Here is a 114630-nt window from a genome sequence, read left to right on the forward strand (position 1 = left end):
GCATGTCTATGCGGTCGGCGACGATCCGGAGGCGGCCAAGCTCTCCGGCATCCAGACCAAGAAGGTGCTGCTCACCGTCTACACCATCTCGGGCGTCATCGCCGCCTTCGCCGCCTGGGTCTCGATCGGCCGCAACGGCTCGATCTCGCCCTCTTCGGCGGTTACCGATTATAACCTCCAGGCGATCACCGCGACGGTGATCGGCGGCATCTCGCTCTTCGGCGGCCGCGGCTCCATCCTCGGCACGCTGTTCGGCGCGATGATCGTCGGTGTCGTCTCGATGGGCCTCAACATGCTCGGCGCCGACCCGCAATGGAAAGTGCTTTTGACCGGCGTGCTGATCATTGCCGCCGTCGCCATCGACCAGTGGATCAGAAAGGTTTCGGTGTAATCATGGCTCGCGAACCCCTTCTCACCGCCCGCGGCTTGGTCAAGCGTTATGGCCGCGTCACCGCGCTCGACAATGCCGATTTCGACCTCTACCCCGGTGAAATCCTCGCCGTCATCGGCGATAACGGCGCCGGCAAGTCCTCGCTGATCAAGGCGATTTCAGGTGCCGTCACCCCGGATGAGGGGGTGATCACCCTCGAAGGCAAGCAGGTGCAGTTCCGCTCGCCGATGGAAGCGCGCGAGGCCGGCATCGAAACCGTCTATCAGAACCTCGCTCTGTCGCCGGCGCTGTCGATCGCCGACAACATGTTCCTCGGCCGCGAGATCCGCAAACCGGGCATGCTCGGCTCGATGTTCCGCATGCTCGACCGGCCGGCGATGGAAAAGCTGGCGCGCAACAAGCTCTCCGAACTCGGGCTGATGACCATCCAGAACATCAACCAGGCGGTGGAGACGCTCTCGGGCGGCCAGCGCCAGGGTGTCGCGGTCGCCCGCGCCGCCGCCTTCGGCTCCAAGGTCATCATCATGGACGAACCGACGGCCGCCCTCGGTGTCAAGGAAAGCCGCCGCGTGCTGGAACTGATCCTCGACGTGCGCGCCCGCGGCCTGCCGATCGTGCTGATCTCGCACAACATGCCGCATGTCTTCGAGGTCGCCGACCGGATCCATATCCACCGCCTCGGCCGCCGGCTGACGGTGATCGATCCGAAGGAATACACCATGTCCGACGCCGTCGCCTTCATGACCGGCGCCAAGGCGGTGCCGACGGAGCCGGTCGCGGCATGACGGTACGCATCGACGAAATCGCCGGCGAGGTTCTCAGCCGCGCCGGCGATGCCAGACGTTTCCTGATCGGCATTGCCGGGCCACCGGGTTCGGGCAAATCGACCATGGCCGACAATCTGGCGGCGGCGCTGAAAGCCAGAGGCGAAAGCGCCGCGGTCCTGCCGATGGACGGCTTCCACATGGACAATGCCATCCTGATCGAACGCGGCCTTTTGGCCCGCAAGGGCATCCCTGAAACCTTCGATGTCCGCGGTTTCCTCGATATCATCGCCGCCGTCCGGCGGGCCGACCAGGAGGTTCTGGCGCCGGTCTTCGACCGCTCGCGCGAACTCGCAATCGCCTCGGCCCGGCCGATCGATCCGAAGGACCGCTTCATCATCGTCGAGGGCAATTACCTGCTGTTTACGCAGGGAAAATGGGCCGAACTCGATGGCGTCTTCGACTTTTCGATCATGCTGGCGCCGCCGATCGAAGTGCTCGAGGAGCGGCTCTGGGCGCGCTGGCGCGGTTATAATCTCAGCGAAGAGGCCGCCAGCGCCAAGGTCTACGACAACGACCTGCCGAACGGCCGGCTGATCCTCGAAAACCGCCGTCCGGCCGATGTGACGCTGGAGATCGCGCTGGCGTGATGCATGTCGCCCGGAAGTGTACCGCGGTTCCGGGAGAACGACATGCATCAAAACAAAGAGCGAAAGCGCGACGCATGAATCGATTTCAATGCGCCGCACTTTAGTGCTATCGAGGCCGCAGACGCATCGCTTCGGAGGCCTGCCATGCAATCGATCACCATCCGCCGTCCTGACGACTGGCACCTGCATCTGCGCGATGGCGCCATGCTGGAAGGCGTGATCGCCGATACGAGCCGCACTTTCGCCCGCGCCATCATCATGCCCAATCTGGTGCCGCCTGTTGTCACCACTTCGGATGCGACGGCCTATCGCGAGCGTATCCTGAAAGCCCTGCCGGCCGGCCATCGCTTCCAGCCGCTGATGACGCTCTATCTCACCGAGCATACCAGCCCCGACGATGTCGAGGCGGGGGCGAAAAGCGGCCTGATCACTGCCGTCAAGCTTTATCCGGCCGGCGCCACCACCAATTCGCATGGCGGCGTGCGCGACATGGAAAAGGCGATGCCGGTGCTGGAGCGCATGGCCAGGATCGGCCTGCCGCTCTGCGTCCATGGCGAGGTGACGACGCCTGAGGTCGATATCTTCGACCGCGAGGCCGTCTTCATCGACACCGTGCTCGATCCGCTGCGCCGCCGCCTGCCCGAACTGAAGGTGACGATGGAACATGTGACGACAGCTGATGGCATCGACTATATCAAGGCGGCCAAGGCCAATCTCGCCGGCTCGCTGACCACCCATCACCTGATCATCAACCGCAACGTCATCCTTGCCGGCGGCATCCGCCCGCATTATTACTGCCTGCCGGTCGCCAAGCGCGAAAACCACCGGCAGGCGCTGCGCGCCGCCGCCGTCAGCGGAGATCCGCGCTTCTTCCTCGGCACCGATTCCGCCCCGCATGTCGATCCCTTGAAGGAATGCGCCTGCGGCTGCGCCGGCATCTACACCTCGATCAACACGATGAGCTGCCTCGCCCATGTCTTCGAGCAGGAGGGTGCTCTCGACAAGCTCGAAGCCTTCGCCTCGCTGAACGGCCCGGCCTGGTATGGGCTTTCGCCGAACGAGGAACGCATCACCTTGTCCAAGCAGGCCGAGCCGGTCACTTTTCCCGCCAAGATAGAAACCGACGCCGGCCCGGTGACGGTGTTCGATCCGATGTATCCGCTGCATTGGCAGGTGATGGCGTAGCGCCAGGATCTGCCCCTCACCCTAACCCTCTCCCCGTTCTGACGGGGCGAGGGGACGTGCCCTGCTTGACGTCGGCGAGGGACGGAGAGAGTGCGGCTTGCCCCCCTTCGCCCCGCGCGCGGGGAGAAGGTGCCGGCAGGCGGATGAGGGGCCATGCCAAGTTACCACCCTAACATTTGTGTCTGCAGTGCCTCATTTTTTAACGGAATGCGTAAGACATTCCTCATCGCCGATCGCATAGGTTGCCAACATTATCCGGCGTGGCCGCGGTCGCGGAGACTGAAAAGCATGATGCTTGACTATAACTCCCTGTTGCTGGCGCTCGGCGTCTCCACGGCCTGTCTTGCCGTGACCTTGATGGGCGGCTGGCTTGTCCGCCGGGCCGAAACCGTGCTGCTCACCGCCACGGTCGGCCTGGTCTTCGTCGTCAGCGGTATTTTTGTCTACAGCGCCTATGTGAACAGGCCGGAGATGGGCTTCGGCATCGCCAATTTCGTGCTGTTTCATGCTGGTTTCGCCACCATCTGGGGTGCCGGCCGGCAGTTTCTCACCGGCCGCCTGTCCTTGCCGGGCATTGCGATCCGCGCCCTGGCGGCGATGGTCTTCTCCATCGTGCCGCTGGTATCGGGTTATGACGGCCTGGCCTTCATCGCTGACAATCTTGCCATTGCGCTGCTGCTCTTTGCCACCGCCAGGCAATATTGGCTCGCCCGCGCTGAGGCCCCGGCGCCGATCCTCGGCATTGCCGCACTCTATACCGCCACGGCGATCTCCTTCGTGCTTTGCGCCGCCGTTTTGATCTCCGACGGCAAGCTGGTGCTCGGCAAGGCGCCGAGCAACTGGGCCGAGGATCTGAGCCTTGCCGTCTGCATTGCCGGCATGACCGGGATCGGCGCCCTGTCGCTGGCGCTGCATCAGTGGCGGCTCGCCGCCCGCCATCGGCTCGAAGCGATCACCGATCCGCTGACCGGGCTGCTCAATCGCCGCGCCCTGTTCGACCAATACGGCACACGCCCGATGGGCTCGGCCACCGCCGTCATCGTCTTCGATATCGACCATTTCAAATCCGTCAACGACCGCTTCGGCCATGCGGCTGGCGATCGCGTGATCAAGGTCTTCGCCGCCGAACTCTCGGCCAACTGCCGCCCCGGCGATACTGCCGCGCGGTTGGGCGGCGAGGAGTTTGCGCTGGTGCTGAAGGAGACCATGCCCGGCCGGGCGGAACTGGCGGCCGAGCGCATCCGCAGGGATTTCGAGGCACGCGAGATTCCGATCGACGATGCGGTGCTGAAATGCACGGTCAGCGTCGGCGTTGCGCCCGGGCGCGCCAAAAGCCTGGATTTCGATGCCATGCTGAGTGCTGCCGACAAGGCGCTCTATGCCGCCAAGCGCGGCGGCCGCAACCGGGTCGAGTTGGCCGGTCACCTGCAGGCTGTTCCGCTCGAGGTGGCGCGCACGGCGTCTTGATTGCTGGCTGCTCCTCTCATAATATCGCCTTTGGCCGGATGCGGCCAGCCGCCCCGCGGCGCCCGACGTTTGACCGTTTGGCGTTATGGTGAATGCATCCAGATACCATCCTTCACGTCCCTTGCCGTTTGGCGATCGATGGCGAACGGGTCAGCAGACGCGGGCACTGATCTTCCTGTTTGCCGCCAACGGAAGGATGACATATGCGCGATTTTCGCGATGCCAAGCTCATGGCAAAGACTTTGCGGCAGGCGCTTGCCGACCGCGACATTTCGCTGACCCATAGCGAAACCCTCGAAATCGTCGCCCGCCAGCTCGGGCTCGACCAATGGAATATTCTCTCGGCGAAGATCGATGCGGCGGGTGCTTCCCGCTCCGCCGTCGGCATCGAACCGCCGATGCCGATCTTCCGCATCTTCTCGGTGGAGAAGGCCATGGAATTCTATTGCGGCTTCCTCGGCTTCCATCTCGACTGGGAGCACCGCTTCGAGGAAAACTCCCCGCTCTATTGCCAGGTCTCGCGTGACGGCATGGCGCTGCATTTGAGCGAACATTCCGGCGACGCCAGCCCCGGCGCCAGGGCCTTCGTCCGCGTCGCCAATGTGCGCGCCTACCACGCCGAACTCGCCGGCAAGGACTACCGCTACATGAAGCCCGGCGTGGAAGAGGCGCCCTGGGGGCTGGAAATGACCGTCATCGACCCCTTCAGCAACCGCATCGCCTTTTGCGAGCAGGTATAGGCGAGGCGGCTGACAAAGCCTGCTGACGCCTCTTTGGTCGTGCTCGGGCACCACAAAGGCCGGTTGTTGGGCGCTGCCATATCCCACCCTCATTCCTGTGACGAGCACAGGAGTGAGGGTGGGTGAGTGTCGGCTGATGGACGAATCCCCTGTCTCGCGGGGCCAGCAGCGAGCTTTGCTGGATCATCACTGCACCAAGGACAACGAAACGGAAACCAAGCCGCGGCATCCACCAACGTCCCTCATCCTGAGGCGTGGAAGCCGAAGGCTGGAGCCTCGAAGGACGCGCCGCAACGCTGCTCCTTGCCTATATCGGGCGCAGAATGCCCGCCTCGTCCTTCGAGGCCCCTGCGGGGCACCTCAGGATGAGGCTCTCTTGACTGCCGGCATTTGCCTGCGAGAGCCCCTTGCGTTGCCTCAAACGATCATCAACGCCCGGACGAAGGCGACCGAGGCGAGCAGCGAGGCTGCCGTCCTGACATGGTTCCACCACGTCCAGTCCCTGAGATAGGTCGCCCAGAGCGCGGCCGCCTCCGGCCCGCCGCCGCTCATTTTTTCCAGCGCGTCATTCATCGGCACGTTGAAGATGATGGTCGAGAGGAACGAGGCGACGACATAGAGCGCCGCTCCCGCCAGCATCAGCGCGGACGCGCCGCCGCGCCAGTTCATCAGCGCCAGCACTGCGATGACGATGCAGAGGATTGCCGTCGGGACGAACAGCGCCATGAAGGGCGAGCGGACGATCGTCACGTTGATCGAGTTCATCGCCGCAATGCCTTGCTCGGCTGGAATGCGCGAGAAGGCGGTCATGATGAAGGTCGAGAAGGCGAAGAAGATGCCGGCAACGAGGCCGCTGCCGATTGCAGCGGCGACGAGGGAAAGGGTGAGGACGATCTGCATGTCGAAGCTCCTTCCGAAGGTTTACAAATAAGAGAAACTCTCTCATTTGCAAAATGAGATAAACTCTCTTATTTTCTTTGTCAACCGTGAGGAGAGACGATGTCGCAACAGCCGGTCGCAACACGCAGGCGCCAGCAGCCTACCGGCCAGCCGCGTCGGATCCCCAGCCAGCAGCGCGGCCGCGAACGCTTCGAAAAGATCCTCACCGTCGCCTCGGAGCTGATCGAGAGCCGCGGCAGCGACGGCTTGAAGATGAGCGAGATCGTCGAAAAGGCCGGCCTGTCCTTCGGCGCGCTCTACCAATATTTCCCCGATAAAAGCGCGATCATCCGGACATTGGCCGAGCGTTTCAACGAAGAGGGCAGGCGGTGCGTCGAGGCGGAACTGGCGAAGGTCGCTGATCCAGCGGCGCTCGCCGGCGCGCTCGCCACTATCGCCGACGAATATTATGCCTTTTTCCGCCGCGAGCCTGTGATGCGCGACATCTGGCATGCGACCCATGCCGACAAGCTGCTGCAGCAGGTCGATGCCGAAGACATGGAATTCCATGCCCAGGCATTGCTCGCCGTGCTCGTCCGCCTGTGGCCGGAGCGCGACCGCGGCGCGCTTCTGGCGATCGCCCGGCTGACGATGCAGCTGCTTGCCGCCGCCGTGCGCTATGCCGTTTCGCTGGATGCGGAAGCGGGCGATGCGGCGATTGCCCTGTTCAAGAAGATGCAGGGACCCGATATCGGCCGTCTCTTGCTGTAAGGCTCGCCTTGCGTCTGGAAACGATGGGCTCTTGCTGCTATTGCCGGAGACGCAAAGCTGAAGGAGAGCCGCATGATCCAGACGACATTTCCCGACCGCGCCGTCATGGCCGAACTGGTGGCCAAGATGCTCTGGGAGATCAAGGCCGTGCATTTCAATGCGACCCAGCCCTATAAGCTCGCCTCCGGCATGGCGAGCCCCGTCTATATCGATTGCCGCAAGCTGCTTTCCTTCCCGCGCATCCGCTCGACGGTGATGGATTTCGCCGCCAGCACCCTGCTGCGCGATGCCGGCTTCGAGCAGTTCGACTGCATCGCCGGTGGCGAGACCGCCGGCATTCCCTTCGCCGCCCTGCTCGCTGACCGCCTCGGCCTGCCGATGATCTATGTCCGCAAGCAGCCGAAGGGCCATGGCCGCAATGCCCAGATCGAAGGCAATATGCCGGAAGGCTCGCGGGTGCTGGTCATCGAGGACCTGACGACGGCCGGAACCAGCATGTTCAAATTCATCGATGCGGTGCGCGCCGCCGGCGGCATCGTCGATCACGGCATCGCGCTGTTTTTCTACGACATTTTCGGCCAGCAGCGCTTTACCGACGGCAAGGTCAGGCTGCATCACATCGCCACCTGGCGTAATATGCTTGGAGTCGCCAAAGCGCAGAAACTGTTCGACGACAAGACGCTTGAGGAGGTCGAGGCCTTCCTCGATGCGCCGCTCGCCTGGTCGGGACGGAATGGCGGCGTCAGTGAGCTTTCGCTCTAGCCAGTTGACAAAAGCTCGCTTAATCGGTTGATGAACCTATCGATGCTGTTGGGAGGAATATGATGATTTTGTGCTGCGGCGAAGCCCTGATCGACATGCTGCCGAGGGACACGACCCTCGGTGAAAAGGGCTTTGCTCCCTACGCCGGCGGTGCGATCTTCAACACCGCCATCGCGCTCGGCCGCCTCGGCATCCCCACCGCCTTCTTCACCGGCATTGCCGACGACATGATGGGCGAAATCCTGCTTGCGACGCTGAAGGCCGCCAATGTCGATTACAGCCCCTGCGCCATCACGCAGCGCCCATCGACGATCGCCTTCGTCAAACTCGTCAACGGCCAGGCGACCTATGCTTTCTACGATGAGGGCACGGCCGGCCGCATGATCACCACGGCCGACCTGCCGACCCTCGGCGACGATTGCGAAGCGCTGCATTTCGGCGCGATCAGCCTGATCCCCAGCCCCTGCGGCGAGACTTATGAAGCGCTGCTCGACCGCGAGGCCGGCAAACGCGTCATCTCGCTCGACCCGAACATCCGCCCCGGCTTCATCAAGGACAAGCCGGCGCATATGGCCCGCATCAAGCGCATGGCGGCCAAAGCCGACATCGTCAAATTCTCCGACGAGGACCTCGACTGGTTCGGTCTCACCGGCGACCACGATACGCTCGCCGCCCATTGGCTCGCCCACGGCGCCAAGCTCGTCGTCATCACCAAGGGTGCCGAAGGTGCATCCGGCTATACCAAGGAGCGCAAGGTGACGGTGCCCAGCGAACGCGTCGCCGTCGTCGACACGGTCGGCGCCGGAGACACCTTCGATGCCGGCGTGCTGGCCTCGCTGAAGATGGATGGCCTGCTGACCAAAGCCCAGGTCGCCTCGCTCGACGAAAAGGCGTTGCGCAATGCCTTGGCGCTGGGCGCCAAGGCCGCCGCCGTCACCGTCTCCCGCGCCGGCGCCAATCCGCCCTGGGCGCATGAGATCGGGCTTTAAGGCTTAAGCCAGCGTCGGCTCCAGCCGCGAGTTCCCGGCCTGCCCCTCATCCGCCTGCCGGCACCTTCTCCCCGCGCGCGGGGCGAAGGGGATCTGCGGTAACCTCTCGGTCCCCATCAACGCCTCGCAGGGCACGTCCCCTCTCCCCGTTTTGACGGGGAGAGGGTTAGGGTGAGGGGCATTTTGTGATTTGACTTCGTTTCCAGCGATGACGGGTGGTCGCCGATCGATCAGGAGACTGTCCGGGAGCCATGCTCCGATTGGAGCTCCGGAGCAGCCATCAGGTCCCGCAGGAAATCTTTGCACCACAACGAGACGTCGTGCGAGAGCAGATGCTCCATCATCATGCTCCAGCGGTCGCGGCGTTCCTCGAGGGACATGGCAAGGCCCCTGGCGACGGCATTGGCCGTGCCTTCGACATCGTAGGGGTTGACCAGCAGCGCGCCCTTCAACTCGCGTGCGGCGCCGGCAAAGCGTGACAGCACCAGGACACCCGGCTGATCCGGATCCTGGGCGGCGACATACTCCTTGGCGACCAGGTTCATGCCGTCGCGCAACGGCGTGACCAGCCCGATCGTCGCCAGCCGGAAAAGCCCGGCGAGCACGTTGCGGCTGATCGATCGGTTGACATAGCGGATCGGCACCCAGTCGACCGTTCCGATGGCGCCGTTGACGCGGCCGGCCTGTTCGGCGACCATCTTCTGCATCTGCTCGTATTCGGGCACTTCGGAACGCGATTTCGGCGTGACCTGCAGAAAGGTCACCTTGTTCTGGTAGGCCGGATTGCCGGTGATGAAGCGCTCGAAGGCTTCCAGCCGCTCGATGATGCCCTTCGAATAATCGAGCCGGTCGACGCCGATGATCATATCGCGGCCTTCGATGCTGCGCCGGGTCTTCTGGACCATGACGTTCTCTGCCGCCCTTTCGGCGAATTCGGCAAAGGCGGCGGTTTCGATGCCGATCGGATAGGCGCCGGCCTTGAAGATCCGCCCGTGGGAATCGAACAATCCGTTGCCCAGGTCGTCGCCAATGCCCTCCCGTCTGAGATAGCCGGCGAAGTTCTGCAGATCGTAGTCCGTCTGGAAGCCGACGAGATCGTAATGCGACAGCCCCCGCATGATCTCCTCGTGCACCGGCATGGTGACGAGAATGTCGGCCGGCGGCCAGGGAATGTGCAGAAAGAAGCCGATGCGGTTCTTCAGTCCCATCTGGCGCAGTTCGGCGGCCAGCGGGATGAGGTGGTAGTCGTGAACCCAGATAATATCATCAGGCTCGATCAACGGCGCCAGCCGGTGCGCAAAGAAGCGGTTGACGCGGAAATAACCGGCCATTTCCTTGCGGCCATATTCGGCGAGATCCAGGCGGTAGTGGCAAATCGGCCAGAGAACGCGGTTTGCAAAGCCGCGATAATATTCCTCGACGTCGGTGTCGGTGAGGTCGGTCAGGGCATAGGTGATATTGCCCTTCTGCAACTGCGACAGCGCGCCCGGTTCCCTGTCGCCGCTCGATTCTCCCGACCATCCCATCCAGATGCCGCCGCGCTCCTGCAGGGCTGCCTGCAGAGCGACGGCGAGGCCGCCGGCGGCCGCACCGCCATCTTTGTTCGGCACGGGAACACGGTTGGAAACGACGATAAGACGGCTCATGGGGTTCCTTTTGTGAAGATGGGACATGAAAACGCTGTGTGACGGGCGTCTTGAGGCATCTCCTGAACTTGGGCAGGGACCATACGGTGAAGGCGCCGACATCGACAGAGCCGACCCGGACGCGAGCGGCCCGGTACAGATGCCAACGGGGACAACGGAGAATTTCCGCACAGAATTTGCTTAAATCTAGGGCGATTCCATCAGATTGAAAGAATTCTTTCTAAAATTTTCCATTAGAAGAACGTTCAATCCGGTTCGTGCCGCAGGGCCTATCGCCAGGAATACACGCAGGCCGGCCGCTTTCAGTTCATCATTTGCGGGCCGCAATGACCATGTTGGCGCCAATCCGCTCTGGTGCATGAGCTTGGTTTGTAAGGCTGGAGCCCGCTTCGCCCCTCATCCGGCTGCCGCCACCTTCTCCCCGTAAACGGGGCGAAGGGACAATGCCGCAACCTCTCCGTTCCCCACTCACCTCTCGCATGGCACGTCCCCTCTCCCCGTCAGAACGGGGAGAGGGTTAGGGTGAGGGGCAATCTCAAGCGCTTAATTCGCCAGCTTCGACAGCGCCGCAACCAGGCCTTGCGTCGAGGAATCGTGGCCTGCCGCGCTCTCCTTGCCTTCGACAACCGGCAGCAGGCCCGTCGCCAGTTCTTTGCCGAGCTCGACGCCCCACTGGTCGAAGGAGTTGATGCGGAAGAGCACGCCTTCGACGAAGACGCGGTGTTCGTAGAGCGCGATGAGGCGGCCGAGTGCGTAAGGGGTGAGCTTGTCGTAAACGAAGGTGATCGACGGCCGGTTGCCGGTGAAGACGCGGTGCGGGGCGATGAAATCGGCCTTTTTGTCGTCCATGCCCTTATCGGTCAGCTGCTTCTTGGCTTCTTCGAAGCTGCGGCCCTTCATCAGCGCTTCCGACTGGGCAAGAACGTTGGAGATCAGCAGCTGGTGCTGATGGCGCAACTCCGGCTCGAAGGCATTGGCGGCGATCATGAACTCGGCCGGGATGATGCTCGTGCCCTGATGGATCAGCTGGTAGAAGGCGTGCTGGCCGTTGGTGCCGGGCTCGCCCCAGACGACAGGGCCGGAATTGCCCTCGACCGGTGTGCCGTCGATGGTGACGCCCTTGCCGTTCGATTCCATGTCGAGCTGCTGCAGATAGGCCGGGAAACGCGACAGGCGCTGGTCATAGGGCAGGATGGCGCGGGTGGGATAACCGAGCACATTGCGGTGGTAGAAGCCGATCAGGCCGAGCAGCATCGGCAGGTTTTCGGCAATCGGCGCCTGACGGAAATGATTGTCGACGGCATGGGCGCCGTCGAGGAACTTGCTGAAATTCTCCGGCCCGACGGCGATCATCAGCGGCAGGCCGATCGCCGACCAGATCGAGTAGCGGCCGCCGACCCAATCCCAGAAGCCGAAGACGCGGGCGCTGTCGATGCCGAAGGCGGCAACCTTGTCGAGCGCCGTCGAGACGGCGGCAAAATGGTGCTGCACGGCCGCTTCGCCGAGCGCCTTGGCGATGAATTTGCGCGCCGTCTGCGCATTGGTCATCGTTTCCACGGTGGTGAAGGTCTTCGAGGCGACGATGAACAGCGTTGTCTCGGGCTGAACCAGCTTGAGGATATCGGCGATATGGGCGCCGTCGATGTTAGAAACGAAATGGGCACGCGGGCCGTCATGGAAGGGCGCGAGCGCCAGCGTCGCCATGACAGGGCCGAGATCCGAGCCGCCAATGCCGATATTGACGACGTCGGTGATCGCTTTGCCGGATGCGCCCTTCAGTGCGCCGGAGCGGATCTCGTCGGCAAACTTGCCCATGGCAGCCAGCACCGCGTTGACATCCGGCATGACGTCCTTGCCGTCGACCAGAACCGGCGTGTTGGAGCGGTTGCGCAGTGCGGTGTGCAGCACGGCGCGGTCCTCGGTGAAATTGATCGCCTTGCCGGAGAACATCTCCTCGCGCTTCTTCTCGACGCCGCCGTCTTGCGCGAGCTTGACCAGCAGCTTGAGGATATCGTCATTCACCGCCGTCTTGGAAAAATCCATCAGCAGGTCGTCGAGCGCGACGGAGAAACGCGAAAAACGCTCGGAATCGGCGGCGAAGGCCGCCCGGATATCGGTCGCCTTGGTGGCGGCGGCAGTGCTTTTCAGCTGTTCAACGATGGCGTTCATGGGAGGCTCCTTTGGAGGCGGAAAGGGTTGCGGAAACTATTCGCTTTCTCAGGCCCAAATCAAGTTCAGCCGCCGCTCCAATATGAAAAAAGCCACCCGCGGCAAGCGGATGGCTCAGTTTGCTGACAAAGTCTCCTCCGTCATGCTTGGCCTTGTGCCGAGCATCTGACCACGATCATTGTTTGACAGGAAAACATTTATTTTCAGAGGCCTAATGAGGCCGGCGTAGATCCTCGGCACAAGACCGAGGATGACGTCGCGGGTTTTGCAGTGGTTTGTCCGCAGCCTGAGCCATCTGCAGGAAGCGGATGGCTGTTAATTTCATTACAGCGCCATGCGTCTGAAAGACGCGCAAAGACGCTGTAACACTTTGAATTCGTCAAATTCAGCCGCGCAGATCCTTGCGCAGGATCTTGCCAACCGGCGACTTCGGCAGCTCGGTGCGGAATTCGATGAAGCGCGGGCGTTTGTAATTGGTGAGATTGGCGATGCAATGGGCTTTCACCTCGGCCTCCGTCAGGTTCGGATCCTTCCTGACGACGAAGAGTTTGACCGCCTCGCCCGAATGCCCGTCCGGCACGCCGATCGCCGCCGCTTCGAGAATGCCGGCATGCATGGCGGCGACCTCTTCGATCTCGTTCGGATAGACGTTGAAGCCGGAAACCAGGATCATGTCCTTCTTGCGGTCGACGATCTTGGTATAACCGCGTGCATCCATGAAACCCATGTCGCCCGAGCGGAAATAGCCGTCGTCGGTCATCACCCGCGCCGTCTCCTCCGGCTTCTGCCAATAGCCGGCCATCACCTGCGGCCCGCGGATGCAGATCTCGCCGACATCACCAAGCGGCAGCGATTTTCCGTCCTCGTCGCGGATATCGAGATCGGTGGAGGGCATCGGCAGGCCGATCGAGCCGGTGAATTCGGGCGAATCGAACCGGTTGGCGGTGGCGACGGGCGCTGTCTCGGAAAGGCCGTAGCCCTCCGTTATCGCCGTGCCCGTCATCTTCAGCCAGCGTTCGGCGACCGGGCGCTGCACGGCCATGCCGCCGCCGAGCGACATGATCAGCGGGGAAAAGTCGAGCTTGGCAAAATCGGCATTGTTCATCAGCGCATTGAACAGCGTGTTGAGCCCGGGGAAGATGTGCACATCGGACTTGCCGAATTCCTTGACGAGGCCGGGAATGTCGCGCGGATTGGCGATCAGGATGTTGCGGGCGCCGAGCGACATGCCCATCAGCGAATTCACCGTCAGCGCGAAGATGTGGTAGAGCGGCAAAGCGCAGAGGAAATTCAGCACCTCGGGCTGTTTCTTGCGCTCGAAGGCCGAGCGCAGCCAGAGCGACAGCTGCAGCTTGTTGGCAAGCAGATTTGCATGCGTCAGCACCGCGCCCTTGGCAACGCCGGTCGTGCCGCCGGTATATTGCAGGAAGGCGATATCGCTGCCGGCAAGCGTGACCGGCTGCAGCGTTTTTTTCGCTCCCTCGCGCAGCACCTGGCCGAAGCTTTTGTGCTGCGGGATCGACCAGGAGGGGACGAGTTTCTTCACCTTGCGCACGGCGAAATTGACAATCAGCCCCTTCAGCCCCAGCATTTCGCCGAGCGAGGTGACCACGACATGGCGAAGGTCGGTCTTGTTCAGAACCTGCTCCACCGTGCGGGCGAAATTCTCCAGCACGAAGATCGCCTTGGCGCCGGAATCGCGCAGCTGGTGTTCGAGCTCGCGCGGCGTATAGAGCGGGTTGACGTTGACGACGACGAAGCCGGCCCTGAGGATGGCATAGGCCGCGACCGGGTTCTGCAAGACGTTCGGCATCATCACCGCGACGCGGTCGCCTTTCTCCAGGCCGGTGCTCTGCAGCCAGGCTGCGACCTTGCGCGTCTGGCTCTCCAGTTCGCGATAGCTCATCGCCTTGCCCATGCTGGCAAAGGCGGTCCGGTCGGCGTAACGGGCGCAGGATTTTTCGAGCAGTTCCGCCAGCGAGGCATGTTCCAGCGGCGGAAGCTCGGCCGGGACCATCTCCGGATAGGCGGCAAGCCAGGGTTTTTCAGGCTTGGCCCCGTTCGGATGGACGGAAATGCTGTTCATCGTGTCTCTCTCCCTTGCGGCCGCCGCGCCGACGATCGGTCGGCAGATCGACCGAAAGATCCTCCATCTTCAGTCCGGCAGCTTATGCCATTGCTCGAACGGTTCAAGCCGAATTGAAGCTATACTAACCTTGACGTAAACGTCAACATTCGCCGACGGCGCGTTGATGCCGGGGAGGGGGAACTTTGAGTCCGCCATGACGTTGATCTTCCATACCCTATCCGAAAAAACCAAAAGGAGATGCACAATGCTGAATCAGGATACCGACGCCACCAGCCGCGACCCGAATGCCAAGGGCACACATTCGCTGATCGCCAGCGACCGCGTCGAAGGCACCCGGGTTTATGGCGCCGATGGCAGGCATATCGGCTCGATCGAGCGCCTGATCATCGGCAAGCTCGACGGCCGCGTCGCCTATGCCGTGCTGAGCTTCGGCGGCTTCCTGGGCATCGGTCACGACCACTATCCGCTGCCGTGGGAAAAGCTGAACTACGACACACAGCTCGACGGCTATCGCATCGACCTGACCAAGGAACAGATCGAAGGCGCCCCGAGCTACGCGGACGATGACGACAGCTGGTACAACGATAATGGCCGCCGAGTTTATGACTATTACGGCGTGCCGCCCTACTGGATGTAACCTCGTCCGCTAGGCTGAGCTGGAAGGCCCCGTGCGGTGCGGGGCCTTTTTGGTGTGCTGTTGGTTGCCCCTCACCCTAACCCTCTCCCCGTAAAAACGGGGAGAGGGGACGTGCCCTGCGAGACGTTGGTAAGGAACGGAGAGGTCGCGGCACGCCCCCTTCGCCCCGCGTGCGGGGAGAAGGTGCCGGCAGGCGGATGAGGGGCTTTTCACCGCCCTGCAACCAGATCATTGGCCGACCGCAGCACGGTACCGACGACAATGTCATTGGCCGAAATCACCTTCGCCGTCGCCACCGCAAACACATGGCTCTCGCCCGGCAGCAGCGTCACCAGCATCGTATCGACCACCGCATCCGGATCCAGCCGATCCGCCATCAGGCAGAGATCCTTGAGGAAATTCTCAGCCGTCACCTTGACTGCAAACCCGCCATCGATCCCGGTGACATCGACCGCCAGCCGCGGCACCGATAAGGCAAGCTCGATATCCTCGAGGAAATAATGAAAAGCCCGCCGGTCGAGCATCTCGACGACGATGACCTCCTCCTTCGGTAAGCCGGGTCTAACAATATCCTCGGGCAGCGGAAATTCCTTGGCCTCGAAGCGGTCGCAGAGCAGGCGCCAAAATTCGAATTCGGCCAGCACCGTGCCGTCGAGCCTCAGGCGTTTGCCGGCGATCTTCGCCCGCCAGAACAATGTGCGTTCATTGACCGCCACTGCTGCCAGTCCGCCGTCGCGCGGCTGGATCGTCAGCAGGCGGGGATCATAGGCGGCCTTCAGCGCATACCAGAGCGGCTTGCGGCGCCCGGCCGAATCAAGCGCCGCCCACGAGGTCACCGGCCAGCAATCGTTGAACTGCCAGACCACCGCACCCTTGCAGATATCACGGTGCGAGCGCATGTGCTCGACGGCGAAGCGGATGGCGCGGGCCTGGTTGAGCTGGGTGGCGAAGTGCCAGTCGTCCATCGTCTTCGGCTCCGGCAGATGGCCGGCGAGACCGCGGATCAGCTTGTCATTACCCTGCGTCGCCTTCTGATGATGGAAGACGCCGTTCGATTGCGGCGTCAGCGGCGCGTCATGCACGCTTTCTTCGATCGTCGCCCAGGCGGCCGGCGCCTGCCAGCCGAATTCGGAGCAGAAGCGCGGGATATGGTCGCGGTAGACCTCGTAACCGACATCGTTCCACACGTCCCAGATATGTTTGCAGCCATGGGCGTCGGCATTGGCCTCGATCTCCATCGAACCGGAATAGGGGCTGCCCGGATAATAGGGCCGGTCGGGATCGAGCTCGGCACAGAGCCGCGGCAGCAGGTCGAGATAATAGCCGAGCCCCCACGTCTCGCCGGCCTTGATGATCGGCCGCCAGCCCCATTCGTCGAAGCCCCAGATGTTTTCGTTGTTGCCGTTCCAGAGAACCAGCGAGGCATGCGGCATCAGCCGCACGACGTTGTCGCGCACTTCGGCCTCGACCTCACTCTTCAGCGGCTCCTCCTCGGGATAGGCGGCGCAGGCAAAGAGGAAATCCTGCCAGACCAGCATGCCCATGCGGTCGCAGGCCTCGTAGAATTCGTCGCGCTCGAAGATACCGCCGCCCCAGACGCGCAGCATGTGGATATTGGCGGCCTTCGCCTCCTCGATCCGCGCGGCGTAGCGCTCGGCCGTCACCCGCGAGGGGAAACAATCGTCGGGAATCCAGTTCGCGCCGGCGATGAACAGCGGCACGTCGTTGATGACGAAGGTGAAGGCCGAGCCATGCGCGTCAGCTGCGGTGTCGAGCCTCAGCGAACGGAAACCGAGTTCCCGCTGATAGGTGTCGAGCGGATCGCCGCCGGCATCGTCGATCAGTTCGAGCGTCAGGGGATAGAGCGGCTGGGCGCCGAGATGATGCGGCCACCAGAGTTTTGGCGAGGGCAGGCGAAGCTCGAAGGCGGCTATGTCTTCTCCGGCGCCGATCGCAACCGTCGTCGTCACGCCGCCGAGCGTCGCGACCAGCCGGCACGGCTTCACCTCGCCATGACGCGCCACCTTCGCATGGATCTTCACCAGCCCGTCGCCACCGGCAAGCGTTGCCGAAACCCTTGTCTCGGCAAGCCGCGCCCGATCCCAGCTTTCCAGCCTGACCGGTTTCCACAGGCCCGCCGTCACCAGCGTCGGCCCCCAGTCCCAGCCGAAGTTGCAGGCCATCTTGCGCATCAGATTGCCCGGTCCCGGATAATTGTTGGGCCGGTAGCCGTAGTGTTTTTCCATCTCCGCGCCATAGGCGTAGGCGGAGCGGAAGCTGACGGTGAGTTCGTTGGCGCCTGTTTTCAGAAGCCCGGAAACATCGAAACGATAGGTGCGATGCATGTTGAAGCTGCGGCCGACCTCTTCGCCGTTCAGCGCAATCACTGCGACCGTATCGAGCCCGTCGAAGACGAGTTCCTGCACCCTGCCATCATCAGGCACGGCCTCGAACGTGCAGCGATAGGTCCAGTCGGTCTTGCCGATCCAGTCGTTGGTGATCTCGTTGACGTCGATATAGGGATCGGGGATCAGCCGGCTGGCGAGAAGGTCGAGGTGCACGCAGCCCGGCACCGTCGCGGGGATCGTATCAGGCAGGCCCGGTCTTCCTGTATCGTTGCAGTGAAGCGTCCAGCCGGAATTGAGCTCGGTCTTTTCGATCATCAAATATTCCTAGAGAAACCGGCCGTGACGCTGCAGCACTTCGATCTTGTAGCCGTCGGGATCGGTGACGAAGAAGAACAGGCCGAAGAGTTTGCCGTCGCGGTTGAGTTCCACCAGCTGACCCGGCTTCAGCCCCAGCTTCGACAGCCGTTCACGCTCGACGGTCACCTCCTCGACGGAGACGGCGAGATGGCCGTAGGCATTGCCCAGATCGTAGGGTTCGCTCCGGCCCTTGTTGACCGTCAGCTCCAGTTCGAAGCCGGTCTCTGCATTGCTGAGATAGATCAGCGTGAAGGTTTCGAAATCGACGCGGTCGGCGACCGAAAGGCCGAAGGCCTTGCTGTAGAATGCGACCGAGCGCGCCTCGTCGAGAACGCGGATCATCGAGTGGATCATCTTTGCCAATTCTGCCTCCCATTCTTTCGGTCACAGCAGTCTTGGTAGCGGTCCTTTCACGCCGGGCGCAAGCCGATTCTTCGGGTGATCGCCGCTTCGACAAGGCCCATGGCATCATAGATCAGCACCGCCATCAGGCCGACGATCAGCCCGCCCTGCAGGATGAAGGCGGTATTGTCGGAAATCAGCCCGGCGATGATCACCTCGCCGAGGCCCTTTGCCGCCACCGTCGAGCCGATCGTCGCCGTGCCGATATTGATGACGGTGGCGACCTTCAGTCCTTCGAGGATCAGCGGCAGGGCGAGCGGCAGTTCGACGCGCAACAGCCGCTGCGTGGCACTCATGCCCATGCCGTCGGCGGCATCGAGCACCTGCGGCGACACCTGTTTGAGGCCGGCGACGGTGTTTTCGAAGATCGGCAGCAGGCCGTAGAGAAACAGCGCGATCAGCGTCGGCATGGCGCCGAAGCCGGTGGCGGGCACGGCGAGCGCCAGCACCGCGACCGGCGGAAAGGTCTGCCCGGCATTGGCAATCGCCCGCGACAGCGGCAGGAAATCCGCGCCGCTTTCGCGGGTGACGAAGATGCCGCCGAGCACGGCGAGCACGGCGCTGCAGACGATCGATCCGATGACGAGCTGCAGATGGCCGGCGGCGAGCGAGGCAAGGCTGTTCTGCGTATAGACGGCCGGCGCATTGTTGCTGGTCAGCGGCGTCAGCAGGAAGGAAAGCCACTCGGTCCTGAACAGCAGGATCAACAGCAGGGCGAGCGCCGCCAGGCGGAAGAGATTGGCGACGAGGAGTTTCATGCCTTGCGGCCCAGTTCGAGCAGCCGCGTCACCGAAATCGATCCCACCGGCGCCTTTTCGCCATCCTGCACCGCCGCCTCGTCGACCCCCTGCCAGATCATTTCGGCGAGCGCGTCGCGCAGGCTGAGCGACTGCGGCAGGGCATAGGCAAGCCCGCTCTTGGCCGGTTCCATGCTCTCCTTCAGCGGCAGCAGCGACATCAGCTTCAGCGCCCGGTCGGAGGTGCCGGTCAATTGCTGGACGAAGGGATCGGCGGGTTCGGTGAGGATCTTTTCCGGGGTCGAGCATTGCAGCAGCCGGCCCTCGCTCATCACAGCGATCTGGTTGCCGAGATGGAAGGCCTCGTCCATGTCGTGGGTGACGAGAATGATGGTGGTGCCGAACTGTTTCTGGATCGCCAGCAGGTCGTCCTGTGCTTTGCCGCGGATGACGGGATCGAGCGCCCCGAAGGGTTCGTCCATCAACAGCAGTTCCGGTTCTGCCGCCAGCGCCCGGGCGACCCCGACGCGCTGCTGCTGGCCGCCGGACAGTTGGTGCGGATATTTGTCGGCGAAGTTTGCCGGATCGAGATTGAACAGCCCGAGCAGTTCCTCGACGCGCCTGGAAATACGTGCGGAATCCCAATCGAGAAGCTGCGGCACGGTGGCGATATTCTGCGCCACGGTGCGGTGCGGGAAAAGGCCGTGCCCCTGGATGGCGTAGCCGATCCGGCGGCGAAGCTCGGTCACCTCGACGTCCATGACGTTCTGCCCGCCGACGAAGATCTGGCCCTCGGTGATCGGCACCAGCCGGTTGATCATCCGCATCAGCGTCGATTTGCCGGAGCCCGACGTGCCGACGATGACGGTGATCTCACCCTTTTCGACCTGCATCGAGACATTGTCGACGACGGTGGCGGCGCCATAGCGCTTGGTGACGTTGCTGATCTCGATCATGCTCATGCGGCGGATCCCCGAATGCTGTCGATGACCGCATCGAGGATGACGGCCGATGAAAAGGCGAAGAAGACGGTCGGCACGGCGCCGAGCAGGACGAGATCCATGGCCGTCTGGCCGAGGCCCTGGAAGATGAAGATGCCGAAGCCGCCGCCGCCGATCAGCGCCGCGATCGTCACCATGCCGATCGCCTGCACCAGCACGATGCGGATGCCGGTGAGGATGACGGGAAAGGCGAGCGGCATGTCGATGCCGGTGAGGATCTGCCGGCGCGTCAGCCCCATGCCGGCCGCCGCATCGCGCACCGAAGGATCGACGCCCTGCAGGCCGACGACGGTATTGGCGACGATCGGCAGCAGCGAATAGAGCACAAGTGCGATCAAGGCAGGCGCCGTGCCGATGCCGCGAATGCCGATCGCTGATGCCAGCGGCACATGGGTGGCGAGATAACCGAGCGGCAGCATCAAGAGGCCGAAGAGCGCCAGGCTCGGGATGGTCTGGATCAGGCTCAAGCCCTGCAGCACGATCGCCCGCAGCTTCGGCACCCAGAAGCAGAGGATGCCGAGCGGCAGGCCGAGGATGATGGCAATGGCAAGCGAGCCGAAGGCGAGCAGCAGATGCGAGAGTGCCTCGGTCTCGAACTGCGGCGCCCGCGTCGAAAATTCCTTCATGATCGACAGGCTGTCGAGCAGGCCTGAAGACAGCGAGATGAAGAGCAGCGCCGTATAGGCCGCAAGCGCTGCGACCCGCATCCACGGCGCCAGCCTTATCTTCACCAGCGCATCGGAGATGACGAGCCCGATCACCGCAAACAGCACCCAGAAACCGCCGCCGGGCGTCATGCGCGCCACGGTGCTGCCGGGCGGCGTCGCCGCAGTCGAGGTGAGGCCGATCGCAACGACCAGCGCCGCGAGGCAGATTGTGGCGATGACGAGCCGCGCCATTGCGCTGCGGAGAAACAGCGCGGCGAAGCCGGTGAGAATGAGAAGCGCGGTCAGGATGACGACGGAGGGCTGGGGAAGAAGCTGCGTCAGCAGCATCGGCTTGCCGGCGGCAATGCGGTTCGCCTTGACGTAGATGAAGGGCATCAATGCCGTCGCCGCAATGCCGCCCGCCACCAGAACCACGCCGAGCCGGTCCAGCCTGCGGACCGCTGAGGTTTCTTCCATCAAATCAACCCTGTCTGACCAGTCCCGTCCGGCCAACCCTATCAGCAAAGGGAGGCTCCGCCCGCAGTCGGGCGGAGCGAGCGATGATTATTTCAGGAAGCCTTTTTCCTTGAGATAGGCTTCTGCGACGGATTTCGCCGGCTCGCCATCGACCTGGATCTTGGCGTTGAGCTTGCGCAACTCGTCGGCGGTCAGGCTCTTGAAGATCGGCGAAAGCACTTCCTCGATCTTCGGATTGGCCTTCAGCACCTCTTCGCGGATGATCGGCGTCGGTGCATAGACCTGCTGCACGTTCTTGTCGTCTTCGAGAACCGTCAGTTCGGCCGCTTCGATCGCGCCGTCCGTGCCGTAGACCATGGCGGTGTTGACGCCGTTCGTCTGGTCTGCTGCCGCCTTGATCGTCGCCGCCGTGTCGCCGCCGGAGAGCACGACCATCTGGTCGGGCTTCAGCTGGAAACCGTAGGTGGTCTGGAAGGCGGGAAGCGCGCCGGCCGAATTGACGAATTCGGAAGACGCCGCAAGCTTGGCGCTGCCGCCGCCGGCAACCCACTTGCCGAAGTCGGTGAGGCTCTTCAGCTTGTTCGGCTCGGCGACGTCGTTGCGCACGGCGAGCGCCCAGGTGTTGTTAGCCGGCGACGGCGTCAGCCAGACGATCTTGTTGGCATCGTAATCGAGCTTCTTCGCCAGTTCATAACCTTGGTCGATATTCTTCCAGGCGGCGTCATCGGCCTTGTTGAAGAAGAAGCCGGCATTGCCGGTATATTCGGGATAGATGTCGATTTCACCTGCAGTGATCGCCTTGCGCACGACCGGCGTGGCCCCGAGCGCGATGCGGTCCTGCGTCTTGATGCCGTTGGCTTCGAGCGCAAGTGCGATGACATTGCCGAGCAGCGTGCCCTCCGTGTCGATCTTCGACGAGACGACGACATCCGCGGCATGGGCCGCACCCGCCGCGAAGGCGGAGAGCGAGACGGCGAGTGCGAGTTTCTTCAGCATGGAAAGTCCCCTTCGTTAACACCGTTGAAAATGGCGCAAACCTCGGCGGGAGGCCTGCGCACGCAGAAAATCCGCCGGCACCGGGACCACAGGGGCCGCCATGCCGGAATTGCGTGCGTCATGGAAATAGCGTGCACGCTCGAAAAATCGATGCAAGCCCCCTCCAGTATTTGCCGTCGCGGCACGATTATGGCGGCGAATGCGCCTCCGCGCGCGAAAACGCATTCCCTTTTCCAGGGCCGGCGCGATTTGTTTTTGTCCCCTTGCGTGTTTCCACGATGGTCCGGTGCTCTTGCGCGGATTGCCGCCGCCCGGATTTCTTATGGTGGAAACGATAGTCCGGCTCTGCTGATGCAGGGATATCTTTTTTCGTGAACACACCATATCGTCCGGTTTTTCCAGCGCTTTCCGGAGGGAGAGATTTGCATCTCGGTGCCCTGTTCATAAGCCATCATGTCCTCACCTCCGGTTCGGTCCGTAAGACGGCGCGGCGTTTCCAGCTGTCGCCTTCCACCGTCTCGACGGCGATCCGCCATCTCGAGACCGAACTGGCGATCAAGCTAACGGAACGCGCATCCGGCGAACTGGTGACGCTGCTTGCCAGCGGCCGAGTACTGGATGGCCTGGCGCCGATCACCGCCGCGATCGGTGAGCTCGGTCAATTCACCGGTCATGATGCCGCGGCCGCCGACGCCGCCGCGGCCTGGGCATCGCGCATTTCCGTCAAGATCGTCACCATCGAGCGGTTTCTCGAAGTCGCCGATCAGGGCAGCATCAATCGTGCCGCGCGCCGCCTTCGCCTGGGTCAGCCGCAGCTTTCGCTTCAGCTTGCCAATCTGGAGAAATTTCTGGGTCACCGGCTGTTCGAGCGGCAGGCGCATGGCTCGGTGCTGACGGAGGAGGGCAGGCGTGCCTACCAGATCTTCACGACGATCAGCCAGGCGTGGAACGATCTGAAGTCGTCGGCGGACGAGCGTTATCGGCGCGCGGCCCGGTCGCTGCGCATCGGCTCGATCATCCCCACCGGCTCGGAAAGCTGGGTGGCGCGCTGCCTGGGCTCGCTGGTTTCCGAATGGAATGCGCGGCGCAGCAACAATGCGATCTCGCTCGTTTCGATGACCGCCGACGATCTGCGCGAGGCGCTGAAGAGCGGCCGCATCGATGTGGCGATCCTGGATTCGGTCTTCGGCCTGGACGACTTCCGCCATCGCGAACTGCTGCAGACCGATATGGTGGTGATCGCACCGCCCGATAGTACCGGAACCACGGTCGCCGATCTCGTCGCCGGCCACGCTATCTGCATGCCGAGCCCGCGCACCGGCCTCGGCCACGCGGCCATGGCCTTCAGCGATGAACGTGCGCCCAACCGGCGCTTGCGCAGCCGGGATATCACCGCCGCGGATTCGCTGCCCGTCATCGTCGACCTCGTCGCCAATCACGGCTACGTCTCCTTTCTCGGCCGCGTCAGCGCCATGCCGATCGCCGATAAGGTGCGCATTGTCGATCTCGACGAATATCTGCCGATGTCATATCACGTCGCCTACAACCATCGTAAAGCCGCCGCCGATGCCTCTGCCGCCATAATCGAGGCGGCGGCGAGACTTACGTCGGAAGCCGTCGCGCAGACTGTGGCGCGCGCGCAAGCCAGGGAGAGTGCCGCGTGACCGTCCTGCTGGAAGTGTGTGTGGATAGCGCCGACGGCCTTGCCGCCGCCATCGAGGGCGGCGCCGACCGCATCGAGCTCTGCTCGGCGCTGGAGCTCGGCGGTCTGACGCCTTTGCCGAGCTTGATGCGGATCGCCGCTAGGGCGCGCATTCCTGTTTATGCGATGATCCGCCCGCATGCCGGACCCTTCATCTTCGGCAGCGCCGACGAGGAAGCGATGCTGCTCGATATCGATGCCGTGCGCGCCGCCGGCCTTGCCGGCGTCGTCATCGGCGCCAACCGGCCGGACGGTACGCTCGACATGCCGCTGATCCACCGCCTGAAGGCGCATGCTGCCGGCTTGGGATCAACGCTGCACCGGGCTTTCGATCTGGTGCCGGATGCCGATCGGGCGCTGGAACAGGCGGTCGAACTCGGCGTTGAGCGCATCCTGACCTCGGGTTGCGCGTTGAAGGCCGCGGATGGCATCGAAACGCTGAAACGCCTCTCGGACAAGGCCGCCGGGCGTATCTCCATCATGCCCGGCAGCGGCATCCGCCCCGCCAATGTCGGCGCAATATTGCAGGCGACCGGCGCCCGCGAGGTGCATGGTTCCTGCAGCTCGCCTGTGGAAAGCGCCGACCCCCGTGCGGTTGCCTTCGGCTTCGAAGCGAAGAGCAGCAATAGGACAGACAGTGCGGTTGTCAGGGAGATGTGCAGGGCGATTGCGTCAATGGAGCTTTAGCGGTCTCGCATTCCGGGCGGAAAGTGTGATGCGCTTTTGAACGCGAATGCAGTGCTTGCCGCATGGGTCCTCGGGTCAAGCCCGAGGACGACGGAGGGTGGAGGAACGCGTGCGGCAAGGACCGCAAATGCGTGGTGATTTTTGTGGGAATCGCCGTCTTTGTTTGAGCGATCCGCACGCAAAGCCGCCTGCGCATTTTGCTGAAATTCCTCCCGACGTCCCGCCTCTTGCCGCATGGGTCCTCGGGTCAAGCCCGAGGACGACGGCGGGTGGGGAAACACGTGCGGCAAGGACCGCAAGGGCGTGGTGATTTTTGTGGGATTGCCGTCTTTGTTTGAGCGATCCGCACGCAAAACCGCCTGCGCATTTTTGCTGGAATTGCTCCGAACGTCCCGCTTCTTGCCGCGCGGACTCCCCACTCTCCGTCATACTCGGGCTTGACCCGAGTATCCCACGCCGCGCACTCCACGTACGTCTTACCCGTGGTACCCTAACCCCCAACCCGGATCACCGCCTTGATCAGCCCGCTCTTCTCATGTGCCCAGCGGGCGAGATCGCGCGGCGCATCGGCAAGCGTCGTGCGATGGGTGATCAGCTTATCCACCGGCACCAGCCGCTTGGCGATCGAATCCGCCACATGTTCGAAATCGGCGCGAGTGGCGTTGCGGCTGCCGATCAGCGTCATTTCGCGTTTGTGGAATTCGGGATCGGAGAAGCGGATGTCGTCCTTGACGACGCTGACCAGCACCAGCGCGCCGCCATGGGCGACGAAGGAGAAGGCTTTTTCCATCGATGGGCCGTAACCCGTGGCATCGAAGACCACGTCGAAACCATCGCCATTGGTTTTTTCCCGCACGGCATCAGCGGTCATTTCATTGGCGACGATGCCGGAGGTGAAGCCGAAGCGCTCGGCCGCCATCTGCAGCCGCTCGGCGCTGGTATCGAGCAGCGTCACCTCATGGCCGGCAATGCGCGAGAAGATCGCCGCGCCGAGCCCGATCGGGCCGGCGCCGATGACGAGCGCCTTGGCGCCGGCGCCGGTCATCGAACGGCGCACCGCATGGGCGCCGATCGCCAGGAACTCGACGGTTGCCGCTGCCTCGAGGCTTAAGCCCTCGGCGGCATAGAGGTTGCCTGCCGGAACCGAGATCTCCTCGCAGAAGGCGCCGTCCGTATGGACGCCGAGCACCTTGATATTGGTGCAGCAATTCGGCTTGCCCTTGATGCAGGCGACACATTGGCCGCAGGAGAGATAGGGATTGACGATGACGGGTGTTCCCGCCGCCATGGCGACGCCGTCGCCGGCTTCCAGCACCGTCGCCGAGACCTCATGTCCCATCACCCGGGGATATTCGAGGAAAGGATGTTTGCCCTCGAAGATGTGGTAATCGGTGCCACAGATGCCGACATGGCTGACGGCGAGCCGAACCCAGCCGGGCGCCGGTGCCGCAGGCGAAGGACGCTCGACGATCTCGAGCACGCCGGGCTCCCGGCAAACAACTGCTTTCATGACGGGTCTCGCATTCCTGGAAATTTAAGAAGCCGGCTGTTCGACCGGCTTCTCTGTGTTTCTCAATTGCTCTTGCGGCGGCGCAGCTGGTCGAAGAAGACGATCACGATGATCAGCAGACCGGTGATGATGCGCTGCCAGAAGGAGTTGACGTTCAGAAGGTTGGCGCCGTTGTTGATGGTGGCGAGGATGAAGGCGCCGATCAGCGGCCCGTGCACCGAGCCGACCGCGCCGAACAGGCTGGTGCCGCCGATGACCGAGGAGGCGATCGCCTGCAGTTCCCAGCCATCGGCCTGCGTCGCATTGCCGATGGCGATGCGCGAGGCGAGCAGCACGCCGACGAAGGCGGCAAAGCCCGCCGACAGGATATAGGCAAGGTAGATCATGCCCTTGACGTTGACGCCGGAAAGGCGCGCAGCTTCAGCGTTCGAGCCGACGGCGAAGAGATAGCGGCCCCAGCGGCTCAGATGCAGGAAGACGAAGGACGGCACCGCCACCAGGATGACCATCCAGAACAGGCTCGGAATGCCGAGGAAATCGGCGCGGGCGAAATTGCTGAAACCCTCGTCGGTGATGCTGATCGTCGAACCGTTGGTGATCAGCAGGCCGATGCCGCGCAGCGATGTCAGCGTCGCCAGCGTGATGATGAAGGGTGGCAGGCCCATATGCACGATGCCGAAGCCGTGGAAGGCGCCGATCGCCACGCCGATGGCGAGCGTCAGCACGATCGCCCCCCAAAGCGGCACGCCCGCCTGCAAAAGCCAGGCGATGATGACGGTGCAGAAGCCGACGATGGCGCCGACGGAAAGATCGATGCCGGCGGTGATGATGACGAAGGTCTGGCCGAGCGCCAGGATCGCCGTCATTGCGCCTTGACGCAGCAGGTTGGAAATATTGAGCGGCGTCCAGAAGCTCTCGGTGACGAAGCCGAGCACGACCCAGAGGAAGATCAGCAGGCCGATCAGGGTCAGGCCGAACAGGATGTTCATCTTCCGGCGTGGCGGCGGCGCGACGATTTCGGTGGGGGTGGCAGTCATGAATTTTCTCCCTCTTAGAGAATTTCCGTTTTTTCGAATGACGGAAATGCTCTATCTCTTTGTTCTCACGCAAATTCCGGAGGCAAAACCGCTACGCACTTTTGCTGGAATTGCTTGTGCTCAGACACCGATCGCTTCGCTGAGCACTTGTTCATGCGTCGCCGCGTGGAAATCATGGCTCGCGACGAGCTTGCCGCCGCGGAAGACATGCAGCCGGTCGGCCAGTTCGTAGACCTCGGGCAGGTAGGATGAGATCAGAATGATGCCCGCCCCCTCCTTCAGCAGCTTGGCGAACAGCCTGTAGATTTCCGCCTTGGTGCCGACGTCGACGCCGACTGTGGGTTCGTCGAAGATGAACAGCCGGGCACCGTGGCTCAGCCACTTGCCGATGACGATCTTCTGCTGGTTGCCGCCCGACATGCTGGAGGCCGGGACGCGCCGGCTCGGCGTCTTGATGCTGAGATTGCGGATCTGCCCGTCGGCATTGGCCGATTCCCGCGCGTGGTTGATGACGGGCCCGTGGCTCAGCCGTCCGAACACCGGCAGGTTGATGTTGAGGCCGATCGGCAGGTTGAGGCAAAGCCCCTGGTCGCGCCGGCTTTCCGGCGCCAGCGCAATGCCGAGCTCCATCGCCGTGCGTTCGTTCTTAATATCGACAGGCTTGCCCATCCACTGGATGTCGCCTGCGCTGATCGGCTGGCGCCCGTAGAGGCCGAGCGCGAATTCGCTGCGCCCGGCGCCGATCAACCCGTAGAGACCGACGATCTGCCCGGCTTTGACGCTGAGCGACACGTCTTCGAAGCCCGGGCCGGAAAGTCCGCGGACCTCGACGATCGTCTCGCCGATGGCGATCTCTTCCTTGTGGTAGATCTGTTCGATCGAGCGGTTGATCATCAGCGCGATCAGCTCGGCATCGTTGGTTTCGCCGATCAGCCGCGTGCCGACATGGGTGCCGTCGCGCAGCACCGAGACACGATCGGCAAGCTCGAAGACTTCCTCCATGCGGTGGCTGATATAGACGATGGTGACGCCTTCGCCCTGCAGGCGGCGGATCAGCTTGAACAGCTGCGCCGATTCCTGGCGGGTGAGATAGGCTGTCGGTTCGTCGAAGATCAGGAACTGGGTGCCGCGCATTGCCGCGCGCGCGGTTGCCACCAGCTGCTGCTGGCCGATCGTCAGCGAACTCAGCAGCGCGCCGGCCGGCAGGCCGAAGCCGAGATCGTCGAGCACGGCCTGCGCCAGCTTCTCCATCTGCTTTTTGCGCATCAGGCCGTAGCGGTTCACCTCGTCGCCGAGGAAGAGGTTGGCGGCGACCGTCAGGTGCCGGCAGAGCACGACTTCCTGGTGCACGGCGTTGATGCCGCGGGCGATCGCCTCGTTCGGTGTCGACAAGCCCACAGGCTGGCCGCACCACAGCACTTCGCCGGCCGTGCGGGTGATGACGCCGGTCAGCAATTTGATCAGGGTGGATTTGCCGGCGCCGTTTTCGCCGACGATCGCGTGGATTTCACCGGCGAGAAAGGTCAGCGTCGCCGGCTTCAGCGCCTGCACATGACCGTAATTCTTCTGCAGGCCCTTGAGTTCGAGGATAGGCGATCCGGTGGGAATGCGATTGGCTTCTTTCAGCGTGGCGCTGTCATCGTGGCGATGACTGACCTCTTCCAGTCCGATCATGGACCTCTCCTCCTCTTGTCGTCTCTCGCTCCATCCCTGCTGAACCATAACATGGCCCCGGATAACATGGATGGAAAAAGCCGCGCCGATTTTTGAAGCCGGCGCGGCTTGTCTGTCGTGCTTACTTGATCTTCGGGTTCAGCAGTGCGTCGATCTTCGGATCGGCCATATTCGCCTTGGTGACGAGGTTGGCGCCGGTGTCGACATTGGCCTCGACCTTCTCGCCCTTGGAGACGGCAAGCGCGGTCTTGATGCCGTCATAGCCCATGCGATAGGGGTCCTGAACGACGAGGCCGGCAATGGCGCCGTCCTTGAGGAAGCCGACCGTCTTGTCGTCGCTGTCGAAGCCGATGACCTTGATCTTGTCGCCGAGCTTGTTTTCGGCGATCGCCTGGCCAACGCCCTGCGCCAGGATGAGGTTCGAGGCGAAGACGCCGACGAGCTTCGGGTTGGCGGTGATCAGGTCGGTCATCATGTTGAGGCCGGTCGTCGCCTGGCCGTCGCCATACTTGTCGGCGATGACCTTCAGGCCGGGATGCTTGGTCTTGATCTGATCCAGGAAGCCTTCGCGGCGCTGTTCCAGCGAGCCGACGCCGGGAAGATTGGTGAGGATGACGATGTCGCCTTCTTCCTTGCCCGTCATCTCCTTAATGGCAGCGGCAAGACCATCGGCGGCGATGCGGCCGCCCTGGACGTTGTCGGTCGTCAGGAACGACTTGAACGCCTTGGAGTCGGCGCCGGAGTCGATGCCGATGATCGGAACCGACTTGGCGGCTTCATCGATCGGCTTGCCGAGCGCCTTGAATTCGGTCGGCGAAATGACGATAGCGGCCGGCTTGCCGGCAACGGCGTTCTCCAGAATGCTGATCTGGCCATTGATGTCGGATTCTGCCTGGGCGCCGAGTTCCGGCACCTTGACGCCGAGATCCTGGCCTGCCTTGCGGGCGCCGGCCAGCACGATCTGCCAGTAGAAGGACGTCGTGTCCTTGACGATGATCGGGATCGTCACGTCGGCGGCAAAGGACGTGACCGGCATCGCCGTGGCAATGACGGCGGCGCCGGCAAGCGCGGTAAAGGCGCGGCGCGACAGAAGGGATTTCACGATGGTCATAAGGGTTCTCCTCTCAGGATGCGTTCTCCTCCGAATAAACCGGCCGCTGAACGCAGGCGGACGATTTTTATCGATAAAAAACATTTGCAAGGAGAAGCTAGCCGAGGCGCAATCAAATTGCAAGAGTGCCGATCCGGCTTTTTTGCTTTGGTAAACTCCTCCCAAGCAACTGATTTTATTCCAATACAACGATAGCCTAAAATAGCTACCGGCCGAGATCGACCTCGTGCGGATGCACGACGCCCTTTTTCAAAATCAGGTTGCCATACAGCCGGAATTCCGTCGTCGCGACGATATAGGCAGCCTTGCGGGCCATCGCGTAGAAGGCGAAACGCTCGACCGGCACGATCGCAAAATCGCCGGCGCGCCTGGAGACGATCTGCTGGAACTCGGCGCAGACCTCCGGCACGGCGTGCGGGTCGCCGACCACCTCCATCCGCCAGGCCGTTTCCGGCACGAAGGTGTCGAGCGGCATGTGGGCGAGGATCGCCTCGGCCATCGCGGTGGCGCTGACGCCGTCGGCGCGAATGACCGGCGGGCCCATCGAGCCCGAGGGGAAATTGGCGTCCGCGATGACGATGTCGTCGCCATGTCCCATCGTCTTCAATGCGTGGAGCAGGTCGGGGCCGAGCAGCGGATGAATACCCTTGAGCATAGTGGTTCCTCAGACTCGGACGGCTTCGGCGCCGAGCGGCGGCGCGACCAGCGTATAGGGTTCGAATTCGGCATAGATCTCGTCGGCAAGCCGTGGCTCGACGATCTCCATGTTGCGGATCAGGCTCGACGGTTTGGCGGTGCCGATCAGCACCGATGCGACGATCGGCTCGCGCAGCGGAAACTGCAGGGCGGGTGCGGCCAGCGGCACGCCGTGGCGCTTGGCGATCGCCTCCATGGCGCCGACCTTGGCCAGCACCTCCTCATCGGCCGGCATATAGTCGAAATGGGCGCCCGGCACCGGGCCGGTGGCGAGAATGCCGGAGTTGAAGACGCCGCCGACGACCAGCGATGTGCCCTTCTGCCTGCAGAGCGGCAAGAGTTCGGCGACGGCCGAGCGGTCGAGCAGCGTGTAGCGGCCGGCCATCAGGATGCAGTCGAGATCGGCGTTGCGCATGACGTCGAGGCAGACGGGCACTTCGTTGACGCCGAGGCCGAAGGCGGCGATGGCACCGGAGGATTTCAGTTCTTCGAGCGCCTTGATGCCGGAATCGAGCAGTTGCTTCTGGTAGACCGCATTCTTCGCCGCGCCATGCGTATAGCCGCCGATGTCGTGCACATAGAGAATATCGATGCGGTTGAGGCCGAGGCGGGCATAGCTGAATTCGACCGAGCGCATGATGCCGTCATAGGAATAGTCGTAATCGGCATCGAAGGAGAGGGGATCGACATAGCTGTAATCGGGCACGGTGCCGGTCAGCACCGGCCGAAGCAGCCGGCCGACCTTGGTGGAGAGCACGTAAGAGCCATCAGGCTGGTCGCGCAGGAAATCGCCGACGCGGCGTTCGGCCAGGCCGAGTCCGTACCAGGGGGCTACGTCGAAATAGCGGATGCCGCTATCCCAGGCCGCCTGCAGCGTTTCCATCGCTACCTCGCGCGGGCAGGCGCGGTAAAGACCGCCGAGCGCTGCCGCGCCGAAGCTGATTTCGGTCACCTCGAGCCCGGTCTTGCCGATGCGTCTCGTCTTCATCATGCCTCCTTACGAAGAACGTGAAATTTTCAGGGCAATTCCAGGAAAAGCGTGAAGCGGTTTCCCGGCAATGCGTCGAAACTAAAAGGTCACAGCGTCGCGCCCAGATGCCACGGCACGAATTCATTGTCGCCGTAGCCGAAGAGTTCGCTCTTGGTCTTCTTGCCGGAGGCCGTGTCGACGATGAGCTCGAAGATCTCGCGGCCCTTGCCGCTGATCGTCGCGTCGCCGGTGGCGATCGTGCCGCAATCGATGTCCATGTCCTCTTCCATCGAGGCGTAGAGCGCCGAATTGCTGGAAAGCTTCAGCGACGGCGCCGGCCGGCAGCCGAAGCAGCTGCCACGGCCCGTGGTGAAGGCGATCATATTCGCCCCGCCGGCCACCTGGCCGGTCGCCGAGACCGGGTCGTAGCCGGGTGTGTCCATGAAGACGAGGCCGGGGGCGGTGACCCGCTCGGCATAACCATAGACCGCCGTCAGCGGCGAGCGCCCGCCCTTGGCGACCGCGCCGAGCGATTTTTCCAGGATGGTGGTGAGACCGCCGCGCTTGTTGCCGGGCGAGGGATTGTTGTCGAGCGAGGCGCCGTGCAGGGCGACATAGTCCTCCCACCAGGCGATCTTCTCGTCGAGCTTCCTGGCCACGTCGTCGCTGACCGCACGGCTGCGCAGCAGATGTTCGGCGCCGTAGATTTCCGAGGTTTCCGACAGGATCGCCGTGCCGCCGGCCGCTGCCAGCAGATCGGCCGCGACACCCAGCGCCGGATTGGCGGTGATGCCGGAAAAGCCGTCCGAGCCGCCGCACTGCAGGCCGATGATGATCTCGCCGACCGACATCGGCACACGTTTTTCCTTGCCGACATCGGCGGCGATTTCGCGCAGCATGCCCATGGCGCGCTCGACCGCGCGGCGCGAACCGCCGGCATCCTGAATGTTGAAATGCCGCTTGGAGGCGCCGGCGCCGCTCTGGCCGTAAAGCGTCAGCTGGTTGACCTCGCAGCCGAGGCCGATCATCAGCACGCCGCCGAAATTGACATGCCTGGTGTAGCCGGCAAGGGTCCGGTGCAGCACGTTCATGCCGTCGCCGGTCGAGCTCATGCCGCAGCCCTGATCGTGCACGATCGGCACGAAACCGTCGATGCCCTCGTAATGCGGCAGGATCGTCCGGTTGGCCTCGTCGGCGATCGCCCGGCAGACCGTGGTGGAACAGTTCACGCTGGCGATGATGCCGATATAATTGCGCGTCGCCGCCCGCCCGTCGGCGCGGCGGTAGCCCATGAAGGTGCGCGCCTTGTCGTCGGCGGTTGCTGCTTCCGGCGCCGAATTGGCGGTCGCCGCCAGCCGGTCGTTTTCGAAATGCAGGTTGTGGCTATGCACGTGGTCGCCGGCCTTGACCTCGGCGGTGGTGCGGCCGATCGCCTGTCCGTATTTCACCACGGGAGACCCGAGCGGAATATCCGCGATCGCCACCTTGTGGCCGGGCTCGATCTTTTGGCGGGCCTCGATGCCGGCAACCGTCGAACCCGGTGCGATGGCCGCCGTTGCGACCGCGACATTGTCGCCGGCCGACAGGATGATCCAAGGCAGTTTGTCCACGTCTCTTCTCCCAGAGCATGATGCCGAAAAGTGTGAGCGGTTTTCGGATGCGCATTGATTTTGTTTTTTATCTACAATAAACATTTTCAAGTCAACGGGAATATTGATCCTGTGGACGAGGGAGGCAATGAGCCGCAGGCGACCGGAAATAAGCTAAGGTCGTTTGAACAAGCCCCGGTCCGTTTGCCCTGCTTTCGAGCCGGGCGGTGGGCACGAGGGCGGAAAGCGGGGTCTGGTGGCAAGGCAGAATACGGTCTTCAAGGAAGCCTACAACAGGTATGCCGTCGCCCTGCGCACGGATACGGCACTGCCCTCGGAACCGGAGATCGCCGCCCAGCTCGGCGTCAGCCGCTCGACGGCCCGCGCCATCCTCACCCGTCTCAGCGAAGAAGGCATCATCCGCTGGAACAAGCGCCAGAAGATCGTGTTGCGCCAGCCGACGGACCACGACCTCTTTCCCTCCGAAGAAACCGACTCCCTGCACGATATCATCGAGCGCAGCTTCATGCAGCGCATCCTCGCCGACGATGCGGCGCCCGGCATGCAGATCAACGAGCTGGAGCTTGCCCGCGAAATCGGCACCGGCACAACGAGCGTGCGCGAATTCCTGATCCGCTTCTCCCGCTTCGGCCTGATCGAGAAACGGCCGAACAGCCACTGGACGCTGAAGGGCTTCACCCGCGAATTCGCCCTCGAACTGGCCGATGTGCGCGAGATGTTCGAGCTGCATTCCGCCGCCGAATTCGGCCGGCTTGCCAGGGATAGCCAGGCCTGGACCGACCTCGCCGCCATCCGCGACGAACATCACGCCATGCTTGCCGACATCAACCAGCGCTTCAAGGATTTCTCCGTCCTCGACGAGCGCTTCCATCTGCTGATCCACCGCGCCTCGAAGAACCGCTTCATCGCCGATTTCTACGACGCCATCGCCATCGTCTTCCACTATCACTACCAGTGGAACAAGACCGCCGCCCGCGAACGCAACGAGCGCGCCATCCACGAACATCTGGATTATATCGCCGCGCTTGAATCCGGCGACCAGGCCGCCATCGAGAAAGCCTGCCGCATCCACCTGCGCTCCGCCCGCCAGACCCTGCTGCAATCCCTGCCGCAGCTGGCGACGGAGAGCGGTTGAGCGTAAGCCAAAATCGACAAAGGGCGTGCCGTGCAGCCCCCTCATCCGACCCTTCGGGCCACCTTCTCCCCGAGGGGAGAAGAGGGGAGAATGCCGCTTCGCCAACGATTCCATTGGATGGGGTGTCTTTGGACAGGCGGGTTCGTTTGGGCAGTGCCGGCGCATCTTGCTCCCTCTTCTCCCCAGCGGGGAGAAGGTGGCCCGCAGGGTCGGATGAGGGGGCTGCACGGCACAACGCCAAACATCGCCTTCCACACACGCATCATGAAACCTTCTGATCCATAAGCCGTTATCGTGCTTATGAGCGGCGCAAAACTTAAACCGAAATCGGTCGACGACACCGAACCGAAGGGTTCCGAGACGGCGGCCGAGGAGAAGCCATCGACTGCCGAGGCCGTGCCGCTGCCAGATGTCCCACCGCCAGAAGTCCCCCCGCCGGATGTAATTGAACCCGGTCCGGAACTGACGCCCGAGGAGGCCGAGCAGGCGCGCAAAAAGTATCTGCTCAAGCGGTTCTGGATCAGCGCGCGCCATTACTGGGGCCGCGGCGGCGACAAGTTCGCCTGGCCGTGCACGCTCGGGCTGTTGGCTCTGATCGGCATCAATGTCGGCTTCCAATATGGAATCAATCTGTGGAACCGCGGGATCTTCGACGCCATCGAGCGACACGATGCCGGCACCGTCTATTTCCTGAGCGCCGTCTTCGTGCCGCTGGTGCTCGGCACCGTCGCGGTCGTCACCACGCAGGTCGCGCTTCGCATGATGATCCAGCGCCGCTGGCGGTCCTGGCTGACAACTGCGGTCATCCGGCGCTGGCTGGCAAACGGCCGTTACTATCAGTTGAACCTGATCGGCGGCGACCACAAGAACCCCGAGGCGCGCATTTCCGAAGATTTGCGGATTGCCACCGAAGCCCCCGTCGATTTCATCGCCGGCGTCATTTCCGCATTCCTGGCGGCTTCGACCTTCATCGTCGTGCTGTGGACGATCGGCGGGGCATTGACGCTGCCGATCGCCGGTTTCACCGTCACCATTCCCGGCTTTCTCGTCGTCACCGCTGTCCTCTATGCCGCGATCACCTCCAGTTCGATGGCGGTGATCGGCCGCCATTTCGTCCAGGTCTCCGAGACCAAAAACCAGACGGAGGCCGAATTTCGCTACACGCTGACGCATGTGCGGGAAAACGGCGAGAGCATCGCATTGCTCGGCGGTGAAGAGGAGGAACGCAACGACCTCGACAAAACCTTCACCAATGTGCTCGGGCAATGGGCGCTGCTTGCCCGCCAGCACATGCGCACGACGCTGGTGTCGCATGGATCGATGCTGATTGCCCCGGTCGTGCCGGTCTTGCTATGCGCGCCGAAGTTTCTCGAAGGCAGCATGACGCTCGGACAGGTCATGCAGGCAGCGTCAGCTTTCGCAATCGTCCAGGGCGCGTTCGGATGGCTGGTCGACAACTATCCCCGTCTTGCCGATTGGAACGCCTGTGCCCGGCGCGTCGCTTCGCTGATGATGTCGCTCGACGGGTTGGAGCGGGCCGAACAGAGCGACGCGCTCGGGCGCATCAAACGCGGCGAAACGGAAGGCGAAGCGATGCTCAGCCTCAACGATCTCTCCGTGTCGCTTGACGACGGCACCGCCGTGGTCACGGAAACCCAGGTGGCGATCGAACCCGGCGAACGGGTGCTGGTCGCCGGAGAATCCGGGTCGGGCAAGAGCACGCTGGTGCGGGCCATATCAGGTCTTTGGCCGTGGGGCGACGGCAGCGTAAATTTTCACGCCGACCGCCGCTTGTTCATGTTGCCGCAACGGCCCTACATCCCGTCGGGCACGCTGCGCCGGGCGGTCGCCTATCCCGGCGCCGCCGATAGCTGGACGCTTGATAAGATCAAGGATGCCCTCAAAAAGGTCGGACTGGACTATCTGAACGACAGGATCGAAGAAGACGCGCCCTGGGACCAGACCTTGTCCGGCGGCGAAAAGCAGCGGCTCGCCTTTGCGCGCCTCCTGCTGCACACGCCCGATATCATCGTGCTCGATGAAGCAACCTCGGCCCTCGATGAAAAGAGCCAGGATAAGATGATGCAGATGGTGATCGAGGAATTGCCGGAGGTGACCATCGTCAGCGTCGCGCATCGCGCCGAGCTCGAAGTCTTCCATAGCCGCAAAATCACCCTGGAGCGGCGCGAGGGCGGCGCAAAGCTGGTCAGCGATATCGATCTGATCAAGCGCACGAGAAAACGGAACTTGCTGTCACGGGTTTTGGAGAATCGTCGCGCGCCGCCGAAGGCCAGCACGGCCTCTAATAAGGCGACGCAGCCGCGAAATAGACACTGACGTCTTCCGGCTATTGCTTGTTCTGAGGCAGGTTGTCGGCAATGTCGTAATAGTCGCCCTTGTCACCGACAAAGATATGCATTTTCAGCTTGGTTTCGGTCGCGCCATCAAATGCACCCATCGCCACAGCAATCCAGTCGTGATGAGGTGGATCCCAAAACAGCGATGATCCACATACCGCGCAAAATCCACGCCTGACCTTTTCCGAGGATTGATACCAGGTAATACTTTCGCCTCCCTGGATCGTGATCTGATGTCTTGGCACGTCGGTTGAAGCGAAAAAGTGCCCGGATTGTTTTCGACATTTGGAGCAGTGACACGCATCGGGAGCTCGCAGATCGCCTTCGATCTCAAAAGTGACGGCACCACACAAACAGGATCCTTTGTGCATAAGCATTTCTCCAATACCCCTTGCCTCTAAACCTATGCGAAGGGATCCCGCTGGTCGCCGCGGCGTTCTCGGGCTTGCTGCATCAATCGCCTGACGCAGTCTCCATGCTCGCAATCTGATCCAGATTGTCGCTCAGCCGCTTGAGCAGATCGGAAAGCTATGCCGCTTCCGCATCCGTGAAGGGCGGTATCGGTTTAGAGCCTGCGCGCTTCCAGACGACGCTTGTCGCGCCCGACATAGTCGGAGCCCAGCTCCGTCAGACGGAATTGCCGTTTCTGAAATTCCCCGCGGATTAAGATGAAACCTTGCTCTTCGGCTTCGTTCAATGTCTTCAGGCTGGTGCCTTTAGGGGGAGACTGCCAAGCCATGCCATCGGCGCTGTGCAGCAAGACCATGATCTTTATAATTTTGTTTCTCCATGGCTGATGCATGCAGCCGGCTGGATTGCTTGAGCAATCCGATGGTTCCGCATTATTAATGTCGCACAATCCAGGAGAGCCAATTGATTTCAAAGGGTTGTTTTGGCTGGCCCGGAGTTTCGCAGCTATTGTATAAAGCTCCAGTAGTGTTGGTCAATTCAATCACTCCGTCCCAACAGGTTTGGTCATGCCCGGCGATTGGCCCCGAGGGCGCTGATTTTCGTAGAAGCGCTCTTCAGCCACTGTGGTTTTGCCGGTGCCGGAAACGCCTTCGATCAAATAGTTTCTGACGCCCATTTCGCCCTCGTTAACGCCCGCACCGGCCCGACCGAACCGCCTAATGCGAGGCAGCCTCGCTGGCGACAGCCGCGCCCTCGCGTTTCCGGCTCGGCGCGACCGGGATCAACCAAGTGGTGAAGAAGGTCAGCACCGCGACGACCACCACGCCCCAGAAGCTCCAATGCAGCGCCGCATTGAAGACGGCGCGGATCGCCGGGTCGGCGGCGAGCGCCGAGAGCCCGGTCGGTTGGTTCAGCGCGGCATGCAGGCCGGCCGCCGCCTCGCCGCCGGCATAATGATTGATGCCGGCATTGAGGATGGCGCCGAGCACGGTGGCGCCGAGCGTATTGCCGAGGCTGCGGGCAAAGATGATCGAGGCGGTGGCGCTACCGCGCATCGACCATTCGACGCTGTCCTGTACCAGCACGATGCTGGTGAGGCTGATCAGGCCCATGCCGAAGCCCATGAAGAAGGACCCGGCACCGGCCAGCGCCGGCGAACTCTCCGGCGTCAGGAATAGCAGGAAGCAGGCGCCGAACGGAAACAGCAGGCTGCCGACCCGCAAGGTGCGGCGAATGCCGAAGGCTTTATAGAAGCGGCTGGAGAGCATCACCGCCAAGGGCCAGCCGACCACCAGCATGGTGAGCGTGAAGCCGGCAACGATCGGCGAGCGGCCGAGCACGCCCTGCACGTAGATCGGCAGGATGGTGGAGAGCCCGATCAGCGCCATGCCGGCCAGAAGCGTCGCCGCATTGCTGGTGGCGATCAGCCGGCGGCTCCAGAGCGGGATCGAAATGATCGGCTCCGGCGCGCGTTTCTCCTGGGCGAGAAAGAGCAGGCCCGCGACCACGAAGACGGCGAACAGCGACAACAGGATCCAGGCGCTCGCATCGGTTTCCGTCAGCATGACGAGCAGCGCCACGATCGAGATCGAAAACAGCACCGATCCGAGATAATCGATCTTTGCCTGCTTGTGCGCCACCTCCTCCTTCAGGAAGATCATGAAGGCGATGATCGAGAGAATGCCGATCGGCAGGTTGATCCAGAAGATCCAGGCCCAGGAGATATTGTCGACGATGATGCCGCCGGCCAGCGGCCCGACGACGGCCGAGGTCGCCCAGACGGTCGCCATCGCGCCCTGCACGCGGCCGCGCTCCTCGAGCTTGAAAAGATCGCCGATGATCGTCATCGTCACCGGCTGGATGGCGCCGGCACCCAGCCCCTGCAGCAGCCGGAACAGCACCAGCGACATCATCGACCAGGCAAGCCCGCAGAGCAAAGAGCCGACAAGGAAGATCAGGATACCGCCGATCAGCACCGGCTTGCGCCCGAAGATGTCGGAAAGCTTGCCGTAGATCACAGTCGTCGTCGACTGTGCCAGCAGAAAGGCCGAAAACACCCAGCTGTAATAGGAAAAACCGCCGAGCTGCCCGACGATGCGCGGCATCGCGGTCGCCACGATCGTCGCCTCGATCGCCACCATGAAGGTCGCGAACATGATGGTCGCGACGACAAGCACGCGGTTTGAGCGATGCGCTGCATTCGACATGACGATCCTCTTCGGGTGCTCCGCGGATGCCGGAAAACGGCAGGCTGGGTAGGGCGATCGCCGCTTGCGGAGGGATGCTGTACTATTACGTCCTGGAAACCGGCCGGTAAAGCAGTTCTCACGACAGCCGCTGTTTTATGCGGTTTCAGGGCCGCCGAGCAAAGGCCCGGCGCGCTCAACCCCGGCGCCTTCATTCTGTCAGGAGGTCAGGCGGACAGCAGCCTATCCTCATTGCGGGCAGGCCTCGCCGCCCGAGCCGGTATCCCCGGAGCCGGCGGTGCAACCCGGCGTCGGCTGCAGATCTGGATTGACCCCACCGGGATTGATCGTGCTGCGGCCGCGATTGAGCTCGATCCCGCCAGTGCCGCTGGTGCTGCCGGTCGTACCGGGGTCGGTGCCGACAGAGCCGGCGCCGGCCGAGCCCGTACCAGCAGATCCGGTACTGGCCGAACCCGTGCCAGAGCTCCCCGAGCCGCCGATGACAGGCGCCACCGAAAGCCGCCCACTGGAATTCGCGCCCCCGGCCGTCTGCGCCAGCGCCGAGCCGGCAAGGCCGATGGAAATAAGCGATATCGCGATCAGTTTGCAGGACATGGTTTGCTCCATCCTTGTTGTCTCAAGGGGAGAACCAGGTCGGGAGCGGCAGGTTCCTGCCGGAATTGCAGGTTTTCGACGACTTTCGAAGATGCTAACTGACCGCAGACACCAGCAAGCAGAGGCATCCTATGCACTCGACCAAAGGCGATAGACAGTCATCCGGTCATTCGTCGTCCAGCATTCTAAACTTTCGCGCCGCCTGAGGGCAAAGCATCGTGAACTGCTTGATTAGGGGCGGCATGCCTGGCCGCGGCCTTGCGCAACCGAAGGGCCGCCCGGCGCAAGATAATATGCAATTCGGTCGCGAGATATCCGCGATCCGGTTCGCTGCATCTTAAGGTGGCGGTGTCGGGCATCGTCATGTTTTCACTCCGCCACCGTCTTTGTCTGGATATTTTACTCAATTGATGAAGCCATGACCGCTACACCAAACGGAACGAGAAACGCAGGGATGGCATGAAGCATTTTTGCCAGACCGATCCATCGGCTGAAAAATGCGGCTACCTGATTGTCGGGAGTTTCAAAAAAATCGTGAATGGCCTCGAGAACGGACATAGATTGCCACTCTCCCGTTTTCATATAATCAAAAACGGAAGCTCCCAGCATTACGCATCCAAGGCCGAGAAAACCTATAATAATGATCCCCCTGATGATCATCCCGTTGGCCGATGCGTTACTCACGGTTCCCTCTCTCTCGTTACTGAAAATACCAATAGCCCCGAGACGATCAAGTCAATTCCTTTATGCATCACCATCCCGCGGCCGTGACATCGCGTTTCTACACCGCACCTGTTGCCGGCGGCATCATGTTGCCCTGCTTGCGGTATTTGGGTAAACCAACATCACTTCCGCTTTTGTTGGATCAGCCCCGGTCATGGATGACGCACGAAACCCGTATCGTCTCAGAGAAGGGCGAAAGGTCTACCGGCAAGTCGGCCGCGAAGCGCTGGCCTCTCAACTTGTCGACCAAATGTAGCGGGACGCGGCGCTTGAATTGCGCGTTAGCGGTTCCCTTCCGTGTTGTCTGTTTAGCCATTCGAAACGCCATTGATCTGCCGTGTGTCCCTGTGGTGGGGTTCAGTCGGCAGCTATCGAGACATTGATATCATTGAATGAATAACGAAATCAAAGAAGAAAGGGAAAAATGGTGCCGCTTGCAGGACTCGAACCTGCGACCCCATCATTACGAATGATGTGCTCTACCACCTGAGCTAAAGCGGCATCTCAGGGCCGAAGCATGCGGCCCGCGATTTGCATGGCGCTGATACAGCCATTGTCCGAAGATTTCAAGCGCCCTGTCATGGCTTTGGCAAAAAAGAGGGCAGGGTGTGGAAGACTGCCCTCAGAGTGCCAGCCGGGCGCGGGCGGCCTTATATTCGGCTTCCAGCCGGTCGACGAGTCTGGCCACCGGCTCGACGGCCTTGACGGCGCCGATGCCCTGGCCGCTGCCCCAGATGTCCTTCCAGGCCTTGGCGCCGCCGACCGCCTGCTCGAAATCCATCTTCGAGACATCGGCGGCGGGCAGGTTGTCCGGGTCCATGCCAGCGGCGACGATCGAGGGTTTGAGATAGTTGCCGTGCACGCCGGTGAAATAGTTGGAATAGACGATATCGCCGGCAGCGCCTTCGACGATCGCCTGCTTGTAGGCCTCGGCGGCGCGCGCTTCTTCAGTGGCGATGAAGGGCGAGCCGATATAGGCCATGTCGGCGCCCATCGCTTCTGCGGCGAGGATGGCGCCGCCGGTGGAGATCGCGCCGGCGAGCAGCAGCGGTCCGTCGAACCATTCGCGGATTTCCTGGACGAGGGCAAAGGGCGACAGCGTGCCGGCATGGCCGCCGGCGCCGGCCGCCACCGCGATCAGCCCGTCGGCGCCCTTGCGGATGGCCGAATGGGCGTGGCGGTTGTTGATAATGTCGTGCAGCACGATGCCGCCATAGGAGTGCACCGCGGCATTGACCTCCGGCACGGCGCCGAGCGAGGAGATGACAACAGGCACCTTGTATTTGACGCAGAGCGACAGGTCATGCTCCAGCCGCTTGTTCGACATATGGACGATCTGGTTGACGGCAAAGGGGGCGGCCGGCCTGTCGGGATGGGCGGCGTCGTGGCGGGCGAGCTCTTCGGTGATCTCGGCCAGCCATTCGTCGAGTTGGCTTGCCGGCCGGGCGTTCAGCGCCGGAAACGCCCCGATCACACCAGCCTTGCATTGCGCCAGCGTCAGCGTGGGATGCGAGATGATGAACAGCGGCGAGCCGATGACCGGCAGTCTCAATTTGTCGCTGAGGATCGGGGGCAGAGCCATGCTTGATGATTCCATTGACGTTTACGAAAACGTCAATCTCATAACAGAGAAGAAAGGCCGATAAAAGAGCGGCCGCCACGCCTTCGTCGATTTCTGCCCGAATATATGCGGCTGACAAAGCTGGTAGAATAAGGTTCGCAAGCGGTGAAACCGGGCGATTATCCCCGTCGATCCGCTGCAGCCGGGCCTGCAAGGCTTGCGGTTTGCCGCGCTTGCCGCTACCGAATTTTGATGGAGAACGGCGGGGATTGCAGTCCGATGCCGGGTTCAAGGTGAAGGACTTGAAGTGAGCGGATTAGAAACGGCCATCAGAACAGCGCTCGACAATTCCGATCGCGACAATCCGGAGGTTCGAGCGAGGATCTATCAGTCGGCCCGCCAGGCGCTTGAAGCCGGCCTGCGCAAGCAGGATATCACGGATACCGAGGTCGTTGCCCATCATCGCCATCGCCTGGAAAGCACCATCCATGCCATCGAAAGCGAGGAGCGCGACCGCCTGCACCCGCGCCAGAGGCCGCCTGAGGTGCCCGTGCCGCCCGTCGTGGAAATGCCGCCGCCGCCGGTTCATAAGGGGGATGCCGGCGATATCGACATCGACAGTCCTGTGGCCGCAGGCGAGAGCCGCGCTCCCGAGGTGGCCCACGGCCGCGGCGACGAGTTCAGCCTCGACGACGTTCATGCCGGCCGTGCCGATCACCTCGCAGCCGCCCCCGTCGGCGAGGAGCGGCTTGCCCGCGGTCAGCGCGCCACCAATATGGATTTCCGCCCGGAGCGGGCGGCAGGCCGCCGCAAGCCGCGCAAATTCTTTTCCAGGCTTCTCGTCTGGTGCGTGCTGCTGGCCTTCATCGGCATCGGCGCCTGGTGGGCGCATACATCAGGCCTGCTGATGACAGCCGCCGAGCGCGACACCAGCGTCGCCAATCCGCCTGCCAGCACCCAGCCGGAGGATTTCACCGGCAATGACGACAGCGCCGGCAATGCCGCGCCGCATACCGACGAGCCGGTGACCATCGATCCGCAGAACAGCTTTTCGGCCGATTGGATCCCACTGTTCAAGCCCGATGACGCCGACAAGATCCAGAGCGGCCCGCGGGCGCGCACCGAAAAGATCGCCGAGAACGACGGGCCTGCCGTTCGCCTGATTTCGCAAAGCGGTGCGGCCGACGGCAATATCTCGATCAGCGTGCCGGCCTCGGTGCTGCAGCAGCTTGCCGGCAAATCCTCGACGATCGCGCTGACGCTGCAATCCACCACCGACGAGCCGACGCAGGTGACCGTCGAATGCAATTTCCAGTCGCTCGGCAATTGCGCCCGCCATCGCTTCAACGTCACCCGCGAAAAGTCGGATGCGCTGCTGCAGGTGAAATTCGACCGCTCGCTGGCGCCGAACGCGCCGGGCACGCTTGTTATCAACAGCGATCTCGACGGCAAGGCGCGCGGCATCAACCTCTTCGCCATCCGCATCCTGCCGGGGCAATAATCCCAGCCTCGGCGAAGCCGATGGCGCCGGCTCCGGCGAAGCCGGTAGCCCCAGCCCCGGCAAAGCCGGTGGCCCCAGCCTCGGCAAAGCCGATGGCCTCGCCCCCAGCCTCGGCGAAGCTGACGGCTTTCCGCCCGCCGCCTACTTCAGGAATCCGGGCCCCGAGCCGATGATCTCCTTATCGACCTCGCCGAGCGCCTTCTCATCCTTGCCGTCATAATCCATCCTGTTCAGCATGTGGCGGATGAGTTCGAGGCGCGTCCGCCGCTTGTCGTTGGCGCGGATCACCGTCCAGGGCGCGAAATCCGTATGGGTTTCCTTCAGCATGCGGTCGCGCTTTTCGCTGTAATCGCGCCACTTCGTCAACGCGGCGATGTCCATCGACGACAGTTTCCAGACTTTCAGCGGATCGTGCCTGCGGTCGTGGAAGCGCTTCAGCTGCATTTCGCGGCCGATATCGAGATAGAATTTGAAGAAGAAGATGCCCTCATGGGCGATGATCTTTTCGAGCTGCGGCGCCTGCTTGAGAAAATCCTCATATTGCTGCGGCGTACAGAAGCCCATGACCGGCTCGACGCCGGCGCGGTTGTACCAGGAGCGGTCGAACAGCACGAATTCGCCTGCGGTCGGAAACTGCGCGACATAACGCTGGAAATACCATTGCCCCTGTTCGCGCTCGGTCGGCTTGGTCAGCGCCACGACGCGGGCAAGGCGGGGGTTCATATTCTCCGAGGAGGCCGAGATCGCGCCGCCCTTGCCGGCCGCATCGCGCCCTTCGAACAGCGCCATCACCCGCTTGCCTGATGCCTGCAGCCAGAACTGCACCTTGACGAGCTCGATCTGCAGCTTTTCCAGCTGCTCGACATAGTCCTCTTCCTTCAGCTTCTTCTTGTGGGGAAAGTCGCCGGAGGCAAGCGCGTGTTCCTCCACCCAGTCCGGCAGGATGGGATCGTCGACATCGAAGATGCGTTGCTTTCCGCGGATCTCCAGCTCCACGGCCCTGCTTTCGACGGTCTCGGCCATATGCTCCTCCTTAAGCTCGATCGGTTCTTTCCTGCAGGCGAACATATTTACCGTTGGAAATCAAATCTCTCGCATTCGCCGATCATTTTTCGTCGGTTTCGGCTGCGGCCTTTCGCATCGAAGCGGCAGCCCGAAAATTTCTGTCATGAATTGCCGCTATCAGGCAGAGTTCAATATAAGAAACACGAATCGACGCCGCGAGGGCACTTGCAAGACGAAACTCCGTGGAGAAAAAGCCTGTTGGCGCGCATCCGGCGCGAGCGGCCGGTGCTGCTGGCGGCGATCCTCAGCGCGCTTGCCGCGATTGCCGCCGGCATGAACAAATGGGTTGTGCTCGGCCTCCTGCTTGTCATGATCGTCACCGCGCTTTTCAATGAGGCGCCCGTCATCAAGGACGAACCGGCCGAGCCGGTGGAGATTGCGCCGGAGGTGCCGCCGAGCCGGCTGCCTGAGGTGTCCGCCACGCTCGCCGGCCTCGATATTCCGGTCATGGTGCTGTCGGACGACGCCTCGGTGCTCTTCCAGAACCGCGCTGCCGAAAAGGCCTTCGGCGAGGTGGCGCTCGGCGCCCATATTTCCGGCCGCATGCGTTCGCCCGGCGTGCTCGACATGGTGCGCGAAACCATCGCCACCAACGCGCCGAACCAGATCGAGCATGCCGAGCGGCTGCCGTCGGAGCGCGTCTATATCGTCCGCAGCGCGCCCGTCGAAGTTTCGGCCGAAGGCGGGCCGCATGAGCGCTATTTCATCCTCTCCTTCCGCGATATTTCAGAGGTGCGCCGGATCGACCGCATGCGGTCGGATTTCGTCGCCAATGCCAGCCATGAGCTGCGCACGCCGCTTGCGTCGCTGCGCGGCTTCATCGAGACCATTCAGGGACCGGCGAAGAACGATCTGAAGGCGCAGGCGCGTTTTCTCGCCATCATGTTCGATCAGACGACGCGCATGAGCCGGCTGGTCGACGACCTGCTGTCGCTCTCGCGACTGGAGCTGAAATCGCATATCGCGCCGGATGAGAAGGTCGATCTGGTGCCGCTGCTCGGCCATGTCCGGGATTCGCTGGTGCCGCTCGCAAAAGATGTCGGCGTCGACATCGACCTGCATCTGCCCGACGGCAAGGTCGAGGTGCTGGGAGACCGTGACGAGCTTGTCCAGGTGTTCGAGAACCTGATGGAGAACGCCTGCAAATACGGCCAGGAGGGCAAGACCGTCGATGTCTGGCTGAAGAACGGCGCCGGTGAGCCCGTCGAGGTCAGCATCGTCGACAAGGGGCCGGGCATCCCTGCCGAGCATGTGCCGCGCCTGACGGAACGCTTCTATCGCGTCAGCATCGAGGACAGCCGCTCGAAAAAAGGCACCGGCCTCGGCCTCGCCATCGTCAAACACATCCTCACCCGCCACCGCGCCCGACTGATCGTCAAGTCCGAAGTCGGCAAGGGTACTGATTTTACAGTTCGGTTCTAATGACCGAATGGAGAGGCTGCCCCTCACCCTAACCCTCTCCCCGCAGGCGGGGAGAGGGGACCTGTCGCTCTCGTATGGCACGTCCCCTCTCCCCGTAAAACGGGGAGAGGGTTAGGGTGAGGGGCAAATCACACGGAACGACATCGATGAGAGGCCCCAAGCCGAAAACCACCGCCCGAGCGCGATCGTTGCGTCAGTCGGACAACGACGCGGAAGGCAAACTATGGAACGAGCTGCGCGATCGGCGGCTCAACGGACATAAATTCGTCCGGCAATTGCCGATCGGCCCCTATTTTGCGGATTTCGCCTGCCGTGAAATGCGGCTGGTGATCGAAATCGACGGCAGCCAACACGCAGGCAATCGACGCGACGCAATTCGGGATGTCTTCATGACCGGCAACGGCTGGTCGGTCGTTCGCTTCTGGAATGTGGACGTGCTGAGGGAGCTGTCGTCCGTGCTGGAGACGATCGTTGCGATCTGCGAGGGACGGCTGGTCGAACGTGTCGAGGCGACGGATTTGCGGTTCTTTCCGGCTGCGGGCGAATAGCGATGGCGTGCCATGTGATTTGCCCCTCACCCTAACCCTCTCCCCGTTTTAACGGGGAGAGGGGACGTGCCCTACGCGATGTGTGCGAGGGACGGAGAGGGTGCGGCTATCCTCCTTCGCCCCGCAAGCGGGGAGAAGGTGCCGGCAGGCGGATGAGGGGCAAACACACGGTACGATCTCAATGAAAGGATGCAAAGAGTTCCCACTTTTGGTGTGCTTGGTGTATTTGCAATGCAAGGTAGATCGGCGGCCAAAAGTCAGATCCTTGATGACGCGCCGTTCGAAGTGCGTTTAAATTCATATTAAATATCAATAACATAACCTGTCACAAATGTTTCACCGATTTGACATAAAAGGACGGTGCTTACAGCGCTAAGAGAGTCCCGCCGATGAAAAAAGGCACTGCGAGGGCCTCTCGAAAGGCCGCACTCACACAAGCCCAATGCGGGAGATTTCTAATGAACACCTTCAAGCTCACCGTTGCCGCGCTCGCTGCAACCGCCGCTTTCGCTGGCGCTGCCGTCGCCCGCGACCAGATTCAGGTTGCCGGTTCGTCCACCGTCCTGCCTTACGCAAAGATCGTTGCTGAGTCCTTCGGCGAAACCTTCACCAACTTCAAGACGCCGGTCGTCGAATCCGGCGGCACGGGCGCTGGTCTGAAGGAATTCTGCAAGGGCGTCGGCGAAGACACGATTGACATTGCCAACGCTTCGCGTCCGATCAACAAGAACGAAGCCGAAGCCTGCAAGGCTGCCGGCGTGACCGACATTCAGGAAGTCAAGATCGGTTATGACGGCATCGTCTTCGCAACCGACTCTTCCAACCCGGATGTCGCCTACGTTCCCGCCGACATCTACAAGGCCCTCGCAGCCCAGGTCGTCGTCGACGGCAAGCTCGTCGCCAACCCCTACAAGAAGTGGTCTGAAGTCAACCCGAAGCTTCCGGCTGTTGATATCGCCGCCTACATCCCGGGCGAAAAGCACGGTACCCGCGAAGTCTTCGAACAGAATGTTCTCGCTGCCGGCTGCAAGGCTTCGGGCGCAACCGACGTCATCGCCAAGGAAATCTCCGACAAGGCCGCTCAGACGAAGGCCTGCGTCGCAGTCCGCAAGGACGGCGCTGCTGTCGACATCGACGGCGACTATCCGGAAACGCTCGCCCGCATCGCCGCCAACAAGACCGGCGTCGGCGTATTCGGCCTCTCCTTCTATGAAAACAACGCCGACAAGCTCAAGGTTGCCAGCATGAGCGGTATCGTTCCGTCGACGGAAACGATCGCCAACGGCACCTATCCGGTTTCCCGCCCGCTGTTCTTCTACGTCAAGAAGGCACATCTCGGCGCCGTTCCCGGCCTGAAGGAATACGTCAACTTCTTCGTATCCGACCAGATGATCGGCCCCGACAGCCCGCTCGTCGAATACGGCCTGGTTGCCGCTCCCGATGCCGAGCGCGACGCGATCCGCAAGGACGTCGAAGCCGGCAAGTCCATGTAATGACTTTGCCGGCGCGGCGCTGCAAAGCCCGCGCCGGCATTGCCTTGTCCCTTCGTGCCGGCGTTTCCGGTGCGGCAGGGTTGAATTCATTCCGCATGATTGGAAGCTGAAGGCAGGCCGATGAGGCTGCCGGGCTTTGGGGCTACGGGCCTGGGGACGTAACGAATGAGCACATCCATCATACTTTTGTGCCTTGTGGTGATCGGTGCCGCCGCCTATCTGGTCGCGCGCAGCCGGGCCACAGCACTTGCCGGAGGCAAATCCTCCGCATTGCATTCCCGGCCGGCCTATTACGGCGCCTATGCGGCGATCTGGGCCGTTCTTCCCGCCCTCATCGTGCTTTGCGTCTGGCTCTCGGTCAGCCCCGGCATCATCCAGTCGTCCGTTCGCAGCCACTTTCCTGACGACGTCAAGGCGCAGGCCGCCGTCGAGCAGGATCTCGGCTATTCGATGGTGGCGACGGTCGCCCGCGGCCTGACGATGCTGACCGCGGATGAAACCGCGGCGATCGGCACCGATCCGGCGGCACTCCAGGCCAAGCTCAGCGAAAAGGGCGTGCCGCTGGCCGGCCAGCCGCTGCCTTACATGCTCGGCGCCGCCAAGACGCTCAACGCCATGAGCATGACCAGCCGCCTCGCCATGACGGCGGTGGTCTTCATTCTTGCCGTTGCCGGCGCCTTCTATGCGTTGCGCGCCATCGCCCCCCGCTTCCGCGCCCGCAACCGGGTCGAGCGCGTCATGCTCTGGGGCCTGCTGCTCGCCTCATCGATCGCCATCCTGACGACGATCGGCATCGTGCTGTCCATGCTGTCGGAAGCGGCGCGCTTCTTTGCCGCCGTTCCCGCCGCCGACTTCTTCTTCGGCACCGTCTGGGATCCGCGTTTTGCCGGCGCCGGCAGCTCGTCCTTCGGCCAGTTCGGCCTGATCCCGCTGCTGCTCGGCACGCTTTATATCGGCCTGGTCGCCATGCTGGTCGCCGTGCCGGTCGGCCTGTTTGCCGCCATCTACATGGCCGAATATGCCTCGCCGAAGCTGCGCGGGATCGCCAAGCCGCTGCTCGAAGTGCTCGCCGGCATTCCGACGATCGTCTACGGCTTCTTCGCGCTCGTCACCGTCGGCCCGTTCCTGCGCGATTTCTCTGCTCAGATCAGCGGCCTGCTCTCCGGCAGCTACACCAACTTCATCCAGGCGCAGAGCGTTCTGACCGCCGGCATCGTCATGGGCATCATGCTGATCCCCTACGTCTCGTCGCTGTCGGACGATATCATCACCGCCGTGCCGCGGGCGCTGCGTGACGGTTCGCTCGGTCTCGGCGCCACGCGCTCCGAAACAATCAAGAAGGTGGTTCTGCCGGCAGCACTTCCCGGCATCGTCGGCGCGCTGCTGATGACCGCCTCGCGCGCCATCGGCGAAACCATGATCGTCGTGCTGGCCGCCGGTGTCGCCGCCCGCATCCAGATCAACCCCTTCGAGCCGATGACGACGGTGACCGTCAAGATCGTCAATCAGCTGACGGGTGACCTCGAGTTCACCTCGCCGCAGACGCTGGTTGCCTTTGCTCTTGGCATCACGCTGTTCTGCATCACGCTTTGCCTCAACATCTATGCGCTCTACATCGTGCGCAAATACCGGGAGCAGTACGAATGACGGATATTGTTTCTCCCACAACAGGCGTCACCATCTCCAAGGCGCCGGCGCGCCGCGATATCGGCATCAAGCGCCGCTACGCCGCCGAGCGCCGGTTCCAGGCCTATGGCATCGCCGCCATCGCCTTCGGCCTCGTCTTCCTGTTCATCCTGCTGTGGACCGTGATCGGCAAAGGCTACACCGCCTTTCAGCAGACGGCGATCACCCTGCCGATCGAATTTTCCGAGAAGACGATCGACCCCAGCAACAAGCGTGCGACCGACCCTTCGGTGCTGATCGCCGCCAACTATCCGGTTCTGCTGCGCGATGCGATCGTCAAGCAGCTGAATATCAACGCCTCGAGTAAGCCTGACGTGCGCGATGCATCCGCCATGCTTTCCAAGGGGGCGCCGATCCAGCTGCGCGACATGGTCGTCGCCGACCCGTCGATCATCGGCAAGACGGTCAATGTCACCGTGCTCGCCGACGCCAATGTCGACAGCGCCAACAAGGGCCAGATCGATCTTTCGGTCGATGAGAAGAACCGCAAGGTCAACGACAAGCAGGTTGGCTGGATGAACGAGCTGAAGGCGAGCGGCGCTCTGCACAAGCAGTTCAACACCGGCCTCTTCGTCAACGGCAATTCCAGCCGTCCGGAGGCCGCGGGCCTTGGCGTCGCCCTCATCGGCTCGCTCTACCTGATGCTGATCGTGCTGGTGCTCGCTCTGCCGATCGGCGTTGCCGCCTCGATCTATCTCGAGGAGTTTGCGCCGAAGAACCGGTTGACGGATCTGATCGAGGTCAACATCAACAATCTCGCCGCGGTTCCCTCGATCGTCTATGGTCTGCTCGGCCTTTCCGTCTTCATCAACTTCGTCGGCCTGCCGCGTTCGGCGTCGCTGGTCGGCGGCCTGGTGCTGACGCTGATGACCCTGCCGACGATCATCATCGCGACGCGCGCGGCATTGCGCGCCGTGCCGCCGTCGATCCGCGCCGCAGCCCTCGGCCTCGGCGCGTCGAAGATGCAGATGGTGTTTCACCATGTTCTGCCGCTCGCCATGCCCGGCATCCTCACCGGCACGATCATCGGCCTGGCGCACGCGCTCGGCGAAACCGCGCCGCTGCTCCTGATCGGCATGGTCGCCTTCGTCGCCAACGCGCCGATGACACCGCTCGATCCCTCGACGGCCCTGCCGGTGCAGGTCTATATGTGGGCCAACGAGGCCGAACGGGCCTTCGTCGAGCGTACTTCGGGTGCCATCATCGTCCTGCTCCTGTTCCTGATCGTCATGAACATGGGCGCCATTCTCTTGCGTCGTCGCTTCGAGCGCCGCTGGTAAACGGAGTTACAAGATCATGAACATGTTGACGGAAGCTGCAGTTGAAAAGGCGCTGGATCAGAAGATGAGCAACGTCCCGTATAAGATGATCGGCCAGGATGTCTCGGTTTACTACGGCGAAAAGCGCGCGCTTTTCGATGTGAACCTGAACATTCGCGAAAACACCGTAACCGCGCTGATCGGCCCGTCGGGCTGCGGCAAGTCGACCTTTCTGCGGAGCCTCAACCGCATGAACGACACGATCGACGGCTGCCGCGTCGCCGGCAAGATCACGCTGGACGGCGACGATATCTATGATCCCGATATCGATGTCGTCGAACTGCGCGCCCGCGTCGGCATGGTCTTCCAGAAGCCGAACCCGTTCCCGAAGACGATCTACGAAAACGTCTCCTACGGCCCGCGCATCCATGGCCTTGCCAAGTCGAAGGCCGATCTCGACCAGATCGTCGAGACCAGCCTGCAGCGCGCCGGCCTCTGGAACGAGGTCAAGGACCGCGTGCATGAATCCGGCACCGGCCTCTCCGGCGGTCAGCAGCAGCGCCTCTGCATTGCCCGTGCCGTCGCCGTCAGCCCCGAAGTCATCCTGATGGACGAGCCCTGCTCGGCGCTCGACCCGATCGCCACCGCCAAGGTCGAGGAGCTGATCCACGAACTGCGCGAAAATTACACGATCGTCATCGTCACCCACTCCATGCAGCAGGCCGCGCGCGTCTCGCAGCGCACCGCCATGTTCCACCTCGGCAATCTGGTCGAGGAGAACGACACCGACAAGATGTTCACCAATCCCGACGATCCGCGCACCCAGGACTATATCATGGGCCGCTTCGGCTGATTTTGGCGTCACCAAGCCTTCCCGTTATTCGAGGATAAAGCCCCATGGCATCGACACATATTTATTCTGCCTATGATGATGATCTGAAGTTCCTGTCCCGGCGGATTTCCGAAATGGGCGGCCTGGCCGAGCAGATGGTCGCCGAATCCGTCCGGGCGCTGGTCAACGGTGATACGGCGCTGGCCCAGAAGGTCATTTCCGACGACGTGATCCTCGATCACGCCGAGCGTGAAATCGGCGACAAGGCGATCGTCACCATCGCCCGCCGCCAGCCGATGGCCGCCGACCTGCGCGAAATCATGGGTTCGATCCGCATCGCCGCCGATCTCGAACGCGTCGGCGACCTCGGAAAGAACACCGCCAAGCGCGTCATCGCCGTGCAGAGCACCGGCGTTCCCCGCAAGCTGGCCCGCGGCCTCGAGCATCTGTCCGAGCTGGCGCTCGTCCAGCTCAAGGAAGTGCTCGACGTCTACACGACACGCGCCGCCGACAAGGCGAGTGCGATCCGCGAGCGCGACAACGAGATCGACGCGATGTACACCTCGCTGTTCCGCGAGCTCCTGACCTACATGATGGAAGATCCGCGCAACATCACCAGCTGCACGCATCTTCTCTTCTGCGCCAAGAACATCGAGCGCATCGGCGACCACGCCACCAACATCGCCGAGACCATCTATTACATGGCTACCGGCGCACAGCCGGAAGGCGACCGTCCGAAGGACGACAGCGCCAACACCGTCGGCGCGGTCACGGAATAACCGCCTAAACCAGACGATTGCGTGCGCGCCCATGTGGGGCGCGCAAAGAGGTCGCAGCCATTTTTTGTGAATTTGCGCAGGATGCATTGCTTAAATCACCCCCGGTTTAAGGATCATGCGCGAGGAGACCGACACGCATGATCCCGAGAGTTGCAGTTGTTGAAGACGAGGAAGCCCTGAGCGTGCTTCTCCGCTACAATCTCGAAGCTGAGGGCTTCGAGGTCGATACCATCCTTCGTGGCGACGAGGCCGAAATCAGGCTTCAGGAGCGCACGCCCGACCTTCTCATCCTCGACTGGATGCTGCCCGGCGTCTCCGGCATCGAGCTTTGCCGGCGCCTGCGCATGCGGCCGGAAACCGAGCGGCTGCCGATCATCATGCTGACGGCGCGCGGCGAAGAGAGCGAACGCGTCCGCGGGCTTTCCACCGGCGCCGACGATTATGTCGTCAAGCCCTTCTCGACCCCCGAGCTCGTCGCCCGCGTCAAGGCGATGCTGCGCCGCGCCCGTCCGGAGGTTCTCTCCACCGTGCTGAAATGCGGCGATATCGAGCTCGACCGCGAAACCCACCGCGTCCACCGCAAGAGCCGCGAAGTCCGCCTCGGCCCCACCGAATTCCGCCTGTTGGAATTCCTGATGTCGTCGCCGGGCCGGGTCTTCTCCCGCTCGCAGCTCCTCGACGGCGTCTGGGGCCACGACATCTATGTCGACGAACGCACCGTCGACGTCCATGTCGGCCGCCTGCGCAAGGCGCTGAACTTCTCCAACATGCAAGACGTCATCCGCACCGTCCGCGGCGCCGGCTATTCGATGGAAGCCTGAGCCGCCATCCTGCCGCCGTCCGGGCGAGGGAGCCGCGTAACGCAAAACGCGGCCGATAGATCACCGCACGCTGCGGTTCCTGCCGCGGACGTTCCCCCACCCTCCGTCGTCCTCGGGCTTGACCCGAGGACCCATGCGGGTGGGCACTTCGTTTCTGTTGAACTGACAAGGCGACCGCGGTCGACAAATTCAAGCGCAGCGCTTGCGGCATGGATACTCGGGTCAAGCCCACTGCTGTCCGGTTAAAATATCTGGACAGGTTGCATGGCATTGATTCTATTCGTTTTCAGACGTTTCGCGGCGTTCTGGACACGAATTGGAGATCAATGTCATGCGGCACGAGAATAGCGTTTTTCACCAGCTTCAACAGTATATTCCGTGGGCGGTGTTCGATCGTCTTGTGGACAAGCATAATGCCGACCACCGGGTGCGCCGGCTGACGGCGAAGTCGCAGTTCCTGGCGCTGCTTTTTGGCCAGTTGTCGGGCGCTGCCAGCCTGCGCGAGATCGAGGCCGGCTTGCTCAGCCACGAGGCGAACCTTTATCACCTGGGCGCTCGCAGTGTGGCCCGTGCCACGCTGGCGGATGCCAATGCCAAGCGCCCGGCAGCCTTGTTTGCCGATCTGTTCTCCGTCATGGCTGCCCGTGCCAGTCGAAAGATACGCCGTCATATCGGCGATACGCTGCGTATATTGGATGCCACACGCGTCCAGGTCTCCTCGCTGTATGGCGGCTGGGCCGACATGGTTGGCGGCAAACGGGCCATCAAACTGCATGTCTGCTACGATCCGCACGCCGACGCGCCGCTCGCCATGACGCTGACCGGTCAGAGGACGAACGACATCATCCCGGCCAGGGCGATCGACATTGCTGCGGGCGTCACCTATGTCTTCGATCTTGCCTATTACGATTTTGCCTGGTGGGCCGAGATCGATAGAAAGAGCGCCCGTTTCGTCACCAGGCTGAAGAGCAATACCCTCGTCGCCACGATCGCCGAACAGCCAGCCGATGAAGCTGCGGGCATTCTCTTCGACAGGATCGGGCTCCTGCCGCAAAGGCTCGCCGGTTCCCGGCAGAACCCCTTTCAGGATCCGGTGCGCGAGATCGCCGTCCGCATCAGGACCGGCAAGGTCATCCGCCTCATCACCAACGACCTCGACGCTCCGGCAGCCGAGATCGCCACCCTTTACAAGCAGCGTTGGCAAATCGAACTCTTCTTCAAATGGATCAAGCAGAACCTGAAGATCCGGCATTTTCTCGGAACCTCGGAAAATGCCGTGCGCATCCAGGTCTTCGTCGCGCTCATTGCCTATCTGCTGCTGCGAATGGCCCAGGCAGCCCAGAAAGACATCGCTCAGCCGCTCGCATTCTCAAGGCTCGTGCGCCTCAACATCATGCATCGCAGGGCAATCGGCGCCCTGCGAAGACCGCCGGCAATCACCAAAGCAGATCCACGGCAATTATCACTGCCCATCACCGCAAGTTAAACCGGACAGCAGTGGGTCAAGCCCGAGTATGACGGAGGGTGAGGGAGCACGAGCAGCAAGAAGCGAGAGGTCTGGAGCAATTCCAACAAAATGGGCGAACGGTTTTGCGTGGAAAGCGCGGAAACAAATGGCGGCAATTCCAATAACCGCTACGCTTACGGTTCTTGCCGCATAGGTTCCCCCACCCTCCGTCGTCCTCGGGCTTGACCCGAGGACCCACCGCCACAAGCACTTCGGCTCGATGTGGTTACCGCCAACGCCATGGCCGCAAGCACTGCTTTCGCATCACCACAGCGTAAGATACAGATCATCCCACCCAGGATTCATCGCCTCGACCAGATCGACCTTCCATTGCCGGTACCAGCGTTTCAACGACTTCTCCCGCTGGATCGCACTGGCGATATCCCAATGCTCCTCGTACCAGACGAGACGGGTGCATCCGTATTTCCACGCAAAGCCCGGTGTCAGCCCTTCACGATGCTCATAGATGCGGCGCTCCAGATCGGATGTCACGCCGATATAGAGCGTGCCGTTTTTCTGGTTGGTGATGATGTAGACATAGCCCGCCATCCGCGCAGAGTGCTGGGCATGGATGCTCGGGTCAAGCCCGAGCAGGACGGAGGGTGGGGAGGTGGGATGGGCAAGAAGCGAGACGTTCGGAGGGTTCCAGCGAAACGGAGCAAACGGATTGGGAAAATTGCGTAAAGCGAAAAGCGCCAATTCCAGCAGAACCACTACGCTCATGGTTCCTGCCGCAAACGCTCCCCCACTCTCCGTCGTCCTCGGGCTTGACCCGAGGACCCATGGCCGAGAGCGCCGCATTCGCGCTCACACTGACAAAGGCGGCCGTAGCCGAGCAAATTCAAGCGAAGTGCGTGCGGCATGGATACTCGGGTCAAGCCCGAGTATGACGGAGAGTGGGGGGCTCGATCGGCAGGAGGCGAGACGTCTGGGGGAATTTCAGCAGAATGCGCGAGCGGTTTTGGCTGGGAATTGCGCAAAATAATATACGGCAATTCCAACAAAATCACCAGGTATTCGGCCCTTGCCGCCGAGGCTACCCCACTCTCCGTCGTCCTCGGGCTTGACCCGAGGACCCATGCAGCAAGCACTGCGTTCGTAAAAGCGACCACAAGATAGAGCTCATCTCACTTGGAGTTCCAGCCAAAGCCCCGAAGCGTTCGCGCTATTTGCGCCCCTTAACCCACAAAAAAACGGGCCTTCCAGCCCGTTTTTGCATCTCAATAATGTCGCCCGCTCAGCTCGCCCGGGCCGCCGCCCGGCGGCGTTCGTTCACCGGCTGGTAGGCGAGCTTCTGGTGGTAGCTGCAATAGGGCGAATTGTCCGGGGATTCGCAGCCGCAGAAATGGAAGTCGTCCTTCAGCGGATCGCCGACCGGCCATTTGCAGGTGCGTTCGGTCAGTTCCGTCAGGCCGAGGCGGCGCGAGATCGGCACGACCACGTTGCCCTTCGGCACGTATTCCATTTCCTCGACCGTTTCGATCTCGATCTCTTCCTTCAGCATCGTCGCGCCCTGCTGGCGGGTAACGGTGCGGGTGGCGATCCGTGAGGCGTAGTTCGGTGCGCGCGGCGCAGATGTATTGCGCTTCGGCGTCCGCGCCGTGGCGGCGGTGCCGCCGGCCTTGGCGCGGCCGGGAAGGCTCAGCCTGTGTACCTTGCCGATTACAGCGTTTCTGCTGACACCGCCAAGTTGTGCCGCGATCTGGCTGGCGCTCAGTCCTTCGGCCCAAAGCTTCTTGAGTTTCTCGACCCGCTCGTCTGTCCAGTTCATGCCCTGTCTCCACCTTTCGCGTTGGTGATGGCAGAATCCCTCACCGTTGTCCCGGAAGCCTCCGAAACAAGAAACGCCTGATCAATTTTGGTGACTAGTTCCGCCGCATGCAGTCTAGTAATTGAACTTTAACCTAGTGTGAGCCTGACTCCGTGACAAGAGTCGCATGAATCCGGATGAATCGAATTCGGAGTTTTCCCCAACTTGCTGCCCCGGCGTGGCATTTCTGCAATATTGCCTGTTGAAGGTCGAAAACACCGCTGTACAAGCTTGCTGCATGCGCTAAGGGCGCAGTTTTGTTGACATTGCAGCGCGAAAAGGAAATAGTACCGCTGGCCGCCGCAAGGCGGCATTTTTGATTTTTCGGGCCTGGTTTTCTTAGCCGGAGTCCGTTGCTAGATAACGCTGATCGGGAGACCCGCGCCATGGCCGAAGCCGCGCCGCTTTATGACACCTATTCTCGTGCCCCGCTGCGGTTCGAGCGAGGCGAGGGCGTATGGCTGATCACCGAAGGCGGCGAGCGTTATCTCGATTTCGGCGCCGGCGTCGCCGTCACCTCGGTCGGCCACGGCAACCCGCATGTTGTGGGTGCCCTGAAGGAGCAGGCCGACAAGGTCTGGCACCTCTCCAACATCTATGAGATCCCCGGCCAGGAGCGCCTCGCCAAGCGCCTGACGGATGCCACCTTCGCCGACAAGGTGTTCTTCACCAATTCGGGCGCCGAGGCGCTGGAATGCGCGATCAAGACGGCGCGCCGCTATCAGTTTTCCAAGGGCCATCCCGAGCGCTTCCATATCATCACCTTCGAAGGCGCCTTCCATGGGCGCACGCTGGCGACGATCGCCGCCGGCGGCCAGGAGAAATACCTCGAAGGCTTCGGCCCCAAGGCGCCGGGCTTCGACCAGGTGGCCTTCGGCGACATTGACGCGGTTCGCGCCGCCATCACCGACGCCACCGCGGCGATCCTCATCGAGCCGGTGCAGGGCGAGGGCGGTGTGCGCCCCGCCACCCCCGAATTCATGAAGGCGCTGCGCCAAATCTGCGACGAAAACGGCCTGCTGCTGATCCTCGACGAGGTCCAGACCGGCGTCGGCCGCACCGGCAAGCTTTTTGCCCATGAATGGTCGGGCATCACCCCCGATATCATGGCGGTCGCCAAGGGCATCGGCGGCGGGTTCCCGCTCGGCGCCTGCCTGGCGACCGCTGAGGCCGCCTCCGGGATGAAGGCCGGCACGCACGGTTCGACCTATGGCGGCAATCCGCTGGCCATGGCCGTCGGCGGCGCCGTGCTCGATGTCATTCTCGCCGACGGCTTCCTTCAGCAGGTGCGCGACGTCGCCTTGGTCTTCCGCCAGGGACTCGCCTCGCTGAAGGACCGCTATCCCGATGTGATCGAGGATATCAGGGGCGAAGGCCTGCTGCTTGGCGTCAAGGCGGCGGTTCCTTCAGCCGAACTGCTGCAGGCGATCCGCGCCGCGCATCTGCTCGGCGTGCCCGCCGGCGACAACGTCATCCGCCTTCTTCCGCCCCTCGTCGTCACCGCCGAGGAAGCCCGCGAGGGCCTTGCCCGCCTCGAGCGCGCCGCCGAAAGCATCCGCGCCTCCAAGGTCAAGAAGACGGCTTGAAAGGATTGGCGCCTGCGGGCGCACGACAGGTAAGAACATGGCTCCTAAACATTTCCTCGATCTTTCGGCGGTCACCTCAGCCGACCTCAGAACCATCATGAACGATGCGCTCGCCCGCAAGCAGGCCTTCAAGGCCGGCAAGGGCGACAAGCCGCTCGCCGGCAAGATGCTGGCGATGATCTTCGAAAAGCCGTCGACCCGCACCCGCGTCTCCTTCGACGTCGGCATGCGCCAGCTCGGCGGCGAAACGCTGTTTCTATCCGGCACCGAGATGCAGCTCGGCCGCGCCGAGACGATCGGCGACACCGCCAAGGTGCTGTCGCGTTATGTCGATGCGATCATGATCCGCACCACCGAACACTCCAGGCTCCAGGAGCTTGCCGAGCATGCGACCGTGCCGGTGATCAATGCGCTGACGGATGATACCCATCCCTGCCAGATCATGGCCGATATCATGACTTTCGAAGAGCATCGCGGCCCGATCAAGGGCAAGACCATCGCCTGGACCGGCGACGGCAACAATGTGCTGCATTCGCTGGTCGAGGGGGCGGCGCGTTTCGGCTATCGCATGAACATGGCCGTACCCCTTGGTTCGGAGCCCAAGGATCACTATCTGAACTGGGCCCGCAATGAGGGCGCCGAAATCATGCTCTGCCATGATGCCGACCGTGCGGTCGAAGGCGTCGATTGCGTGGTGACCGATACCTGGGTCTCCATGAATCAGGAACATCGGGCCCGGGGTCACAACGTCTTCCAGCCTTACCAGGTCAACGCGGCCTTGATGGCGAAGGCCGGCAGCGATGCATTGTTCATGCATTGCCTGCCCGCCCATCGCGGCGAGGAAGTGACGGACGAGGTGATCGACGGCCCGCAATCCGTGGTCTTCGATGAAGCGGAAAACCGTCTTCATGCGCAGAAGTCGATTCTTGCTTGGTGCCTGGGCGCGATCTGAACCATAATCGGACGCCGCGTGTGAACAGCGCGCGGCCGCGCGAGCGAAGGGCACCCTGTCCTTTCGCTTGAAAACTAGGAGTGAATCCATGGCAGAAGCTGCAGCCGCCCTCGGCCAGTTCGATTTCGCCGGCGATGACCATGTCGTCCCTTTCCAGGTGGAGGGCCTGGATGTGCGCGGCCGCGCCGTCCAGCTCGGCCCGATGCTCGATGCCATCCTCGAGCGCCATCATTATCCCGCCCCCGTCGCCCGGCTGCTTGCCGAAGTCGTGGTGCTGACGGTGCTGCTCGGCACCTCGCTGAAGTTCGACGGCAAGTTCACGGTGCAGACCAAGGGCGATGGCCCGGTCGATCTTCTCGTCGCCGATTTCTCGACGCCGGAAAATGTCCGCGCCTATGCCCGTTTCGACCAGGCGCTGCTCAACAAAGCCATTGAAGCTGGGGAAACCGAGCCGGAGCAACTGCTCGGCCGCGGCATACTCGCCTTCACCATCGACCAGGGCAAGTTCGGCCAGCCCTATCAGGGCATCGTCGCGCTCGACGGCACCTCGCTCGAAGAGATTGCCGGCGTCTATTTCCGCCAGTCGGAGCAGATCCCGACGCGCGTGCGCCTGGCCGCGGCCGAACTCCTCGATCGCGACGAGGCAGGCAAGCCGCGCCATCGCTGGCGGGCAGGCGGCCTTGTCGCCCAGTTCCTGCCTGAGGCGCCGGAGCGCATGCGCCAGCCGGATCTCCACGGCGGCGACGGCGATACCGAAAGCCGCCCGCATGGCGAGGACGACGCCTGGACCGAAGCCCGTTCGCTTGTAGAGACCATCGACGCCGATGAATTGACCGACCCGCTTGTCGGCACCGAGCGGCTGCTGTTTCGCCTGTTCCACGAACGCGGCGTGCGCGTCTACGAACCGCGGGCGGTCTTCGACCGCTGCAGCTGTTCACGCGACAAGATCAAGGGCGTGCTGAAGGGCTTCACCGCCGAGGAGATCGAGGCCAGCCAGGAAAACGGCGAGATCGCCGTCACCTGCGAATTCTGCTCGACCACCTACCGTTTCGAGCCGGTCGAACTTCAGCCGGCTGAGTAGGCTCGGTTGAGCACGCGCAGAACAAATACAAAAGATTAGCGGTGATGCAGCACGGTGACTCGACTTTTGGTGGTCACTGTGCACCATTTATCCAACTGGTTCGGGGATGGGACTTCATGCGCATTTTTTATTTCGTAGTCGCATTCATGGCTGCGATGCCACAAATTGGCTTGGCTGATGATAAGGCAATCCAATGGAAAGAGGTCGGGGGCTGGACCGTGGCTGTCGACCCGACTTTAGACAATGGCTGTTTTGTTCTGACGTCCTTTGATGACGACACCATTTTTCGTCTTGGCTTCAATTTCCGAAAAAAGGACAAACCTCTGTACATTCTGCTCGGAAATCCGAACTGGAAATCGTTGGAGAAAGGTAAGCATTATCCCATCGAACTTTCGTTAGACCAGACTCAATGGACGGCTGATGCGAGAGGTCTGGATCTCGACGGCCTCAAATCATTGTGGATCGATACCGACGATACCGACTTGATTGAGGAGTTCTCTGGTAAACTGAGTTTTCGCGCCCGCTTTAACGGAAAAGAGATTGTTGCCCTCGGTCTGAAAGATTCCGAGAGGGCAGCGGATGAGTTGCTCGCCTGCCAAAAGGCGGTAAACGATGCGGTCATGAAACAGCCGGCGCCGCCACAATCAAAAGATCCGTTCGAAGCAAAGCCAGGCACCCAGGCCTCGGATCCTTTCGACCTTTAGTCGATTGATGACTGGGCAAGCCCGAGGATCCACGACCGCGGGTACGACGTCCATGTTGGTACTGACTGGAAGGCTGCATCCGGCCGCATCCACGCGCAGTGTTTGCCGCATGGGTCCTCAGGTCAAGCCCGAGGACGACGGAGGGTGGCGAGAAGCGAGCGGCAAGAGGCGGGATGTCTGGGAATTCCAGCAAAATGCGCAAACGATTTTGCGTGAGAAGCAGGTAAAGCACCCTTCCAACAAAACCGCTGCACACTTTTTGATGAATTTGCTCCCGGCTCCCGCCTCCTGCCGGTCGTTGTCCCCACCCTCCGTCGTCCTCGGGCTTGACCCGAGGACCCATGCGGCAAGCACGGCGTTCGCGTTCGAACTGACAAGCAACCCGTCAGTTGAGCACGCGCAGCAGCCCCGGTGAATCCAGCGAGAAGGCGGGGATGTCGACATCGAACATCTCGCCTTCATCCGTTTCCATCTGGTAATGGCCGAACATCAGCCCGGAGGGCGTGTCGAGCGGGCAGCCCGAGGAATATTCGTAGGTGTCGCCGGGGCTGAGCCGTGGCTGTTCGCCGACGACGCCGGGGCCGGTCACCTCGTCCACCTGCCCGTTCTGATCGGTGATATTCCAGTAGCGGTTGACCAGGCGAACGGCGATGCCGGAATTGTTGCTGATGACGATCCGGTAACCCCAGACATAGCGATCGTCGTCCGGATCGGATTGCTCCTCCAGATAGAATGGCTCGACGACGACTTCGATATCTTTTGTGAGGGCGCGATACATGCCTTGCACCTTAGTCAAGATATGTTACCCGTATCTTATAAGAGGGCCTGTCCGTCAAGAAACGGAACGATGATCGTGAATAAAACGGTCCTGATCGAAGGTGTTTCGATCGTTAAGCCTAATTGGCAGCGTTAATTCACTTCCGAACGCCGGCACAGCCGAACTTGTTCCCCCGGCCTCGCCTTCGAGGTCCGGCCCGGCATCGTCTTCAGTCCGGCGAGCCGAACCCCAAATGAGGTCCGGCCGCCATTAGCTGATCAGGCCGAGACCTTGGCAAGCGCCTTGGCGAAATCCTCGATCAGGTCGTCGGTATCCTCGATGCCGGCCGAAAGGCGGACGGTGCCGGGGGAAATGCCGAGTTCGGCGCGCGCCTCCTCCGAAAGGTTCTTATGCGTCGTCGTCGCCGGATGGGTGATCAGGCTCTTGCTGTCGCCGAGATTGTTGGAAATCTTGATGATCTCGAGCGCGTTTTGCAGCGCAAAGGCCGCGTCCTTGCCGCCCTTCAGCTCGAAGGCGACAAGTGTCGAGCCGCCGGTCATCTGCTTGGCGATGATGTCGGCCTGCGGATGGTCCTTGCGGCCGGGATAGATCACCTTGGCGACCTTGCCTTGCTCGGCCAGAAAATCGGCAATCTTCGCGGCATTCTGCGTCTGCTGCTTGACGCGCAGCGGCAGCGTCTCGATGCCCTTCAGCAGCGTCCAGGCGTTGAACGGCGACATGGCCGGGCCGGTATGGCGGAAATAGTCATGCAGGTTCTCGTCGATCCAGGCCTTGTCGGCCAGGACGACGCCGCCCAGGCACCGGCCCTGGCCGTCGATGTGCTTGGTGGCGGAATAGACGACGATATGGGCGCCGAGATCCAGCGGCTTCTGGAAGAGCGGTGTTGCGAAGACGTTGTCGACGACGACCTTGGCGCCGACCTGGTTGGCGAGCTTGGCGACCCCTGCGATATCGACCACCTCGAGCGTCGGGTTGGTCGGGCTTTCCAGGAAGAACACCTTGGTGTTCGGCCGGATTGCCTGTTCCCAGTTTGCCAGATCACGGCCGTCGACCAGCGTGCACTCGATGCCGTATTTCGGCGCCAGAGTTTCCACCACCCAGCGGCAGGAACCGAAGAGGGCGCGCGCCGCAACAATATGGTCGCCTGCCTTGACCTGGCAGAGGATGGCCGCGCTGACCGCCGCCATGCCGGAGGCGGTGGCGCGGGCGTCTTCGGCGCCTTCGAGCATGCACATGCGCTTTTCGAACATGTCGTTGGTCGGGCTCCCGTAGCGGGCGTAGATGTAGCCGTCGGTCTCGCCCTTGAAGCGGGCTTCGGCCGCTTCCGACGTGTCATAGACGAAGCCCTGCGTGAGATAGATTGCCTCGGATGTTTCGCCATATTGCGAACGCAAGGTTCCGCCGTGGACGAGTTGGGTTGCCGGGCGCCAGGTCTTGCTCATGCCATCACCTTCACATAACAAAAAAACCGGCCGCAAAAGCAGACCGGTTTCAACCCGGTCTTTTTAGCCACTTGTTTAACGTGGCTGCAAGCCGACCGGCCAAATCACCACGGGATAATTCTGCAATACTGCTGTTAGCTGCTTGCGTCAATTCCCCGTATTTGGTTTTGTCGGCGGCAAATGATGGATGAGGCATGATGGCTCGTGAAACGGGAATTCTGGCGGACCGCGCGATCTCGGCGCTGTTCGAAACGGGGCGTCTGATCTCCGAACGGGAGCTGGACCGCGACCAGATCCAGCCGGCAAGCCTCGATCTGCGCTTGGGCGCCAAGGCTTTTCGGGTGCGCGCCAGCTTCATGCCCGGCCCTTCGCATCTGGTCTCGGATAAGCTCGACCGCCTCAGCCTGCACGTGATCGACCTTTCCGAAGGCGCGGTGCTCGAAACCGGCTGCGTCTATATCGTGCCGCTGATGGAGAGTTTGGCGCTGCCGGCCGACATGTCGGCCTCTGCCAATCCGAAGAGCTCGACTGGCCGACTGGACATTTTCACCCGCGTCATTACCGATTACGCCCAGGAATTCGACAAGATCCCGGCTGGCTATGCCGGCCCGCTCTATCTCGAAATCAGCCCGCGCACCTTCCCGATCGTCGTGCGCCGCGGCTCGCGCCTGTCGCAGATCCGCTTCCGCGTCGGCCATGCCCTGCTCGGCGAGCCGGAACTGCTGAAACTGCATGAAAGCGAGACGCTGGTCGCCAGCAAGCAGCCGAACGTCTCGGGCGGCGGCATCGCGCTGTCGATCGATCTGGCCGGAGATGAAGACGGCCTGATCGGCTATCGCGGCAAACACCACACCGCCGTCGTCGATGTCGACAAGAAGGCCGAGCACGACATCTTCGATTTCTGGGAACCGCTCTATAGCCGCGGCCGCAACGAACTGATCCTCGATCCGGACGAATTCTATATCCTCGTCTCGCGCGAGGCCGTGCACGTGCCACCGGATTATGCCGCCGAAATGACCCCCTTCGACCCATTGGTCGGCGAATTCCGCGTTCACTATGCCGGCTTCTTCGATCCGGGCTTCGGCCACGCCCCGGCCGGCGGCCGCGGCAGCCGTGCCGTGCTCGAAGTGCGCAGCCACGAAGTGCCCTTCATCCTCGAAGACGGCCAGATCGTCGGCCGCCTCGTCTACGAACACATGCAGGAAAAACCGACCAGCCTCTACGGCTCCGGCCTCGGCTCCAACTACCAGGCCCAGGGCCTCAAACTCTCGAAGCACTTCCGCATCTGACAGCTTGCGTGTCGCGTGACTTGACAGCAGCCCCCATCTGTTGGAAATCTCAGCGCATCGCGGGTGTAGCTCAATGGTAGAGCAGCAGCTTCCCAAGCTGAATACGAGGGTTCGATTCCCTTCACCCGCTCCAGCTGCCTTTCCAGCGACCTTCTCTAATCCCCAAAAAACCGGATCGGCTTGTACTGCCGATGCGCGATGATCAGGCTCCGATCGGGCTGGATGATGTAGGTTTCTTCTACCTGCCGGCCGTATTGGTCGATGAAATCATGCGGGAAGGCGGAGCCAGCAGGTGATTTGGTGAGTTTGCTGCGCGGCTGGCCGTTATAGGTGATGCTTCCCGGGATCGGTTCCAGGCCGGGGCCACTATAGGTGACGGTATTGCACCCGGTGAGAATGAGGGTGCCGATGAGGCCGATGAGTGCGGGTTTCATGTCCATCCCTTCCGGTGCGCCGACGGTGTGATCTTACTCCGGATCGGATCACACTCGCCAGATGAAACGGCGGATCCGCCTTCAATCCTTAGGGATGGATCGCCTGGAACGCCGTGATCGCTTTATGGCCTACTTCATTGCCGAAACCGGCGCCGTCTGCTAGATCGGCATGGTCGAAAAAGGCAGGACCGGTTGAGGTAAGCCCGATCCCTTCCGTTGGAGCGTCAAATCTCTCCGACGAAGCTCTGCTCCGTGGCCCATGGCACGAGAACCCGCGACGTGATCCGCATGAAAATGCGGGATCCCGGCGGCGTGCGGAGACGGCAAAAAGGCAGTCCCGGGATTTTTTTGAACGGAGACTGTCATGCGCCTGAATCATCTCGATTTTCACGTACCCGATATCACCGAGACGGCGGATTTCTTCATCCGCCATTTCGGCCTGACGCTGAAGGATATGCGCGGCAACAGCGGCCTGGCGATCCTGGAGGATGATACCGGCCTCGAAATCGTCCTTAGCCACGCCATCGCCAAGTTCGGCACTGCCGACCAGGTGGAGATAGGGCGGCAGACCTATCATATCGGCTTCATCCTGACCGAAAGGGCGGATGTCGATGCGGTCCATGCCGGGCTTGTCGCCGCCGGCGCGATACTCTCCGGTCCGCCGGCCGCTATGCGCGGCGGTTGGCTGTTTTATTGCACGGCGCCGGGGAATATTCTCGTCGAGGTGGGTTGGCGGCCGGGTTAGAGCGAGAACGGGAGTCCACAAATTGGGGGTGAAGGCTCGTGCCCCTCATCCGCCTGCCGGCACCTTCTCCCCGCACGCGGGGCGAAGGGGGTGTGCCGCGACCTCTCGGTTCCTCGCCAGCGCCTCGCAGGGCACGTCCCCTCGCCCCGTTCTTACGGGGGTCCGAAGGACGGGTCGAGACCAGTGGCTCGACCCAGCCAACGGTTAGGGTGAGGGGCAGCCTTCGGCGCGAACTGGACAGCCTACCTCAGAACTCCGTCCAATCACCGTCCTGGCCTTTCGGCGCGCTGCCTGCGCCGAAGGCGTTGGCGAGGGTCTGGCCGAGGGCGCGGGCGGGCGAGGCGGTCGGGCGGGCCGCACCTTCCCGTGCGACGCGGATCGCGGGTGCCTTGGCCACTGGGCGCGTAGCGGGGCGGGGTGCGGCTGCCGGCGGCCGGGTCGAGGCGATCGGGGCGGCGGCGGCGAAGCTGCCAGTGCCGGTCAGCCGGAACTGGCCGAGCAGATTGTTGAGCGCTGTCGCCTCCGTGGCGAGGCTGTGGCTGGCGGCGGTGGACTGCTCGACCATCGCCGCATTCTGCTGCGTGCCCTGGTCCATGGTGTTGACGGCGGTGTTGATCTCCTGCAGCCCGATCGACTGTTCGCGCGAGGCTTCGGCGATGGCGTGGACGTGCTGGTTGATTTCCTGCACTTCCTGGACAATCGAATCGAGCGCCTTGCCGGTTTCGCCGACCAGCGAGACGCCGGTCTGCACATGCGTGCCGGAATTGGTGATCAGGTCCTTGATTTCCTTTGCCGCCTTGGCGGAACGCTGTGCAAGCTCGCGCACTTCCTGGGCGACGACGGCAAAACCCTTGCCGGCTTCGCCGGCGCGCGCTGCTTCGACGCCGGCGTTCAGCGCCAGCAGATTGGTCTGGAAGGCGATATCGTCGATGACGCCGATGATGTTGGAGATTTCGCCCGAGGATTTTTCGATCTGCTGCATGGCGGAAACGGCCTTGCGGACGATCTCGCCGGATTTTTCGGCGCCGAGGCGGGTGCGGGCGACGAGCTGGCTCGCCTCCTCGGCGCGCTTGGCGGCGTCACGCACCGTCGTGGTGATCTCCTCCAGCGCCGCCGCCGTCTCCTCGACGGAGGCCGACTGCTGTTCCGTCCGCCGGGAAAGCTCGTCTGCGGAAGACCGGATTTCGTTGGCGCCGGCGCCGATCGCCCGGGCATTGGCGCCGACCGTATGCAGCGCCTCGTTGAGCTTCTCGACCGAGTTGTTGAAATCCTCCCGCAGCGCATCGAGATGGGCGACGAAAGGCTGGTCGATATGCGAGGCGAGATCGCCGGCGGCAAGGCGGCGCAGGCCGTCGCCGAGCGCGGTCACGGCGCCTTCGAGTTCGGCTGCTTCACGCGTCCGCTGTGCCTCGCGTTCGCGGCGTTCGCCGTCGCCGAGGCTGCGGTCGGCTTCGGCGCGCGCCTCGATCCGGGCACGTTCGATGGCGTTGTCGCGGAAGATCGAGACGGCTTTGGCCATCTGGCCGACTTCGTCGCCGCGGTCGAGGCCGCCGACATCGCTTGCGGTATCGCCCTCGGCAAGCCGCGTCATGCGCAGGTTGAGCCGCGTCATCGGGCCGGCAATGCCCATCTGGGCCACGACGACGCTGAATCCGACGGCGCCGAGAACGGCGATGCCGATCAGAACGAGGCAGAAGACGATCCGGCCGTTGACCGAAGCCGAGAGCGCGTCGCCGCCGTCGTTGAGCATCGCCATCATCGCATCATTGTTGGCGATCATCTTCGGCGTCAGCGCATTGAGCTTGGCATTGATCAGGGCGACATTGGCAAGCGCGCCGGCGCTGTCCTTGGCCTTGCTCTGTTCGGTGATCTTGTTGGCCAGCGTTTCGATCTCATCAATGCCGGCCTGAATGTCGTCGATCGCCGCCTTGCGGCTCGGCACCAGCGCCAGCGCATCTTTCATCCGCTCGCGGGCCTGCGGCAGCCTGCTCGGCGCCGCAAGCGCGGTGGCGAAAGCCGGCGTATCCGGTTTCATGTCGGCGAGCAGGGTGACCTGCAGCACCGAGGCCACCACCGAGGCGCTGGCGCGCGCGCTCTGCATCGAGGCCAGCGCTTCATGATCGATGAAGGCGCTGTAGGCGGCGTCCGCACGGCGGAACTCGGCGATGACATAGACCAGCCCGGCCATCGTGATCAGCCCGAGCAGCGCCACGACCGATATGATTTTCGTGCGGATTTTCAGATGCTTCAACATGGAAATGTTACCCGGTTGACCAGGCGTCGCACGCCCGGTGCTTTAAAATCAATTGTTGCAAACAGAGCGCTGCGTCGGTGGCGCGGCTCAGGGATTATTGCGGGGTTGACACATGCATCATGCAATCGGCCGGCGGGTCCGTGTCGTCGTCACAAATAGAGGCGATATTCTTTAATTCCGCGCTAACGGCAGGGCGGCGACACGGTGATTTTTGGGGGTAAGGAGGGCCACGGTTGCCACCGCACCGAAGGCTCGCTGCCCCTCACCCTAACCCTCTCCCCGTAAAAACGGGGCGAGGGGACGTGCCCCGCGAGACGTTAGCGGGGGACGGAGAGGTCGCGGCAAAATCTCCTTCTCCCCGTAAAACGGGGAGAAGGTGCCGGCAGGCGGATGAGGGGCGGATGCGCACGATCCGTCCCATAGATATTTCCCGCCCGGCATGACTCTGTTACATCTCGCGGCAACGCTTCGCGCTTAACTCCGAGACCACGATGATCGAATCCAAACGGGCATTTCCGATTCTGAGGGCTCTTCTTGCGTTCGGCCTGTTTCTGGGCGCTCTGTTTGGCGGCTTTGCCGCATCCGCCCAGCAGGCCACGCCCTCGCTGCCGCTGCTTTTCGATGCCCGCGAACGTCTGGCGCGGCCCGATCTCTCCTCGCTGGTGCGGTTGCGCTTCCTGACCTCGGTCGATTTTCCGCCGTTCAATTTCACCGATCAGAACGGCAAGCTGTCCGGTTTCAATGTCGATCTCGCCCGCGAAATCTGCAGCGAGCTGGAGATTTCGGACAAGTGCCAGATCCAGGCGATCCCCTTTGCCGACCTGAAGGATGCGCTCGCCGCCTCGCAGGGCGACGCCGTCATCGCCGGCCTTGCGGTGACGCCGGAGCTGCGCCGGCAATTCGTCTTCTCCCGGCCGTATCTGATGCTGCCGGCCCGTTTCGTGCGCAATCTCGCCGTGCCGCTCGACGGCAAAACGGCTGCCGCGCTTTCGGCGCACCCGGTCGGTGTGGTCAAGGGCACGGTGCACGAGGCGATGCTGGCCGCCTTCTTTCCGGCGATCAAGGCTGAGCCCTTCGACACCAAGGACGCCCTGCTTGCGGCGCTGAAGGAGCGCAAGGTCGATGCCGCCTTCGCCGATGCGCTGCAGCTTTCCTTCTGGGTTTCCTCGCCGGCCTCGGCCAAATGCTGCGCCCTGTTCGACGGGCCTTACCTCTCCGAGCATTTCCTCGGCGAGGGCATGACGATCATGCTGCGGCAGAAGGACAGCGTGCTGACGGCGGCGATCGACCATGCGCTCGCCACGCTGTCGCGCAACGGCCGTCTTCAGGAAATCTATCTACGCTATTTTCCCTACGGGCTTTATTGAGCCTTCATGCATGTCGCCCAAAAGTGTGCAGCGGTTCCGGGATAACGACATGCATAAGAACAGAGAGCTTAAAGTCAGCCCTTGCGGAAACGGGCAATGGCGCTGCGCTCGATCGCCGCGCAGGTGAGCTTGTCGAGACCGAGCCGGTCGCGCAGCAGGCTGAGCAGCCGGAGTTCCTCGGCTTTGACAGAGAGATCGGCGGAAGCGACTTCGACGGCCAGCGCATAGGCCGTGTCGTAGAGTTTTGCCGGCAGGGTGTCGCGCACGGTTTCGAGAACGACGTCGAGGCCCTCAGGCCCTGAAAGCAGCGAGGCGCAGTCGCGCGCCACCGAAATCAGCTTGTCGTCGTCGAAATCCCGGAAAACCGGCAGGAACCCGATCAACTGGCCGATCCTTTCCATCTCCCGGTCGTTCATCGTGCTGTCGACGGCTGAAGCCATCACCATCACGTAGATCAGCGCATCATGGGCGGAAAGCGGCTTGTTCATCTCTAATTCCTTTTTCGATCAGCCCAAAGCGGGAATTGGCAGTGGGAATTGGCAGCCGGCATTACAAGGGATCGGCTCCCTGTCAAGGCCGCCGGTCATCTCCGGCGCGGATCGTCGCCATAAAGGCCTTTTCCCGCCTGCCTGGCCTTTTCGGCAGCCCATGCAAGCGGTGAGCCCGCCGCTGCCTCGGCCCAGCCGTTTTCGGCAAGCCATGCGCTGAGATCCTGCGTGCCGAGCCGGCAGGCGGCGGTCGCCGTTTCCTTCCATTCGGCCGCATCGAGATCGCAGGCGATGCTGCGGTTGCGCAACAGCTGGCGTAGCGCCGTCTTCGCCATCATGCCGCAGGGCCATTGCCGGCCCGCCGGCCCACATATCCTGTCGGCCGGCGTCGGCACGATGCCGGCAAGCTGAAGCTTGCGCTCGCCGAAGGAGAGAAAGCCGGCATTGTCGACCGCCGGCCGCGCCAGCTCCATCGGCGTCTTTACGGCCGGACCTGCGGCTTGCCCGGCGGCCGTCTCGGCTCGCCGCTCGCTGTCAGCGGGTTTCGGCGCCGCGCCGTCGGTTGGTCCGGGGGAAGGCGGAGCCGGGTGTTGCGACGCCGGTTCCGCAGATTGGGCGATCACTTCGGCACGGTCGTCCGAAATCACAGCCGGTTCGCCGGCCTTAGGGGCGGAACCCACAGCAGTCGCCGTCTCCTCAGCGGAGACGGTCTCGCCGTCCGTGCCGCCCCGCAGCCTTGCTTCTCCAGCCATCAGCAAGCCGGCCACCACCGCCATCCCTATGAGACCCGTGAAGATGGCGGCAGGGCGCATGGAATATCTTCCTATTGGCTGGCCCAGATGATGCGGGCGATCCAATCGACATCGGAAAGCTCGAGGGTGCGGTTGGGATGTTCGGGATTGAGCGACAGGAGCTCGATCGAGCGCGGGCTCTGGCGCAGCAACACCTTCGCCATCACCTCGCCCTCGTTTGTGCGCACCACGACGCGGTCGTTGCGGCGCACCTGCGCGCCAGGCTCGACGATCAGCACGTCGCCGTCGCGGTAGAGCGGCATCATGCTCTCGCCCTGCACCTCGAGCGCATAGACGGCCGATTTCTGCGACGGGGCTGCGGGAAATTCCACCACGTCCCAGCCCTGGCCGGCCGGAAAACCGCCATCGTCGAAGAAGCCGCCGGCGCCGGCCTGGGCAAAGCCGAGCAGCGGAATCGAGCTGCCCTGCGGCGGAAAAGCGCCGTCAGGCTGTGCGCCCAGTTGCCCGGCCAGCTTCCTGGAAAAACCGGCATCCGGCTGCAGGAAGGCAAGGAACTGCTCGACGCTCGCCCCCGTGGCGTCGAGCACCTTGGCGATCGATTCCGTAGAGGGCCAGCGCAGCCGGCCGTCGGCGGAAAGCCGTTTCGATTTGTTGAAGGAGGTGGGGTCGAGCCCGGCGCGCCGCGCAAGACCGGATGGCGTCAGTTCGTGCCGCTCGGCAAGCCTGTCGATCGCTCCCCAGATCTGGTCGTGTGACAGCATAGGCGCCCGATTCCGTGCGCGGCTCATCCGCGCGTCAGCCGGCCGGAATATTAACCGACCGTGTCGCCGGAGTAAAGGCAAAGGAGGAATAAAATCCTGTTATTGCAAGCGTTTCAGGCGACCATCGCCATATTGATCTTGCCGAGCTGGATGACCGCCTGCGTCCGGCTGTCGACGTTGAGTTTCAACAGGATCGCCGAGACATGCGCCTTGATCGTCGCCTCGGAGACGCCGAGTTCGTAGGCGATCTGCTTGTTCAAAAGCCCTTCGCCGAGCATGGTCAGCACCCGGCTCTGCTGTGGCGTCAGCGTGTGCAGGCGGTGGATCAGGTCGGCGATATCGGGATCCTGCTCCTGGCCGTCGCGATAGTTTTCGGGCGTGGCGATATCGCCGGCAAGCACCGTCTGGATGCTGCGGCGAATGTCTTCGATGCCGGCGGATTTGGAGATGAAGCCGGAGGCGCCGAGTTCCAGCGCCCGGCGGATCGTCGTCGCGTCGTCGGTCGCCGAGACGATGATGATCGGCAGGCTGGCAAATTCCGAGCGCAGCGCCATCAGGCCGGAAAAGCCGCTGACGCCGGGCATGGCAAGGTCGAGCAGCATCAGGTCGGCCTCCGCATGGGCGCCTGCCGCCTTGCGCGCCGCGGCGAAATCGCCGGCCTCGACGATCGCCTGCCGGCCTTCCATGCCGACCACGGCCTGGCGCAGCGCGTCGCGGAACAGTGGATGATCGTCCGCAATGATGATGGTCTGTTCCTGCATCGAAAACTCCCTCCCAAGAGCCCGATCTGCCCGCATGCGCCGCCGTCCCCTCGGCGTTTCTCATGCATGCCTGCTGATATGACTATATCAGATCAGGTCTTCTGCGGAAGGGGATTGGCGTTTTCCTCGGCCTGAAACTCCTTCACCATCCCCATGAAACTCTTCATCATCTTCTCCATGATGCTGATCGAGCGGTCGACCTCGGCGTCGCTCGGCAGCGCCCGCTGGATGAGGCCGCCCTGTTCCAGCTTCGTCACCCGCTGCGAAAGCCGGTCGAGCTCGTCCTCATAGGCCGCCCGTTCGTCGGCCGCCATGCGGCAGACGAGGGCGCCGTCCTTGTCCTGGCAGATCGACATGGCGCCGGTCTGGCGGTCGAGCCGGACGAAATGATCGCCGCTCTTTTCCAGCTGGAACCGGCTTGCATCGGCCTCGGCCGCTGCGGCGCCAAGCGGCAGGAGAAGAACGCCAAGTGTGAGAACCAAAATCTTCATCGTCTCATCCTCCGGATTTTGCCTGTGCGGGTCCTGTTTTTAAGGGCCGGGGCGTGGACATCGCCGCCTCTTTCCGGCAAAGCGCTGGTGATCGAGGACCAGCAATCGCGAGGCCATGATGACCCTGACACCGACCCTTTACAAGATCGTGACGGAAACGCTCTGGCAGCAAGCCAGACAAACCGGCATTTTTCATGGCGCCGGCATCGATCTCAAGGACGGCTTCATCCATTTCTCGACGGCAGAACAGGCTAAGCAGACCGCCGCGCTGCATTTCGCCGGCCAGTCCGGCCTGCTGCTGATTGCCGTCGATGGCGGGGGCTTCGGTGACAAACTGGTGTTCGAACCTTCGCGCGGCGGCGATCTTTTCCCGCATCTCTATGCCGATCTGCCGCTGGCAGCCGTGCTCTGGGAGATGCCATTGCCGCTCGACGAGACCGGCGCTCATATTTTCCCGGAGTTGCAGCCATGATCGATCCCTTCAAGCGTCTCGCCCGCAAGGGTCTCTTCCTGTTCGATCCGGAAACGGCGCACGGCATGTCGATCGCCGCGCTGAAATCCGGCCTGGTGCCCGCCTGCCAGATCACGCCCGATCCGCGTCTGCGCCAGACCGTTGCCGGCCTCACCTTCGAAAATCCGCTCGGCATGGCCGCAGGCTATGACAAGAATGCCGAGGTGCCGGAGGCGCTGCTGAAGCTCGGCTTCGGCTTTACCGAGATCGGCACGGTGACGCCGAAGCCGCAATCCGGCAATCCGCGCCCGCGCATCTTCCGGCTGGTGGAGGATGAAGCCGTCATCAATCGCCTCGGTTTCAACAATGAAGGCCATGAGACCGCTTTCGGGCGCCTCGCGGCGCTGAGCGGCAAGGGCATTGTCGGCGTCAATATCGGCGCCAACAAGGACAGCGACGATCGCATCGCCGACTATGTCGCCGGCATCCGCCGTTTCCATTCGGTCGCACGTTATTTCACCGCCAACATCTCCTCGCCGAACACGCCGGGCCTGCGCGACCTGCAGGCCCGCGAAAGCCTTGCCGCGCTGCTATCGTCAGTGCTGACGGCGCGCGACGAAATGGCGGCGACCTCAGGCCGCAAGGTGCCGGTCTTTCTGAAGATCGCCCCGGATCTGACCGAGGAAGGCATGGACGATATCGCGGCGGAAGCGCTGTCGCATGCGCTGGATGGCTTGATCGTCTCCAATACCACGCTGTCGCGCGACGGACTGAAAGATCAGCGCCAGGCCAAGGAGGCGGGCGGTCTCTCCGGCGTGCCGCTGTTTGAAAAATCGACTGCCGTGCTCGCCAGAATGCGCAAGCGCGTCGGCCCCGCCCTGCCGATCATCGGCGTCGGCGGCGTCTCCTCAGCCGAAACCGCGCTGGAGAAAATCAAGGCGGGCGCCGATCTCGTCCAGCTCTATTCCTGCATGGTCTACGAAGGCCCCGGCCTGCCCGGCGATATCGTCCGCGGCCTTTCCAAGCTGATGGACCGCGAAAAGGCCGGCACGATCGGCGAGCTGCGTGACAGCAGGCTGGATTACTGGGCGGCCCGAAAGGTCTGATCGGCCCGCGGCTTGACCAGCACGGCCAGGAAAAAGCCGCGGAAGAGCAGGAAGGCGTTCATAGCAAGCCACAGGCCGTGATTGCCGAAGAGCGGCACGAAGACGGCAAGCATGGCGAGGTAGCCGGCAAAGGACATCAGCATCCGGTTGCGCATCTCGGCCGACCATGTCGCGCCGATGAAGACCCCGTCCATCAGGAAGGCGAGTGCGCCGGTGAGCCCCGTCACCGCCGCCCAGGGCAGATAGGCCGCTGCCGCCTGCCGCACCTCGGGCGAAGTCGTCAGCACCGAGATCAGCCAGGGACCGGCAAGGAAGAAGAAGGCGGAAACGATCGCCGCCAGTCCGAAGGACCACAGGATCGTCAGCTTCAGCCCGCGGTCGAAAGCCGGCCGGTAGCGGGCGCCGACCGCCCGGCCGGTGATCTGCTCGGCGGCATTGGCCAGCCCGTCGAGATAATAGCTGGAGAGCAGCACGAAATTCATCAGCACGGCATTGGCGGCAAGCGTCACCGCGCCGAAGCTGGTGCCGATCCGCGTCATGATGGTGAAGGCGCCGATCAGCACGAAGGTGCGGATCAGGATGTCGCGGTTGAGCGCGAAAAGCTCGGCCAGCCGGTGCCGGGAAACGATCTCCGCCCATGCCGGCCGATCGGCCTTGGCAAAGCCGTTGAGCACGACAAAAAGCCCGACAAGCGCGCCGGCCGTCTCGCCGGCCATCGTTCCCCAGGCGACACCGGCCACGCCCCAGCCGAGCGTCAGGCCGAGATAGATCGACAGCAGGATGTTGATGCCGTTGATGATTGCCTGCAGCAGCAGCCCGATCTTGCCCTGCCCACGCCCGAGCACGAAGCCGAGGATGGCGTAATTGGCGAGCGCTGCCGGTGCGGCGAGGATGCGGATCGAGAAATAGGTGCTGGTCGCCTCTGCGATCGCGCCTTCCGCGCCCATCAGCCGCAAACCGGCCGCAATCAGCAGCGGCGAAAGACAGAGCAGCGCCAACCCGCTGCCGAGCGCAGAGATCAGTGCCCGCCAGAAGACGGCCTGTTGCTCGTGCTGGTCTCGCCGGCCATAGGCCTGCGCCGTCAGTCCTGTCGTCGATGCCCGCAGGAAGTTGAAGCTGCCCAGGATGAGATCGAAGAGCATCGCGCCGATCGCGAGCCCTGCCAGCGCTTGCGGATTGCCCATATGGCCGACGACGGCGGTGCTCGTCAGCCCGAGCAGCGGCGTCGTCACGAAGCCGAGCGTCATCGGAATGGCGATCGACAGCACCAGCCGGTGCGTCACCTCGAAGGCAAGGGAATGACTGTTGCTGCGCGTATCCATGCTTGCCCCATATCGAGGCCGAATCGCCTCAGCTTGACAGCACCATGGCCCAATAGGGCAGGTTTCGGGAAGACGCATTATGGGCGACGGCGACGCCGAGACCGTCATAACGCCCGAGCATGTTTTCCAGATGATGCGGCGAGTTGATCCAGGCGGTCACCACCGCATCGACGCTCTGCTGGCCGGAGGCGATATTCTCCGCCGCCGGCAGTTGCACGCCGCTCGCCTTGACACGGGCGCCGAAACTGTCGGTGAGCCCCATCAGATGCGCCATTTTGCCGGCGCTTGCCATGCGTTTGGCCTGGAAGAGCGCGGCCGTGCTTGCTGCCGGATCGGAGCGAAGCGGCGGCAGGCCGTTTTTCGCCCGCAGCTGGTTGACGAGCGGCAATACGCTCGCCGTCTCGTCTTCACCATTCGAGGGCGTGCCGGCAAGGCGCGGGGTGGTGGTGCAGCCGGCGATGCCGGCGGCAAGCGAAAGTCCGGAAAGGATGAGCAGGCTGCGCCTGGAAAGGTCGATCGATGTCATGTTACCGGCGATAGCTGAAAAGGCGAAGGATGACGAAGAGCGGGATGACGATCGTCGCCCCGAGCAGGAGATAGTCGCCGACGCGCCCGAGCGCCGAAAAGCCCCGATGCCAGATTTCCAGGATGAAATCCCGGAACCCATAGATGATGTTCCACGGCGTCAGGCCGAAGACGGTCATGACGAAACCGACGATCAGCGACACGACCACAAGCTTTATCAATGTGCGGGCGAAGGAATCGCCGAGGAACCTGTTCACCTGATCGGACATGCGCCATCTCCTGTTTGCCCTTGGAATAAGGTTGCCGCGATCTCGCCGCAAGCCCTTTCCGGAATTGGCTGCTTCGCCTCTGAAATAGGACTTGAGTTTTTTTGTGGCCGCCGCCAAATGCCGGCCAACCCCGAATGCGGGCAACACCAGGTTCCTCGATGCAGTCCCACCAGCTTTCCTCCGGCGATGTCATCGCCGACCGCCGCGCCGATTATGCCAGGATGCTCGAAGAGGGCGGCGAGCCGGAGGCGGCGGCCGAGCTGATGGAGCAGGCCCTCGAACTCGTGCCCGGCTGGGCGGCTGGCTGGTATCGCCTTGCCAGCTACCGTGAAAAGGCGGGCAGGGGCGAAGCGGCGATCGAGGCCTATCGCAACACGCTTGCCCTCGATCCCGAAGACATTTTCGGCGCCGCCCTCAAGCTCGCCCTTCTCGGCGACGCCGCGACACCTGACCGGCCGCCGAGCCGCTATGTCGAGCGCCTGTTCGACGACTATGCCGATCGTTTCGAATTGGCGCTGGTCGAAAAACTCGATTACACCGTCCCGCAGAAGCTCGCCGCCCTCGTCGCCTCCACCGGCAGGCATTACCGATTGGCCGTCGATCTTGGCTGCGGCACCGGCCTGCTCGGCCCGGAAATCCATGGCCGTGTCACCCGCCTCGAGGGCTTCGACCTCTCGCAGAACATGCTGGCCAAGGCCGCGGAGAAGGGGGTCTATGATCACCTCGCCCAGGCCGATCTCTCGCTGGGACCCGATCTCTCCGGCCTCTTTGCCGAGGCCGGGCGTGGGCGCGCCGACCTGGTAACGGCAGCCGACGTGCTGATGTATCTCGGCAATCTCGAAAGCGTCTTTGCCATCATCGAGGACCTCGCCGCATCGGGCGCCGACATCGCCTTTTCCGTCGAGGATGCGGCGGACTGCGGCGGTTTCCACCTCGCGCCGTCGCTGCGTTATGCCCATTCGGAAGCCTATGTGAGGCAGCTCGCTGCCCGCCACGGCTTCGACATCCTCAAGATCGTCAAGGCGGTCATTCGCAAAGATGGCGGCAAACCGGTTGCCGGCATTCTGTTTCTTACGCGCAAGCCCGCATGAGCGAATATTTCTTGCGATTTCTTATTAGGTCAGCATTACTTACCTATTTCGCTTGATTGGCACGCCAGAACACTGATATTGCACAGCTATCCGCAGAAAGCGCGGCGATAAAACGCCGGGCGATCCTGTTCATTTCACAATCAAAACCCACCGCGTCCGGCTTTCCCCGGACGTGTTCCTGAACGCGTCTGCTGTTGGAGACTGGCGACATGACACAGCTCATCAATGCCCTTGGCTTCTGGAATACCAGCGCCACGCGCCATGCCCCGATCGAGGATGTGCAGGGCATCTTCTCCGGCAGCCTGGTCGCCGCACTCGGCCTCTACGTGCTCGCCAGCGCCGGGCTTCTCACAGGCAGCACCGCCGGTGTGGCCTTCCTTCTGCATTATGCTTTCGGCGTCAATTTCGGTCTTGCCTTCTTCCTGCTCAACCTGCCGTTCTTTTGGCTGTCGTGGAAGCGTCTCGGCATGGCTTTCACCATCAAGACTTTCGTCGCCATCGGCCTGACCTCGGTGCTATCAGACGTGCAGTCGCGCTTCTTCTCCATTTCGAGCATCCATCCGGCCTGGGCCGCCCTTCTCGGCGGCCTGTTGCTCGGCTTCGGCGTGCTGGCGCTCTATCGCCACCGCGCCAGCCTCGGCGGCGTCGGCATTCTCGGAGTCTATCTGCAGGAGCGGTTCGGCATCCGCGCCGGCCTAGTCCAGCTCGCCATCGACCTCTGCGTGCTCGCCGCCGCCTTCTTCGTCACCACGCCGCCCACCGTCTTCTATTCCGTCCTCGGCGCCGTCGTCCTCAACCTCTTCGTCGCCATCAACCACCGCGCCGACAGGTACATCGCGCTCTGACATTACAAATCCGTAAGCCATTCTAAACAAAACGTAACTTGCCCCTGCTCCGTTCCGGCGCGAAACTCCACTCGCGCCGGATTTGATGAGGTGAGTTATGTCAGATTTGGAAAAGCTTGTGAGACGCCGCATGCAGGAAGAATACGCCAAGGGCGCTTCCGCAGAGGAAATCGCAAAAGTCGTCCGCGACCTCTTCAACAGCATCGACCTTTCGGGCTCATCGCCTGACGCCGTTGCCGGACGGGGCACGAACGATCGCGAGTAACGGAATATTCAACCGACCCGAGATTTTCGGGTCGGTTGTTGGGATGCCATCATCCCCCGCACCGACACCCAGCTCTCCATTCGGCTATTGCCACATCCTGGGTCGAGCCACGTGTCTTAGTCCAGGCAAAAGTGCCCGCAGGGCAGATGGGGTGATAAGCCCACGTAAAAATCGCCGCCGTGCGCCTATTCCTCGCTGTCCTTGCTCCACAAACCACCCCACACTCCGTCATCCTCGGGCTTGACCCGAGGATCCACGCTGGCCTCCGTCAGACGGGGCCATGGATCCCAGGCTCAAGGCCTGGGATGACGGAGATTGGGGGTCTGTTTTGCCAAACTCGCCGTCGATGCAGCGGATGGCACGTCACACTTCCTGGTTCTACGAGATACCGTGTGGCCTCACGCTTTCCTGGTTGAGCCATCGGTCTCACCCGCTCCTTGGACTGAGGCGAGAAGAGGATATGCCGTGACCTCTCCATCCCCCGCTCACCTCTATCGCATCGGCCTCAAGCTGCTTTCACTGCTGCATCGATCGGATGCTGCGAGCGGAAGCCGACCGCCAGCCGGTTCCAGATGTTGATCGCGCCGATCGCCACGGTGATCTTCGTCATCTCCTCTTCGGAGAAATGCGCCTTCAGCGTCTCGTAATCGGCGTCCGGCGCGCCCGTCTTGGCGATATTCGTCACGGCGTCGACCCAGCCGAGCAGGGCGCGTTCGCGGGCGTCATAAACCGGCGATTCCCGCCAGACGCACATCAGGTTGATCCATTGCTCGGAGAGCCCGTCGTGGCGGGCTTCCTTCACATGCATGTCGACGCAATAGGCGCAGCCGTTGATCTGCGAGGCGCGCAGCTTGATCAGATGGATGAAGCGGCGCTCCAGCCCGGAAGACTGGACATATTGCTCGAGTGCGGCGACCGCCTTGTAGGCATCGGGGGCGGCTTTGGCGAAGTTGAAACGCGGTTGCATGATCTTCTCCTTTGTTGTGGCTCAGCGAGCCGTCTTGCGTTCATGGATTTCAAGGAAGGCGCAGCCTCTGGCTGCGATCGATCCGTCGTCGAGGGCATTCAATTCGATGCCGAGATCGGCAATGCTGGTTTTGGCGAGTTCGGCCCGGTAGACCCGTTCTGCCCGGAGCATCGCCGCGCTGATATTGCAGGGCTTGGCAAAGAAGCGATCGGAGACAGGGTTCGGGCCGCGCTGGCGGATTTCGGCGCAGCGGAACGCCGGCGCCGGTCCTTCGACCGCGAGCAGAATATCGAGCAGCGAAATCTCTTCCGCCGCCTTTGCCAGCCGGTATCCGCCTTTCGGCCCCGGCACGGTATCGAGGATGCCGGCGCCAGACAGCGCCTGCAGATGTTTCAACAGATAGCTCGTCGACACCCCGTGGAATTCCGCCAGGGCCGCGGCCGACAGCACGCCGCCCTCGGAAAGGCCGGAAAGCATCGCAACGCTGTGAATGGCCTGCTCGACGCCATCGCTCATCTTCATCGAGGCAATCTCCTAATCGTGGATAAAATATATCCATGATTATAGCGGCTGTCAAGAGCAGACCTTAGGGCTGGCCGCTTGCCTTTCTCCCGACGACGGATAGAAACGGGAAAAACGACAGGGGAACATCATGGCAGCCAACGCCTTTACAGGCCTTCTGAACTCCAGCGCCGACCGCCATTCGCTGTTCGACGACGCCCAGGGCATCGTCGCCGGCAGCATGCTCGCCGTGCTTGGCGTCTCGCTGCTCTCCGGCGCCGGACTGCTTGCCGGCGGCACGGCCGGTCTCGCCTTCCTCGCCCATTATGCGACCGGCTTCAGCTTCGGCCTCTGCTTTTTTGCCGTGAACCTGCCCTTTTATTATCTCGCCTTCCGCCGCATGGGGCCGGCCTTTACCATCAAGACCTTCGCCGCCATCGCGCTGACCTCGGTTCTGTCCGAATTCGTGCCCGGCTTCATCGGCATTGGGCATGTCAATCCTATTGCCGGGGCGCTCTTCGGCGGCCTTGTCATCGGCGCCGGCATGCTGGCGCTCTTCCGGCACCGCGCCAGCCTCGGCGGCATCGGCATCCTCGCCCTCTATATCCAGGATCGTCTCGGCTGGCGCGCCGGCCTCGTCCAGCTCGGCTTCGACTGTCTCATCCTGGCGCTCTCCTTCCTCGTCGCCAGCCCCTCGATCATCGCCTGCTCCGTGCTCGGCGCCATCGTGTTCAACCTCACGCTCGCCATCAACCACCGCAAGGACCGCTATATCGCAGTCTAAATCAGGCAAGCAGCGCATGATGTCGCCCGAAAACCGCTCACACTTTTCGGCATCATGCGCGTAAGCGGATGGCGGCTCTTCTTTTTCCCTGAGCTTTCACTACCTTCAGGGCGTGGACCAGATCGATTCCGAAGCCCGCGTTTTGCTTCCTGCCGCCTTTACCCGCTGGTTTGCGGAAAAGGGCTGGCGTCCGCGCGCCCATCAGCTGGAACTGCTTGCCCGCGCCGAGGCCGGCGAAAGCACGCTGCTGATTGCTCCCACAGGCGCCGGCAAGACGCTTGCCGGCTTCCTGCCGTCGCTCACCGACCTTACCCGCCGCGGCAGGATTCCGCCCGGCTCCGCCTTCACCGGCATTCACACGCTCTATGTCTCGCCACTGAAGGCCCTGGCGATCGATATCGAGCGCAATCTGATGAAACCGGTGGCGGAGATGGGCCTGCCGGTCACCGTCGAAAACCGCACCGGCGATACGCCGAACGCCAAGCGCCAGCGCCAGAAGCTCAGTCCGCCGGATATTCTGCTGACGACGCCGGAACAGGTCGCCCTGCTTCTCGCCAACCGCGAGGCCGAGCGCTTCTTCAAGGATCTGAAATATGTCGTCCTCGACGAGCTGCATTCGCTCGTCACCTCCAAACGCGGCCATATGCTGTCGCTCGGCCTTGCCCGTCTGCGCCGCCTGGCCCCCGGCCTCCAGACGATCGGCCTGTCGGCGACCGTCGCCGAGCCGATGGATCTGCAGAAATGGCTTGTCGCCCAACAGGAGGGTAGCGGGCAGGAGGGCAGGGAGCATCATGCCGGCCTCGTCGTCGTCGAAGGCGGCGCCAAGCCCGATATCTCGATCCTGTCGACCGAAGAGCGCATTCCCTGGGCCGGCCATTCCGCCAAATATGCCATTCCCGATGTCTACAACAAGCTCCTCGATCACCAGACGACGCTGCTCTTCGTCAATACCCGCAGCCAGGCCGAGATGCTGTTCCAGGAGCTCTGGACGATCAATGACGACAACCTGCCGATCGCCCTCCATCACGGTTCGCTCGATGTCGCCCAGCGCCGCAAGGTCGAGGCGGCGATGGCCGAAAACCGGCTGCGCGCCGTCGTCGCCACCTCGACGCTCGATCTCGGCATCGACTGGGGCGATGTCGATCTGGTCATCCATGTCGGCGCGCCGAAGGGCGCCTCGCGTCTTGCCCAGCGCATCGGCCGCGCCAATCACCGCATGGACGAGCCCTCGAAGGCGATCCTGGTGCCGGCCAACCGTTTCGAGGTGATGGAGTGCCAGGCAGCGCTCGACGCCAATTATATCGGCGCCCAGGACACGCCGCCCGTCGGCCGCGGCGCGCTGGACGTGCTCGCCCAGCACGTGCTCGGCATGGCCTGCGCCGAACCTTTCGACATGCTGGAACTCTACGATGAAATCATCAGCGCCTCGCCCTATGCCGATCTCAGCTGGGAGACCTTCGAGCGCATCGTCGATTTCGTCGCGACCGGCGGTTATGCGCTGCGCACCTATGAGCGCTATGCCCGCATCCGCAAGACCAAGGAGGGCCGCTGGCGTGTCTCCAATCCGGCCGTCGCCCAGCAATACCGCCTCAACCTCGGCACCATCGTCGAAAGCCCGATGCTGAATATCCGCATGGTCAAACGCGGCGAGGGCGGCCGGATCGGCCGCGGCGGCGCCACGCTGGGCAAGGTCGAGGAATATTTCCTCGAGCAATTGTCGCCGGGCGATACTTTCGTCTTCTCCGGCAAGGTGCTGCGCTTCGAGGGCATCCGCGAAAACGAGTGCCTGGCCTCGCAGGCCTTTTCGCTCGATCCGAAAATCCCGTCCTATAATGGCGGCAAGTTTCCGCTGTCGACCTATCTCGCCGAGCAGGTGCGGGCGATGATCGCCGATCCCGACCGCTGGCGCCATTTGCCGGATCAGGTGCGCGATTGGCTGTCCTTGCAAGACGACAAGTCGATGCTGCCGAAGCGCGACGAGTTCCTGATCGAAACCTTCCCGCGCGGCAGCCGCGGTTATATGGTCGCCTATCCCTTCGAGGGCCGTCTTGCCCATCAGACGCTCGGCATGCTGCTCACCCGCCGGCTGGAGCGGGCCGGCGCCAAGCCGCTCGGCTTCGTCGCCACCGATTATTCACTGGCCGTCTGGGGTCTTGAGGATGTGGGGCTGATGATCGGCAATGGCCGTCTCAGCCTCTCCGACCTCTTCGACGAGGACATGCTCGGCGATGATCTCGAAGCCTGGCTTGACGAATCCTTCCTGCTGAAGCGCACCTTCCGCAATTGCGCCGTGATTGCAGGCTTGATCGAGCGCCGCCATCCCGGCAAGGAAAAGAGCGGCCGCCAGATCACCGTCTCCGCCGATCTGATCTATGACGTGCTGCGCAGCCACGAGCCGGATCACATCCTCTTGCAGGCGACGCGCCAGGATGCGGCGAACGGACTTTTGGATATTGGCCGTCTTGGCGATATGCTGAAGCGAATCAGGGGCCACATCACCCATCGCCCGCTCGACCATATTTCCCCGCTCGCCGTGCCGGTGATGCTGGAGATCGGACGCGAGGCGGTGCCGGGCGAGGCCCATGACGCGCTGCTCGCCGAAGCCGCCGACGATCTGATCGCCGAGGCTTTGGCCTGATGATGATTTTGGAATCGACGATAGTGATGAACCGCCTGGCGCTGGCGCGCGACATATCCGGATTGGCTGCGATCCCCGGCATCGAGACATCGGTGAACGGCATTGCCGCCGTCTGCGATCCACTCGGCGCCCTCTATCTGCCGGATGCCGGCCTGCTCGTCGTCTCCGACCTGCATCTGGAAAAGGGTGCCGCCTTCGCCCGCCGCGGCATGATGCTGCCGCCCTATGATACGCTGGCGACCCTGACCGTGCTGGCCGCCGTCATCTCGCGGTATGATCCGAAGCTCGTCGTCTCGCTCGGCGACAATTTCCACGACCGCATCGGCTCCAAACACCTGCCGGAAAATTTTCGCGCGCTGATCGTCGCCATGGCGCGCGGCCGCGAATGGATCTGGGTCAACGGCAATCACGATCCCGACGGCGTTGTCGATTTGCCGGGCGCCTCCGTCGACGAAATGCATTATGCCGGCCTGACCTTCCGCCACGAGCCGAGGAACGGCCTGCAGAGCGGCGAAATCGCCGGCCATCTGCACCCGTCGGCAACGGTGCGCCGCCGCGACAGATCGATCCGCCGCCCGTGTTTTGCCACCGACGGCGCCCGCCTGCTGATGCCCGCCTTCGGCGTCATGAGCGGCGGCCTGGATCTCGGCCATCAGGCGATGACAGGCCTGTTCGACAAGGCATCGCTGGTGGCGCATCTGTTGGGGCGGGATCGGATTTATTCGGTCAGGTACGGGAATTTGCGGGGGTAGCGATTGCTATTCGGATAGGGCGTGCCGGGTGAGCCCCCCTCTGCCCTGCCGGGCATCTCCCCCACAGGTGGGGAGATTGGCTGGCCGCGATGGTTTCCCAAACAATTGGCGTCCAGCACGACGCAACGGTAGATGGGTAGGACGTTCAAGCCACTTGCGATCTCCCCACTTGTGGGGGAGATGGCCGGCAGGCCAGAGGGGGGCTTTCACGGTACACCCTTAGATCAATCACACCCCTGCAACTGCTGCTGATATGTCCCAGCCATCCGCGCGAACTTCTGCGCGGTCTGCTGCAATTGCCCGTTCGAGCGCCAGTCGCCGCGCTTATATCCGGTCGGGCCGGAATAATAGGCGAGATAGAGATTGTAGGCATCATTCAAAGGAATGCCGGCCTCGGCGCTGTTCTGGGCGTGGTACCAGCCGATGAAATCGATCGCGTCGGCGAAGTTCGCCCGCCGTGCCGTCCAGTTCCCCGTCTGCGACTGATAATGGTCCCATGTCCCGTCGAGCGCCTGCGAATAGCCATAGGCGGTCGAAGGCCGTGTCCAGGGAATGAAGCCGAACAGCTTGGTGCGCGGCGGCCGCGCATAGGGCTGGAAGCCGGATTCGGTATACATCGTCGCCATCAGGATCGGCACCGGCACGCCGTATTTCTTCTCCGTCCGCTCGGCCGCACTTTGCCAGCTGGAGAAAAGCCCGTCGCGCTGGTCGAAGACGGCGCAGATGTTCCGTGTCTGCTTCGGCGCCGTCGCGCAGCCGGCAAGCAGCGCGAGAGCCACAGCGGTCAGAATGACACGAGTACGCATGACAAAACCTCTCGTTTCCGAGAGATTACTAACTCGTAAATGTTAAGGACCGGTTTTTAGTCGAATACGAAGTTTTCTGGGGGCACCCCTCCCCACAAGGGGGAGGGGCTATGCGCGGCACCGCCCACGGCAAACACCAACGCTTCTGCGGGTGAGACGGTGAAAGGGATAATGTCGGCGCAACATCCAAGCCCCTCCCCCTTGTGGGGAGGGGTTGGGGAGGGGTCTTCACCCAGGAACCAACCGATCAATCCTTGCGGAAGATCAGGCTGGCGCCCCAGCCGGTGATGAGGGCGAGCAGCACGGACGCGCAGCCGTAGAGGATCGGCCGACCATGGGCGGCGTCGGTGATCATCTGCTCGATGCCGGTTTTGATGACGCGCAGCGGCAGCGATTCCTCGGTCACCAGATTGCCGCTCTTGAACAGATAGGCGCGCACGGTATGGACGCCGTTCGGAATATTTGCCGGCAGGCGCAGGCTCGCCTTGAAGAGGTTGGAGGAAACGAAGCGCACGCCGCTCGGATTGCGGTCGTAGAAGCCGCCGCCTTGCTGCAGCCGCCGGAAGGCTTCGCGGAATTCGCCGAGATTGCTGCCGTCGCCGACGAAGCCGACAGGCGTCAGCGGAATGTGATCGATGCCGATCCCCTGATCGGTCAGTTCGAGCGGCGTCGTCAGATCGTCGATCATCCGCGAACTCGACATTGAATAGGAGTGCGGCACCGATTCGAAGGTCATCGAGCGCGTATTCACCCAGATGCCGAAAACGCGCTCCTTCTTGCGCACCGTCGCATCCTGGCGCGGGCCCTCCAGCACCACGACCACGTCATACTGGCCGATGGCGAGCAGCAGCTGGTCGGTATTCGACAGCGCCCCGAAGATCGTCAGATCGGCGCCGTGGAAATCCGAGGTGATGGCGATTTCGCTGGTCGAGGTGCCGATCTCCAGTCCTTCGCGCACCGCCTCTGTCGACTGCCCCGGCAGCCATTGTGCTGCTGCAACCGCCGGCAGCAGGCAAAAAAAGCTGATAACGGCGGCAAGCAGGCGCATCAGTTGCCGGCTCCCATCACCACCGAATAGACGTCGGCCGGCGTCACCACCAGGGCGATCGCCAGACGCAGGCCGACGGCGAGCACCAGCAGGCCGAGCAGTGCGCGCAGCTGTTCGCCGCGCAGCTTCTGGCCGACGCGCACGCCGTATTGCGCGCCGATGACGCCCGCCACCATCAGGATGAAGGCGAGCACGATATCGACGGAAAAGTTCGTCGCCGCCTGCACGATCGTCGTATAGGCGGTGACGAAGATGATCTGGAACAGCGACGTGCCGACGACGACATTGGTCGGGATGCGCAGGAGGTAGATCATCGCCGGCACCATGATGAAGCCGCCGCCGACACCCATGATCGAGGTGAGGATGCCGATCGCAAAGCCGAGCGCGACGATCGGAATGACGCTGAGAAAGATCTTCGATTTCTTGAAGCGCACCTTCAGCGGCAGCCTGTGCACCCAGTGCTGGTGGCCGGGTTTGCGCGGTGCGGGCGGTTCGTTGCGCGCCGCCCGCCGCATGGCATTGATGCTTTCGAGCAGCATCAGCCCGCCGACCGTGCCGAGGAAGATGACATACATCAGCGAGATGATCAGATCGAGCTGGCCGATGGCGCGCAGCAGCGAGAAGATCCAGATGCCGACCGTGGCGCCGGTCAGGCCGCCGATCAAAAGCACCGTGCCGAGCTTGACGTCGAGCGTGCCGCGCCGGAAATGGGTGATCGCGCCCGAGATCGACGACGCCACGACCTGGTTGGCGCCGGTGGCGACGGCAACGACCGGGGGGATATTGTAGAAGATCAGCAGCGGCGTGATCAGAAAGCCGCCGCCGACGCCGAACATTCCAGACAGGAATCCGACGGCCGCTCCCATGCCGAGAATGATGAAGATGTTCACCGACAATTCTGCGATGGGCAGATAGATTGTCACAGCCGACCCCGAATGATGACCGCTCCTGCCGGGCGGTTTTTGTCACGTCCCCGTTCGAATGCGCACCATACTGTGAAATCGTTGCCAGAGGCTTTCGATCGGCCCCGCAATTAGCCCTAGAGATTGGCGGAGAGATCGATGGCAGAGGATTCGACGATGCGCGGATCGATATGTCCGGGCATAATCCGGCTTTTTTCAGATTGCATGACGGGCGGGGCCAAAAAGTGGGGAAAGCCTTGCGGCATAGTGCCGCCAGGCGGCGTGGATGGTTGCCCCTCACCCTAACCCTCTCCCCGTAAACGGGGCGAGGGGACGTGCCCCGCGAGGGCGAGGTGGAAACGGAGAGGGCGCGGCTGGTGCCCTTCGCCCCGCGTGCGGGGAGAAGGTGGCGGCAGCCGGATGAGGGGCCGGCTCGATGCCGCCCGCATCAATCACCGTGCCTCAGATCGCCTTGGCTCCCTGCTTGTTGCGTTCGAGCAGCGCCTTGACGGTCGCATCGGTCACCTTGCCGTCCGGCTCCTGGCCGATCGATTTCTGGAAGGTTTTGATCGCGGACACTGTCTTCGCGCCCATTTCGCCATCCGGCGCTCCGGCGTCGAAGCCGTTATTGTTGAGGATCGCCTGGATGTTGCGGATCGCTTTTTTCATGTCGACGCTTGCCGTCTTCAGGCCCGTTCCCGCCCATTCGTCGGGAATGTCGATGGTATTGCTGCGGTGGTCGAGCGGCTCCGGCTTCCAGAGATCGGCCTTGGCGCGGGCGCGCTCCAACTGGTCGGGCTTCATGGCGTTGGCCACTTCGTCGCGCTTCTGGCTCGCATCCTTGTCGCCGGCCTTGGCGGCGATCGCAAACCATTTGTAGGATTCTTCGAGATCGGCCGGAACGCCGTTGCCCCTTGCGCAGAGGATCGCCAGGTTGAACTGGCTGTCGGTGATGCCGAGGTTGGCGGCCTTGGTGAACCAGGAGGCGGCCGTCGCATAGTCCTGCTGGCCAAGCGCGCCGGAGGCGTAGAGCACGGCAAGATTGTGCATGGCGCTGGCATTGCCCTGGTTTGCCGCCTGTTCGTAAAAGCCCTTGGCCTTGGCGATGTCGCGTTCGACGCCGTTGCCCTTCTCGTACATGCTGCCGAGCCGGTATTGCGCCGGTGCAAAACCCTTGTCGGCCGAAAGCTGGTACCAGCCTGCGGCCTGTTTCTGATCGCCGGTGATGCCGTTGCGCCCGTCCGAATACCGCGCGCCGATCTCAAACAGCGCCAGCGCATCGCCGCCCTGCGCTGCATCGGCAAGCGATTTCGGCTGGATGGTGTCGGGAATGGCGATGGCTGCCTGCGGTGCGCTTGCCGTCGGCGTATTCGCGACGAAGCCCGATGTCTCCTGCGCGGCAGCCGATGGGGCGCCGGGGGCAAAGGTCGCGGCCCCTTCGCCGTCGAGCGGCGTCGCGTCGGTCAGATGCTCGCCGGCAGCCGGTGGGGTTGCCTCGGGTGGTGCCTGCTCGGCGGCGGGCGGGGTCGCCTCCGCTGCGGGAGCGGCTGTTTCTGCGGCGTTGCCGTCCGGCTGGGCCGGCGTCGCTTCCGGCAAGGCCGGCTGCGGGTTTTCCGTCGCCCCGGTCAGGGCCGAAACTTCGGCCGGCGGCTGTGGCGCGCGCTCGCCGCTTGTCAGCGTTCTCGCAAGCGGAAAGGCCATGATCGCGAGCAGCACGGCGCCGACCGCCAGCAGGATCGGCCGCCGGTAGCGCGAAAAGGCGCTGGTCTTGCCCGTCTTATCCGTCTTGTCGGAAATCTTGCCGGCCTTGTCGGCAGCCTTCTTCTCGGCCTTCCCGCTCTGCTTCGGATTGGCGTCCACCTCCATCGCGGCCGCCTGCGCCGCACGGCGGGCGGCGGCGATATAGTCGGCGCGATCGGTTTCGGCGGCAGGTTTGCCGCGTGCCGCACTCTGGCTGGCGCGGACGCGCTCGAGGATCTTTTTCACGTCGGGTGCGCCCGAACCCGGCTCGAGCAGTTCGTTGGATGCATCCGACGGCACCACGTCGGTCGGATCGATCGACGGCGCGGGGTCGATCATCGGGCGTTCGGCCGCCCGGTTTTCGGCCTTCTTGCCGGGCCGCAGCCGCTTGCCGAGACTGGCGAGCAGGCCGGCCTTTGCCGGCGCCTGTGACAATGCCTGTGCCGATGCCTGTGTCGGCGCGGCAGCCTCCGGCGTCCTGGTCGCGGCTTCGATGGCGATTGCGCTCGTTCCGCTCATGGCGGTGGCTTGCGTCGGGGCGGCAGGTTCGGCGGCGATCTCGGCGGTGCGGATGACAGGGGAGGCCTTCGCCGTCATCGCAGCGGCCGGCGCGCTGTTCATCTCGGCCTCGGCCACCATCAGCGCATAGGGATCGACATCGAAATCGACATCGGCCACCGGCATCTGGGCGGTTATCCGCCCGCTGCGCTCTTCCATGCCGTCGAGGCGGTCGGCGATATGCACCAGCGTCTCGTGCAGCGCCTTGAAAGTCTTGTGGGTGCGCTCCTCGCTGTCGCGGCTGATATCCTCGAGGTGACGCAGATCTTCGGCCAGCGCCGTCAGCGCCGACATGTCGGCGGCGGGCACGCCGCCCTGGGCGGCGCCATTGCGCGAATAGGCCTCGACGACGGCCTCGGCCGCCTGGCGCGCCGCTTCGATGATATATTCGTCGCTGGTCGCCATATAATCTTCGATCGCGCCCATGCGCCGGTCGAGATCGGCGGGGATCGCAGCGCTTTCGCGCGGCTCGCTCATCAGCGCCGAAAGATTGGCGATCTGGTCTTCGAGGTTCTTCAGGGCGCGCGGATCGGTCGGCGCCGCCGCCGTGCTCTCTTCCAGCCGGGCGGCGATGTCGCTCAGCCGTCCTTCCAGACGCCGGAAGGCGCCGTCGTCGACCGCAGCGGCGGGTGCGGGCTGCTGATAGGCCATCTCGTCGATGCGCCGGGCGAGATGATCGAGCCGCTGCGCCAGCACGTCGTTGACGGCGCCGTTCTCGAGCGCGTCGATCTTGCGGGAAATGTCGGAAAGCGGTCCGGTGAGGTCCGGCTGCGGCGCGGCCTTCTGTGTGTGTTCCAGCAGATAGGACAGATGTTCCAGCCGTTCGTCGAGCCGCGACGTCGCTTCCGCCTTAGTCAGCTCCTCGACGCGGGATGTCAGCGCCTCCAGCCGCATCGCCAGCTCGTCGGCCGGGTTCACGCGGTTGGCGGCATCATGGTTCATCAGATCGATCTGATCGGCCAGCGCCGAAAGCCGGCCTTCCAGCCGCTGCATCAGCGCCGGATCATTGGCGGCGGCCGCGCGTCCGCTGGCCGCGATCGCCCGGCTGATCTCGTCGAGCCGCATGTCCATGGCGGCGAACTGTTCAGACATCACCCTGTCGTGCGGCTGGATCATGTTGCCGAACTGCTCCATCGCCGTGGCGATGGCGATGAGCTTGTCCTCAAGCGCCCTGACCGCCGGGCTTTCGCCCATGCCGCCGATATGGCGCTTGATGTCGTCGAGCCGGTAGGCGAGCGAAACCAGCTCTTCCTGCAGCCCCTCGGTATCGAGTGCGGCAAGCCGGCTTTCGAAGCCGTCCCAGCGGTTTTCCATATGGCGCAGCGAATCCTCGCGCGCCAGCCCGTCCATCAGCGAGCGCAGCTCCTCGAAATCCTCGCGCAGGCCTGCAGCTTCAGGTCCGGCGGCGCGGCCGGTCAGCTGGGTGATGCTCTGGGCAAGGCGGCCCATGTCGGCGCGCATATCGTCGGCGAAACGGCCGTCTCCGGCATTGGTCTTGATCTCGCGCAGCTCGGCGCGCAGCGCGTTCATCTCGCGGGTGACGCCTTCGGAAATGTCGCGCTTCAGGTCCTGGCGCAGGTTGACGAGCGCCTGGGCGATCTCCGTCATCGTGTCGTCGCCGGCGCGGAAGCTCGCTGCCGGCTGCGGTGCGGGGCGCGGCGCAGGGTCGCGCAATTGCGGGGCCGGCTCGCGTGTGTAGGGCCGCTCACGGCCGGCTTCGAGGGCGCGCTGGCGCTGGCGGATTTCGGCGAGCGGATCCGGCCGCTGTTCGAGCGGCGCCCTTGCCGGGCGCGGAGCATTGGCGGTCGCGTAGGGATCGCGCTCGGCCGGCGCCGTGCGCGGCCGCTGTTCGCGCCCGCTGCCCATCAGCCCCTCGATGCGCGCCTCCAGCCCTTCGATCGTGCGGTTCAGCGCATCGAGCGAAGTCCTGTCGGACTGCCGGGAAGGATTTGATCGCGATCCGTTCATCTTCTTGCTCGCTTCGACTGCTCGACCTCTCGTCAGAGCTCGATCCGTGGCTTTTCCGTCTGTGGCCAGCGTCTTCACGCCGACCGGAGCATCCTTCACCAGAAGTTAGTCAATTAGACTTTCCTCAAGCTGAACGATGTAGCGGCATCCCTGACAAACGCGAGACTGGGAGAAGGAATGCGGATTGCTACTGCTCAATCCGCACCTTTCACGAAACGTGGTAAACAAGCCGTTAATATTGATGAGAATTTTTTAACGTTTGTGTTGCAAACGCCGTTTTTGCCGGCAATTGCCGGCCAATTCATCGGATCGGCGGGCGCCGCTGCGTTCAGCCCGGCCGCTTATACTGCAGCTCGATCTTCACGCCTTCGGGGCCGTAAACGAAGACCTGGCCGAGATCGGTGTCGGGGATATCGTAATATTCGTAGCGATAGCCGCTCGCCTTGATGCGCTCCAGCGCCGGGGCGAATTCGTAAAGGCTGAAGGCGACGTGGTTGAAGATACCAGGCGGAAAATCGCTGCTGCGCGATGTCAGGCTGAGATGGATGACCGGCCGGTCGTCCAGATAAAGCCAGTGACCGGGCGATTTGAAAGGTGGCCGATAGCCTTCCTCGACGCCCAGAATGGCTTTCAGAAAGCCGATCATGCGAGGCGCATCGCGGGTATCGATCGTGACATGGTCCAGGCGCTGCATCGGTTCCTCCCTGCCAGCTCCAACGATCCGAAGCCTATTCTGTTCTAAATTAAAAAGTTAGGCCGGAATTTCAGTGCGGCTCGCCCGCATCGATCGAATAGGCGCTGATGCGCGAGAGGTGAATGAAGGACAGGCCGGTCTCCCCGGCCCAGTCGTTGAAGGCCTGCTGGATCAGCGGCTGGTCTTTCTTCGCCGTGCCGGAAGCAGACAGCGGCACGCCGGCCGATCTCAGGCAGGCGAGCACATCCATCGTGGCGACGAAGCTGTCGCGGCCGATGCCGCGCAGGAAATATTGCCCGGTCATGCCGCCGAGCCGGCTGCCGCGTTTGCTCAGCAGGTCGAGAAGGCCGGTCTGGTCCTCCCGCGGCCAGTCGGCGAAAAAGGCGCCGGCGCTGCCATATTCCTTCGCCAGTTCCCTCACGAAAGCGGCATTGGCGCGCACCGCCATGATCTTCGCGCCGTTGCGGATGATCCGTTCGTCCGAGGTCAGCTCATGCCAATAGTCGTCCGGCGCGATATTCAGCATGGCCGGATCGAATCCGGAAAACGCCGCTTCGAAACCCGGCCACTTCGCATCGATCACCTTCTGGACGAAGCCGCTGTAGAAGATACGCCGGGTCATGTCGGCGAGGATGCGGTCGTCGGGCATGGCGCGCAGCGTCTCGTGATCCGGTCGATGTTTCTGCAGCATTGCCTGCAGCGCTGCCGCGCCGCCTTTCCGCTCTTCCGCACGCTGCCTTATCGCCTCGAAACTGATCACCTTCAGCCATCCTGAATTGCGGATTGAAAGACGTTTGTGCTTATACGCTGTTCCACGATGGACAAGGAAGGGAAGATGACGTCTCGTCAACCCTTCGGCAACCGCGGATTCGCGCTTGCAATTTTTTTCGCGAAAGGCGGCAAAGCGGTAGAATTTGACGTTTACGCAAACGTCAATATTTTGTAAGACGGTTCCCGAGGCCGGCGCGACCCGGCAGGCGAATGGGAGGAATTTGAGAGATGCCAGTCTACAAGGCCCCGGTGAACGATACGCTCTTCGTCCTGAACGACGTGCTGGGCCTCGAACGCTATAACAATCTGCCGGGTTTTGCCGATGCGACGCCCGATATGATCGAAGCGATCCTCGGCGAGGCGGCCAAGGTCGCCGAAGAAGTTCTCTTTCCCGTGAATTATTCCGGCGATCAGGAAGGCTGCAGGCGCCACGACGACGCCAGCGTCTCGACGCCGGAGGGCTTCAAGGAGGCTTACGGGGCCTATCGCGATGGCGGCTGGATCGGCCTTGCGGTGCCGGAGGAATTCGGCGGGCAGGGGCTTCCCTATACGCTGCATACCGCCGTCGGCGAATATACTTCCGCCGCCAATATGTCGCTGATGATGTATCCGGGCCTGACGCAGGGTGCGATCGCCGCGATCCTCGTTCACGGTTCGGCCGACCAGAAGAGCACCTATCTGCCGAAGATGGTGGACGGCGCCTGGACCGGCACCATGAACCTTACCGAGCCGCATTGCGGCACCGATCTCGGCATGCTGCGCACCAAGGCGGTGCCGCAGGCCGACGGCAGCTATAAGATCTCCGGCCAGAAGATCTTCATCTCCGCCGGTGAGCATGATCTCGCCGACAATATCGTCCATCTGGTGCTCGCCCGCATTGAAGGCGCCCCCGAGGGCACCAAGGGCATCTCGCTCTTCATCGTTCCGAAAATCCTGGTCGGCGCGGACGGCGCACTCGGCGCCCGCAACGCTGTCACCTGCGGCGCGATCGAGCACAAGATGGGCATCCACGCCAACGCCACCTGCGTCATGAATTACGACGAGGCGACGGGTTTCCTGATCGGCGCCGAAAACCGCGGCCTCAACGCCATGTTCGTGATGATGAACGAGGCCCGCCTGATGGTCGGCCTGCAAGGCATCGCCATTTCCGAGGTCGCCTATCAGAACGCCGCCGCCTACGCCCGCGACCGCATCCAGGGCCGCTCGCTGTCCGGCCCCAAGGCGCCGGATAAGAAGGCCGATCCGATCATCGTCCATCCCGATATCCGCCGCACGCTGATGACCATCCGCGCCTTCAACGAGGCCGGCCGCGCCTTCCTGCTGTGGACGGCACTGAAGTCCGATATCGCCCACCGCGCCACCGACGACAAGGAGCGCCAGACGGCCGACGATATTCTCGGCCTCGTCACCCCGATCCTCAAGGGCGTGATGACCGACAAGGGCTTCGATCACGCCGTCATGGCTCAGCAGGTCTTCGGCGGCCACGGCTACATCGAAGAACACGGCATGAGCCAGTACGTGCGCGATGCCCGCATCGCCATGATCTATGAAGGTGCCAACGGCATTCAGGCGCTCGATCTCGTCGGTCGCAAGCTCGCTTTGAACGGCGGCCGCGCCGCCATGGCCCTCTTCAAGGAGATCGGCGATTTCTGCGAGGAGAACCGCGGCAACGAGAAGCTCTCCTTCTTCACCAAGCATCTGAAGAAGGGCTTGAACGACGTCCAGGCCTCGACCATGTGGTTCATGCAGAACGCCATGGCCAAGCCCGACAATGCCGGTGCCGGCTCGACCGATTACATGCATCTCTTCGGCCTCGTCGTTCTCGGCTATATGTGGGCGAAGATGGCGAAAGCCGCCGAGGACGGCCTTGCTTCAGGCGATGGAACCCGCGAGGATTTCCTGAGGAACAAGCTGGTGACCGCCCGTTTCTTCATGGAGCGCGTCATGCCGGAAACCGCCCTTCGCAAGGCCCGCATCGAAGCCGGCGCCGAGACGATGATGGAGCTGGCCGCCGAAGCATTTTGAGCTAACGGACTCCCTCCCCCTTGTGGGGAGGGTTGGGGAGGGGTCTTCTCTCCTCCTTCCAAGATTCGAGGCAAGATAGATTGCCGCCAGGGAGACGAGACAATGACCGAGGTTTTCATTTACGACCACGTCCGCACGCCGCGCGGCCGCGGCAAGAAGGACGGCGCCCTGCATGAGGTGCCATCCGTTCGCCTGGCCGCCAAGACGCTGGAAGCGATCCGCGACCGCAACGGGCTCGACACCGCGACGGTCGACGACATCATCATGGGCTGCGTCGATCCGGTGATGGATGCCGGCGCCGTCATCCCCAAGGCCGCCGCCTTCGAAGCCGGATATTCGACGAAGGCGCCCGGCATGCAGATCTCCCGCTTCTGCGCCTCCGGCCTCGATGCCGTCAATTTCGGCGCCGGCAAGATCGCTCAAGGCGCCGACGACATCGTCATCGCGGGCGGCGTCGAAAGCATGTCGCGCGTCGGTCTCGGCATGTCGGGCGGCGCCTGGTTCATGGACCCTTCGGTGAATTTCCCGGCCTATTTCATGCCGCAGGGCGTGTCGGCCGATCTCATCGCCACCAAATACGGTTTCAGCAGAACCGATGTCGACGCCTATGCCGTCGAGAGCCAGAAGCGCGCCGGACATGCCTGGGCGCAGGGCTGGTTCGACAGGTCGGTCGTCCCGGTCAAGGATCAGAACGGCCTGACGATCCTGGATAAGGACGAGCACATGCGCCCGGGCACCGACATGCAGGCGCTCGCCTCCCTCAACCCCTCCTTCCAGATGCCGGGCGAGATGGGCGGCTTTGAGGCCGTCGGCATCCAGGCGCATCCGGAAATCGAGCGCATCAACTATGTCCACCATGCCGGCAATTCCTCCGGCATCGTCGATGGCGCCGGCGTCGTCCTGCTCGGCTCGAAGGCGGGCGGTCAGAGCATGGGGCTGAAGCCCCGCGCCCGCATCAAGGCCTTCGCCAATATCGGCTCCGATCCGGCCCTGATGCTGACCGGGCCTGTCGACGTCACCGAGAAGCTGTTGAAGCGGACCGGCATGCGCCTTGCCGATATCGATCTCTTCGAGCTGAACGAGGCCTTCGCCGCCGTCGTGCTGCGCTACATGCAGGCCTTCGACATCGACCACGACAGGATCAACGTCAATGGCGGCGCCATCGCCATGGGTCACCCGCTCGGCGCCACCGGCGCGATGATCCTCGGCACGGTGCTCGACGAACTCGAACGCCGCGATCTCAATACCGCGCTGGTAACACTCTGCATCGGCGCCGGCATGGGCACGGCAACGGTTATCGAACGCGTTTGACGGGATTTAACCCTCCCCCTTGTGGGGAGGGTCGAGCAAAGCGAGGGGAGGGGTCTTCCCGCCGAAGAGAAGCCCCTCCCCAACGCCTCCCCACAAGGGGGAGGGGCTTCACCGCCAAGAGAATTCAGGGAGAGGAATTCCCAAGATGAGCACCTACACCAATTTCACGCTCGAAACCGACGCCGACGGCATCGCTCTTGTCACCTGGGACATGCCCGGCAAATCGATGAACGTTTTCACCGCAGAGGTGATGGCCGAACTCGACGCCATCATCGACGCCACGACCGCTGACGCCGCCGTCAAGGGCGTCGTCTTCACCTCCGGCAAATCCTCCTTCTCCGGTGGCGCCGATCTGTCGATGATCAAATCGATGTTCAGTTCCTACCAGGAGGAGAAGGCAAAGAGCCCGGAGACGGCGGTGCAAACCCTCTTCGGTCTGGTCGGCCGCATGAGCGGCCTGTTCCGCAAGCTCGAAACATCGGGCAAGCCCTGGGTGTCGGCCATCAACGGCACCTGCATGGGCGGCGCTTTCGAATTGTCGCTCGCCTGCCACGGCCGCGTTGCCTCCAACGCCAAGAGCGTCAAGATCGCGCTTCCCGAGGTCAAGGTCGGCATCTTCCCCGGCGCCGGCGGCACCCAGCGTGTGCCGCGGCTCGCCAACGCCCAGGACGCGCTGCAGATGATGACGACAGGCCAGTCGCTGACCGGCTCCCGCGCCAAGGCGATGAACCTCGTGCATCAGGTGGTCGAGCCGGATCAACTGATCCCTGCCGCCAAGCAGATGATCAAGGACGGGCTGAAGCCGGTCGCCCCCTGGGACGAGAAGGGCTTCAAGGCGCCGGGCGGCGGTGTTTGGACGCCGGCCTCAGCCCAGCTCTGGCCGGCCGCACCCGCGATCCTGCGCCGTGAAACCTCCGGCAATTACCCGGCCGCGCTCGCCATCCTGAAATGCGTCTATGAAGGCCTGCAGGTGCCCTTCGATACCGGCCTGAAGATCGAGCAGCGTTATTTCACCGAGGTGCTGCAGACCCGCGAAGCCTTCTCGATGATCCGTTCGTTGTTCATCTCCATGCAGGAACTTGGCAAGGGCGCCCGCCGCCCGCCCGGTCTCCCGAAGACCGAGCTGAAACATGTCGGTGTCGTCGGCGCCGGCTTCATGGGCGCCTCGATCGCCTATGTCACGGCCGCCGCCGGTCTCCCGGTGACGCTGATCGACCGCGACATGGAAGCCGCCGCCAAGGGCAAGGCCGTCTGTGAAGGCCTGGTCAAAGATTCCGTCGGTAAGGGACGGTTTACGCAGGACGAGGCCGCAGCGCTGCTTTCCCGCATCACGCCCTCGGCCGACTATGCCGACCTCGCCACCGCCGGTCTCGTCATCGAGGCGGTGTTCGAAGATCGCGAGGTGAAGAAGGCGGTGATCGAGGCGGTTGAAGCCGTGCTGCCGGAAGGGGCGATCTTCGCCTCCAATACCTCGACCCTGCCGATCACGGGCCTGGCGAAGAACTCCAGGCGCCCGGCCGATTTCATCGGCATCCACTTCTTCTCGCCTGTGGAGAAAATGATGCTGACCGAGGTCATCCTCGGCAAGGAGACCGGCGACAAGGCGCTGGCCGTCGCGCTGGATTATGTCGCCGCGATCAAGAAGACGCCGATCGTCGTCAACGACACCCGCGGTTTCTTCGTCAATCGCTGCGTGCTGCGCTACATGTCTGAGAGTTACGACATGCTGATCGAGGGCGTGCCGCCCGTGATGATCGAAAATGCCGCCAAGATGTCCGGCATGCCGGTCGGTCCCCTGGCGCTGAACGACGAGGTCGCCATCGACCTGTCGTTGAAGATCCTCAAGGCCACGGCCGCCGATCTCGGTGAGACGGCGATCGACCCCAGGCATATGGAACTGATTTCCCGCATGGTGGAAGAGGAGGGCCGTTTCGGCCGCAAGAACCTCAAGGGCTTTTACGACTATCCGCCGAAACCGGCGAGGAAGTCGCTCTGGCCAGAATTGAAGAGCCTCTACCCGCAGAAGAAGGCTGAGGATGTCGACATCGCCGTCCTCAAGCAACGCTTCCTCGTCACCATCGCGCTCGAAGCCGCTCGCACCGTCGAGGAAGGTATCGTCACCGATCCGCGCGAAGCCGACGTCGGCTCGATCCTCGGCTTCGGCTTCGCGCCCTATACCGGCGGCGCGCTGAGCTATATCGACGGGATGGGCGCAAAGTCTTTTGTGGAGCTGGCGGAGAAGTTAGCAGCGGCTTACGGAGATCACTTTAAGCCGACGCCGCTGCTGAGGGATATGGCTGCCAAGGGTGAGACGTTTTATGGGCGGTTTGATCCCTATGCGGGGGCAAAAGCGGCGGCGTAAGCCGTTTCGCGGTCTTGGTCTTAACGGGACTAGCTTTTCCGTTGTGCCGTGGCCGCCCCCCTCTGCCCTGCCGGGCATCTCCCCCACAGGTGGGGAGATTGGCTGGGTTTACCGACTTCCCCAAATAACTGGCGTCACAGCCCGGCGAACCGGCAGAGAGACGGGAAGGTTTGGCCACTTGTCGATCTCCCCACCTGTGGGGGAGATGCCCGGTAGGGCAGAGGGGGGGCGGCCACGGTACGGCGGCAAAGACGTTTTCGCCCCAAATGCTTGAATTCGACTTTCCCTTACGGACGCCTTGTCACGGACACAATTCCCGATTAAACGTTCTCGCATCGATCTTGCTAGATGAACTTTGAAACGGCGCTCGCGTCGTTCCTGGCGAACTTCCTCCAAAATCGGTTTTCATCGTCGCTCGTGCTTCGGTACGCGCGGCAATCTTCTATGAGCGATTCGAAAAGGATATCGTCATGAGCACTGGTACCGTAAAGTGGTTCAACGCAACCAAGGGCTTCGGCTTCATTCAGCCGGATGACGGCGCTGCCGACGTTTTCGTCCACATCTCGGCCGTTGAGCGCGCCGGCATGCGCGATCTCAAGGATGGCCAGAAGCTGTCTTACGAGCTCGTCCGCGACAACAAGTCCGGCAAGATGTCGGCAGACCGCCTTCAGGCGGCCTAAGGCCTAGCAATTCCAGGAAAAGTGCGAAGCGGTTTTCCGTCCGGAATTGCGTTAAAACAAAAAGCAGCGCGTCCTCCTGGACGCGCGGGGCTTTGAATATCATCTCCGGATCGTGACCACGGATGTACTGGCACGGTTCGTTGAGATGGCAGGGAAGGTCGGGTTAGCCCGGCCTTTTTGCGTTTCTGGCTGGTCGCTACGCTTGCGCTCAGGGTGCGACCTCAGCCGCCAGCGGCCTCACCGCCCTCCAGCATCTCCATCACCCGCGCCATCACCGCCCGCGCCGCATCGAGTTCGGCTGGTGTAAACGCAGCACCCAGCCCATCCGCCCATCCGGCCTGCGCCATCTCGATGATACCGAGCCGGGCGGTGCCTTCCGCCGTCAGCCGCACCAGCTTGGCGCGCTGGTGCTGCGGGTTGTCGGCATAGGCGGTCAGTCCTTCATCCTCCAGCACATCGGCAAGCCGCTGCACGCCCTGGCGGGCGAGGCCGAGCGTGCGGGCGATCTGCGCCACCGACATGTCGCCGCGCCTTGCCGCGGCCAGCACCTGCCAGCGGGCGCTGGTCTGGCCTGCCGGCTTGGCCAACTGGTCGCCCGCCGCCGTCAGATGGCCGGCGAGGCGAAGGGCGGTGATTGCGAAGGCGGAAAAGGCATTGCCCTCCATCGTCCGCTCCGGTCGATTTTGTTTGACAACATGTTGTCTGTTTTGTATCTCATCCATAATGACAGCATATTGTCATATATGTGAGCCCGATGCAACGGCGAGGAGGAGCCCACCATGAAGAAGACCTACAAGGGAAGCTGCCATTGCGGCAAAGTGCACTATGAAGTGGATATGGACCTGGAAGAGGGAACCGGTCGCTGCAATTGTTCGATCTGCGCGAAGCGGCGCTACTGGGGCGCCAACGTCAAGCCGGAGGATTTTCGGCTGATGTGCGACCAGGCCGAGACAGCGGACTACCAGTTCAACACGATGAGCGGTCACCACCGCTTCTGCCGCACCTGCGGCGTGCCCGCCTTTGGCGATGGTTATGTTGAGGCGATCGGCGGCGCCTATGTCTCGATCAACATTGCCTGTCTCGACGATATCGCTCCTGAGGAACTGGCAGCCTTACCCGTCCGTTATTACGACGGCAGGCACGATGCCTGGTGGAACGAGCCTGAAGTGACGAGTTACCTCTGAGGCGATTCCGGCAAAATGGCGCGGCGGTTTGCGTCCGGAATTGCGAAAGCGGAAATGCATCCGTGTCGGATCGTCCTCCTGCCGTTCGTCCTCTGCCTGTAACGGAAAAGGAGAACGGTTGTGGAAGACGAAGCCAATGTCAGGCACGAGGAAGAGGCGGTTATCGCCATGCTGATGATGCGGGCCAAGGCGCTCGGCGAAAAGAACGCGGAGGAGGCGCTTTCCTATGAGGCCGACGATTCCGTCGAGTTTTCGCTGGCGCCGCCGCTCGTCAGCAATGGCAGGGACGCAGCCGGCCTGCAGGCCTGGTTCGATAGCTGGGAAGGCCCGATCGGCGGCGAAGTGCGCGATGCCAGGTTGACGCTCGGCGGCGATGTCGCCTTCTGGAGCGGTCTCATGCGCATGACCGGGACCAAGACCGATGGCGCCGAGGTCGATCTCTGGTTTCGCCAGACGCTGGGCCTGGTCAAGCGGGATGGCCGCTGGCTGGTCAGCCATCAGCACGCCTCGGTGCCCTTCGCCATGGACGGCAGCGGCCGCGCGCTGCTTGATCTGAAACCGCAAAGTGCCGGCCCCGTCGAATAATTCGGCTGCGCTCAAGCATGTCGCGCAGAACCGTGCAGCGGTTTTACGGCAAAGACATGCGTAAAAAAACAAATACTTAAAGCGCGGGCGCGGATCTGAAGGATCGCGTCTGTGCTCTCGCCAATAAGAACTTTCTTTTAATCAAATTTTGCCAGCATGAATATTGGGGGGCCTTCGGTTTTTGCTGGATGACGATAGTCTAAACGAGCCGGCGAATGGGACTTAAGGCGTGCGCCAGTACAGCAGCGAAGGCGAGCGGGAACATGCTTTTCAAGTCTACGACAAGTCGCAATCTTTTCTCTGTGGCGGCTTGCGGCGTTATTGCCGTTATTGTCGCCTCCAGCGTCATTTTCTATCGGTCCTATACCGAAATTCGCAGCGGCAGCATCGAGCAGATGCGCCAGATCGCGACATCAGAGGCGCTGAAGGTCGAAAGGGATATCGGCGGCACCGTGCATATCGTCGACGGACTTGACGCCGTGCTGACGACGATGAAGGAGCTGGGCGATACCGATCGCGCCAAGGCGGACAAGGTCCTGCTCAACATGCTGCAAGCCAACCCGGCGATCCTGGCGACCTGGACGGGGTGGGAGCCCAATGCTTTCGACGGCAAGGACAAGGATTATGTCGGCAAGGAAGGATACGATACGACGGGCCGCTATGTGCCCTATTGGGTGCGCAGCGGCGGCCAGATCACCCATACCGCGCTGACGGACTACGCAACGGCGGGGCCGGGCGATTATTATCAGCTGCCGTTCAGGCAGCGCAAAACCCTGGTCATCGAGCCGTATTCTTATGCGATCGATGGAAAAGACGTTTTGATGACCTCCGTCACCAAGCCGATTGTCATCGACGGCAAAGCGGTCGGCGTTGCCGGCCTCGATCTTTCGCTGCAGGATACGGCCAAGGCGCTGTCGGCCAGTCGCCCGATGGGAGCGGGCTTCCTCGGCCTGGTGACCAGCGCCGGCAAGATCGTCAGTCATCCCGATGCAGGCCTCATCGGCAAAAGCCTTTCCGAGACCGGGGCAAAGACGGCGGATTGGGACCGCCTGATCGCCAACCCCGGTGTCGAGCAGGAGGTGACCAATGAAGACGGCAGCGTCTCGCTGGCGATTGCCATCGCCGTCAAGCTTGCCGAGAGCCCCAATTGGTATGCGATCGTGTCGGTCCCCAAGGCAACGCTCTTCGGGGCGCTCTATGCCGTGGTGCGGGATGCCATCGTGGCGACGAGCCTGGCGGCTTTGCTGCTCGGCCTTGCCGGGTGGCTGATCGCACGCCGCTTCGTCGGCCGGATTTCCAGCGTCATTGCCGAGACTGCCGAGATTGCTGCGGGCAAACTCGATGTGACCCTGAAGGACGGCGACGCGAAGGACGAAATCGGTGATCTCTCGCGCTCGCTGAAAGCGCTGTTGGAGCGCAATCGCGACAGGGCGCGTCTGGAGGCCGAGGCGGAAGAAAACCGCGCGCTGCAGGAAAGGGAGCGTGCCGAGCGCGCCCGGATCGACCAGGCTCAGGAAGCGGATGTCAAATTCGCCGTCGGTGAATTGGCGCTTGGCCTGGCCAAGCTTGCCGAAGGCGACATGACGAGCGCGCTCGAGCATCCTTTCGCCGCGACGCTTGACGAGACCCGCATCAATTTCAACGAGTCGGTCGTCAAACTGCGTTCGGCACTGGTGTCCTTCTCGCATAATGCCGAGGTCATCCAAAGCGGCACCGAGGAGATCCGTTCTGCTGCCGACGATCTTGCGCGCCGGACGGAGCAGCAAGCCGCCTCCGTTGAGCAAACCGCCGCAGCGCTTGAGCAGATCACGACATCCGTCAAGGATTCGACGGCGCGGGCCGAAGAAGCCGGATCGATGGTCGTTCGCACGAAGGAAAATGCCGAACGTTCCGGCCAGATCGTGCAACGGGCCGTCGAGGCGATGAACGACATCGAACAGTCCTCCAAGTCGATCTCGAATATCATCGGCGTCATCGACGAGATCGCTTTCCAGACCAATCTGCTTGCGCTGAATGCCGGCGTCGAGGCGGCGCGTGCCGGTGAAGCCGGCAAGGGTTTCGCCGTCGTCGCTCAGGAGGTGCGGGAGCTGGCGCAGCGCTCGGCCGGCGCCGCCAAGGAGATCAAGGCGCTGATCGGCGCTTCGGGCGGCCAGGTGCGCCACGGTGTTGCCCTGGTGCGTGAGACCGGCGATGCTTTGGAGGGGATTGTTCAGGAGGTGCAGCAGATCGACCGCAATGTCCACGCGATCGTTCAATCCGCCCGCGAGCAGTCGACCGGCCTTCAGGAAATCAACACCGCCGTCAATCAGATGGACCAGGCGACGCAGAAGAATGCCGCCATGGTCGAGGAGTCGAATGCCGCCGCCCACACGCTTGCGACCGAGGTCTCCGCCCTCTCCGGACGGTTGGGCCAGTTTCGCCTCGATGCGGGCACGGGCGTGACCTCGGCAATGTCGCGTTCGAATGCGCCGCGCCCGATCGCTGCTCCGAAAATCGTATCGTCGCACGCCGCCATCCCGGTTCCCTCGCCGGCTCGCGCCTTGAAGAAGACGCTGGCGACCGCGTTTGGCGGCGGTTCGAAGGCGACAGCCCCGGCCGAGCATGGCTGGGAGGATTTCTGATCCGATCCGCTCAACGGGATAGAGACGTTCGTGGCGGCCGTGTTCAGGCCGCCGCCTTCCGCCGTCCGGCGCGAAGCCCCAGCAGTCCGGCGCCCATCAACAGCAGAATTGCCGTCGCATAAATATCCGTCGTCAGCGCATAGCCGGCCGATTTCGCCAGGAACCCGGCAAGGATCGCCGGCAGGCTGAAGGCGAGATAGCTCTGCACGTAAAAGGCCGACAGCAGCCCGGCGCGCTCATCCGCCTTGGCGAGCGGCATGATGGTGCCGAGCGAGCCGAGGAAATTGGTGCCGAAACCGGCGCCGGTAAAGACCGTGCCGATCAGCAGCAGCGGCACATTGGCAAGATGCACGCCGGCAACGACCGTCAGAATGCCGAGCGCCTTGGCCGATACACCGAAGCCGAGATTGGCCGATGCCGACTTGCCGCGCCTGAGATAGACGGTGATCGCCCCGCTCGTCATCAACGCCGTCACCACCGCCCCGCCGGTCAGCGGCGCGCCGCTGCCGGTGGTGCTGGCGACCAGCGACGGCACCAGCGAGAGATAGAAGCCGGCAAGCGTCCAGTTGGCGATATTGATCGGCGTCACCAGCGACAGCGGCCGCTTCACCTGCTGGGGAACCGTGACCCTGGGGATCAGCGACCCGAGCGCGCCCGGCCGTGTGCCGCCGGTCTCTCGCGTCAGCCAGATGCCGGCCGCCAGCAGGGTGAAGGCGAGAAGCAGCAGCGCATAAATGAGATGCATCGGGAAAGGGCCGTATTGGATCAGGGCGCTGGTGCCGACCGCGCCCACCGCCATGCCGCAAAGCGGCGCGATCGAATTGACGGTCTGCCCCTTTGCCCGGTCGACATCGACGAGAGCGGCGCCGAGCGAGGCGCCGGCGATGCCGGTCGCAATACCCTGGACGATCCGTGCCGCGATTAGCCAGCCCGGGCCGCTGGCGACGACGAAGAGACCCATGGCGATGATTTCGAGCATAAGAGCGAAAAAGATTACCGGCTTGCGGCCGAGATGATCGGAGATCGAACCGGCGGTCAGGAGTGCTGCCAGCAGCGCGAAGGCGTAGACGGCGAAAACCACGGTGATCAGCAGCGGCGACAGCGAGAAATTCTGCTGATAGATCCGGTAGAGCGGCGTCGGCGCCGCCGAAGCGCCGAAGAAGGTGGCGAGCGTCAGCGCATGAAAACCGATCGAGGGGCGCTGCGCATTCTCGGTGGATTTGGCTGCGGTGAGCATATATAAGCCCCTTAAAGCTAAGCCGTTGCGTTAGCTCCATGTAGGGCGAATGCGCGGTAAAGGCAAATTCTTTGCGTTTATGGTTCTGTCAAAGATTTTGAACCATGGGTGGGATCGGGTTGAAGGCATGGCAGCGAAAGAGAATCTCCGCCCGGGTGGCAGAAGCGCCCGGGTTCAGGCATCGGTGCACAAGGCGGTTCGCGAGCTGCTGGCCGAGATGAACCGCGCCGAGGTGACGATCCCGCTGATCGCCGCCAGGGCCGGTGTGACGCCGTCGACCATCTATCGCCGCTGGGGCGACCTGCAGGAGCTTCTGGCCGATGTCGCCGTCGAGCGGCTGCGGCCGGATATGCAGCCGGTCGATGCCGGCAGCGGCAAGGCCGATCTTCAAGCCTGGGCCGAGCAATATGCCGAGGAAATGTCTTCCGGGCCGGGCCGCGAGATGATCCGCGACGTGCTGGCGGCGCAGGCGGGCGACAATGCCTGCAAATGCTGCGAATATACCCGCCAGCAGATCGTCCTCATCGCCGAGAGGGCAAAGGCCCGCGCCGAAAGCTTCCCGGATGTCGAATGCGTCATGGATCAGGTCGTGGCGCCGATCATGTACCGCATCCTGTTCGGCGACGTGCCGGATGGCGCGCGGGTGCGTGATTTGGTTGCGCGCGTCATGAGCGCGGACTGATCTTATTCGGCGGCGGCGCGCTTGAGGCCGGAAATCTGGGTGATGTAGGCGCGCAGCGCCGCCGGCCGCACCGGCTTGTGCTGGACGGCGATGTCTTGCCGCTCGGCCTCGCTGCGCACCTCCGGCGTGCGGTCGGCGGTAACGAGCAAAGCGGGGATATCGGCGCCGAACTGCCGGCGCAGATGCAGGATGGCGGCAATGCCGGTGCCGTCGTCGAGATGATAATCGGCGATGATGAGATCCGGCGGCCCGTCACGGCCGTCGCTGGAGATCACGTCGGCGAGGCAATCGAGCGCCGCGACCTCGCAGCCCCAGCCGCTGAGCAGCAGCCGCATGCCTTCGAGAATCTTCGGCTCGTTGTCGATGCAGAGGATCTTCAGTCCCTTGAGCGGCTGCCCCGGCCGCTCAGTGGCTGCGATAGCCGCAGCCACCTCGGCCGGGCACGAGACGTCGAGCGGCATGGCGATGCGGAACGCCGTGCCCCTGCCATGCGTCGAGTGCAGCTCCACAGGATGGTTGAGCACGCGGGCGATGCGGTCGACGATCGACAGGCCGAGCCCGAGGCCGGAGGCGGTTTTTGCGCCTTCGTCCAGCCGGGCGAATTCCTTGAACACGGTGCGGAATTTCGACGGCGGAATGCCGATGCCGGAATCGATCACCTGGATGATCACCTGGTTGCCGCGCCGCCGCGCCCCGACCAGCACCTTGCCGGTGATCGTGTATTTGATGGCGTTGGAAACGAGGTTCTGCACCAGCCGGCGCAGCAGGTTGGGGTCGGAGCGCACCCGGAGCGATGTCGGCATGACCACCAGCTTTAGCTGTTTTTCGCGGGCGATCGGCGCGAAGTCGGTTTCGATTCGCTTCAACAGGTCGGAAAGCGCGACGGCAGCAAGCCGAGGCCGCATGGCGCCGGTGTCCAGCCTCGAGATATCGAGCACCGCGCCGAGAATGGTTTCGACCGATTCCAGTGCCGAATCGATGTTGCGCACGATCGGGCTGTTGTCGGATTGCGCCATGCGCTCGACCAGCGCCGAGGAATAGAGCCGGGCGGCGTTCAGCGGCTGCAGGATGTCGTGGCCGGCGGCGGCGAAGAAACGGGTCTTGCCGATATTCGCCTCGTCGGCGGCGGCCCGCGCCTCGGCAAGCTCGTGGTTGACGCGGGTCAACTCGGCCGTGCGTTCGGCGACGCGCTGCTCCAGCGTCTCGTTCGCCTGTTTCAGCGCCTGGTCGGCGCTGACGCGCTGGGTGATATCGGTGAAGGTGGCGACGATGCCCTTGTCCGGCATGGCGTTGGAGCGCACCTCGATGATCCGTTCGCCGCCGCCAAGCACCAGGGCGAAGGGCTTGTCGAGCGTCAGGAAATGCCGAACCGTCTGGCTGAGATCGCCGGGCGCGATGTCGCCGCGCTCGCTGAGCGTTTTGACGATATCGGCGAGCGGGAAGCCGACCTGGCCGGCACTTTCCGGCAGGTCCAGCAATTGCCGGAAGCGCCGGTTCCAGATGGTCAGCCGGTTGGAACTGTCGAACACGGCGATGCCCTGGTCCATCTGCGAAAGCGCGGTCTGCAGCATGTCCTGATTATATTGCAGCGCCTCGCTCGCCTGGTCGAGCAGCCAGGCGGTGTCGGAAGAGGCGTCCTCGGTTTTCTGCAGGATCAAAGACAGCACCAGCCGGGCCGAGGACGAGCCGATGGCGCTGCCGAGCAGCTGCTCGCTGAAATGGATGAGCGCCATATCGGCCGGTTGCTCGTCTTCAAGCTTGCGGCCGGAGCTTTGCTCATAGGTGGTGAACGAGCGCTGCATGCGCTCTTCGCCGAGATAGCGCGAGATCGCCGCCTTGAGATCGCCGACGCTGATGCGCGTCTTCCAGCCGCGCGTGGCAAATTGCGAGCGCGAATGCCGCTTGACGAAGATGCCGGCCTGGATGCGTTCCAGCGGCCTGGCATTGCGGGTGAGCGAGCCGACGATGAAGAAGGCGGTGTTGGCGAGCAGGCTCATGACGGTCGCATTGACCAGCGGATCGGCGTCGGGCGCGGCAAACAACGTGGTGCCCGGGAAGATGAAACCGAGCACGGCGCTCGCCACATAGGAATAATCCGGGCCGCCGAGCGAGGGCAGGAACAAGAGATAGATCCAGATGACGAAGCCGGAGGTGAGCCCGAGGATCGCGCCGCGTGCATTGGCCCGCCGCCAGATCAGCCCGCCGAAGAGGGCAGGGGCGATCTGCGCGATCGCCGCAAAGGAAAGCAGGCCGATCGAGGCAAGGCCGGCGGTGCTGTCGGTCGAGCGGTAATAGGCATAGCCGAACAGCAATACGGCGAAAATGGCGCTGCGGCGGATGTTGAGCAGCGTCTTGGCGAAATTGTCGCGCTGGCTGGCGCGGCCGGCGAGTTTGCGCCTGAGGAAGATCGGCATGATGATGTCGTTGGACACCATGATCGACAGCGCCACGGAATCGACGATGACCATCGCGGTTGCGGCGGAGAAGCCGCCGATGAAGGTGATCAGCGACACCACCGGCATCTCGCCGGCGAGCGGCAGCGACAGCATATAGAAATCGGCGTTGCCTGCGCCGCCGAAGGTCAGCAGCCCGCCGATCGCCACCGGCAGCACGAAGAGATTGATCGCAATGAGATAGCTGGGAAACAGGAAGCCCGCGAGTTTCAGCTGTTTCGGCGTCCGGTTTTCGACGACCGTCACGTGGAATTGCCGTGGCAGCAGGATGATCGCGAAGGCCGACAGCGCGATCAGGGTGATCCAGCGGCTGATCGGCGTGTGGTAGCTGAGCGCCGACATCACGAGGCTGTTGTCGATCGTCTTCTGCCAGAGATCGGTCGGGCCGTCGAAGAGAAACCAGATGACGCAGACGCCGGCCGTCAGGAAGGCGACGAGCTTGACCACGGATTCCATCGAGACCGCCAGGATCAGCCCGTCCTGATGCTCCGTCGCGTCCGTGTGCCGGGTGCCGAACATGATGGCGAAGCAGGCAAGCACCAGCGTGGCGAGAAGGGGCAGGTCGAGGAAATAGAGATTGCCGCTGCCGATGCCGTAATCGGACGGATTGACCATGGCGCTGACGGTGCTGGAGATCGCCTTCAGCTGCAGCGCGATATAAGGAATGGTGCCGATCAGCGAGATCAGCGCCACGATGGTGGCGACCGTCGGGTTCTTGCCGTAGCGGGCGGCGACGAAATCGGCAACCGAGGTGAGCTTCTCCGCCTTGGCAAGCTCGATGATCCGGCGAAGCAGCGGCATGCCGAGCGTGAAGACCAGGATGGGTCCGATATAGATGCCGGCAAATTCCAGGCCGCGCTGCGCCGCAAGCCCGACACTGCCGAAATAGGTCCAGGAGGTGCAATAGATCGCCAGGCTCAGCGCATAGACCACCGGCCAGCCGCCGTCCAGCGCGCCCGGGCCGCGCTTCTTGCGGTCGCCATAGCTCGCCACGGCGAAAAGCAGGAGCAGATAGCCGAAGGCAGACGCGAATATGACCCAGCCTGGAAGCATTGACCCTCCGCCGGCGGAAAACCACCGGGACCTCCCGCAACGTCGATCAGCTTAAGTCATTTCAGGCGCGTTGAAAATTCCCGCCCGTCTAGGCCTTAAGTCAAAGGCCGCCGGGCGTATCGCCAAATAATCGCGATTGTCGATTGATTAATTGCAATGAAGATGTAGCTAATGAAATCCATCGCATACTGTCTGAAATGGATCGAAGGGAGACGGATCCGATGCTCAACGAATTCAAGGCCTTTATCGCCCGCGGCAATGTCATGGATTTGGCGGTCGGCGTCATCATCGGCGGCGCCTTCGGTGGCATCGTCAAATCCCTGGTCGACGACCTGATCATGCCGATTGTCGGCGCCATTTTCGGCGGCTTCGATTTTTCCAATTATTTCCTGCCGCTGTCCTCGGCCGTCAACGCGCCGACTCTTGCCGCCGCCCGCGCCCAAGGGGCGGTCTTTGCCTATGGCAGCTTCCTCACCGTACTCATCAACTTCCTGATCCTTGCCTGGATCATCTTCCTGATGGTCAAGGGCGTGAACTATCTGCGCCTGCAGGTCGAGCGCCAGGAAAAGGCCGCACCGGAAGAGCTGCCCCCACCGCCGGCTGACGTTCAGCTGCTGACGGAGATCCGCGATCTGCTGGCCAGCCGCCCGACGGCCTGATCGGGGCCCCGCTACTGTCGTTCGCGTCGATAGCTGCCCCTCACCCTAGCCCTCTCCCCGTAAAAACGGGGAGAGGGGACGTGCCTTGCGAGAGGTAGGTGGGGACTGGAGAGGTCGCGGCAGATCCCCTTCTCCCCGTTTTACGGGGAGAAGGTGCCGGCAGGCGGATGAGGGGCGGGCGTCAATCTCCCAGCGGGATTTTTTCCGTCGGCCGGCCAGGCCATTCATCACGAAAATCGATATGCCATCACTCGATATCATGGGATTTGCCGGCATAAATCTTCTATGAAGGCGGAAACCGGAGATATGCATGTCGATTGTGAAGAGCCTCAGCCCGCGCGCCATGGCGGCGCCAGAAAGCGGGATCGTCGAAGTCGTCAATTATGCCCGCGGCCGGCAAGGCCTGCTGCCGCTTTGGGTGGGGGAAGGCGACCTGCCGACGCCCGATTTCATCAGCAGGGCGGCGATGGACGCGCTTGCTTCAGGCGAGACCTTCTATACCTGGCAGCGCGGCATTCCCGAGCTTCGCCAGGCGCTTTCGGATTATTACCACAGGCATTTCGGAATCCGGCTTCCGGTCGAGCATTTCTATGTCACCGGTTCCGGCATGCAGGCGATCCAGCTCTGCGTGCAGGCGCTGACCTCGCCGGGTGACGAGTTCGTTTATCTCACCCCCGCCTGGCCGAATATAGCCGCCGCCCTCGAAATCGCGGGCGCGTGCTCGGTCGGCGTCGAGCTGCAGTTCGAAGGCGGCAGATGGGCGGTCGATCTGAACCGCGTCGAAGCCGCCATCACCCCGAAGACCAGGGGCATCTTCGTCAACACCCCGTCGAACCCGACGGGCTGGACGGCGACGAAAAAGGATCTGGCCGATATCCTGGCGCTGGCCCGCCGGCACGACCTCTGGATCATGGCGGATGAAATCTACGCCCTCTATTATTTTGCCGGCGGACGGGCGCCCTCTTTCCTCGATGTGATGGAGCCCGACGACAAGATCGTCTTCGTCAATTCCTTCTCGAAGAACTGGTCGATGACCGGTTGGCGCGTCGGCTGGATCGTCGCCCCGCCCGAGATGGGACAGGTGCTGGAAAATCTCATCCAGTATTCGACATCGGGTGTCGCCCAGTTCATGCAGAAGGGTGCCGTCGCAGCCCTTAATCAGGGCGACGATTTCGTTGCCGCCAATATCGCCAAGGCGGCCCGCTCCCGCGATATTCTCTGCGATGCGCTTGTTGCCACCAACCGCGTCGAGACGCTGAAGCCGGACGGCGCGCTTTACGCCTTCCTGAAGATCGACGGCGTCGCCGACAGCCGCAGTGCTGCGATCGACATCGTCGACAAGACAGGCGTCGGCCTTGCCCCCGGAGCCGCGTTCGGCGCCGGCGGCGAACTCTTCCTGCGCGCCTGTTTTCTGCGCGATCCCGTCCAGGTGGCGGTCGCCGCCGAGCGTCTCTGCGACTATATCCTCAAGCGCTGACATCGGTCCGGCCTGTTGCGAAAAGGAGCGTCATCCACGGTCCAGGAGATAGGTGAGGGCTGCCCCTCATCCGGCTGCCGCCACCTTCTCCCCGCTCGCGGGGCGAAGGGGATGTGCCGCAACCTCTCCGTCCCCCGCCAGCCTCTCGCAGGGCACGTCCCCTCGCCCCGCAAGCGGGGAGAGGGTTAGGGTGAGGGGCAGTCATCAGGCGCGAATGCCGCGATTTCGTGCCGGAATCGGCCGATCGATAAAACTTGAGCAAAGCCTGAAATCGGCCTCTAACCACAAGTCCAAACATACCGGTTCAAAGGCCCTCGAACGGCCATTCGATAAGAAAATTGGAAAGAAAAACCGGGCCTGATGCCCCTGCTATAAACAAGGCAGGGATGCGGGACATGGCGGTTTTGGTGACGGGCGGCGCCGGATATATCGGCAGTCACATGGTTTGGGCGCTGCTCGATGCGGGTGAGGATGTGGTCGTGCTCGACCGCCTCTCCACGGGCTTTCGCTGGGCCGTGGCGCCGGCGGCGCGTTTCTATCTCGGCGATGTCGCCGATCCCGCCATATTGAAGAAGATCTTCATCGAAAACGACATCGAGGCGATCATCCATTTCGCCGGCTCCGCCGTCGTCCCGGTCTCGGTCGCCGATCCACTCTCCTATTACGACAACAACTCAGGCAAGACCCGGGCGCTGCTTACCGCTTCGGTCCAAGCCGGCATCCGCAACTTCGTCTTCTCCTCGACCGCGGCCGTGTATGGTCAGCAAAAGACCGACCTGCCGGTGAAGGAGACGGCCCCGCTCAATCCGGAAAATCCCTACGGCCAGTCGAAGCTGATGACCGAATTCATGCTGCGCGATGCCGCCGCCGCCTATGATTTCAACTACGTCGCGCTTCGCTACTTCAACGTCGCCGGCGCCGATCCGGATCACCGCGCCGGCCAGTCGACCTCGGGCGCCACCCACCTGATCAAGGTCGCCTGCGAGGCCGCGCTCGGCAGGCGCGACAGCGTCAATGTCTATGGCATCGATTATCCGACCCATGACGGCACCGGCGTGCGCGACTACATCCACGTCAGCGATCTTGTCGATGCCCATCTGAAAGCGCTGCAGCACCTGCGCCGGGACAAGGGCTCGCTCGTTGCCAATTGCGGTTATGGCAGCGGCTATTCCGTGCTCGACGTCTTGAACATGGTCACCCGCCTGCACGGACATTCCTTCAAGATCCACATGGCGCCGCGCCGCGCCGGCGATTCGGCCAGCGTCGTCGCCGACGCCTCGCTCGCCCGCCAGGTGCTCGACTGGAAGCCCAAGCACGATTCGCTGGAAACCATCGTCCAGAGCTCGCTCGACTGGGAACTCTTCCTGGCAAACAGAAACGTCGACGACCTGAACAGCATCCACCGGGCACTCGCAGCCGCTTCCTTCTGAGCGGCGTGAGCGCTGACCATCCCCGTGCTTGCGGGCCTCGTATGCCGTCACGTGAATAAGGATTGATCAAGCTTTCTCTGGCCGGCTCGGGCCGACGGAAAAGGGAAGATGAAGAACTTTCTGGCCTCATTGCGGTTGCAAAAAGACAATCCCACGCTTCTGACGGCGCAGTTCCGGGCCTTGTCGTCGCAGATTCCCATTCTCTATATCCTGCTGGTTATCAACGCCCTTGCGGTGGCGATCACCCACCTCGAATCCGCGCCGCTCTGGCTCTCGCTCTACATTCCCATTGCCTTGAGCATCGTCTGTGTCTTCCGTCTCTGCTGGTGGGAGATTAAGGGCAAGGAAAACGTCACGCCCGAACGGGCCTTCAGACTGATGAAGCTCACCATATCGGGCGCCGCCGTCCTCGCGATCGCTTTCGGCAGCTGGGCGATCGCGCTTTATCAGTATGGCGATGCTTCGCAGCAGGGCCAGATCGCCTATTTCCTGGTCGTCACCGGCATTTCCTGCATCTTCTGCCTGATGCATCTGCCGATGGCCGCAGCGCTGACCACCGTGATCACCTTCTTGGCCATGGTCGCGAGCTTCATGTTCTCGGGCAACCCCGTTTTCGTCGCGACCGCCGTCAGCGGCCTCTTCCTGGTCCTGCCCTTCCTCAGGGTGATCAACAGTTATTTCCAGAATTTCGTCGGCTTGGTGCAATTGACCAAGGAATTGAAGCAGAAGCGGGCGGAAGCCGAGGAGCTGAACCTCGTCAACAGCCGCAATGCGCTGCATGACCAGCTGACCGGCCTCGCCAACCGCCGCAGCTTCTTTCAATCGCTGGAACAGCGGCTGCAGAAGAATCCGTCCGCGCCGCCGGTCCTCGGCATTCTCGATCTCGACGGCTTCAAGCCGGTCAACGACGTCTTCGGCCATGCCGCCGGCGATCTCGTGCTCAAGGAGACCGCCCGCCGCTTCACCGCCCTGGTCGGCGAAGCGGGCATCGTCTCGCGTCTCGGCGGCGACGAGTTCGGCATCATCTTTCCCTGCTCGATGACGCGCCAGGCGATTGCCGATCTCGGCCAGGCGCTCTGCGCCGCCGTCCGCGATCCCTACGAAATCCCCGATGGCTCGGTCCGCGTTTTCGGTTCCTGCGGCATCGTCTATCCCGAGATCGGCAGATACAGCGCCGAGGATCTCTACGAGAAAGCCGATTTTGCCCTCTACCAGGTCAAGAGCAAGCGCAGCAGCGGTGTCGAATTCTTCTCGAGCGAGCACGAGAAGATCCTGACGCAGCGCCACCTGATCGAACTCGAGCTGCAGGCGAATGATTTTGCCGGCGAATTGAAGCTCGAATATCAGCCGATCGTCGAATTGAAGAGCGGCCGCGTCGTCGGCTACGAGGCGCTTGCCCGCTGGGACAGCGCCCGCTTCGGCCGCATCAGTCCCGATGCCTTCATTCCCGCCGCCGAGCGCACCGCCGTCATCGGCCGGATGACGCGCATCCTCTTTGCCAAGGCGCTCGAAGCGCTGGCGATCATTCCACGCCATCTCAAGCTGTCTTTCAATCTCTCGGCCCGCGATATTTGCGACCATGAGACATCGACGGCGCTGCTTGGCATGATCACCCGCTCCGGCATCGATCCCCGGCGCATCGAATTCGAGATCACCGAGACGGCGCTGCTCTCCGATTTCGATACCGCCGACCAGGTCATTTCAATGCTGCGCGCCGCCGGCATCTCGATCGCGCTCGACGATTTCGGCACCGGCTATTCGAGCCTCAGCCATATCCACCGGCTCGGTTTCGACAAGCTGAAGATCGACAAGGCCTTCGTGATGAATCTCGATCGCGACGCCCGTTGCCTGAACATTACCCGCTCGGTCGCCAATCTCTGCCAGAATCTCGGCATTGCCTCCGTCGCCGAAGGCGTCGAAAGCGAAGCGATCGCCGAGGGTTTGAAGGCGATGGGCGTTCGTCTGGCGCAGGGTTATCATTTTTCGCGGCCGCTGCCGCTGGAACTCGCCATCGACTACGCCGCCCGCTGCGAAGCCGCAGCACCCGCCCGGGATTCGCTGTCTGCTTGACCGGTCGATCCCCTGCCGGTCTTAAATCGACTGGAGCCACGCTGCATCGTCGTCTATGCATGATCTCAAGCCTTTCCTGGGCAGAAGGCTTCAATCTGACC

The 114630-nt window shown here is 62.8% G+C and carries 102 protein-coding genes, 2 tRNA genes and 1 riboswitch (1 of these 105 cut by a window edge); of the genes, 53 read left to right on the forward strand and 51 right to left on the reverse strand.

What is annotated here, in order from left to right:
* The 6 genes from AMK05_RS02530 to AMK05_RS02555 all read left to right on the forward strand — a co-directional run.
* Nucleotides 1-391, forward strand: the 3' end of a protein-coding gene (locus AMK05_RS02530; RefSeq protein WP_064836250.1) for an ABC transporter permease. The gene continues 674 nt to the left of window position 1, outside the view; 391 of the gene's 1065 nt are visible here — the last part of the coding sequence; its start codon lies beyond the left edge, outside the window; the stop codon is at nt 389-391.
* Nucleotides 392-393: 2 nt separating this feature from the next.
* Nucleotides 394-1176, forward strand: coding sequence for an ATP-binding cassette domain-containing protein (locus AMK05_RS02535; protein WP_064836252.1), 783 nt, complete (start codon nt 394-396; stop codon nt 1174-1176).
* A complete protein-coding gene (locus AMK05_RS02540; RefSeq protein WP_064836254.1) occupies nt 1173-1805 on the forward strand; it encodes a nucleoside triphosphate hydrolase in 633 nt (210 codons plus the stop codon). The genes AMK05_RS02535 and AMK05_RS02540 overlap by 4 nt, the downstream gene beginning before the upstream one ends.
* Before the next feature lie 144 nt (nt 1806-1949).
* Nucleotides 1950-2990, forward strand: coding sequence for a dihydroorotase (gene pyrC / locus AMK05_RS02545; RefSeq protein WP_064836256.1), 1041 nt, complete (start codon nt 1950-1952; stop codon nt 2988-2990).
* A 288-nt stretch (nt 2991-3278) separates the two neighbouring features.
* Complete coding sequence (locus tag AMK05_RS02550) at nt 3279-4457, forward strand: GGDEF domain-containing protein (protein WP_064836257.1); 1179 nt, start codon at nt 3279-3281, stop codon at nt 4455-4457.
* 203 nt (nt 4458-4660) lie between these two features.
* Nucleotides 4661-5197, forward strand: a complete 537-nt coding sequence (locus tag AMK05_RS02555; protein ID WP_064836259.1) for a glyoxalase superfamily protein — start codon at nt 4661-4663, stop codon at nt 5195-5197.
* Between the two features lie 417 nt (nt 5198-5614).
* Here the strand turns inward: AMK05_RS02555 and AMK05_RS02560 are convergent, their stop codons facing one another.
* Nucleotides 5615-6097: an anthrone oxygenase family protein gene (locus AMK05_RS02560; RefSeq protein ID WP_064836261.1), complete on the reverse strand. Its 483-nt coding sequence runs from the start codon at nt 6095-6097 to the stop codon at nt 5615-5617.
* A 99-nt stretch (nt 6098-6196) separates the two neighbouring features.
* Between AMK05_RS02560 and AMK05_RS02565 the strand changes: the two genes are divergently transcribed.
* The 3 genes from AMK05_RS02565 (at nt 6197) to AMK05_RS02575 (ending at nt 8598) form a co-directional block, all read left to right on the forward strand.
* Nucleotides 6197-6847, forward strand: a complete 651-nt coding sequence (locus AMK05_RS02565; RefSeq protein ID WP_064836263.1) for a TetR/AcrR family transcriptional regulator — start codon at nt 6197-6199, stop codon at nt 6845-6847.
* Nucleotides 6848-6919: 72 nt separating this feature from the next.
* The gene (locus AMK05_RS02570) at nt 6920-7609 is read left to right on the forward strand and encodes an orotate phosphoribosyltransferase (RefSeq protein WP_064836265.1); all 690 of its coding nucleotides are present in this window, start codon (nt 6920-6922) and stop codon (nt 7607-7609) included.
* A 62-nt stretch (nt 7610-7671) separates the two neighbouring features.
* A complete protein-coding gene (locus AMK05_RS02575) occupies nt 7672-8598 on the forward strand; it encodes a carbohydrate kinase family protein (protein WP_064836267.1) in 927 nt (308 codons plus the stop codon).
* A 230-nt stretch (nt 8599-8828) separates the two neighbouring features.
* On the opposite strand, the gene otsA is transcribed toward AMK05_RS02575, so the two are convergent.
* Together otsA and pgi are read right to left on the reverse strand one after the other, a co-directional pair.
* Nucleotides 8829-10244, reverse strand: a complete 1416-nt coding sequence (otsA, locus tag AMK05_RS02580) for an alpha,alpha-trehalose-phosphate synthase (UDP-forming) (protein ID WP_064841242.1) — start codon at nt 10242-10244, stop codon at nt 8829-8831.
* 543 nt (nt 10245-10787) lie between these two features.
* A complete protein-coding gene (pgi, locus tag AMK05_RS02585) occupies nt 10788-12413 on the reverse strand; it encodes a glucose-6-phosphate isomerase (protein ID WP_064836269.1) in 1626 nt (541 codons plus the stop codon).
* On the opposite strand from pgi, the gene AMK05_RS35070 reads away from it, so the two are divergent.
* Nucleotides 12412-12582 (forward strand): hypothetical protein, encoded by a 171-nt coding sequence (locus AMK05_RS35070; RefSeq protein WP_190237333.1) that lies wholly within the window; start codon nt 12412-12414, stop codon nt 12580-12582. The genes pgi and AMK05_RS35070 overlap by 2 nt on opposite strands.
* A 216-nt stretch (nt 12583-12798) precedes the next feature.
* On the opposite strand, the gene AMK05_RS02590 is transcribed toward AMK05_RS35070, so the two are convergent.
* A complete protein-coding gene (locus tag AMK05_RS02590; RefSeq protein WP_064836271.1) occupies nt 12799-14499 on the reverse strand; it encodes a long-chain fatty acid--CoA ligase in 1701 nt (566 codons plus the stop codon).
* 247 nt (nt 14500-14746) lie between these two features.
* Here AMK05_RS02590 and AMK05_RS02595 point away from each other — a divergent pair, with 247 nt between their 5' ends.
* Entirely contained in the window at nt 14747-15139 is a 393-nt protein-coding gene (locus tag AMK05_RS02595) for a PRC-barrel domain-containing protein (RefSeq protein WP_064836273.1), read from the forward strand.
* A 209-nt stretch (nt 15140-15348) separates the two neighbouring features.
* On the opposite strand, the gene AMK05_RS02600 is transcribed toward AMK05_RS02595, so the two are convergent.
* The 6 genes from AMK05_RS02600 to osmF form a co-directional block, all read right to left on the reverse strand.
* Complete coding sequence (locus AMK05_RS02600; protein ID WP_064836275.1) at nt 15349-17802, reverse strand: glycoside hydrolase family 2 protein; 2454 nt, start codon at nt 17800-17802, stop codon at nt 15349-15351.
* A 9-nt stretch (nt 17803-17811) separates the two neighbouring features.
* The gene (locus tag AMK05_RS02605) at nt 17812-18207 is read right to left on the reverse strand and encodes a VOC family protein (protein WP_064836277.1); all 396 of its coding nucleotides are present in this window, start codon (nt 18205-18207) and stop codon (nt 17812-17814) included.
* Between the two features lie 47 nt (nt 18208-18254).
* The gene (locus tag AMK05_RS02610; protein ID WP_064836279.1) at nt 18255-19004 is read right to left on the reverse strand and encodes an ABC transporter permease; all 750 of its coding nucleotides are present in this window, start codon (nt 19002-19004) and stop codon (nt 18255-18257) included.
* Nucleotides 19001-19945 carry an ABC transporter ATP-binding protein gene (locus AMK05_RS02615; protein ID WP_064836281.1) on the reverse strand — a complete coding sequence of 315 codons (945 nt, stop codon included), beginning with the start codon at nt 19943-19945 and terminating at the stop codon, nt 19001-19003. The genes AMK05_RS02610 and AMK05_RS02615 overlap by 4 nt, the downstream gene beginning before the upstream one ends.
* Nucleotides 19942-21108: an ABC transporter permease gene (locus tag AMK05_RS02620; protein ID WP_064836283.1), complete on the reverse strand. Its 1167-nt coding sequence runs from the start codon at nt 21106-21108 to the stop codon at nt 19942-19944. Before AMK05_RS02620 ends, AMK05_RS02615 begins: the two co-directional genes overlap by 4 nt.
* A gap of 87 nt (nt 21109-21195) precedes the next feature.
* The gene (gene osmF, locus AMK05_RS02625; RefSeq protein ID WP_064836285.1) at nt 21196-22104 is read right to left on the reverse strand and encodes a glycine betaine ABC transporter substrate-binding protein OsmF; all 909 of its coding nucleotides are present in this window, start codon (nt 22102-22104) and stop codon (nt 21196-21198) included.
* A gap of 422 nt (nt 22105-22526) precedes the next feature.
* Here osmF and AMK05_RS02630 point away from each other — a divergent pair, with 422 nt between their 5' ends.
* Both AMK05_RS02630 and AMK05_RS02635 read left to right on the forward strand, forming a co-directional pair.
* On the forward strand, nt 22527-23768 hold the full coding sequence (locus AMK05_RS02630; protein WP_064836287.1) for a LysR family transcriptional regulator: 1242 nt from the start codon (nt 22527-22529) through the stop codon (nt 23766-23768).
* Nucleotides 23765-24493 carry a copper homeostasis protein CutC gene (locus tag AMK05_RS02635; RefSeq protein ID WP_064836290.1) on the forward strand — a complete coding sequence of 243 codons (729 nt, stop codon included), beginning with the start codon at nt 23765-23767 and terminating at the stop codon, nt 24491-24493. The genes AMK05_RS02630 and AMK05_RS02635 overlap by 4 nt, the downstream gene beginning before the upstream one ends.
* Nucleotides 24494-24983: 490 nt before the next feature.
* Here AMK05_RS02635 and AMK05_RS02640 read toward each other — a convergent pair whose 3' ends face one another.
* The 7 genes from AMK05_RS02640 to AMK05_RS02670 form a co-directional block, all read right to left on the reverse strand.
* Nucleotides 24984-26003 (reverse strand): zinc-binding alcohol dehydrogenase family protein, encoded by a 1020-nt coding sequence (locus tag AMK05_RS02640; protein ID WP_064836292.1) that lies wholly within the window; start codon nt 26001-26003, stop codon nt 24984-24986.
* A gap of 62 nt (nt 26004-26065) precedes the next feature.
* On the reverse strand, nt 26066-27040 hold the full coding sequence (locus AMK05_RS02645; RefSeq protein WP_064836294.1) for an ABC transporter permease: 975 nt from the start codon (nt 27038-27040) through the stop codon (nt 26066-26068).
* Nucleotides 27041-27160: 120 nt separating this feature from the next.
* Complete coding sequence (locus tag AMK05_RS02650; protein WP_064836296.1) at nt 27161-28714, reverse strand: sugar ABC transporter ATP-binding protein; 1554 nt, start codon at nt 28712-28714, stop codon at nt 27161-27163.
* 121 nt (nt 28715-28835) lie between these two features.
* On the reverse strand, nt 28836-29825 hold the full coding sequence (locus AMK05_RS02655; protein WP_064836298.1) for an ABC transporter substrate-binding protein: 990 nt from the start codon (nt 29823-29825) through the stop codon (nt 28836-28838).
* Nucleotides 29826-30030: 205 nt separating this feature from the next.
* On the reverse strand, nt 30031-30480 hold the full coding sequence (locus AMK05_RS02660) for an RbsD/FucU family protein (protein WP_064836300.1): 450 nt from the start codon (nt 30478-30480) through the stop codon (nt 30031-30033).
* 9 nt (nt 30481-30489) lie between these two features.
* Nucleotides 30490-31509 (reverse strand): aldo/keto reductase, encoded by a 1020-nt coding sequence (locus AMK05_RS02665; protein WP_064841243.1) that lies wholly within the window; start codon nt 31507-31509, stop codon nt 30490-30492.
* An 89-nt stretch (nt 31510-31598) separates the two neighbouring features.
* The gene (locus AMK05_RS02670; RefSeq protein WP_064836302.1) at nt 31599-33101 is read right to left on the reverse strand and encodes a UxaA family hydrolase; all 1503 of its coding nucleotides are present in this window, start codon (nt 33099-33101) and stop codon (nt 31599-31601) included.
* 235 nt (nt 33102-33336) lie between these two features.
* Here AMK05_RS02670 and AMK05_RS02675 point away from each other — a divergent pair, with 235 nt between their 5' ends.
* Together AMK05_RS02675 and AMK05_RS02680 are read left to right on the forward strand one after the other, a co-directional pair.
* Complete coding sequence (locus AMK05_RS02675) at nt 33337-34236, forward strand: GntR family transcriptional regulator (RefSeq protein WP_064836304.1); 900 nt, start codon at nt 33337-33339, stop codon at nt 34234-34236.
* A gap of 300 nt (nt 34237-34536) precedes the next feature.
* A complete protein-coding gene (locus AMK05_RS02680) occupies nt 34537-36573 on the forward strand; it encodes an ABC transporter ATP-binding protein/permease (protein ID WP_064836306.1) in 2037 nt (678 codons plus the stop codon).
* A 10-nt stretch (nt 36574-36583) separates the two neighbouring features.
* On the opposite strand, the gene AMK05_RS02685 is transcribed toward AMK05_RS02680, so the two are convergent.
* The 8 genes from AMK05_RS02685 to AMK05_RS02720 all read right to left on the reverse strand — a co-directional run bounded on the left by AMK05_RS02685 (nt 36584) and on the right by AMK05_RS02720 (nt 42110).
* Nucleotides 36584-36964, reverse strand: coding sequence for a GFA family protein (locus tag AMK05_RS02685; RefSeq protein ID WP_064836308.1), 381 nt, complete (start codon nt 36962-36964; stop codon nt 36584-36586).
* A 194-nt stretch (nt 36965-37158) separates the two neighbouring features.
* The gene (locus AMK05_RS02690) at nt 37159-37359 is read right to left on the reverse strand and encodes a hypothetical protein (RefSeq protein ID WP_049732250.1); all 201 of its coding nucleotides are present in this window, start codon (nt 37357-37359) and stop codon (nt 37159-37161) included.
* Nucleotides 37360-37545: 186 nt separating this feature from the next.
* Entirely contained in the window at nt 37546-37680 is a 135-nt protein-coding gene (locus tag AMK05_RS36155) for a cleavage and polyadenylation specificity factor subunit 6 (RefSeq protein WP_237352161.1), read from the reverse strand.
* A gap of 40 nt (nt 37681-37720) precedes the next feature.
* Nucleotides 37721-39211, reverse strand: coding sequence for an MDR family MFS transporter (locus AMK05_RS02695; RefSeq protein ID WP_064836310.1), 1491 nt, complete (start codon nt 39209-39211; stop codon nt 37721-37723).
* 228 nt (nt 39212-39439) lie between these two features.
* Nucleotides 39440-39805, reverse strand: a complete 366-nt coding sequence (locus AMK05_RS02700; RefSeq protein ID WP_064836312.1) for a hypothetical protein — start codon at nt 39803-39805, stop codon at nt 39440-39442.
* 399 nt (nt 39806-40204) lie between these two features.
* Entirely contained in the window at nt 40205-40489 is a 285-nt protein-coding gene (locus AMK05_RS02705; protein ID WP_143535338.1) for a hypothetical protein, read from the reverse strand.
* 464 nt (nt 40490-40953) lie between these two features.
* A tRNA-Thr gene (locus AMK05_RS02715) sits at nt 40954-41029 on the reverse strand.
* 121 nt (nt 41030-41150) lie between these two features.
* Complete coding sequence (locus AMK05_RS02720; protein ID WP_064841244.1) at nt 41151-42110, reverse strand: NAD(P)H-dependent flavin oxidoreductase; 960 nt, start codon at nt 42108-42110, stop codon at nt 41151-41153.
* 286 nt (nt 42111-42396) lie between these two features.
* On the opposite strand from AMK05_RS02720, the gene AMK05_RS02725 reads away from it, so the two are divergent.
* Nucleotides 42397-43590 carry a hypothetical protein gene (locus AMK05_RS02725; protein WP_064836318.1) on the forward strand — a complete coding sequence of 398 codons (1194 nt, stop codon included), beginning with the start codon at nt 42397-42399 and terminating at the stop codon, nt 43588-43590.
* Between the two features lie 141 nt (nt 43591-43731).
* On the opposite strand, the gene ppk2 is transcribed toward AMK05_RS02725, so the two are convergent.
* Nucleotides 43732-44613 carry a polyphosphate kinase 2 gene (gene ppk2 / locus AMK05_RS02730; protein WP_064841245.1) on the reverse strand — a complete coding sequence of 294 codons (882 nt, stop codon included), beginning with the start codon at nt 44611-44613 and terminating at the stop codon, nt 43732-43734.
* A gap of 240 nt (nt 44614-44853) precedes the next feature.
* Between ppk2 and phoR the strand changes: the two genes are divergently transcribed.
* From phoR to AMK05_RS02775, 9 genes are all read left to right on the forward strand, one after another.
* Nucleotides 44854-46077, forward strand: coding sequence for a phosphate regulon sensor histidine kinase PhoR (gene phoR, locus AMK05_RS02735; RefSeq protein ID WP_064836320.1), 1224 nt, complete (start codon nt 44854-44856; stop codon nt 46075-46077).
* A gap of 146 nt (nt 46078-46223) precedes the next feature.
* Nucleotides 46224-46625: an endonuclease domain-containing protein gene (locus tag AMK05_RS02740; protein WP_064836322.1), complete on the forward strand. Its 402-nt coding sequence runs from the start codon at nt 46224-46226 to the stop codon at nt 46623-46625.
* 458 nt (nt 46626-47083) lie between these two features.
* Nucleotides 47084-48118, forward strand: a complete 1035-nt coding sequence (locus AMK05_RS02745; RefSeq protein ID WP_064836324.1) for a substrate-binding domain-containing protein — start codon at nt 47084-47086, stop codon at nt 48116-48118.
* A 165-nt stretch (nt 48119-48283) separates the two neighbouring features.
* Nucleotides 48284-49765 carry a phosphate ABC transporter permease subunit PstC gene (pstC, locus tag AMK05_RS02750; protein ID WP_064836326.1) on the forward strand — a complete coding sequence of 494 codons (1482 nt, stop codon included), beginning with the start codon at nt 48284-48286 and terminating at the stop codon, nt 49763-49765.
* Complete coding sequence (gene pstA / locus AMK05_RS02755; protein WP_064836328.1) at nt 49762-51084, forward strand: phosphate ABC transporter permease PstA; 1323 nt, start codon at nt 49762-49764, stop codon at nt 51082-51084. The genes pstC and pstA overlap by 4 nt, the downstream gene beginning before the upstream one ends.
* Nucleotides 51085-51100: 16 nt before the next feature.
* Nucleotides 51101-51916 (forward strand): phosphate ABC transporter ATP-binding protein PstB, encoded by an 816-nt coding sequence (pstB, locus tag AMK05_RS02760; protein ID WP_049732262.1) that lies wholly within the window; start codon nt 51101-51103, stop codon nt 51914-51916.
* A gap of 44 nt (nt 51917-51960) precedes the next feature.
* The gene (phoU, locus tag AMK05_RS02765; protein ID WP_003570614.1) at nt 51961-52674 is read left to right on the forward strand and encodes a phosphate signaling complex protein PhoU; all 714 of its coding nucleotides are present in this window, start codon (nt 51961-51963) and stop codon (nt 52672-52674) included.
* 137 nt (nt 52675-52811) lie between these two features.
* Nucleotides 52812-53495: a phosphate regulon transcriptional regulator PhoB gene (phoB, locus tag AMK05_RS02770; RefSeq protein ID WP_003570612.1), complete on the forward strand. Its 684-nt coding sequence runs from the start codon at nt 52812-52814 to the stop codon at nt 53493-53495.
* A 331-nt stretch (nt 53496-53826) separates the two neighbouring features.
* Nucleotides 53827-54981 carry an IS4 family transposase gene (locus AMK05_RS02775; RefSeq protein WP_064836331.1) on the forward strand — a complete coding sequence of 385 codons (1155 nt, stop codon included), beginning with the start codon at nt 53827-53829 and terminating at the stop codon, nt 54979-54981.
* 285 nt (nt 54982-55266) lie between these two features.
* Here the strand turns inward: AMK05_RS02775 and AMK05_RS02780 are convergent, their stop codons facing one another.
* Nucleotides 55267-55551, reverse strand: coding sequence for a GIY-YIG nuclease family protein (locus AMK05_RS02780; RefSeq protein ID WP_064841246.1), 285 nt, complete (start codon nt 55549-55551; stop codon nt 55267-55269).
* A gap of 688 nt (nt 55552-56239) precedes the next feature.
* Nucleotides 56240-56773 carry a GcrA family cell cycle regulator gene (locus AMK05_RS02785; RefSeq protein ID WP_064836333.1) on the reverse strand — a complete coding sequence of 178 codons (534 nt, stop codon included), beginning with the start codon at nt 56771-56773 and terminating at the stop codon, nt 56240-56242.
* A gap of 425 nt (nt 56774-57198) precedes the next feature.
* On the opposite strand from AMK05_RS02785, the gene AMK05_RS02790 reads away from it, so the two are divergent.
* The 4 genes from AMK05_RS02790 (at nt 57199) to AMK05_RS02805 (ending at nt 61135) form a co-directional block, all read left to right on the forward strand.
* Nucleotides 57199-58398 (forward strand): aspartate aminotransferase family protein, encoded by a 1200-nt coding sequence (locus tag AMK05_RS02790; protein ID WP_064836335.1) that lies wholly within the window; start codon nt 57199-57201, stop codon nt 58396-58398.
* Between the two features lie 37 nt (nt 58399-58435).
* Complete coding sequence (gene argF, locus AMK05_RS02795; protein WP_064836337.1) at nt 58436-59350, forward strand: ornithine carbamoyltransferase; 915 nt, start codon at nt 58436-58438, stop codon at nt 59348-59350.
* An 88-nt stretch (nt 59351-59438) separates the two neighbouring features.
* Nucleotides 59439-60431 carry an Hsp33 family molecular chaperone gene (locus AMK05_RS02800; protein ID WP_064836339.1) on the forward strand — a complete coding sequence of 331 codons (993 nt, stop codon included), beginning with the start codon at nt 59439-59441 and terminating at the stop codon, nt 60429-60431.
* Between the two features lie 116 nt (nt 60432-60547).
* Nucleotides 60548-61135, forward strand: a complete 588-nt coding sequence (locus tag AMK05_RS02805; RefSeq protein WP_064841247.1) for a hypothetical protein — start codon at nt 60548-60550, stop codon at nt 61133-61135.
* Nucleotides 61136-61520: 385 nt separating this feature from the next.
* On the opposite strand, the gene apaG is transcribed toward AMK05_RS02805, so the two are convergent.
* Nucleotides 61521-61913, reverse strand: coding sequence for a Co2+/Mg2+ efflux protein ApaG (gene apaG, locus AMK05_RS02810; protein WP_049732266.1), 393 nt, complete (start codon nt 61911-61913; stop codon nt 61521-61523).
* Between the two features lie 257 nt (nt 61914-62170).
* Nucleotides 62171-63355 (reverse strand): O-succinylhomoserine sulfhydrylase, encoded by a 1185-nt coding sequence (locus AMK05_RS02815; RefSeq protein WP_064836341.1) that lies wholly within the window; start codon nt 63353-63355, stop codon nt 62171-62173.
* A 42-nt stretch (nt 63356-63397) separates the two neighbouring features.
* Nucleotides 63398-63476: riboswitch (SAM riboswitch) on the reverse strand.
* Between the two features lie 73 nt (nt 63477-63549).
* Between AMK05_RS02815 and AMK05_RS02820 the strand changes: the two genes are divergently transcribed.
* Entirely contained in the window at nt 63550-64644 is a 1095-nt protein-coding gene (locus tag AMK05_RS02820; protein WP_064836344.1) for a 2'-deoxycytidine 5'-triphosphate deaminase, read from the forward strand.
* 59 nt (nt 64645-64703) lie between these two features.
* Nucleotides 64704-64777 (forward strand) — tRNA-Gly (locus tag AMK05_RS02825).
* Between the two features lie 22 nt (nt 64778-64799).
* Here the strand turns inward: AMK05_RS02825 and AMK05_RS02830 are convergent.
* Entirely contained in the window at nt 64800-65078 is a 279-nt protein-coding gene (locus tag AMK05_RS02830) for a hypothetical protein (RefSeq protein ID WP_064841248.1), read from the reverse strand.
* A gap of 364 nt (nt 65079-65442) precedes the next feature.
* Between AMK05_RS02830 and AMK05_RS02835 the strand changes: the two genes are divergently transcribed.
* A complete protein-coding gene (locus tag AMK05_RS02835; RefSeq protein ID WP_064836346.1) occupies nt 65443-65823 on the forward strand; it encodes a VOC family protein in 381 nt (126 codons plus the stop codon).
* Nucleotides 65824-66070: 247 nt separating this feature from the next.
* Here AMK05_RS02835 and AMK05_RS02840 read toward each other — a convergent pair whose 3' ends face one another.
* The gene (locus tag AMK05_RS02840; protein ID WP_064836348.1) at nt 66071-68077 is read right to left on the reverse strand and encodes a methyl-accepting chemotaxis protein; all 2007 of its coding nucleotides are present in this window, start codon (nt 68075-68077) and stop codon (nt 66071-66073) included.
* A gap of 491 nt (nt 68078-68568) precedes the next feature.
* Here AMK05_RS02840 and AMK05_RS02845 point away from each other — a divergent pair, with 491 nt between their 5' ends.
* Nucleotides 68569-69444: a transporter substrate-binding domain-containing protein gene (locus AMK05_RS02845; protein WP_064836350.1), complete on the forward strand. Its 876-nt coding sequence runs from the start codon at nt 68569-68571 to the stop codon at nt 69442-69444.
* A 74-nt stretch (nt 69445-69518) separates the two neighbouring features.
* Here AMK05_RS02845 and AMK05_RS02850 read toward each other — a convergent pair whose 3' ends face one another.
* The 5 genes from AMK05_RS02850 to AMK05_RS02870 form a co-directional block, all read right to left on the reverse strand.
* Nucleotides 69519-69932 carry a tellurite resistance TerB family protein gene (locus AMK05_RS02850; protein WP_049734388.1) on the reverse strand — a complete coding sequence of 138 codons (414 nt, stop codon included), beginning with the start codon at nt 69930-69932 and terminating at the stop codon, nt 69519-69521.
* A gap of 95 nt (nt 69933-70027) precedes the next feature.
* Complete coding sequence (locus AMK05_RS02855; protein WP_064836352.1) at nt 70028-70744, reverse strand: thermonuclease family protein; 717 nt, start codon at nt 70742-70744, stop codon at nt 70028-70030.
* An 11-nt stretch (nt 70745-70755) separates the two neighbouring features.
* A complete protein-coding gene (locus AMK05_RS02860) occupies nt 70756-71445 on the reverse strand; it encodes a S24 family peptidase (protein ID WP_064836354.1) in 690 nt (229 codons plus the stop codon).
* Nucleotides 71446-71558: 113 nt separating this feature from the next.
* Nucleotides 71559-72206, reverse strand: a complete 648-nt coding sequence (locus AMK05_RS02865) for a response regulator (protein ID WP_064836356.1) — start codon at nt 72204-72206, stop codon at nt 71559-71561.
* Nucleotides 72207-72298: 92 nt separating this feature from the next.
* Nucleotides 72299-72697: a hypothetical protein gene (locus AMK05_RS02870; protein WP_064836358.1), complete on the reverse strand. Its 399-nt coding sequence runs from the start codon at nt 72695-72697 to the stop codon at nt 72299-72301.
* A 118-nt stretch (nt 72698-72815) separates the two neighbouring features.
* On the opposite strand from AMK05_RS02870, the gene AMK05_RS02875 reads away from it, so the two are divergent.
* Together AMK05_RS02875 and AMK05_RS02880 are read left to right on the forward strand one after the other, a co-directional pair.
* A complete protein-coding gene (locus AMK05_RS02875) occupies nt 72816-73169 on the forward strand; it encodes a DUF952 domain-containing protein (RefSeq protein WP_064841249.1) in 354 nt (117 codons plus the stop codon).
* The gene (locus tag AMK05_RS02880) at nt 73166-74254 is read left to right on the forward strand and encodes a quinone-dependent dihydroorotate dehydrogenase (RefSeq protein WP_064836360.1); all 1089 of its coding nucleotides are present in this window, start codon (nt 73166-73168) and stop codon (nt 74252-74254) included. Before AMK05_RS02875 ends, AMK05_RS02880 begins: the two co-directional genes overlap by 4 nt.
* Here the strand turns inward: AMK05_RS02880 and AMK05_RS02885 are convergent.
* The 3 genes from AMK05_RS02885 to AMK05_RS02895 are packed head-to-tail and all read right to left on the reverse strand — an operon-like array spanning nt 74230 to nt 76370.
* Entirely contained in the window at nt 74230-75576 is a 1347-nt protein-coding gene (locus AMK05_RS02885) for an MATE family efflux transporter (RefSeq protein ID WP_064836362.1), read from the reverse strand. The two genes, AMK05_RS02880 and AMK05_RS02885, sit on opposite strands and share 25 nt — an antisense overlap.
* Before the next feature lie 28 nt (nt 75577-75604).
* Nucleotides 75605-76102: a CAP domain-containing protein gene (locus AMK05_RS02890; protein ID WP_064836364.1), complete on the reverse strand. Its 498-nt coding sequence runs from the start codon at nt 76100-76102 to the stop codon at nt 75605-75607.
* 1 nt (nt 76103) lies between these two features.
* Nucleotides 76104-76370: a DUF6460 domain-containing protein gene (locus tag AMK05_RS02895; RefSeq protein WP_064836366.1), complete on the reverse strand. Its 267-nt coding sequence runs from the start codon at nt 76368-76370 to the stop codon at nt 76104-76106.
* 158 nt (nt 76371-76528) lie between these two features.
* On the opposite strand from AMK05_RS02895, the gene AMK05_RS02900 reads away from it, so the two are divergent.
* The 3 genes from AMK05_RS02900 (at nt 76529) to AMK05_RS35080 (ending at nt 78571) form a co-directional block, all read left to right on the forward strand.
* The gene (locus AMK05_RS02900) at nt 76529-77461 is read left to right on the forward strand and encodes a class I SAM-dependent DNA methyltransferase (protein ID WP_064836368.1); all 933 of its coding nucleotides are present in this window, start codon (nt 76529-76531) and stop codon (nt 77459-77461) included.
* Between the two features lie 209 nt (nt 77462-77670).
* A complete protein-coding gene (locus AMK05_RS02905; protein WP_064836370.1) occupies nt 77671-78306 on the forward strand; it encodes a YitT family protein in 636 nt (211 codons plus the stop codon).
* Between the two features lie 97 nt (nt 78307-78403).
* Nucleotides 78404-78571, forward strand: coding sequence for a hypothetical protein (locus AMK05_RS35080; protein WP_171899741.1), 168 nt, complete (start codon nt 78404-78406; stop codon nt 78569-78571).
* 505 nt (nt 78572-79076) lie between these two features.
* Here AMK05_RS35080 and AMK05_RS02910 read toward each other — a convergent pair.
* On the reverse strand, nt 79077-79538 hold the full coding sequence (locus tag AMK05_RS02910; protein WP_064836372.1) for a carboxymuconolactone decarboxylase family protein: 462 nt from the start codon (nt 79536-79538) through the stop codon (nt 79077-79079).
* Between the two features lie 21 nt (nt 79539-79559).
* Entirely contained in the window at nt 79560-80060 is a 501-nt protein-coding gene (locus tag AMK05_RS02915; protein WP_010002061.1) for an RrF2 family transcriptional regulator, read from the reverse strand.
* A gap of 130 nt (nt 80061-80190) precedes the next feature.
* Between AMK05_RS02915 and AMK05_RS02920 the strand changes: the two genes are divergently transcribed.
* The 3 genes from AMK05_RS02920 to pdeM all read left to right on the forward strand — a co-directional run bounded on the left by AMK05_RS02920 (nt 80191) and on the right by pdeM (nt 84213).
* Entirely contained in the window at nt 80191-80823 is a 633-nt protein-coding gene (locus AMK05_RS02920) for a YitT family protein (protein ID WP_064836374.1), read from the forward strand.
* Nucleotides 80824-80935: 112 nt separating this feature from the next.
* A complete protein-coding gene (locus tag AMK05_RS02925) occupies nt 80936-83461 on the forward strand; it encodes a ligase-associated DNA damage response DEXH box helicase (protein ID WP_064836376.1) in 2526 nt (841 codons plus the stop codon).
* Nucleotides 83462-83487: 26 nt separating this feature from the next.
* Complete coding sequence (gene pdeM / locus AMK05_RS02930; RefSeq protein WP_064841250.1) at nt 83488-84213, forward strand: ligase-associated DNA damage response endonuclease PdeM; 726 nt, start codon at nt 83488-83490, stop codon at nt 84211-84213.
* Nucleotides 84214-84437: 224 nt separating this feature from the next.
* On the opposite strand, the gene AMK05_RS02935 is transcribed toward pdeM, so the two are convergent.
* The 6 genes from AMK05_RS02935 to AMK05_RS02960 form a co-directional block, all read right to left on the reverse strand.
* On the reverse strand, nt 84438-85019 hold the full coding sequence (locus AMK05_RS02935) for a transglycosylase SLT domain-containing protein (RefSeq protein ID WP_064836378.1): 582 nt from the start codon (nt 85017-85019) through the stop codon (nt 84438-84440).
* Between the two features lie 247 nt (nt 85020-85266).
* Entirely contained in the window at nt 85267-86067 is an 801-nt protein-coding gene (locus AMK05_RS02940) for a TIGR02186 family protein (RefSeq protein WP_064836380.1), read from the reverse strand.
* A complete protein-coding gene (locus AMK05_RS02945) occupies nt 86067-86990 on the reverse strand; it encodes a sulfite exporter TauE/SafE family protein (protein WP_049732336.1) in 924 nt (307 codons plus the stop codon). Before AMK05_RS02945 ends, AMK05_RS02940 begins: the two co-directional genes overlap by 1 nt.
* 441 nt (nt 86991-87431) lie before the next feature.
* On the reverse strand, nt 87432-91235 hold the full coding sequence (locus AMK05_RS02950) for a peptidoglycan-binding protein (protein ID WP_064841251.1): 3804 nt from the start codon (nt 91233-91235) through the stop codon (nt 87432-87434).
* A 328-nt stretch (nt 91236-91563) separates the two neighbouring features.
* On the reverse strand, nt 91564-91929 hold the full coding sequence (locus tag AMK05_RS02955) for a VOC family protein (protein ID WP_064836382.1): 366 nt from the start codon (nt 91927-91929) through the stop codon (nt 91564-91566).
* 70 nt (nt 91930-91999) lie between these two features.
* Nucleotides 92000-92689: a DNA-3-methyladenine glycosylase I gene (locus tag AMK05_RS02960; RefSeq protein ID WP_064836384.1), complete on the reverse strand. Its 690-nt coding sequence runs from the start codon at nt 92687-92689 to the stop codon at nt 92000-92002.
* A 239-nt stretch (nt 92690-92928) separates the two neighbouring features.
* On the opposite strand from AMK05_RS02960, the gene AMK05_RS02965 reads away from it, so the two are divergent.
* The 4 genes from AMK05_RS02965 (at nt 92929) to AMK05_RS02980 (ending at nt 99078) form a co-directional block, all read left to right on the forward strand.
* On the forward strand, nt 92929-94725 hold the full coding sequence (locus AMK05_RS02965; RefSeq protein WP_064836386.1) for an acyl-CoA dehydrogenase C-terminal domain-containing protein: 1797 nt from the start codon (nt 92929-92931) through the stop codon (nt 94723-94725).
* Between the two features lie 102 nt (nt 94726-94827).
* Nucleotides 94828-96036 (forward strand): acetyl-CoA C-acetyltransferase, encoded by a 1209-nt coding sequence (locus AMK05_RS02970; protein ID WP_064836388.1) that lies wholly within the window; start codon nt 94828-94830, stop codon nt 96034-96036.
* A 145-nt stretch (nt 96037-96181) separates the two neighbouring features.
* On the forward strand, nt 96182-98398 hold the full coding sequence (locus AMK05_RS02975; protein WP_064836390.1) for a 3-hydroxyacyl-CoA dehydrogenase NAD-binding domain-containing protein: 2217 nt from the start codon (nt 96182-96184) through the stop codon (nt 98396-98398).
* A gap of 470 nt (nt 98399-98868) precedes the next feature.
* Nucleotides 98869-99078 carry a cold-shock protein gene (locus AMK05_RS02980; protein ID WP_003545273.1) on the forward strand — a complete coding sequence of 70 codons (210 nt, stop codon included), beginning with the start codon at nt 98869-98871 and terminating at the stop codon, nt 99076-99078.
* 221 nt (nt 99079-99299) lie between these two features.
* On the opposite strand, the gene AMK05_RS02985 is transcribed toward AMK05_RS02980, so the two are convergent.
* Nucleotides 99300-99800 (reverse strand): MarR family winged helix-turn-helix transcriptional regulator, encoded by a 501-nt coding sequence (locus tag AMK05_RS02985; RefSeq protein ID WP_082935612.1) that lies wholly within the window; start codon nt 99798-99800, stop codon nt 99300-99302.
* 57 nt (nt 99801-99857) lie between these two features.
* Between AMK05_RS02985 and AMK05_RS02990 the strand changes: the two genes are divergently transcribed.
* The 3 genes from AMK05_RS02990 to AMK05_RS03000 all read left to right on the forward strand — a co-directional run bounded on the left by AMK05_RS02990 (nt 99858) and on the right by AMK05_RS03000 (nt 103468).
* Entirely contained in the window at nt 99858-100262 is a 405-nt protein-coding gene (locus AMK05_RS02990; RefSeq protein WP_064836394.1) for a GFA family protein, read from the forward strand.
* Nucleotides 100263-100382: 120 nt separating this feature from the next.
* A complete protein-coding gene (locus AMK05_RS02995; RefSeq protein WP_064836396.1) occupies nt 100383-100847 on the forward strand; it encodes a YybH family protein in 465 nt (154 codons plus the stop codon).
* A 263-nt stretch (nt 100848-101110) separates the two neighbouring features.
* On the forward strand, nt 101111-103468 hold the full coding sequence (locus AMK05_RS03000) for a methyl-accepting chemotaxis protein (RefSeq protein ID WP_064836398.1): 2358 nt from the start codon (nt 101111-101113) through the stop codon (nt 103466-103468).
* 43 nt (nt 103469-103511) lie between these two features.
* Here AMK05_RS03000 and AMK05_RS03005 read toward each other — a convergent pair whose 3' ends face one another.
* Entirely contained in the window at nt 103512-104705 is a 1194-nt protein-coding gene (locus AMK05_RS03005) for an MFS transporter (RefSeq protein ID WP_064836400.1), read from the reverse strand.
* Nucleotides 104706-104832: 127 nt separating this feature from the next.
* On the opposite strand from AMK05_RS03005, the gene AMK05_RS03010 reads away from it, so the two are divergent.
* On the forward strand, nt 104833-105387 hold the full coding sequence (locus tag AMK05_RS03010; protein WP_064841252.1) for a TetR/AcrR family transcriptional regulator: 555 nt from the start codon (nt 104833-104835) through the stop codon (nt 105385-105387).
* 2 nt (nt 105388-105389) lie between these two features.
* Here AMK05_RS03010 and AMK05_RS03015 read toward each other — a convergent pair whose 3' ends face one another.
* A complete protein-coding gene (locus tag AMK05_RS03015) occupies nt 105390-108893 on the reverse strand; it encodes a PAS domain-containing hybrid sensor histidine kinase/response regulator (protein ID WP_064836402.1) in 3504 nt (1167 codons plus the stop codon).
* Nucleotides 108894-109114: 221 nt separating this feature from the next.
* On the opposite strand from AMK05_RS03015, the gene mscL reads away from it, so the two are divergent.
* From mscL to AMK05_RS03035, 4 genes are all read left to right on the forward strand, one after another.
* Nucleotides 109115-109552 carry a large conductance mechanosensitive channel protein MscL gene (gene mscL, locus AMK05_RS03020; protein ID WP_049732903.1) on the forward strand — a complete coding sequence of 146 codons (438 nt, stop codon included), beginning with the start codon at nt 109115-109117 and terminating at the stop codon, nt 109550-109552.
* A 310-nt stretch (nt 109553-109862) separates the two neighbouring features.
* Complete coding sequence (locus tag AMK05_RS03025) at nt 109863-111029, forward strand: pyridoxal phosphate-dependent aminotransferase (protein ID WP_064836404.1); 1167 nt, start codon at nt 109863-109865, stop codon at nt 111027-111029.
* A 395-nt stretch (nt 111030-111424) separates the two neighbouring features.
* Nucleotides 111425-112459, forward strand: coding sequence for a UDP-glucose 4-epimerase GalE (gene galE / locus AMK05_RS03030; RefSeq protein ID WP_064836406.1), 1035 nt, complete (start codon nt 111425-111427; stop codon nt 112457-112459).
* A 108-nt stretch (nt 112460-112567) separates the two neighbouring features.
* On the forward strand, nt 112568-114529 hold the full coding sequence (locus AMK05_RS03035) for a putative bifunctional diguanylate cyclase/phosphodiesterase (RefSeq protein WP_064836408.1): 1962 nt from the start codon (nt 112568-112570) through the stop codon (nt 114527-114529).
* Nucleotides 114530-114630: the final 101 nt, after the last annotated feature.

The organism is Rhizobium sp. N324 (genome assembly GCF_001664485.1).
Classification (GTDB): Bacteria; Pseudomonadota; Alphaproteobacteria; order Rhizobiales; family Rhizobiaceae; genus Rhizobium.

Bases quoted from the DNA above. Each gene is read 5' to 3' on its own strand.
- AMK05_RS02790 (WP_064836335.1), top strand. From the start codon at position 57,199: ATGGCCGAAGCCGCGCCGCTTTATGACACCTATTCTCGTGCCCCGCTG.
- AMK05_RS02660 (WP_064836300.1), bottom strand. From the start codon at position 30,480: ATGCTCAAGGGTATTCATCCGCTGCTCGGCCCCGACCTGCTCCACGCA.
- AMK05_RS02590 (WP_064836271.1), bottom strand. From the start codon at position 14,499: ATGAACAGCATTTCCGTCCATCCGAACGGGGCCAAGCCTGAAAAACCC.
- AMK05_RS02800 (WP_064836339.1), top strand. From the start codon at position 59,439: ATGGCAGAAGCTGCAGCCGCCCTCGGCCAGTTCGATTTCGCCGGCGAT.
- mscL (WP_049732903.1), top strand. From the start codon at position 109,115: ATGCTCAACGAATTCAAGGCCTTTATCGCCCGCGGCAATGTCATGGAT.
- AMK05_RS35080 (WP_171899741.1), top strand. From the start codon at position 78,404: ATGTCAGATTTGGAAAAGCTTGTGAGACGCCGCATGCAGGAAGAATAC.
- AMK05_RS02680 (WP_064836306.1), top strand. From the start codon at position 34,537: ATGAGCGGCGCAAAACTTAAACCGAAATCGGTCGACGACACCGAACCG.
- AMK05_RS02555 (WP_064836259.1), top strand. From the start codon at position 4,661: ATGCGCGATTTTCGCGATGCCAAGCTCATGGCAAAGACTTTGCGGCAG.
- AMK05_RS02665 (WP_064841243.1), bottom strand. From the start codon at position 31,509: ATGAAGACGAGACGCATCGGCAAGACCGGGCTCGAGGTGACCGAAATC.
- argF (WP_064836337.1), top strand. From the start codon at position 58,436: ATGGCTCCTAAACATTTCCTCGATCTTTCGGCGGTCACCTCAGCCGAC.
- AMK05_RS02890 (WP_064836364.1), bottom strand. From the start codon at position 76,102: ATGACATCGATCGACCTTTCCAGGCGCAGCCTGCTCATCCTTTCCGGA.
- AMK05_RS02895 (WP_064836366.1), bottom strand. From the start codon at position 76,370: ATGTCCGATCAGGTGAACAGGTTCCTCGGCGATTCCTTCGCCCGCACA.
- AMK05_RS02655 (WP_064836298.1), bottom strand. From the start codon at position 29,825: ATGACCATCGTGAAATCCCTTCTGTCGCGCCGCGCCTTTACCGCGCTT.
- phoB (WP_003570612.1), top strand. From the start codon at position 52,812: ATGATCCCGAGAGTTGCAGTTGTTGAAGACGAGGAAGCCCTGAGCGTG.
- otsA (WP_064841242.1), bottom strand. From the start codon at position 10,244: ATGAGCCGTCTTATCGTCGTTTCCAACCGTGTTCCCGTGCCGAACAAA.
- AMK05_RS03000 (WP_064836398.1), top strand. From the start codon at position 101,111: ATGCTTTTCAAGTCTACGACAAGTCGCAATCTTTTCTCTGTGGCGGCT.
- AMK05_RS02975 (WP_064836390.1), top strand. From the start codon at position 96,182: ATGAGCACCTACACCAATTTCACGCTCGAAACCGACGCCGACGGCATC.
- AMK05_RS03005 (WP_064836400.1), bottom strand. From the start codon at position 104,705: ATGCTCACCGCAGCCAAATCCACCGAGAATGCGCAGCGCCCCTCGATC.
- pstC (WP_064836326.1), top strand. From the start codon at position 48,284: ATGAGCACATCCATCATACTTTTGTGCCTTGTGGTGATCGGTGCCGCC.
- AMK05_RS02540 (WP_064836254.1), top strand. From the start codon at position 1,173: ATGACGGTACGCATCGACGAAATCGCCGGCGAGGTTCTCAGCCGCGCC.
- AMK05_RS02535 (WP_064836252.1), top strand. From the start codon at position 394: ATGGCTCGCGAACCCCTTCTCACCGCCCGCGGCTTGGTCAAGCGTTAT.
- AMK05_RS02690 (WP_049732250.1), bottom strand. From the start codon at position 37,359: ATGGTCTTGCTGCACAGCGCCGATGGCATGGCTTGGCAGTCTCCCCCT.
- AMK05_RS02950 (WP_064841251.1), bottom strand. From the start codon at position 91,235: ATGAACGGATCGCGATCAAATCCTTCCCGGCAGTCCGACAGGACTTCG.
- AMK05_RS02920 (WP_064836374.1), top strand. From the start codon at position 80,191: ATGGCAGCCAACGCCTTTACAGGCCTTCTGAACTCCAGCGCCGACCGC.
- AMK05_RS02640 (WP_064836292.1), bottom strand. From the start codon at position 26,003: ATGAAAGCAGTTGTTTGCCGGGAGCCCGGCGTGCTCGAGATCGTCGAG.
- AMK05_RS02965 (WP_064836386.1), top strand. From the start codon at position 92,929: ATGCCAGTCTACAAGGCCCCGGTGAACGATACGCTCTTCGTCCTGAAC.
- AMK05_RS35070 (WP_190237333.1), top strand. From the start codon at position 12,412: ATGGGAGGCTCCTTTGGAGGCGGAAAGGGTTGCGGAAACTATTCGCTT.
- AMK05_RS02860 (WP_064836354.1), bottom strand. From the start codon at position 71,445: ATGCTGTCACACGACCAGATCTGGGGAGCGATCGACAGGCTTGCCGAG.
- AMK05_RS02845 (WP_064836350.1), top strand. From the start codon at position 68,569: ATGATCGAATCCAAACGGGCATTTCCGATTCTGAGGGCTCTTCTTGCG.
- AMK05_RS02850 (WP_049734388.1), bottom strand. From the start codon at position 69,932: ATGAACAAGCCGCTTTCCGCCCATGATGCGCTGATCTACGTGATGGTG.
- AMK05_RS02985 (WP_082935612.1), bottom strand. From the start codon at position 99,800: ATGGATGAGATACAAAACAGACAACATGTTGTCAAACAAAATCGACCG.
- AMK05_RS02745 (WP_064836324.1), top strand. From the start codon at position 47,084: ATGAACACCTTCAAGCTCACCGTTGCCGCGCTCGCTGCAACCGCCGCT.
- pstA (WP_064836328.1), top strand. From the start codon at position 49,762: ATGACGGATATTGTTTCTCCCACAACAGGCGTCACCATCTCCAAGGCG.
- AMK05_RS02550 (WP_064836257.1), top strand. From the start codon at position 3,279: ATGATGCTTGACTATAACTCCCTGTTGCTGGCGCTCGGCGTCTCCACG.
- AMK05_RS02565 (WP_064836263.1), top strand. From the start codon at position 6,197: ATGTCGCAACAGCCGGTCGCAACACGCAGGCGCCAGCAGCCTACCGGC.
- AMK05_RS02875 (WP_064841249.1), top strand. From the start codon at position 72,816: ATGACCCTGACACCGACCCTTTACAAGATCGTGACGGAAACGCTCTGG.
- AMK05_RS03025 (WP_064836404.1), top strand. From the start codon at position 109,863: ATGTCGATTGTGAAGAGCCTCAGCCCGCGCGCCATGGCGGCGCCAGAA.
- osmF (WP_064836285.1), bottom strand. From the start codon at position 22,104: ATGCTGAAGAAACTCGCACTCGCCGTCTCGCTCTCCGCCTTCGCGGCG.
- AMK05_RS02615 (WP_064836281.1), bottom strand. From the start codon at position 19,945: ATGAGCATGATCGAGATCAGCAACGTCACCAAGCGCTATGGCGCCGCC.
- AMK05_RS02560 (WP_064836261.1), bottom strand. From the start codon at position 6,097: ATGCAGATCGTCCTCACCCTTTCCCTCGTCGCCGCTGCAATCGGCAGC.
- AMK05_RS02815 (WP_064836341.1), bottom strand. From the start codon at position 63,355: ATGAGCAAGACCTGGCGCCCGGCAACCCAACTCGTCCACGGCGGAACC.
- AMK05_RS02880 (WP_064836360.1), top strand. From the start codon at position 73,166: ATGATCGATCCCTTCAAGCGTCTCGCCCGCAAGGGTCTCTTCCTGTTC.
- AMK05_RS02650 (WP_064836296.1), bottom strand. From the start codon at position 28,714: ATGATCGGACTGGAAGAGGTCAGTCATCGCCACGATGACAGCGCCACG.
- AMK05_RS02610 (WP_064836279.1), bottom strand. From the start codon at position 19,004: ATGAAACTCCTCGTCGCCAATCTCTTCCGCCTGGCGGCGCTCGCCCTG.
- AMK05_RS02885 (WP_064836362.1), bottom strand. From the start codon at position 75,576: ATGGATACGCGCAGCAACAGTCATTCCCTTGCCTTCGAGGTGACGCAC.
- AMK05_RS02980 (WP_003545273.1), top strand. From the start codon at position 98,869: ATGAGCACTGGTACCGTAAAGTGGTTCAACGCAACCAAGGGCTTCGGC.
- AMK05_RS02835 (WP_064836346.1), top strand. From the start codon at position 65,443: ATGCGCCTGAATCATCTCGATTTTCACGTACCCGATATCACCGAGACG.
- AMK05_RS03010 (WP_064841252.1), top strand. From the start codon at position 104,833: ATGGCAGCGAAAGAGAATCTCCGCCCGGGTGGCAGAAGCGCCCGGGTT.
- AMK05_RS02780 (WP_064841246.1), bottom strand. From the start codon at position 55,551: ATGGCGGGCTATGTCTACATCATCACCAACCAGAAAAACGGCACGCTC.
- AMK05_RS02775 (WP_064836331.1), top strand. From the start codon at position 53,827: ATGCGGCACGAGAATAGCGTTTTTCACCAGCTTCAACAGTATATTCCG.
- AMK05_RS02720 (WP_064841244.1), bottom strand. From the start codon at position 42,110: ATGGCTCTGCCCCCGATCCTCAGCGACAAATTGAGACTGCCGGTCATC.
- AMK05_RS02855 (WP_064836352.1), bottom strand. From the start codon at position 70,744: ATGCGCCCTGCCGCCATCTTCACGGGTCTCATAGGGATGGCGGTGGTG.
- AMK05_RS02935 (WP_064836378.1), bottom strand. From the start codon at position 85,019: ATGCGTACTCGTGTCATTCTGACCGCTGTGGCTCTCGCGCTGCTTGCC.
- AMK05_RS02740 (WP_064836322.1), top strand. From the start codon at position 46,224: ATGAGAGGCCCCAAGCCGAAAACCACCGCCCGAGCGCGATCGTTGCGT.
- pgi (WP_064836269.1), bottom strand. From the start codon at position 12,413: ATGAACGCCATCGTTGAACAGCTGAAAAGCACTGCCGCCGCCACCAAG.
- AMK05_RS02910 (WP_064836372.1), bottom strand. From the start codon at position 79,538: ATGCAACCGCGTTTCAACTTCGCCAAAGCCGCCCCCGATGCCTACAAG.
- AMK05_RS02820 (WP_064836344.1), top strand. From the start codon at position 63,550: ATGATGGCTCGTGAAACGGGAATTCTGGCGGACCGCGCGATCTCGGCG.
- AMK05_RS03015 (WP_064836402.1), bottom strand. From the start codon at position 108,893: ATGCTTCCAGGCTGGGTCATATTCGCGTCTGCCTTCGGCTATCTGCTC.
- pstB (WP_049732262.1), top strand. From the start codon at position 51,101: ATGAACATGTTGACGGAAGCTGCAGTTGAAAAGGCGCTGGATCAGAAG.
- AMK05_RS02595 (WP_064836273.1), top strand. From the start codon at position 14,747: ATGCTGAATCAGGATACCGACGCCACCAGCCGCGACCCGAATGCCAAG.
- apaG (WP_049732266.1), bottom strand. From the start codon at position 61,913: ATGTATCGCGCCCTCACAAAAGATATCGAAGTCGTCGTCGAGCCATTC.
- AMK05_RS03035 (WP_064836408.1), top strand. From the start codon at position 112,568: ATGAAGAACTTTCTGGCCTCATTGCGGTTGCAAAAAGACAATCCCACG.
- phoU (WP_003570614.1), top strand. From the start codon at position 51,961: ATGGCATCGACACATATTTATTCTGCCTATGATGATGATCTGAAGTTC.
- AMK05_RS02865 (WP_064836356.1), bottom strand. From the start codon at position 72,206: ATGCAGGAACAGACCATCATCATTGCGGACGATCATCCACTGTTCCGC.
- AMK05_RS02620 (WP_064836283.1), bottom strand. From the start codon at position 21,108: ATGGAAGAAACCTCAGCGGTCCGCAGGCTGGACCGGCTCGGCGTGGTT.
- AMK05_RS02645 (WP_064836294.1), bottom strand. From the start codon at position 27,040: ATGACTGCCACCCCCACCGAAATCGTCGCGCCGCCGCCACGCCGGAAG.
- AMK05_RS02600 (WP_064836275.1), bottom strand. From the start codon at position 17,802: ATGATCGAAAAGACCGAGCTCAATTCCGGCTGGACGCTTCACTGCAAC.
- AMK05_RS02570 (WP_064836265.1), top strand. From the start codon at position 6,920: ATGATCCAGACGACATTTCCCGACCGCGCCGTCATGGCCGAACTGGTG.
- pdeM (WP_064841250.1), top strand. From the start codon at position 83,488: ATGAACCGCCTGGCGCTGGCGCGCGACATATCCGGATTGGCTGCGATC.
- AMK05_RS02840 (WP_064836348.1), bottom strand. From the start codon at position 68,077: ATGTTGAAGCATCTGAAAATCCGCACGAAAATCATATCGGTCGTGGCG.
- AMK05_RS02830 (WP_064841248.1), bottom strand. From the start codon at position 65,078: ATGAAACCCGCACTCATCGGCCTCATCGGCACCCTCATTCTCACCGGG.
- pyrC (WP_064836256.1), top strand. From the start codon at position 1,950: ATGCAATCGATCACCATCCGCCGTCCTGACGACTGGCACCTGCATCTG.
- AMK05_RS02870 (WP_064836358.1), bottom strand. From the start codon at position 72,697: ATGAAGATTTTGGTTCTCACACTTGGCGTTCTTCTCCTGCCGCTTGGC.
- AMK05_RS02955 (WP_064836382.1), bottom strand. From the start codon at position 91,929: ATGCAGCGCCTGGACCATGTCACGATCGATACCCGCGATGCGCCTCGC.
- AMK05_RS02915 (WP_010002061.1), bottom strand. From the start codon at position 80,060: ATGAAGATGAGCGATGGCGTCGAGCAGGCCATTCACAGCGTTGCGATG.
- ppk2 (WP_064841245.1), bottom strand. From the start codon at position 44,613: ATGGCCGAGACCGTCGAAAGCAGGGCCGTGGAGCTGGAGATCCGCGGA.
- AMK05_RS02700 (WP_064836312.1), bottom strand. From the start codon at position 39,805: ATGTCCTGCAAACTGATCGCGATATCGCTTATTTCCATCGGCCTTGCC.
- galE (WP_064836406.1), top strand. From the start codon at position 111,425: ATGGCGGTTTTGGTGACGGGCGGCGCCGGATATATCGGCAGTCACATG.
- AMK05_RS02970 (WP_064836388.1), top strand. From the start codon at position 94,828: ATGACCGAGGTTTTCATTTACGACCACGTCCGCACGCCGCGCGGCCGC.
- AMK05_RS02905 (WP_064836370.1), top strand. From the start codon at position 77,671: ATGACACAGCTCATCAATGCCCTTGGCTTCTGGAATACCAGCGCCACG.
- AMK05_RS02940 (WP_064836380.1), bottom strand. From the start codon at position 86,067: ATGCGCCTGCTTGCCGCCGTTATCAGCTTTTTTTGCCTGCTGCCGGCG.
- AMK05_RS02695 (WP_064836310.1), bottom strand. From the start codon at position 39,211: ATGTCGAATGCAGCGCATCGCTCAAACCGCGTGCTTGTCGTCGCGACC.
- AMK05_RS02990 (WP_064836394.1), top strand. From the start codon at position 99,858: ATGAAGAAGACCTACAAGGGAAGCTGCCATTGCGGCAAAGTGCACTAT.
- AMK05_RS36155 (WP_237352161.1), bottom strand. From the start codon at position 37,680: ATGGGCGTCAGAAACTATTTGATCGAAGGCGTTTCCGGCACCGGCAAA.
- AMK05_RS02900 (WP_064836368.1), top strand. From the start codon at position 76,529: ATGCAGTCCCACCAGCTTTCCTCCGGCGATGTCATCGCCGACCGCCGC.
- AMK05_RS02805 (WP_064841247.1), top strand. From the start codon at position 60,548: ATGCGCATTTTTTATTTCGTAGTCGCATTCATGGCTGCGATGCCACAA.
- AMK05_RS02575 (WP_064836267.1), top strand. From the start codon at position 7,672: ATGATTTTGTGCTGCGGCGAAGCCCTGATCGACATGCTGCCGAGGGAC.
- AMK05_RS02785 (WP_064836333.1), bottom strand. From the start codon at position 56,773: ATGAACTGGACAGACGAGCGGGTCGAGAAACTCAAGAAGCTTTGGGCC.
- AMK05_RS02685 (WP_064836308.1), bottom strand. From the start codon at position 36,964: ATGCACAAAGGATCCTGTTTGTGTGGTGCCGTCACTTTTGAGATCGAA.